This is a genomic window from Blastococcus saxobsidens, from assembly GCF_002938435.1.
GTDB lineage: Bacteria > Actinomycetota > Actinomycetes > Mycobacteriales > Geodermatophilaceae > Blastococcus > Blastococcus saxobsidens.
This window is the reverse complement of record NZ_POQT01000004.1, coordinates 56,241-171,583: the sequence shown is the minus strand read 5'-3', so window position 1 is coordinate 171,583 and position 115,343 is coordinate 56,241. Positions and strand designations below refer to the sequence as shown.

Genomic DNA, 115,343 nt, shown 5'->3' with positions numbered 1-115,343 from the left:
CGTGCATCCCGCGGACCCGTGCCGCCTCGCGCTCGGCCAGCTCGACCGAGCCGAAGGTGCTGACGACCAGCCAGCGCGCGGTCCCGGCCAGGCGCTTCCACGGGTCCTCGCGATAGGCCGAGTGCCGCTGGACCCCGGCCAGCGCGAGCGGGTGCGCGCCCTGACCCAGGAGCGCCGCCACGCCGCCGACCAGCGTGGAGAGGTCGCCGTGCACGCGCCAGACGACGCCGTCGGGCTCGAACCAGCCCGGTCCGGTGCCGACGAGGGCGATGTCTCGGACCCAGTCCGGCGCGCCGGTCGGGTCACCGGAGACGCGGGCCCGGAATGCCTCCCGCGCCTGTTCGGGCAGTGAGGTGAGGGCGCGCACGACTCCGAATGTGCCACGCGCAGCTGACACGGGGGCCGTTCCGCCGGGCGGGCGCCCACAGGCCGATCAGCGGGTGAGCTCGACCAGCTTCCGGACCGTGTTCCAGTTCCGGTTGGTCCCGGCGACGCCGAGGATGCGGTCCCACTTCCAGCTGCCCATCGCGCTCGCCTGGAAGCCGTCCGGCAGCCACACGTAGAGCTCCCGTCCGCGGAGCGCGTACTCGCCACCCTCCGCCGACGGCGCCGCTGCCACCCGCTCGGGGGCCGGCGGCTCGGGGAAGAACGTCACCGAGTACCGGCTGGGGTCGGTGGCGACGTGACCGAGCGGGTCCGCGGCCAGGACGGCGGCCAGCTCCTGCGCCGTCCGGACCACGACGGGGACGTCGAGGGAGAACTCCTCGGCTATCGCCGCGCTCACGTCGGCGGCGAGCTCCACCTCCGGCAGCGGGCTCTCCAGCAGCACGTTCCCGCTGGCGAGGTGGGTGCGGACGGCGCCGTGGCCGCGCTCGGTGAGCACCTCGCGCAGCCGGGGCATGGACACCCGGCGGGTGGCGCCCAGGTTGACCGCCCGCAGCAGGGCCACGTAGCGCGCCGTCACGCGCGCAGCCTAGGCCCGCCCCCCCACCCCGTGACCGTTGAACGATGCAGGCCCAGAAGGGCGCTCGAAGCGGTTCTCCGGCGTTCAACGGTCGGCTGCATCCACAGGGCCTCCGCCGCCGACGGCTCGGCTGCGACACCCTCTGCGCCGTGCACCGACTCCCCACCCTCCTGCCCGCCGGCGTCGCCCGACGCGTCGACGTGGTCAGGGCGAGCAGCTCGGGCAGCGTCGTCCGTTGGCTGCGACGAGGGGACCTCGTGCAGGTGCACCCCGGCGTCCTCGTGCTCCCCGACCGGACGGGCGAGTGGGCCGTCCGGTCGCGCGCCGCCTCCCTGTGGGCCGACGGTCCGCTCAGCCACCTCTCCGCCCTCGTCGCGTGCGGGATGGCCCAGCCGCAGGCCGGACCCATTCACGTGACGGTGCCGTACGCGCGCTCTCCCGAGCGACGCCCCGACGTGGTGGCCCACCGCACCACCGGTCGCCTGGTCACCGTCCGGTGCGGCGAGGTGGACGCCCTCGAACCGGTCCGGAGCATGGTCGACGCGTGGGCGTGGGCCCACTCCCCCGGGCGCAATGCGCGCAGCCGTCATGAGGCGGTCGTCGTGCGCCAGGTCCTGATCGAGGGGGTGCGGCGACGGGACGTGGGCGCCGGAGCGCTGCGCCGGGAATCCGATCGACGAGCGCGCCATCCCGGACGCCGGGCGCTGCTCGGACTGCTCGACCTCGTGGGGCGGGGTGCCAGAGCGAGTTGGAGATCTGGGGTGCGCTTGAGGTGCTGCCCGGGCCGCCGGCCGTGCCCCCGCCGGTCCGGCAGCACCAGCTCCTGCTCGGGGACGGCCGTCGGGTGCACCTGGACGCGGCATGGCCGGCCGCACGCGTGGCGGTGGAGCTCGACGGTGCCGCGTTCCACGGCAGCCGGAAGCAGCGGGAGCGGGACCTCCGCCGCGACACCGCGCTGGCGGCGCTCGGCTGGGTCGTGCTGCGGTTCAGCTACGCCCGTCTGATGAGCGACCCCGAGGGCTGCCGGCGGGAGATCGTCGCCGTGGTCAGCGCGAGGCTGACCCGTTGAACGCCATAGGCCCAGAACCGCGCGGGTTCTGGGCCTCTGGCGTTCAGAGCTACGTCAGCTGTGCGTCAGGCCGACTTCTCGCGGGGGGCGCGGGTGGGCTTGCGCGGGACGATCGTCGGGTTGACGTGCTCCAGGACGACCTCCTTGGTGATCACCACGGAGGCGATGTCCTCGCGGCTGGGGATGTCGTACATGACCGACTGGAGCACCTCCTCCATGATCGCGCGGAGCCCGCGGGCGCCGGTGCCACGGAGGATCGCCTGGTCGGCCACCGCCTCGAGCGCGTCGTCGGTGAAGTCGAGCTCCACGCCGTCGAGCTCGAACAGCTTCCGGTACTGGCGCACGAGGGCGTTCTTCGGCTCGGTCAGGATGCTGATCAGCGCCTGACGGTCGAGCTTCTTCACGCTCGTGATGACCGGGAGGCGGCCGATGAACTCCGGGATCATGCCGAACTTCAGCAGGTCCTCGGGCATGACCTCGGCGAAGGCATTGAGCTCCTCGATCTCCTTCTTGCCGCGGATCTCGCCGGCGAAGCCGATGCCCTGCTTGCCGGCGCGGGCCTCGATGACCTGCTCCAGGCCGGCGAAGGCACCACCCACGATGAACAGCACGTTCGTCGTGTCGATCTGGATGAACTCCTGGTGCGGGTGCTTGCGACCACCCTGCGGCGGCACCGACGCCGTCGTCCCCTCGAGGATCTTCAGCAGCGCCTGCTGCACGCCCTCACCGGAGACGTCGCGGGTGATCGACGGGTTCTCGCTCTTGCGGGCGATCTTGTCGACCTCGTCGATGTAGATGATGCCGGTCTCGGCGCGCTTGACGTCGTAGTCGGCGGCCTGGATCAGCTTCAGCAGGATGTTCTCGACGTCCTCGCCCACGTAGCCGGCCTCGGTCAGCGCTGTGGCGTCGGCGATGGCGAACGGCACGTTGAGCATCCGCGCCAGGGTCTGGGCCAGGTGCGTCTTGCCGCAGCCGGTGGGGCCGATCAGCAGGATGTTGGACTTGGCGAGCTCGACGGAGTCCTCACGGGAGCTGCCTGCGCCCCCGGCCTGGATCCGCTTGTAGTGGTTGTAGACCGCGACCGAGAGCGTCCGCTTGGCCTTGTCCTGGCCGATGACGTACTGGTCGAGGAAGTCGTGGATCTCCTTGGGCTTGGGCAGCTCGTCGAACTTGAGGTCCGACGACTCCGAGAGCTCTTCCTCGATGATCTCGTTGCAGAGGTCGATGCACTCGTCGCAGATGTAGACCCCGGGGCCCGCGATGAGCTTCTTGACCTGCTTCTGGCTCTTCCCGCAGAACGAGCACTTGAGCAGGTCACCGCTCTCACCGATTCGTGCCACCTGCTGACCTCCACCTCGACAGTCGCCGGTCCTCGTGTCAGGTACCCGCGGGTTGGACTTGCTTGCTCTCGTGCCCCTGCTCGGCCTCGCTGTCAGGCTGCTCCGCGAGGCTCTCCTCCCGGCGCTGTCGGCCGGGGATCGGGCGTTCGCCGAACGTACCTGCCGCCGTCGACTAGCTCGGGCAATGACTCACCCGGTGTTCGTCCCGGCCGTCCCACTGCTGTCCCGTCGTGCCCTCAGACCTCCGACGGTACGGGCCGAACACGCGTCACGCGCGTCCCCGGCCCGTACCGGCTCACGGAGTCGGGAGGGCGTTGAGCTTCCGGCTCTGGATCACCTGGTCGACGATGCCGTAGTCCTTGGCCTCGGCGGCCGTCAGGATCTTGTCGCGGTCGATGTCCTTGCGCACCTGCTCCTGAGGGCGACCGGTGTGCCGGGCCAGGATCTCCTCCATCTGCACGCGCACCCGCTCGATTTCGGCGGCGTGGATCTCCAGGTCGGACACCTGACCGCCGGACTCGCCGGACGGCTGGTGGATCAGCACCCGGGAGTAGGGCAGCGCCAGGCGCTTGCCCGGCGTCCCGGCCGCGAGCAGGACGGCGGCGGCCGAGGCGGCCTGGCCCATGCAGACGGTCTGGATGTCGGGCCGGACGAACATCATCGTGTCGTAGATCGCCATCAGCGAGGTGAACGAGCCACCGGGCGAGTTGATGTAGATGGTGATGTCGCGGTCGGGGTCGGCGGACTCCAGCGTGATCAGCTGGGCCATCACGTCGTTGGCCGACGCGTCGTCGACCTGCACCCCGAGGAAGATGATCCGCTCCTCGAAGAGCTTGTTGTAGGGGTTGGACTCCTTCATGCCGTAGCTCGTGCGCTCCACGAAGGAGGGCAGGATGTAGCGGCTGGAGGGCATCTGGAAGCTCATCGTCGTCTGTCCTCGCAGGCTCAGTTGTCGGAGACCGGGTTGGCGCTGTCGGTCATGGCCGCGCGGCTGACCACGTGGTCGACGAAGCCGTACTCCAGGGCCTCCTGGGCGGTGAACCAGCGGTCGCGGTCGGAGTCCTCGAGGATCCGCTCGACGGTCTGCCCGGTGAGTTGTGACTGCAACTCCGACAGCTCCTGCTTGGTCCGCCGGAACAGGTCGGCCTGGATGGCGATGTCGGAGGCCGTGCCGCCGACGCCGGCCGAGGGCTGGTGCATCAGGATCCGCGCGTGCGGCAGGGCGTAGCGCTTGCCCTTGGTGCCGGCCGTCAGCAGGAACTGGCCCATCGAGGCGGCCAGGCCCATCCCGTAGGTGGCGACGTCGCAGTCGATGAACTGCATCGTGTCGTAGATGGCCATGCCGGCGGTGACCGAGCCACCGGGCGAGTTGATGTAGAGGTGGATGTCCTGCTTGGGGTCCTCGGCGGAGAGGAGCAGCATCTGGGCGACGAGCTGGTTGGCGATGACGTCGTCGACCTGGGTGCCCAGGAAGATGATCCGCTCGCGCAGCAGGCGCTCGTAGACGGAGTCTCCGAGGTTCATCATGCCGCTGGCGCCACGCATCATGGGTGCGCTCGCCAAGATCGGGTCGGTGGTGCTCACGGGTGCGGTGACCTCCGTAGGACGCGTCGTGGCAGTGGATCGAGGTGGTTCGGGGCCCGGAACGGCCCTCCGGGGGTTACCCCCCGGCGATCGCCTGAGTCCTGTCGACCCTAACGCGGACCTCCGACGGCGCAGTCCCGATCAGGGCGGTGTTCGCCGTCGGCGCAGCGACCACCGGCGGAAACCGCCCTTCACCCGCGGGACGCGGCGACGCCGCCCCTCCCCGGGTGGGGAGAAGCGGCGTCGGCGTCGCTGCACGGCCCCGTCCCGGGCACCGCCGCGAGCTTGCGAGCGGCGGGGAGGACGGGGTCCTTCTGGGGGTCCTTTACTTGTCGGCGTCCTCGGCCGGGGCCTCGTCGGCGGCGGCCTCGTCGGCGTCCTCGTCGGCGTCCTCGGAGGTGGCCTCCTCGGCGGCAGAAGCCTGGACCGTCTTGGGGCGCAGCGCCTCGAGGTCGACGGTGTTGCCCGACGCGTCGGTGATCGTCGTCTGCTCGAGCAGCTGGGCGAGCGTCTTCGTCCGGCGCACGTCGGCGACGAACTCGGCGATGTTGCCCGACTGCTGCAGCTGCTGGGCGTACTGCTCCGGGCTCATCCGGTTGCGCTGGGCCTGAGCCATGATCTGCGCCGAGAGGTCGTCGTTGTCGACGGTGACCTCACGGGCGTCGGCGATCGCGTCGAGGATGAACTGGGTCTTGACCGCCTCCTCGACGTTCTTCTTCTGCTCGGCGTCGTAGTCCTCGCGACTCTCGACACCGGACATCTGCAGGAAGGCGTCCCAGTCCATGCCGGCCTGGCGCAGCTCGTTCTCGAAGGCCCGGTTGCGCCACTCGACCTCGCGCTCGACCAGGGTCTCCGGGATCGGGACCTCGATGGTCTGAAGCAGGTGCTCGACCAGCTTGTCGCGGGCCTGCGCGCCCTGGCCGATGACCTTGGTGCGCGACAGGCGGGTGCGGACGTCCTCGCGGAGCTCTGCGAGCGTGTCGAACTCGCTGGCGGTCTGGGCGAACTCGTCGTCCAGCTCCGGCAGCTCCTTCTCCTTCACCGAGCGGACGGTGACGGTGACGTCGGCGGACTCACCGGCGTTCGGGCCGGACAGCAGCGCGGTCTGGAAGGTCTTCGACTCCTCGGCCGAGAGCCCCTTCACGGCGTCGTCCAGGCCCTCCATGAGGTTGCCGGAGCCGACCTCGTAGGACATGCCGGTGGTGGAGCCGTCCTCCAGGACCTCGCCGTTCAGCGTGGCCTCGAGGTCGATGGAGACGAAGTCGCCCTCCTGCGCGGGGCGCTCGACCGACTGCAGCATGCCGAAGCGCTCGCGCATGACCGTGACCTGCTGGTCGATCTCCTCGTCGGTGACCTCGACGTCCTCGACGGTCACGGCGAGGGAGTCCAGCGCGGGGAGCTCCAGCTGCGGGGCGACGTCGACCTCGGCGGTGAACGCCAGGGTGTCGTTGTCGTCCAGGCGGGTCACCTCGACGTCGGGCTGGCCCAGGACGCGGACCTGGTTCTCGCGCACGACCTCGGAGTAGATCTCCGGGATGGCGTGCTGCACGACCTGCTCGAGGACGACGGGGCGGCCGATCCGCTGGTCGAGGACGCGGTTGGGCACCTTGCCGGGGCGGAACCCGGGGACGCGGACCTGCTTGCCCAGCTCCTTGTAGACCTCACCGAAGGCGTGGTCCAGGTCCCCCCATGCCACCTCGATCGCCATCCGGACCCGCGTGGGGCCCAGTTCCTCGATGGTGCTCTTCACAGCGGCAGTGCTCCTCGGTAAGACAGCGGATGGGGCGCCAGAGTGCTCCGACGGCGCCGGTCGACCCCCGAGTCTACGGACGTCAGAGGCACGGGCGCGGGGGCGGGATGCGCACCCCGCGACGCGCGCTGTCGGGGGGCAGGATGTGAGCCTGCAGCACGACCTGGTCGGGGTGACAGGATTTGAACCTGCGGCCCCCTGCTCCCAAAGCAGGTGCGCTACCAAGCTGCGCCACACCCCGTGGCCGCTCGAGTCTAGGCCGGTCGGCCGAGCCGCCCCGTACGCCCGCCCCGTCCGGCCTGCTCAGACCGACACCGCCGGACGGCGGTCGGCCCACGGTGCCGCCTCTTCCAGGGCCGCGGCGACCCGCACCAGCACGTCCTCGCGCCCCGAGGCCGCGACCAGCTGGACGCCGATGGGCAGCCCTTCGTCGGTCCAGTGCAGCGGCAGGCTGATCGCCGGCTGACCGGTGACGTTGAACTGCGCGGTGTAGGGCATGAGGCTGTTGATCCGCCGCCCTTCCTCCTTGTCGCCGCCCGCGGTGAACCAGCCCAGCTCGGGCGGCCGCGCGGCGATCGTCGGCGTCACCAGGAGGTCGAACCCCTGGCCGCCGAGCCCGGACGGCGCCCACCAGCCGGCCATCCGGCGGGACCACACCCCGAGCCAGGCCCGCGCCCCGACGTAGTCCTCGGCGGAGAGCTTCCGCCCGACGGCGCGGTACATGGCGTTGCGCGGCTCGAGCTCGGTGTCCTCCACCGGCCGGCCCAGCGCCGAGCGCTCGAGGGCGGAGAGCGTCAGTGCGACGTCGGCGGCGATGGTGGTGGTGAAGAAGCGCGGGAAGAGCGGCTCGAACATGGCCTCCGGCGATCCGGGCTCGACGTCGCAGCCGAGGTCGGCCAGCAGCCGGCCGGCCCGCTCCACCGCTGCGCGGCACGCCGGGTCGTCGAGGTACTGCTCCCCCGGGGCGGCGTCCAGCAGACCGACGCGCAGCCGGCCGACGGGTGTCCCCACCTCCTCGGTCAGCGGCCGCGGCAGCGACGGGGCGACGTATGGGTCACCGGGCATCGGCCCGGCGATCAGGTCCAGCACGGCGGCGGTGTCGCGCACCGAGCGGGTGACGACGCCGTCGATCGTGGCGCCGGCCCAGCTCTCCCCCACGTCCGGGCCCTGGCTGACCCGGGCTCGCGTCGGCTTCAGCCCGACCAGCCCGCACGCAGCGGCCGGGATGCGGATCGAGCCCCCGCCGTCGTTGGCGTGGGCGACCGGGACCAGTCCGGCGGCGACCGCCGCCGCCGAGCCGCCGCTGGAGCCCCCGGTCGAGCGGCCGGTGTCGAAGGGGTTGCGGGCCGGTGGGTTCGCGGCCGGCTCGGTGGTGATCGTCGTGCCGAACTCCGGCACGTTCGTGCGGCCGAGGACGACGAAGCCCGCTGCCCGGAACCGCTGCGCGAGGTGGCTGTCGTTCGGCCACCGGACGCCGGCGTCGCGGAGGAACGACGTGCCGTAGTGGGTCTCCTCGCCGGCGACGTGGCAGCCCAGGTCCTTGAGCAGCAGCGGGACGCCGCGGAACGGACCGTCCGGGAGGTCGCCGCGGACCTCCGTGCGAGCGGCGTCGAACCGCTCCCGCAGCACCGCGTCCAGCTGGGGGTTCACCCGCTCGATCCGCTCGATGGCGGCCTCGACGAGCTCGGCCGGGGTGGCATCACCGGCCCGGACGAGAGCTGCCTGCGCGGTGGCGTCCAGCCACGTGGTGTCGGGCACGCCGCGACGGTAGCGGCGACACTCCACCCCTGGCGGCGATCGCCCCGGCCGTGGGGTGGTCCGGCACCAACACCCCGCGATGACCGTATGCAGTCGATTCGTCACCCACGGAGTTAACCTGCGGCCACTGGGGGGCTTCTCGGGTCGACACGCCGTCGGCACCGTCCTCGGGTATGCAGACGTCTGGCCCGCCGGCCAGGAGGGGAGCGCCGACGTGATGTCGGTCCCGGACAGCTTCGAAACGACCGCTCGTGGCGGTTCCCTCTCCCGGGGAGGCCGTCTCCGGCGTGGCTCGGGCGTGGCGCTGGCCGTCTCGGTCGCCGCGGCGCTCGTGGTGATGCAGCAGAACGACTCCCGGGCCGCCGTCTCGGCGGTCACGCTCGGAACGGCCGGCAGCTTCGCCGTCCTCGCAGCGACGGGGGTCACGAACGCGGACACGGCCGTGACTACCGTCCACGGTGACATCGGGTCCGACCCGACCGGCTCGTACACACCGGGAGCGCTGGGGGTCACCCAGACCGGCGGAACCGTCCACCTTGCTGACGCGGTGGCGGAGAAGGCCCAGGAGGACCTGACGGTGGCCTACGGCGTCGCCGCCGGCCAGAGCCCGAGCACGGAGGTGCCCACGGAGCTCGGCTCGACCACCAAGCTGCCCGGCGTCTACGACAGTGCTGACGGCACCTTCGGCATCACCGGCCCGCTGGTGCTGGATGCCGGCGGGGACCCCACGGCGCAGTTCGTCTTCCAGACCTCCACGACCCTGACGACCGCGTCGGCCAGCTCCGTCCTACTGATCAACGGGGCGCAGGCGTGCAACGTCTTCTGGCAGGTCGGCAGCTCCGCGGAGCTCGGCACGGGGTCCACGTTCGTGGGCACGATCATGGCGAACATCAGCATCACGGTGACGACCGGAACGACGATCCAGGGGCGGGTCCTGGCCCGCACCGGTGCGGTCACCCTGGATGACAACACGATCACGCGACCTGCGTGCGCGCCGGTCGACACGACGGTCGACACGACGGTCGACACGACGGTCGACACGACGGTCGACACGACCGACGACACGACCGACGACACGTCGACGAGCGCCGCGCCGGCGGGTTCGGGCTCGACCGGGACGTCGGGCCGTCCGGGCTCCGGCCAGGTCTCGAGGGTGCCGGTCGGATCCGTGGACGCCGGGGACGGCAGCGCCGACATGGCGCGACTGCAGCGACAGGCCCCTTGATCCCTATCGGGCGTGCCGACCTCCGTACCCGCCGAGACCGTCCGGAGAGGCGCGGCCGAGCCGGGCTCCGGCTCATCGGTGCCGCCATGCTGGCGCTGATGGTCGCCGGCCTACCGGCCTGTTCCGGCGGAACCAGCACGGCGGCCGCCCCACCGAGCGAACGGTCCGGCGAAGCACCACCGAGCATCGCGCCCGCCTCGACGATGCAGAGATCCGCACCCGTTCACCTCTCGATCCCTGCGATCGGCGTGGACTCCGGGCTGATGGACCTCGGGTTGCTCGACGACGGCACGCTCGAGGTTCCTCCGGCAGGCTTCCCGGCCGGCTGGTACACCGGTGCGCCGACTCCGGGCGAGCTGGGCCCGGCCATCGTCGCCGGTCACGTCGACTGGGAGGGTGCCCCCGGGGTGTTCTACGAGCTCCGGTCCCTGGTGCCGGGTGACGAGGTGGTGGTGACCCGCGAGGACGGCCGGCTCGCCGTCTTCGAGGTGCAGCGGGTGGAACAGTTCCCCAAAGGGGAGTTCCCGACGGAACAGGTGTACGGCGACCTCGACCACGCCGGGCTGCGACTGATCACCTGTGGCGGCTCGTTCGACCAGGCTGAGCGCAGCTACGAGGACAACGTCGTGGTCTTCGCCGACCTGGTCGGCGAAGGAACCGCCTGAGCACGACGGGGCGTGGTCGCCGGAGGCGGCCTGACCACTCAGCGCCAGGCTCAGCCGCTGCTGCCGCACGCCCCCGCAGCCGCCGCACCCCTGCGCGCTACCCTTTGTCCGGACTGGGAGCGCTGCTGATCCGGATCGGCTGCACTCCTTCACGGTGAGGGAACGCGTTCCCTCACGTGGTCTCGCGGGTGTAGCTCAATGGTAGAGCCCCAGCCTTCCAAGCTGGCCATGCCGGTTCGATCCCGGTCACCCGCTCCACCCACTGACCAGCTCGTATGCCCGTTTGTGCAGCTCAACCGGGCCGCACCACTCCTTCCTTGCCTTGACGATGCTGCCCCCTGTTGACCCCTGACCACCGCGTTTGGCCGCTGCTTAAGGCACGGATAAGGCACGCAGATGGCACAACCTCGACCGTCGGTAGGCCGGTCGGAAGGGTCGACCAGGCCTCCGCACTGGGCCTCCACGCCGCCCTCGTCTGCCGGGCAACGACCGCCGGGTGACTCTTCAGGCCCTCCACGATGGCCGCCGAGGTGACGACGAAGGCCCCCGCCCTCCTACGTTCGGAGGACGGGGGCTTCATGCGTTCCGGGGTCGCTCAGCTCATCGCTCAGAGGCAGCCCGCAAGGCAGCGGACGTCAGCCGCTCGGCCGTCGCGTTGGGTTCAGCGAGGTTGTCGGAGTCTTGAGGGAAGATGCCACCAACGGCCGACTATTAGGAGAGCCCGTGGAGTACCCGGCCTACTTGCAGGAGATCGACAAGGCCGCCGATGCAACCGGCGGCAAGGTGGTCTCCCTTGCCGGTGGCTACTTCGGCGTCCAGCTCGTCGCCGACGGCGCGAACGTCGTGCTCGCCCTTGACCTCGACTCCGACCAAGGCTGGGTCGCCTGGCGCGAAGACCAGTGGGGCGAGCAATGCTGCGACTCGGCCGAGGAAGTCCTTGGTGACTGCCCGCTCGGTGAGCTGCGATCCCGTGCCCTGGAAGCCGTTGCGGCTCACGCTCATGCCTGACGGACCGCCCGCTCGATCTCGCAGGCGATGTCGTCGGGGTCCTCGTGCTCCCAGAACCGGAGGACCCGCCACCCAGCCTCGGTGAGCTTCTCGTCGGTCTCCCGGTCCCGAGCGACGTTCCGTGCGATCTTGGCCGGCCAGTAGCCGGGGTTCGCGGTCGGCATCCGAAAGTGCTCAGGGCAGCCGTGCCAGTAGCAGCCGTCCAGCAGGACAACGACGCGGACCCGGGGGAAGAGGAGGTCAGCTGTCCTCCGCAGGCCGGGCATCGGCCGACGACCGACGAAGTAGCGGAGCCCTCGGGCATGTACCCGCGAGCGGACCGCCAGCTCCAGCCGCGTGTCCCGTCCCCTGTTCGCAGCCGTCGCCCGGCCCGCTCTCGCCGAGGCGGACGGCTGCGGAGGCCGGTTCATGGGTCAGTTGCTAGCGACCTCTGCGACCCGCTCGACAACCTGCCGGGCCAGTAGCGGTGGCACGGAGTTGCCGAGCTGCGCCTGGATGCTGGATCGGGTGCCGACGAAGTCGAAGTCGTCGGGGAACGTGAACAGCCGCCGCATCTCGGGCACCCGCAGCCGCCGGTTCTCCCAGTGAAACGGCCCGACGTTGGGACCGGGCTGAGCTTGGATCGTCGGCGACGGCTTGTCCGGATCGAGCTTGAGCAGGAAGGACCAGTAGCGGCTCCGCCACTTGAACAGCGGGTCGGGGTGACCCTTCTCGGCCGTGTAGTGGAGGTAGTTGCCGCCCGGCGGGATGTCGGCGAGCAGGTGGGCGTACTGCCCTCGGAGTTGCTCCTCCGGCTCCGGCTCCGTCACCAGTCCGGCGAGGGCCTCCCCCGCCGTCACATGAGGTCGGTCAGACGACCCGGTGACTCGCCGCTCCCAGCTTCCACCGTGCTTAGCCTCGGGCAACTCCGGAAGCTTCTCGCCTTTGGGAACGCCCACGACGAAGAGCCTCGGCCGTGCCTGCGGAACCCCGAGGTCGGCTGCGTTGAGGACCTTGGCCGCGAAGTGGTAGCCAGCCTGGTCGATCTCCCTGAGCAGTCGTTCATAGGCGGGCCGCGACGCCTTGTTGTTGTAGGTCAGCGCGTAGACGTTCTCAAGAACGAACGCCCGAGGCTTCGCCTCATCGAGGATCCGCGTGTACGCCTGAAGCAAGGAGGCATCCGGGTCCAGGCCCGACCGCTTCCACTCAAGCCAGAAACCTGACTTGCTGAACGGAGTGCAAGGCGGGCCGCCGATCAGAAGGTCGGGACGCTGGCCGGCGCTCAAGCCCGCAGCATGAAGCAGCTCGCTCGTCGGCACCTTGAGGATGTCCCGGCGGATGACCTCTGACTGGAGGTGCGTGAAGTTCTTCTCCATGGTGGCCGCCGCGTCGGCGTTGTGCTCAACGGCCGCGGCGACCTCATAGCCCGCCTTCTCGGTCCCTAGATCGAGACCCCCTGCGCCAGAGAACAACGAGATAGCTACTCCACGACTCCCCACATGCCGGAGTGTGCCAGCCAGGTCCGACAAGTCCGGCTCTGGCGCACCGACGCCGACGGGCGTCACGATCCGGCAGCGGCCAGCGTCCGCGACCACGTGCCCGTCACCGGCTGCATAGGCGCAAGCCGATCGCCGAAGGCTGAATGACGGGTCAGACGCTCGGTGAGCTGGTACCGGAAGGCCCACTCGCGGGTAGGCGAGTAGAGACACGCCGCGATCACGTCGAACTGGTCGACGCGGTAGAAGCGGCTGGCCGGGTCGCCCTTCGAGGCCCGCGTCTTCTGGACCTCGACCTTGTAGTCACCGTTGGCGTACCGCTCAGGGCTGGCGTTCTTGCACTCAACCCGCAGCTCCCGGCCGTCCTTCAACGTCACGTCGAAGTCGTGGAGGGCGTCCAAGTCGAGCCGCTCGACCTTGCCGACGGCCGGGTCTGCCCGGAGCGTGCGCTCCAAGTGGTGCTCCGCCACGCCGCCACGGACGGCGACCTTCAGACGACCTCGCCCGGCGATGATGTCGATGATCTCGCGGCTGGAGAGGCTGAACTCCTGCTCCAGCTCGTGAAGGCCCGCCGCCGCCCCCTGGTTCGCCAGCCGTTGGCTCGCTACGTCCTGGGCCGTGCTGAACCGGAGCGGCTGGTCCAACGCGAGGTCGGTGGCTCGGCGCTCGAAGAGGGCATAGTCCAGAAGCCGCTCCGGAGTGAAGGCCACCATGGTCTCCAGGCCGGACGAGCGAGCCTCCGTCCGCCGCTTCCCCGGCTTGGTCTCGTGCTCCCACACTGCCCACGACTGTTCGCGGGCGACATCCAGGCTCTTCGCCTTGGCGTAAAAGCTGATCCCCAACGGCATGGGGTTGTAGATCGCAGGCTGAAGACCGACCAAGACATCGCCCTCAACGTGAACGCCGAGCATGAGCGTGATGTCGACTCCGGCGACGTCCTGCCCAACGAAGTGCTCCGCCGCGTGCCACGTCGCCTCGCCGCCGTAGCGCATCTGGCCTCGCACCTCGTCCGCCGGCCGGTTGTTGATCGTGTTGTGCGTCATGCGGAAGTGGTAGATCAGCAGGCCGAGCCGGTCCCCCGCCGCCGTCTGGACACCCAGGTAGAGCGGTGCCCGGTTAGCCGGACTAGAGAACAGGACTTGACCGCCGGACCGCTCGACCGCCCCGACGAGGAAATCGTGGATGTCCTGCCGGTCGGAGACCCGGTAGATGCGGGCAACGTAGGAGCGCCCAGCAAGATCCTCCACGCTCATCTCCTCCCAGGGCGGCACTCGCCTCGGCTTGAGCCTTCCAGGCTCGGGACGGATCGTGTTGCAGGTGTCGCCATGCGGCCACGAAGTGTCACCCCCAGTGGTTAGCGTCACGCCATGGATCTCTCACGGGGCAGCAACCTCCCTCCGGCTGTCCAGGCACGACTCCGGCTCCTCGACTGGATCGCCGACAACGGCGGGAAGTCGCCGGGCGCCATCGTGGACCTCGCGCCCCTCTTCGAAGGTCACGACCAGGAGGGCGCCCAAGCCGTCGCAGGGAACCTTGAGGCCCTGGAGGCCGACGGCCTGCTTCGAGTCCAGAAGACCCTTGGCTGGGCGGGCTGGTCAGCCGACGTACTGCCGCCCGGCCTGGACCTCATCGAGGACGTGGCGGCCCGGCGTGGTAACCGTCTCCGCCGCCGTCAGATATCCCGAGACGCCTTCCTCCGCTGGTTGTACGACCGCACGCTCGATGGAGACGAGTACCCCGACATCGACGACTTCTCATCCAGCGCGCACAACACCTACTACGGCGAGCCCTTCACCGAGCAGGAGATCAGCAGCGCCAGCCAGTGGCTCCGGGACGAGGGCTACCTCCAGGGCGTGACGATCGCCAGCGGCGAGGTCTACAACCCGATGATCACCACGAAGGGACAGAAGGCCGTGGAGTCCGAGCGATCCGTCAACGCCGATGCCCAGCAGCCAGCCCCATACTCCGTGACCACCGTGAACGTGACGGGCTCCGGCAACAACGTGGCCGCCAACGCCTCCAACGTCTCCCAGACGACAACCGTTCAGATGACGGAGGACAACTCCCGGCAGCTCCTAGGGCTCGCGGAATCACTCGCACAACTCACCAACGCCGGGCTCCTCGGCCTCAACGAGGACCAGGCCCGCGAGGCGGCTCTCGTGGTCGAGAGTCTCCGCGAGACGGCCGGGCAGGATGAGGCCTTCGGTGGCGATGTCCGGACCCTCCTCGACAAGGTCAAGGAGGTGGCGCTCACGGGGACCGGGACGGCTATCGGCCAGACCCTCGTTGCGGCTGTCGACAAGGTCATCGCGGCCTTGGGCCTCGGGTAGGCCCTCTGACCTGCGCCTGAGCAGGATGAGGACATGACCAACTACGACGACGGCCTCAGCGAGGAGACCAAGGCGGTCTACCGAGCCGCTCGGCAGGCTCTGGCGAGCGGCGCATCCTGCTCCGACGAGGAGATCGCCGAGGCGACCGGGTACGACATTGGCCTCGTCCGAGACCGCCTCATGTTCTTGGCCTCCGACTACCTCGACACCAAGCCTCGGGACGACGGGAGCATCGACGTACTGAGCTTGAGCACAGACCCTCCCCAGGACATCGCCTAAGCGCTCCGCGACCAGGCCCCGCCGCGCTCGCACATCATGGACGAGACAAACCGTGCAAATTCATGCCCATGGACAGCGTCGAGGACGCTGAGCCGGGTCGCCGGCCGCTGTTGTGCCCGTTCCACCCGGAGCGGCTGCTGTGCAACAACCCCGAGTGCGTCTCTGGCCATCGCCAAGCGGACCACCGCGACGATGAGCTGTTCGGGAGCACCTGCTTCGTCTGCTCGGTGCCGGGCGGGGCTTGAGTTCGCCGGGGTCACCGCCGAGGTGCAGTTGCACCGTCAGCTGCCCTTCTACGACGACCACCGACACGAAAGGCCTTCTGGACCTACTGTGGGGTCCTCGGCGTCCTGCCGGTCGCGTACCTGTGTCCGCGTCACGATCGACTGGTCGGCCTGCCGGTGCAGATGACCTGGCCGACTCTGGCGACCGACGACGTCCGGCCCGAGGACGTCTACCGGCTGGTGTGACGCCCGTGCTGTCGTACCCGTCTCCTACGGTGACCCCGTGGTCAAGAAGGAGCAGTCGACGTCGCCCGAGCTGGCAGCCCTGCGCGAGGTCATCGTGGCGGCCAACGCGCTGCCGGTCCTCTTCGTTGGGTCCGGCATGTCCCGGCGCTACATCGGGTCACCCGACTGGGACGGCCTGCTGGAGCAGTTCGCCAGCCTGACCAACCGCGCCATCTCCTTCTACCGCGGTCGCGCCGACGGTGACCGGCCAAAGATCGCCAGCCTCATCGCCGAGAAGTTTTACGACATCTGGTTCAACTCCGATGAGTACGCGGAGTCCAGGGAGTCCTACGAGGCTGAGGTCGAGAAGGAGGCCGACCCCCTGAAGTTCGAGATCGCCAAGTCGATCTCCGGGCTGCCGTACATCGACGACCCCGAGGTCAAGAGGGAACTCGAAGCGCTGTCCCGAGTGCGGGCCCACGCGATCGTCACCACTAACTACGACACCGTCTTCGACGACAACTTCCCGGACCTGGAGGTTTTCGTCGGCCAGCAGGACGTCCTCTTCGCCACCACCCAGACGATCGGTGAGATCTACAAGATCCACGGATCAGTCACCGACCCCAAGTCGATGGTGCTCACCAGCGAGGACTACGCGGAGTATTGGGAGCGCAACCCGTACCTCATCGCGAAGCTGCTGACCATGCTCGTCGAGCACCCGGTGATGTTTCTGGGCTACAGCCTCGGTGACGCCCACATCAACAGGATGCTCAGTAACCTGATCGCCTGCCTCACCCCGGAGCAGATCGACGTCCTCAACGACCGGCTGATATTCGTGCGCCGCCCGGAGCACGGTGAGACCGGCGCCCTGGCACGCAGCTCGATGACCGTCGGGCAGCACACGCTGAGCATCCGAGAGTTCGTCTGCACCGACTACCAGGCCCTCTACGGGACGCTCGGCGAGCTGCCGCAGCAGTTCCCGGTCAAGCTCCTGCGTCAGCTCCGCGAGAGCGTCTATGAGCTGACCTTCTCCGCCGAGCCGTCCGGGCGCGTCCACGTGCTGCCCATGGACGACGACGCGAACCCCGACGAGATCGAGGTCGTCGTCGGGATCGGCACACTGGAACGCCTCGGCGAGCGCGGGTACCGAGCGTTCACTCGGGCCGACCTCTGCCGGGACATGCTGGCGGGAGCGAAGGACCACAACCCCAACCGCCTTCTCCACGACCTCCTGCCCCGGCTGTTCCGCTCGGCGAAGTTCGTCCCGATCTACTACCCGCTGCTTGCGACCGGTCGGATCGGCACCGACAACAACGTCACCGACACCGAGGGGTTGCCGGCCAACGCCCGCGCCCTCATCAGCGGCACCACCAAGCTCCGCCCCTACCGGATGCTGGGCCTGGCCGAGCGTCGCGCGCAGACGTTCCGCGAACTGCTCGCCGAGGACCGCATGGTCGCCCTCGACTTCGGACTCGTCTGCAGCTACGAAGTCGAGGACGTCGTCGCCCTGCGCGACTTCCTGACCACCGCGATCGGCGACGCAGAGTCTGTCGAGACGATGGCGGCCAAGCTGAGCTGCAAGTACGACCGGCTGGTGTACGGGCCGGACTTCGAGGGCGACCGGAAGGAGATGTACAAGGCGCTGGGCGTCGACAGCTCCTGGATCGCGAAGTGCCAGCGGCACTAGCCGCGGTCCGCCTCGGGAAGCTCACGCCGACTGGTCGACCGCTCACTCCGCCGCGATTCGGCTCCCCAGCCCCGGCTCCTGAGCCACCGAGCACGTCGCTCACCACGGCGGCGCGCTCGAGCACAGCCGGGTCCTCCGACGCTAGGTGAGCCACCGGCTTCGCACCACGGATACAGCGCCTCGTTAGGACCCCAGGCACATTGTGGTGATCGGTCTGGGGTTGCTGTCCGCCCCAGGTCGCCTGTCAACCACTACGGCGAGCAAGCGGAACCCTGACCTGACTTCCACGTGAAGGGACGCGAGGAGTCCTCCAGGCGGCCCAACATCGTGCTTTGTAGCACCAAGCCCACTGAAGGATGATCAAGATCGAGAGGCACACACGTCTTGCATTTCGGGCAGCCCGTCCGTGGCGGTCTGCTGGCAGGTGACGGGCGTCCACGCCCAGGTGGGGCCTGAAGGTTCGCGAGCGAAGCCTTGGTCGTCGCGCGCGGGGATCTGCGTCATGTCCCCGTCTACGCGATCGTCGCGGGCCCCTGGCCGACTCCCTCCCGCCATCGAACTACTGGAGAAGTGCGGCAGCCCTAATGGAGTCCGCCTTCTTACGGTCCGCGGCCGTGATGACGCTGCACAAGCTGACCGCCGGGGACGGCTACACGTACCTGACGCGACAGGTGGCAGCGTTCGACACGACGGAGCGGGGTCACGCCGGGCTGGGCGACTACTACTCCCAGCGCGGAGAGTCCCCAGGGAGGTGGACCGGCAACGGCATCGCCGGGCTCAGCGGCGTGAGCGCCGGTCAGCCCGTCGCCGAAGAGCAGATGAAGTCGCTCTTCGGGGAGGGACGACATCCCGACGCCGATCGGCTGCAGCAGGAGGCCCTGGCCCGGGGACAGACGCCACAGGAAGCGCGGGCGGCAGGGGCCCTGGGGCGGGCCTTCTACGTCTTCGCTCCTCAAGCCGACGGCTTCCGAGCCCGCTGCGCGGATGAATTCGCCGCCTTCAACACTGCCCGCGGACAATCGGCCACAGCCCCGGTCCCGGACGGCGACCGGGCACGGATTCGCAGCAACCTCGCCAGGACCATGTTCGCCGAGGCGTACGGCCGCGCGCCCCGCGACGCCCGCGAGCTGTCGGGGTTCCTCGCCCGGGTCTCACGGCCGGCGACGACGGCGGTGGCCGGCTACGACCTCACCTTCTCCCCGGTCAAGTCGGTGTCGGCATTGTGGGCGCTGGCACCGCGGGAGGTGGCCGAGGAGGTTGAGGCCGCCCACGCCGCCGCGGTCGCCGACGCCCTGGCCTGGCTGGAAGCCAACGCGTGCTTCACCCGGCTGGGTACCGACGGGGTGCGACAGGTGGAGACCACCGGGTTGATCGCCGCGGTGTTCACCCACCGCGACTCCCGCGCCGGCGACCCCGATCTGCACAGCCACGTGGCGGTGAGCAACAAGGTGCAGACCCTCGACGGGCACTGGCGGGCACTGGACGGGCGGGTGCTGCACAAGGCTGCCGTCGCCGCCTCCGAGCGCTACGACACCCGGTTGGAAGCGCACCTCGTCACCCGCCTGGGTGTCCGATTCGCCGACCGTCCTGGCCCCACCCCGGGGCGGCGGACGGTGCGGGAGATCGCCGGCATGGAGGAAGAACTCCTGACGGCGTGGTCGTCGCGGCGCCGGGACATCGACACCCGCCGCGCGGTGCTGGCCGGCGACTTCCAGCGCGACCACGGCCGGCCGCCGACGGCGGTGGAGGCGATCGCACTGGCGCAGCAGGCGACGTTGGAGACGCGCGGCTCCAAGCATGAGCCGCGTTCCCTCGCCAAGCAGCGGGCCACCTGGCGGCAGGAGGCCATCGCCGTCCTCGGCGGCCCCGACCGCATCACCCGAATGCTCGGCCGCGTACTGGGCGCTCGCGGGTCCCCGCACCCGGGGGTCACCGAGGCCTGGGTCCGGTCGACCGCCGTCCGGGTGCTGGACACCGTCTCCGCTGCGCGGGCCACCTGGCAGGTCTGGCACGTGCGCGCCGAGGCCGAGCGATTGGTACGAGCCGCCGCCCTGGCACCGGACGACGTGGACGGCGCAGTCACCCGGGTCACCGAGGGGGTGCTCTCCCCCGGCCTGTCCGTTCCGCTGGGTGAGTCGGATCCGGTGGTCGAGCCGGCTGAGCTGCGCCGCTCGGATGGGGCCAGCGTCTACACCGTCGCCGGTGCGCGGCTCTACACCAGCCAGGCGGTGCTGGACGCCGAAGCGCTGCTCCTGGGAGCCGCTGGCCGCAGCGACGGCCGACGTGCCGATGACGCCACGGTGGAGCTGGCGCTGCTCGAAGCCACCGCCAACGGCGCCGAGCTCAATCCTGGCCAGGCGCAGCTGGTGCGCGAGCTCTCGGGCAGCGGCGCCCGGGTGCAGCTGGCCCTCGCCCCGGCCGGAGCGGGCAAGACGACCGCCCTTGCGACCCTGGCCCGCGCCTGGACCGCCGGCGGCGGAACGGTGCTCGGCCTGGCGCCGTCGGCCGTGGCCACCGCCGGGCTGCGCGACTCTCTGAGAGGTCCGTGCGACACGCTGGCCAAGCTCATCTGGTGCCTCGACGCCGGGCAGGCACCCGACTGGATGGCCGGGATCGGGCCAACCACGCTGGTGGTCGTCGATGAGGCCGGCATGGCCGGCACCCGTGAGCTGGCCCGTGCGGTCGAGTACGTCCTGGGGCGGGGCGGATCGGTACGGCTGGTCGGTGATCACCAGCAGCTGACCTCGGTCGCCGCCGGCGGCGTGCTGGCCGAGATCGCCGCCACCCACGGCGCGGTCACCCTCACCCAGCTGGTGCGCTTCACCGACCCGGCCGAGGCCGCGGCCACCGTCGCCGTCCGGGACGGCGACACCCTCGGGCTGGGCTTCTACCTCGACTCCGGCCGGGTGCACGTCGGGGACCTGGCCGCCTGCGCCGAGCAGGCTTACGCCGCCTGGGCCGCCGACTCCGGCCGCGGCATGGACGCACTGCTGCTGGCCGCCACCCGGGACCTGGTCACACAGCTGAACCACCGGGCGCAGGCCGACCGGCTGGCAGGTGCCGCCTCCTCCCCAAGTGCCGAGGTCGAGCTGGCCGACGGCACCCGCGCCGGGGCCGGGGACCCGGTCATCACCCGCTCCAACAACCGGCGGCTGCCGATCACCGCCACCGAGTGGGTGAAGAACGGTGACCGCTTCACCGTCCAGGCCGTCGGCGGCGACGGCGCCCTCGACGTGGTCCACACCGGCACCGGACGGCGGCTCACCCTGCCGGCGGGCTACGTCGCCGAGCACGTGCAGCTCGGTTACGCGACCACGGTGCACGGCGCCCAGGGCGTCACCGCGGACGTCTGCCACACCGTGCTCACCGGCGGCGAGTCGCGACAGCTGCTCTACGTCGCGCTTTCCCGTGGGCGCGCCGCCAACCACCTGTACCTGGCCACCGTCGGCGACGGCGACCCGCACAGCATCGTCACTCCCGCCGCCGTCTCACCGCCCACCGCCACCGACCTGCTGGCCGGCATGCTGGCTCGCGACGGCGCCCAGACCTCCGCGGCCGGCGCTCGCCGGGCGCTGGCCGACCCGGCCGAGCAGCTGCACGCCGCCGCCACGCGGTACGCCGACGCGCTACGGGTCGCCGCCGACCACCGCCTGGATGCCGCGACTGCAGAAGAACTGGAGAACGCCGCCGAGCGCCTCCACCCCGGGCTGACCAGCGCGCCGGCGTGGCCGGCGCTGCGCGGGCACCTGACGCTGCTCGCGCTCACCGGCGCCGACCCAGTCGCCGTCCTGAGGACGACGGCGGGGGCGCGGGAACTGGAGACGGCGAACGACCCCGCTGCCGTCCTCGACCACCGGCTGCCCGAGTTCGGGCCCGGCGGCCCGCTGCCGTGGCTGCCCGGCATCCCGGCGGCCTTGGCCGACGATCCGCGGTGGGGTCCCTACCTGACCGCCCGCGCCGATCACGTCACTACCTGCGCGGCACGGGTCACCTCCACCGCCACCGAGATGACCGCGGCCACCGCACCGACCTGGGCTCAGCGCCTGCTGGGCCCGGACCACGAGGCACTGCGGGCCGACCTCGCCGTCTGGCGCGCAGCACTCGCCGTTCCCGACAGCGACCGGCGCCCCACCGGACCGCCCCGGCTCCCGGCTGCGGAACGCCGATCCCAGACGCAACTGGACGAGGCGGTGACCGCCGCCGGTCCCGTCCGGGACAGCTCGGTGTGGGCGGCGCTGGCCGACGGCATCGACCCTCATATCCGACGTGACGAGCACTGGCCGGTCCTCGCCGACCGGCTGGCCGCCGCCGACCGCGCCGGTCTCGATGCCGCCGGCATGCTCGCCGCCGTCGCCGCAGAACGTCCACTGCCCGACGACCTGCCCGCCGCGGCCCTGTGGTGGCGGCTGTCGCCCCACGTCGCTCCGGCCACCGTGCCCGGGGCGGGCTCGGCCGGACCGCGCCCGGACTGGTGCGCCACCCTGCTGGGCCGGCTGCCCGACGAGCAGGCCGCGCGCGTGCTGGCCAACCCCGCGTGGCCGGCACTGGTCGCCGCGGTCACCAACGGCATCCGCACCGGCTGGTCCCCCGCCGACCTGCTCACCGCCGCATTCGCCGGGCTGCCACCCGCGGTGACCGGCGACGTGACCGGACTGGCCGAAGCGCTGGTCTTCCGGGTCGCCGCCCTCACCGACCCAACCCCCGCGCAGCACCCCGAACCGCTGCCGCACGATCTGCAGCCACCCGACGACGCGCACCTACTGCCACCCGTGCCCGCCCCCGCAACCGCCACGGCGGACGTGCCACCCGACGACGAGGACGCTCCGTTCGACCCCGACTACGACACCCCTCCCCCGGCGTCGCCGCCGCGGTACCTCACGCCGGACCCGTTCACCCTCAGCAGTGCCGTCGAGGCCTCCGACGACGCGGACTACCTGCTCGAGCAGCACTTCTGGGCCACTGCCCTCGTCGCCCGCGATCGGCTCATCGAGCTCAACACCCAGACCGCCGCCTTCTTAACCGACCAATACCCCGACTCCTGGGCGCCGAGCTACCTGCGCGACCGGCTGGGCACCGACCTCACCGCCAATCCTCGCTTCACCCTCGGATACGCCCCCGGCTGCTGGACTGCGCTCGTGGATCACCTGCGTAGCCTCGGCGCCACCGACCAGGAGCTGCTCGCCGCCGGCCTCGGCCAGCGCGCCCGCACCGGCGCGCTGATCGACCGGTTCCGCGACCGGCTCACCTTCGCCATCCATGACGTCGACGGCGCGATCGTCGGCTTCATCGCCCGCCGCAACCCCACCGCAGCCGACGACGGACGCGCTGGACCCAAGTACCTCAACACACCGGGCACCGACCTCTACTGCAAGGGCGAGCACCTTTTCGGGCTCCACGAGGCCCGAGCCGCCCTGGCGGCGGGAGCCACTCCGGCTCTCGTGGAGGGACCGCTGGATGCGATTGCCCTCACCCTGGCTGGCGGGGAGCAGACGGTCGGCGTCGCCACCCTCGGCACCACCGTCACCGACCAGCAGGCAGACCTCCTCGACCGCTACATCCGCACCGACGGTCCCGGCATCCTCGTGGCCACCGACAACGATTCCGCCGGTCAGCAGGCCGCTGAGCGCATCTTCTGGCAACTCACCAGCCGTGGGGATGCACCGCGCCGCCTCAACCTTCCTGAGGGGCTCGATCCCGCCGACCTCGTGCACCGTGACGGCGCCAACGGACTGCGGACGGCCATCGACTCCTCACGCAGCCTCGCCGACATCCTGCTCGACGCCCGCGTGACGCTGGATTTGCGTGAGAGGAGCGACTCGGACATCCATGCGGCACTGCGTGAGGCCGGCGCGATCATCGTTGCCCTGCCACCCAGCCGGTGGCTGGCGCACATCGATCGGGTCACCGAGGCACTTGGCGTGGCACCCGGCACCGTCCACAGGGCTGTGCTCGACGCCAACTCGAATTCCTCGGCGCCTCGCAGAAGCACGGCTGGTCCGAAGCGTGCGTCCCGCTCAAGGCACCCCAGTGAAGATCTTCACCGGACGGCCCATACAGGACAGGGCGCGCGAGGCAATCCGCCTCACCTGCATCCCTCTCGGTGACGGTTCCTCTTACGTGTTGTCCGCACCGTCCCAAAGAATGCAGACTGACGCGACGGATAATGCGTGTTTATGTCGTGACCGTTCAGTTCTTGCCTCGGCGCCCACACCCACACACATGTCCGTAGCGTCGCCTTGCGCTCCTGTTCTGCACGGTGCGGTCCAATGCTCGTTCGCCACGCCCAGGCGATCAAGTACCTCGGCTTGAGCATTCCGGCTGAGGACTCGAGCAAAACATCACGGAGCGCGCTGAACTCACCGCAAAGTTTGAGAGCCCTGGCGACGACTATTCGTGTCGGTGGGGGCTCTTGGAGAGGATGCTGCTCGGGTTGTCCTACAGCTCGTCCGCCTCGTCCTCCGACAGCGGGGTGCCCGCGAGCAGTGCGGTCACGTCTGTTTCGTCGGTGGGATAGCGGTACCCCAGGATCGTGAGCGCAGTGTACGTGAGGGTCGCCAGGTCGGTATCGGGCTGCGCGTCGAGCATCATCTCCGTGAAATCAGCGGTGATCTCAGACCGCTCGTCACCGACGCCCGTCGCGACCGTGACGGAGGGCAGGTGGAACGAGTCGTCCGCGGTCTCGATAAACGCGGCGATGCGCTGCTTCATGTCTTGCGTCGATTCCTGCGCCCCGTACTGGCTTCTGGTCGTGACGCCACGTAGGTCCACTGCCGTCACGGTGTATGTCTGCAAACTTGGCAGGAGATCGTCCCAGCGCGCAGGCGTGAGGCCGCGATTCGCGGTCTTCAACTTTTGGGCCTTGTTGGCGAACGTCAGCCGCCAGTTGCCAACCTCTGCTGACAGAAGGTTGCCGGTCACGGACCATCGGGGCGTGCGGTCGAACACCTCGTCGTCGATCGCCTCGGACCGCGCGTTCACCAGTACACGCTTGGCGCGCCACAGCCCGCTCGCCGCGGAAGCCAGCGGCGTCAGGTCGAGGTCAGCGAACCGGTTCCACATACGCTCGATCTCGGCTAGGTCGATCAACTGCGCCACGGCCACCCAGAAGTCACGATCGCGGGTCACGCCTTCGAGGCTGAGGAGATACGGCACCAGCTCACGGATCTCGGTCTCGCTAAGCCGACCTGACAGCAACAGCGCCTCGAGGCTCGGCTCGTCCGCGAGTGCTTGTTCGACGATGCCGAAAACGCGGTTGATGCGGAGCACCGCATCCTCGGTGAAAACCGACGAAACGGTTCCGGAGAACGCGTCCAACTCCGCCTGCGTGATCCGCCGGTCACGGGGAAGAACGAGGTTCTCGACGTCGGAGCCGAGGATCGCGCCCTTCGCACTACGCACGATGCTGGACCTCACCAGCCCAAGCACCGGGTCGGGAGCCGCCGTGGTCGGGGTCAAGTCGTCGAGTGCGGCCACCGTGGTGACCAGCACCCGGCTCTCACGGTGTTCTCTGGCACGGGCGCGGACTCGCTGGGTCTCCTCCTCCGGCTCTTCCAGGGCCAGCGAGAGGTAGAACGCCGTGAGATCGTTCCGGTCGAAGTCCGCCAGGTCGCCGGATGCGCGGCCCGATCGCAACGAGTGCCGCAAGAACACGGGGCGCTCGAACGCCTCCCGTCCGTTGCCCCACTGCATGACGAGATCGGGCACGTACGAGTGGTTGAAGTAGCCGGTGATATCGGTCGTCACAGTCGGGTCCAGGCTGCGCAATTCCTGCGCCACGACTTGATGCACCCGGCGCCCCGCCTCCTGAGCATCCGAGGTGTCCAGCGCGGCTGAGATCTGCTCCACGAACGTGCTCATGCCCGGTACCCCTCTTTCCGCAGGTGATACAACGCCAGCCCCGCCTCATCCTTAGTCAGCCGGAGGTTCACCTGCCGCTGGTGCACCACCAGGACTCCAATCCGTTGTGCGACCTTGGACAACAGGTCATCGTCTATCACCGCTCCGCCGAGGAGGCTGCTGTACTCCTCAACGCATCCGCGCAGGTGCGTCACACTCAACAGCTTGTTCCATTTGTTCTGAGAGAAGGGGTGGTACGTCACCCACAGGAACTCTCGCTCGGCGTCACCTCCCATCGAGTCGATCGTGTGCACCGTGTTGGCGTACGCGACGGCCAGGAATTCACGGTAGCCCTCCGCCTGCCCACCGACGGTGGTGTACTTCTTGCACTCAACGCTCACCGGACGGGGCCGCTCGTAGGGCGCTCCCACGGTGTTCCCTTCCAAATCGAGCGCCTTCTTGGTTCCGTCGGGACATTCACGGGTACACATGGGCTCGCTGTCCCAGACCGTGTACGAGAACGCGAACCTAGTCGTGGCCTCCAGCCACTCCTTGATTTCGTGCAGACCCTCGTACCCGATCCGATGTGCAGTTTCCTTCGCCACTCGATGCGCCTCCTGGCACTCGACCCTAGCGGCGGCGCGCAGAACGTTCGAGAGTCGTCACGGGACCTCTTCGCCCGCGGCGGGAGGTAGCACCAGACGGGACCGGCTATCGGGAGGGTGGGAGCTCTCGTGGCGCGTGGAGCAGTTGCGCCCTCACGCTGTCGCGGTCGGCGACGTGGGCGCGACTGAGCAGACGCGCGGAGTCGCCCGGCATCTTCGCTTCCCGGTCGGGCCGGTCGGTCCGGTGCCGTTGCGCCACCGGCTGCGTCGCGACTGCCCGGTGTAGCGAGTCGGCCCGACCGGTCGACAGGTCGGCGGCCCGACCGACGACCTGCCGCAGGCGATCGAGGTCGTCGCCGCTGGCTCGCACGTGTCGTCCCGCGATCACCGCCTGGATCCGATCCTCGGGCATGGCCTCCATCGGTGGCAGGTCTCGGGCGTTCGCGAACAGCTGGCCGGTGCGGGACCAGCGCTCGACCGCCATGGTGAGGCGATCGGCGAGGACCGGCAGGCAGCTCGCGATCTGCTGGACCGTTGCTGCCACGTCCGCGGGCGTCTTCTGGCCGTGCTGCTCGCCAATGTCGGCGGACGCGCCAACTTCGTTGCGCAGGGCGCCGACGAGCGCCTGCGACGACGCAACGACGCCTCCACCGTCGCCGGGCGCTCCTGGGCGTCCGTCGTGGAAGACCATGCTGGCGCGACCGGCAAGTTGCCAGGCAAGCCCGGCGACCAGCAGCGGTCCCGCGTCCCTTCCGGTCATGCCCGCCGCCACAGCGGCGTAGCGACTGGTGAGCTCGGCGGCGGCGACGGCGGCCCGGAAGTCCCGCAGTGTCAGGTCGCCGGCTTGCTGTGCACGGTCGAGCGCAGCCAGAAGGCCTGCGGCGGCTTCCAGGACGGTTACCTCTCCGGACGACCGATCCGGCACGGGAACCAGACGGTCGAGCACCACCGAGCCGGCGGCGGTCGGCGGATCAACCTGCGCGTCACGCTCGATGGTGGCGGCCAACTGGCGGACGACGTCCAGCTCCGGAGCTGCCGCCTCCGGCAGCAGGCGGCGACCGAGCCGCGCGCAGTGGTCGGCGACCTCGGCCACCTCGACGGTGACCGCCCAGCGGTGGGAGCGGCCCATGACGGACCGGTCGCGGCCGATGAGGTCGGCGGCGGCGCCGGCGAGGTCGGTGAGCGGCCCGCCGTTGGGTGGCCACAACCGACCGGCGGTCGTGCAGGCGGCCGCGAGCGCGGTGACGTTGCGCTGCCGGTGGCTGTCGCCGGGGGTGAGCCCGTCCTCGGCCAGTCCGGACAGCGCTCGGCCCAGGTGGGTCAGTGCTCCGCTGACGTCCTCGATGGTCGCCGCCGTGGGGCGGGTAGCGGCTCGGTCGGTGAGTTCGTCGAGCAGCTGCCGCAGGGTGGTGACCACCGTTCAGCCCAGCCGTCGCAGGGCGTGGCGGGCGGCGCGCGCGGCGTCGAGGACAGGTGTGCTGGCGAAGGTGCGCTCATCGAGGAGGCCGAGTGCGCCCATCGCTGCGCGGATGCTGGCGGCGGGGTCGCCGTCGATCAGTGGGACCGGTTGGGTGCGTCCGCCGGCGAGCTCGAGGAGTTCTGCGGCGTAGAGGCACTCCAGGGCGATGTCGGCAGGTACCTGCTCCCGGTCGGCGCCGACGGCGTCGAGCAGGGAGGCGGCGTAGCCGAGCGGGTCGCTGACCGTGTCGATGGTCATGAGGCACGTCCTTTCTCACGGGTTGGTTCAGTCGAGGCTTGCGTCGCCGCGGTTGGCCGCAGGGGTGTTGCGGGACATCTGTGGAGGACCGACCGGGCTGTGTGTGGTCGAGGAGCGGTGGTCGGTGGCGCCGCGCGCCGGAAGGGCGGCGGCGCAGTCGTCGAGCAGCCGCCAGTGCAGCTCGCGAGCCGGGTGCCGGTCGGGCAGCGGAGCGGCGGCGGCCAGCGCAGGCAGCCGCTCGGCGACGTCGTAGCCGGCGGTCGCGGCACGGGCGAGCGCGGCGGCCAGCGGCAGCCAGTCCGGGCCGCGAACGAGGCGGGCGTCGATGCGGGCCACGAGCTGCCGCCAGACCGGGTCGGTGGCTGCGTCGTCGTCGCCGTGCCTTGGTTCGCTCTCCAGGTCGGCGGCGATCTGCAGGATGCGCGTGGCGATCGCGCGACGGCCCTCGGCGGTCGCGGCGTCGCACCAGGCAGCCAGCAGGTCGGGGGTGTGCCGGACCATCCAGGCGCGGCTGATCCGCACGCCGGCGAGCAGCGACACCCAGTCGCCGCGGTCGGACGGGAAGGCGCTGGGCATCACTGGCCTCCTGCCGCTTCGCGAGCGTGGCCGGTCGAGGTGGCGCCGAGATCGCCGTCGAACAGCGCTCGACGCGCCGCGGTCGCCTGCGGGCTGGTGTATTCGGCGGCCCAGGAGCGGGCGGGCCAGTCGGTGTGCCGGCCGGGTGGGCAACCGATGCCGAGCCGCTCGGCCAGGCGGGCGTGGAAGGCGGGCAGCGCGTAGCGGTGCCACTCCTCCAGCGCGTGCGGAGCCGCCGCGTCGGCGGCGGTGGCACGCAGGCAGGCCAGGACCGCGAGTTCGTGCACGAGGTGGGGATGGGCGGGCCAGCAGGAGGGGATGGCCTGCGTGGTCTGCCAGCCGTAGCTGTGGTTGAGCCAGGCGGCGACGTCGTCCAGCCACGGCCACAGCCGGGTGCGCAGATGAGCCGAGCAGGTCGCCGGGTCCCAGGGCCGGTCCAGCAGCCGCAGGCCGGCGGGCTCGAGGCCGGCGTCCTCGGCCTGCCGGAGCTGCTCGAAGGCCCGGCGGATCTCCCGCGGCGGCGGTGGGAACGGCAGGGCCACGTGGGAGGCGGTCATCGAAGGCCCCGCTCGACCGGGGTGAGCCCTGCGCGGGCGGCCGCGGCGTGCGCGCGACCGGTGCGGTCGACCACGCTGGCGGTGTGTTCGCGGGCGGCGGCGACACGGTCGCGGGCCGAAGCCTGTGCGGCCAGCAGCTGCGCGCCGCGGCGTCCGGTGAGGCAGCGGGTCAGCCCGGCGATCAGCGGTGGGGCGTTCTCCGCGACGACCAGAGCCCGGCCGGGCGGCAGCTGGCGAATCTCTTCCGGGCGCAGCACGGGCACGGTCTCGCCGTGGGTGGATCGGGACCATCCGGTGCCCCGGTAGCTGTAGGAGGTGCGCCGGACCCGGGTACTCCCCAGCAGCTCGGAGAGTTCGCGGTAGAAGCCGCCGTCCTTGCCGCCGCCGAAGGCGACGAGCACGTTGGTGAGCCCGAACAGGGCGCGGGCCTCGTCCTCGCCGTAGATGAGCACCAGCTGCCGCCACGTCTGGGCGGCGTAGAGGAAACTGACCCCGAGGGCCCGGTCGTTGGCCATCCGGGTGCGCAGAGTGGGCAGCGGCGCGGTGGAGGGCAGCTCGTCCAGGCAAGCCAGTAGCGGCGGGCACAGCCGCCCGGTCGGGGCGTCGCCTGCCAGCTGCAGGGCGGTGTCGAGGACGTGCTCGGCCAGAGCCGTCATCAGCGGGGCCGCCGAGGCGTAAGGATCCTCGCGGCCGAGCAGGTAGACGGTGCCGCCCGCGGCCAGCAGCGCGGCGATGTCGGTGGCCGGCCGGCCGGGCCCGGGAGTGCACCGTCGGCGGATGTCGGTCTGGAAGAACAGGGTCAGCGCCTGCTGCACCGTGGTGGCGGTGTTCCCGGCGGTGCGCGGGTCGCCGTGCAGGGCGCCGTGCAGCAGCCCGTCCCAGAAGGGCGCGGCGTGCGGATGAGCGCGCAGGACGTCGGCCGGCTGGGTCGCCGCCTGAGGGTGGGCGGCCCACTCCAGGACGTCCTCGATGGTGCGGCCGGTCAGCGCGGCGGCGTGCAGATAGCCCTGGAGGACCTTGGCGGCTTCGAAGGCGTAGAAGCGGGCCGCCGAGTCGATGGTGCCGCCGGTGACCGCACCGGGAACGGTGCCGGCGGTGAAGGCCTTGGCGCGGCGCTCGGCCGTCATGGGATCCACGCAGCCGGCGACGGGGTCCCACACGAGCTCAGGCAGTCCAGGAACCGCGCCGAAGGGATCCAGCACGGCGACGGGGCGGTCACCGGCGGCGCGGGCGTCGACGGTGAGCAGCAGGTCCCCGGCCTTGGTCAGGGTGACCAGCGCCGCGCCGGGCGCGTCAAGCAGGGCAGGGGCGAGCAGGTCGAGGGTCTTACCGGACCCCTGTGGGCCGTAGACGCCGGTCGTGCGGTCGAAGGGCACCCAGAGCTGCCCGGCGGCGGGAACGGCGGCGTGGCCCAGTCGCCATCCCACGTCCGTGTTCACGACGCGGCGAGGTCTGCACCGGCGAACCGGGGGCAGGTCAGGGCGGACGACGGGCCCGACCCGGCGCAGCCGACCGCTGCCGAGCACGTCGGCGACCTGGCTGCAGGTGGCCATGCCCGACCGCCCGGTGAACCATCGGCGCGCGGCCCAGGCCGTTCCCCCGCTGGCGGCCAGGAAGAGTGCGAGGCACCCGGCGATGGCGGTGTACACAGCCGCGGGCGGCGGTAGCGCCGCCATCTGCACGGCGTCCAGCCCGGCGGTGGGCTCGGCGGTGAGCAGGCCGCCGACGGAGGCGACCAGGGCGGCCGACCCATGCGGCCATACCCAGCCGCCGCCGGTCAGTAGTGCCGCGGCTGCGCGGCCGGCGGGCAGCAGGAGCGCGGCGGCCGTCGACCACACCAGGGCGGCGGCGAGCGGGATCTCCCAGCTGGCGGGGCCGACGTCGGGCCGCGACCGGCCGACGTTCATCGCCGACCGCCTGCGTTCGCGTGGTGCATGGCTTCTCCCTCGTGACGGTCCGGACCGCTCATGCGGCAACGGAGGCGTGCAGGTCGACGCCGCGGTCGGCCAGCCACGGGACCGGGTCGACCGACGCGCCGTCCTGGCGGACCTCGAAGTGCAGGTGGACACCGGTGCTGTTGCCGGTCGAGCCCTGGAAGCCGACCAGCGTCCCGGCGGCGACGCGCTCGCCTGCGGTGACCGTGTACGCGGAGAGGTGCCCGTAGCGGGTGGTCACCCCGCCGCCGTGGTCGAGCTCGACCAGGTTGCCGTAGCCGGCCAGACTCAGGCTTCCGTCTCGGTCGCAGTAGGCGCTGGTGCACGCCGCGATGACGACGGTGCCGTCGGCGGCGGCGTAAATCGGGCTGTCGCGGGGGCCGGCGATGTCGACCCCGGCGTGCAGGGCACCCCCACGGGGCCCGTAACCGGAGGTGACGGTGCCGGCGGTGGGCCGGATCCACGACCCAGCAGCCACCGGCAGGCCTGGGCAGACGCCGGCCACCGCGCCGCCCGGGTCGGCCGCGGTGGCCTGGGCGGCCGGCCACAGCATGGCGGTCAGCTCGCGGGCGAGCGGTTCCCAGCGGGCGTAGGCGTCGCCGGCAGCCGAGATCTGCACGGCCTGGGCCGCCTGCGTGAGCGGGACGGTCTGCCAGTTGGGCACCTCGACCAGCCGGGCGTAGAAGGCCTCGGCGGCGTAGACGGGGTCCATCAGCTGGGCGACGGTGCCCCAGCCGGCGAGCCACCGCTGCTGGAAGGTGTTGACGCTGTCGTGGTCGGAGCCGAGCCCGTCGTGCGGGTACTGCAGGCTGGTGGCGGTCACCGCAGCCTGCTCGCCGGTGAGTTCGGGGCTGCTGCCGTCGTTGGCCAGCATCCGCACGCGGGACTCCTGGTAGGCCGTGGCAAGCGCCACGGTGGCCGCGTACGCATCGAGCCCCCGCGCGGCGGCGACGTCGGCGATGGTCTGTGCGTGCCCCATCTGGAGGGCGTCCAGCTCGATGCCGGCGACGGTGGCGCCGGTGCCGCCGATCGAGCAGGCCGACGACGCGGTCGGCGTCGACGCCTCGTGAGCACCGATGACCGCGAGCGGGATGAGCAGCAGCGTGAGCCCCGCGAACACCGGGAGGGCGCAAGGAGCAGCGGCCCGCCACAGCCACGCCCGCGCGTACGACTCCGCTGCGCGCGCCGCCGTCCCGCTCATGTCGGGCCTCCGGCGGCGAGCGCCTCGTTGGTGTAGGTCAGCCGCAGCTCCGGCCCCGTGAGAACGGTCTGCACCTTGAACGCCCGGTCCCCGACCAGCCACAGCGCCCGGCCCTTGCCGGCGACGGCCCAGCCGGTGACCAGCCGCTGGGCGGTCGGCGTCAGGCCGAGCATGCTGCCCAGCTCGTCGCCGACGGCCTGGTCCTGGCCGTGCAGCACCTTGACGTCGCACAGGTGCAGCAGGTCGCGGGCGATGGCGACCGCCTGCGAAGTGGCGTCGCCGGCGGTGAGCATGTCCGACGGCTTGTGGGCCAGCAGGATCTGCACGTCGGCGTCGCGGCGGGACAGCCGCAGGTTGGCGTCCAGGCTCTTCATCGCCTCGGCGCCCAGGCGCATCTGCCGCCACGTCTCGTCGCGGACGACGATGCGCAGGTCACCCGGGTCGGCGATCTCCCGCATCGCCTGGCCCCAGGAGTTGAGGCAGGTCAGCGCGATGCCGACGGCGTGGTCGCCGAGCGGCTCGAGGCGGGACAGCGAGAGCGACTGGATCGGGGCGCGCCAGTCGACATGGATCGACGTGTGGTCGTCGAAGAGCCCGGCCAATGAGCCCTTCACCAGCGAGCCGAGCGCGTCGCGCAGGGTTCGGGTGGCGTCGAGGAAGTGGCGCCGGTCGGCGTATCGGCAGCCGCTGACCAGCTCCGGCGGAGGCTCGTCCAGGGTGTGCCAGAGCTGCGGGATGGTGGGCTCGGTCAGCCGGGTGGCTCCGCTGCGGTACCCGGTGAGCAGGCGCAGCGCCTCACCGACGGCGGTCTCCTCCACCGGGCCGAACGGCACCGCCTGGGAGGCGACCAGCCCACGGAGCAGCACGAGCCACCGGGCGAAGACGAGCGCCTCGCGGCGGCGGATTTCGGCCGTGTCGAGTCGCTCCCAGCCGTGCCCGAGGGGACCGAAGGCCAGCGGGTTGACCCGGGCGGGAAGGCCGTGGCCGATGACGAACGGCTCGACGCCGAGCGCACGGCACAGCGGCTCGTACTCGTCCTTGGTGTCGCCGAGAACCAGCGTGCGGTAGCCGTAGGCGAGCATGCGCAGCGCGAAGGCCTTGACCGTGGCTGATTTACCGCGGCCGGGCTTGCCGAAGACGACGACGTTCGGGTTGGTGACCGGGATGTCGTCGTCGGTGACCCAGCCGACCGGGTCGCAGTAGAACGCGCCGCCCGACAGCAGGTCGAGTCCCATCTGAGCGCCGGTGGGTGGGAGACCGGAGGTGGCGATCAGCGGCCACACCACCGGCGTCTGCTCCGAGGTCATCCGCCACACCGACAGCGGGGCGAGCGCCGCCGTCCGGCCCCGGCCGCGGCCGCGCATACCGCGGCCGGGCACCAGCTGGGTGAACGGGCCCCGCTCCCGCGGTGCTGCATCCGCGGGAGGCAGCGGAGGGAGCCGGTGGCCGAAGTCGTCGAGCAGGACGGCGACGTCCCGACCCCGGCGTGTCCCGCGGCCGCTCATCGTCGGCTCCGGCGGTCGGGCAGTCCGACGCCGAGGGGAACGGCGGCGGCGGCGAAGCCGGAGTCCTGCGCCAGGTCCAGCCGCAACGGCACGTAGCCGGCAGCCCGGATGGACGCATCCAGTCGTCGGCCGTGCTCGGCCACCGGCCACGTCGCGGGGACCGTGACGCAGGCGGCGACGGCGGGGCGGACCAGGGCCCGTCCGGCCGCGAGCTTCTCGTCCGCCGCGCCGATCCGCTCGGTGTCGCGCCGTTGCCGGGCCCGCTGCCGGAACCCCATCCGGGCGCGCAGCTCGTTGCCGGTGGTGGCACTCATCTCCTCCCGGCCGACCAGGCGGGTGGCCCGGTCCAGGGGCATCGGGGCCAGGAAGACGGTCAGGCAGCGCCGCTCCCCCGCCACCGTCGGGACCAGCACCGGGGCCAGCGCGCCGAGCACCGCTCCCGAGTCGGGAAGCAGGACGGTGTCGGTGACCGACGCCCACGCGTCGTGCGCGTAGTGCCGCACCTCGGTCCGGGCGTGGCTGGGGCCGGCGGCAGCCATCGGCACCCCGGTCGTCAGCTGGGCGCCGGCGGCGGCGGCCAGGTCGGCGGCGATGAGCTGGCCGCGCTCGTCCGGGGCGAAGCCGGTGCGGACCGCGGCGGCGAGGGCAGCGGAGTCCAGCCAGGTGACCGCGGTGCAGCCGACCGCTCCGCGAAGCGCCGCCTCCACCTCGGCCATCACCCCGTGCAGGACCCGGGCGCGGCCGTCCACACCCCCGCCGGACTCCCGCGCGGCGCGGCTCATCCGCGCCTCGCCGACGACGACGGTGACGAAGGCCTCGGTGCGCACCGCGGCCGGGGTGAGGGTGGCTCCGAGGAGCGCGTTGATCCGGGTGGCCAGGGGTGCGGCGTCCGCGCGGGTGTGGGCTCGTTCCCACGCGGCGCGCTCGGTGCCGTCGTCGGGCACGGTACGTACCTGCAGGGCCAGGACGTCGACCAGCTCGGTGCGGGCAGCGAGTTCGCACAGCTCGGCCAGGCCGGCGCCCATCCGGTTGCGCTCGTCGGGTTCGGCCAGCCCGATCCCGGGATGGGTGATCGACGCGACGGCCGCCCAGGTCCGGGCTGCGCAGTTCTGCACGATCACCGGGCGGGTGAACAGCTGACCGAAAGGCGGTCCGTCGTGGGTGCGGATGCCGGCCAGGACGCCCGGCAGGTCCGCCTCGGCCAGGTTCTCGGCCTTGCCGGACGCGGCCCGGGAGCCGAACACCGTCCAGCCCATGAGTGCTCCCATCGCGTGCATGAACAGATCGACCAGCCAGCGGCCGGCCGAGCGCCCTCGGACCGGCACCAGCAGCACCGCGGCCAGCAGCGCCCACATCGGCAGCCACAGGACGAACAGGCCCCAGGCCTGGGCGTTGAGGGCGAGCAGCGCCGGAACCCCGGCGAGGGTGACCAGGGCCAGTTGGGCGCCGGTCATCCCGAGGAACCAGCCCGAGGCGTCCTTGGCGTAGTCGCTGTATCGGGCGGCGCTCACCGCGCACCGCCGTCGCCGGGTCCGTCGTCGGTCCGCGGCATCCGCGGAGCCGGCGGATCGGTCCCGTCGGGTTCGCCGAGCCCGCTGCCGTCGACGTGCTGCGCCGGCCAGGCCATGGCGATCGGACCGTCGCCTCCGTCGCTCCCGGGCAGACCGGGCGTCGAGCCGCCGAGCGAGCGGGAGCCGTCCTCCCGGCCGGGCGGCCGCCCGAGCCGGGACGGTCGCCCGGCCCCCGAGCCCCCACGACCGCCCGCAGGCATCCCGTTCGATGTCGGCTGCCCGTAGTAGGGCGCGGAGTGGCCGACACCGGCGCCGGAGAGCACGTCGGCGGCCGAGGCAGCCACGCCGGCCGCCAGCCGGCCGGCGGTGGAGGTACCGGCGGTCAGTGCCCGGAGTGCCCCGGCGAAGCGGCCGCTGGTAGCCGCGTCCGCCGTCGACTCGCCCTGGGCGCGGTCACCGGCCAGCTGCGCCGCGGCCCCCGAGGCGGCCACCCCGCCCGAGGCCGCGGCCACTGCGGCGCCGGCGGCCCGACCACGTCCGCCGCCGAGGTTGCTCAGTGCACCCACGGCTCCGCCCGAGGCGGCCAGCGAGGAGCGCAGCGCGGCCCCGCTCGACGTGCCCGGGTCGACGAAGGCCAGCAGCCGGAACAGCGCCAGCGGACAGATCGCGCCGAGCAGGATCAGCAGGCAGCCGACCACCGCCATGCCGACCGTGGCCTCGGTGCTGGTCTCCTCGGCCCCGGTGACGATCCCTTCGGTGATGGTCACTCCCACGCCCAGCACAAGCACGGCCACCGGGGCGACCAGCAGCGCGGCCAGGAACCAGCGCAGGCTGCGCCAGAACCAGGTGCTCGAGGACTGTGCGAGCAGGCCGCCGGCCGAGATCGCCGAGGTCGCCGCCAGCACGATCAGCGCCGCCTCGCGGACCAGCATCACCAGCAGGTAGCCGACGCTGGCGGGCACCAGCAGGAAGATCGACGAGATCCCGAGCACGGTGGCGACCGTGCCGTCGACCAGGTCGCGGCCCACGCTGATCGACGGGTCGAAGGCGGCCATCGTGTCGATGCCCAGCAGACTGCGCAGCAGCGCGGTGGTCAGTCCGGAGACGCCGGTGACCAGCAGCGCCGCCACGCCGACGTAGCCGGCCCACACCAGCCCGAACTGCACCAGCCCGATCAGCAGCCGGCCCAGGGTCTGCCCGTCCCGGCGCACCGCCGCGGCCCCGAGCTGCACGAGCGCCATCAGTGCCGCGACGGTGGCGCCGATGCCGAAGGTCACCGGATAGATCCCGGCCAGCGGACCGTCGGCGGACAAGTCCGGGGTCGCCAGGGCGTCGATGACCGAGAAGGCCAGTTCCAGCAGCCAGAGCCCCGCCTCCCACAGCGACAACATGGCGCTGACCCACACGTCGACCGCCACCGCGCCGGCCGCCTCGCCGATCACGCAGAACGGGTTGATCGGCAGGCACGGCAGCGAGCCATCGTCCGCCGCCGGAGCTGCGGGGAACGCCACGACCGCCGAGTCAGCCGAGGCCGGAGCCGCAGTCGCCAGCCAACCCACCACCGCGAGCATCAGGGCGACGACCAGCATCAGCGGACGCGGTGATCGGCCACCTCGATCAAGCTGCGGCCTAGCCATGACGCAGTTCCCGCCAGCCGGCGTCGAGCGCCGCGTCGGTACCCGGCCAGACCGACGGAGCCGGCGCGGGCTCCGCCCCCGCTCCGATCACCCACCGGTCCCCGGCCCAGGCCATGCGCTGGCAGTCGGCGATCGCGATCCGCGACGTCTCCTCCACGGTGACGGTGAACTCGAAGTTCACGCACACCACCGCGAACTCCTCGCCGACCGTGCCCTTGATCAGGCCCATGAGCGGGCGGACCACGATGGCCAGCTGCGGTGACCCGGCACCGGACAGCCCCGCCGCTGACAACAGGCTGGCCATGCCATGCGCCCCGGACCAGGTCTGCGGCGTGGGGCCATCTGCTGCCGCCCACTCGGCGATCACCTGCCGCACGCCGTCCATCGAGCCGGTCTGCATCGCCGTCACGTCGATCGCCGCCAGCTGCGCCAGTGCGCCTTCCGGAGTCCGGGGGAAGCCGGTGGGCACGTCGGCCGGGCCGACACCGGTGGCGCGGGGCACCTCGAGAACGCCCCCGGCCCGGTTCGACAGCGGGCCGGGCAGCGCGGTGTCCGGGTCGGCGGTCGGCATGGGCGCGGCGGCGAGCGCGTCCTGCTGCGAAAGATCGGTGGCGGGAGCGGCCGGACGCGGTGCGGCGCCGGCGCCGTCCCGCTGCTCTGCGGTCAGCGCCCCGACGACCGCCAGCACCAGTCCGGCCAGCACCGCCAGCGCCACGAGCCCGCTCACCACGATCAGCACGAGGAGACGGGCCGGTCCCCACGTCGACGTCTCCCCCACCGGACGTCCTACACGGCGGCGCATCAGGTGCACCCGCTGCCGGTGATCGAGTCCAGGATCGTCAGGATCACCGTGTAGGTGATGGCCACCATCACCACGACCGCGACGCCCATGGCGCCGTACCGGGATGCGTGTGGGTGGGAGAAGATCCGCCCGACCAGGATCGATCCGAGGGACGCGACCGCGCCGATGCCGATCAACGCCAGCACGCCCCACTTCACCCAGGCGGTCACGTCGTCGGCGAAGGCCTGCATCCCGGGCGGTGCGGCGGGGCAGACCGCGGCGGTGATCTCCGGCGCCGCGCTCGCCGGCCCACTGCTGAGCACCACCACCCCGGCGAGGACGAGCGCGACGGTCGACGCCGCCCGTACCGCCGCGGTCCCTTGCTCGACCGTCATCGGGTCGCCCCGGTCCGCGCTGCCGGGCGCCGGTGCCGAGGTGACGCCGCCGGAGCAACGAGCGCGGCCAGCGCCCGGCCGGCGGCAGCCACCGACTTCGGCAGCCGGTCCCCGGTCAGCCCGGCGGTCTGCAGTCGCCGGTCGAACGGCACCGGGACCACCTGGCCCGTCGACCGCGCCTCACGAAGCCGGGGACCGCAGCTGGCCTCGACCAGCCGTGGCCACCGGGCCGGGCCCACCGCGGCGACCGCCGCCTCCCCGCCGACGGCCGCTAGGACGTGCTCGGTCTGTCGGACCGCCGGAACCGTGACCCGGGTGACGACCACCAGAGCGCAGCCGACGAGCGACCCCGGCGAGTCGAGCAGCGCACAGGTCGTCGACCACCCCGTGTCCACCACCACCGTGGCGTCCGCGTCGGTCTCCGGGAGCGGTGGGAGCGCTCCGTCGGCTGGGTGCCGGGCGAGCCGGACGACATCGAGTCGACCGCGGCGACCGCACCGCCACCCGGCGGCGTCGGTGCCCAGTTCGATGGTCGGGGCCGCCGACAACCCCGACCGGGCCGGCTCGGAGTAGTCGACCAGCTGCACCCGCCGGTCGGCCGCCAGCCCCTCGGCCAGCGCCAACGCGACGGTCGAAGCACCGGCCCCCGCGTGCCCGGCCACGACCAGTACGACACGGCCGCCGACGCGCGCTCGCGTCCACTGGCTGGGTGAGTCGGGTTGGCCGGCACAGCTGCCGACCGCGGCCCCGAACGCCCGATCCGCGTGAGCGAGGACGTCGTCGGTGACGTCGTCGAACACCCCGGCGCGGATGGCCACGACGGCCGCACGCATGGCGGGCACGGTCATCGACCGTGCCTGGTGAGGATCGGTGGGGTTGGAAGGCGCCGTCGCCGCCGACGGCGGCGCGTCACGGCTCGGCCGGCCGCGCCTCGATCCCCGATGCGGGCCTGTCGTATGCATGCGCCGACGGTGGCGACCGAATCTCCAGTAGTCCTCCAGCCGGCCGAGGCACGTGGCCTCCCGCGGTCTCGAAGCTTCCGGTGCGGCCTGCCGCGGGCGGTGACGTTCGCACCGGAGAACTACTGGTGGAGTAGCGGAGAACCCGCGCCATGTACCGGCGGGTGCTGCCGGTCAGGGGCCCGCATCGAGTTCGGCGCGCACCCGGTTGTGGCTGTCCAGCCAGGCGTGCAGCTGCGGGTGCACGCACCCCACCACGTCGAGCAGGCCGATGTGGCGGTCGGGTCGCGGCTCGGCCAGCAGCGGCTCGTGATGGGCCACCGTTGCGGAGCACATGAGACCGGGCGACCGGAGCTTCCAGCAGGCGCCGGTCAGATCCGGGCAGGTAATGAAAGGCGATCCGCATCCCGGGCCACAGGGTGGCCGTGTAGCGGCGGGCGAGCAGGAACCGCCAGAAGCCGAAGCTGAGCTCGGCGACGATCTTGCCCGGCAGTAGCGGGGCGCCGGCCCGTTGCAGCCGCTGCTTGGTTCGGGTGATGTCGTCGCGGGCGTGCTGGGCGAGCTCTCGGGCTGGGTTCTCGTACCACTGTCCGGCTCGACCTAGTACCGCGGCTTCCAACGTTCGCACTGCCTAGCAGCGGGCTGGAGGTCCCTGAGCGGCCCGCTTGAGGACACACTGATAAGCAAGACTCGGCGCACCCAAAACCTTGCGCACCAGCGAGTCCCGCAACTATGGCTCGTCGCGCTACCACCGAACGAACGTCGGCGAGTACTCCTCCGCGTCGATGCCAGGCGCCGCCTCAACAACCCATCCGAGGCCGCGGAGGACGTCTGCCGTTTCCTCCTGCGCGTCGCGGATGGTGGCTCGAAGTTGCCGGTGACGCCAGAGTTCGCGCCCCCGCTGCACGACCTCCAACCAGCCGCCGTTGCTGTCAACGCCGCACTCTTGGACGAGGAACTGCAGCAAGTCCTCGAGGCAGGGCCGAAACCGCTCACCACCCACAGGAATGTGCAGTGACGAGAGATCGTGCGGCTTCTTGACCCGAGAGGGATCGACAGCGTGCGCACGAGCGAGTAGATGCGAGAAGGCTCCCCGCTCGGCGTGGACCTGCCAGTGTGCCGCCGGGGCCCTGCCCATGTCGGCTCGGTAGTCCAGCCGGATGAGCGGAGTGCGATCTAGCGTGGACTTCACGACCATGTCGGATCGAACCGTCTTCAGAAAGGTGCTGCTCCGGTCCAGGCTGAGGTACATCGACAGACTCAACGTGGCAAGCGGCTCGCCCCCTACGAGCAGCTGAACGCCCTCTCGATTCTGTGGCCCGACGACGAAGCGCTCCAAATCGGGCGCCCGGCGTGAGATGATCTTGTGCTCACCCGGTAGCACACCGTCAAGGGTCTCCTGGACTGCTGTAGCAAATTTGGCCGACGCTGCCTCGAGCGAGTCCGCCGGCTCGCCAGCGCTACTCACCTAGCAGGAAGGCAATCTCGTCCAGCTCTTCCTTCACGTCGAACTCGTGGCCAGTCAGAGTCCGGGTCTCGGCCAAGGCCGCAAAGTCCTCAAGCGACAGCCCCAGTTCATCCAGCAGTGCGCGACGACGGTCCTCCAGCTCCGAGCGCGTCACCGTGACGACTGGCGACATCTCAACCTCCCACAGGTCTTCCACAGCATGGCGCGACTTACGCACACCGCTGTCTACAGCCTCCCACCGACAGAACGACGTTGCAGCGCTACGCCTTCTCACGAGATCGGGCGAGGCCGATCTGTCAAGAAGCGACAGCAGGCTTGGCCGAGACCGACCTGGCCCTACCGCGCTTCGACGTCTGGCTCCCAGCTGCGTAGGGCGGTAGCGGGGGTCAGTCCTCGTCGGAGCCGTCGGCGTACTCGCGGAGGACGGTGAGGACCTCGAAACCGAGAGCTGTGACGCGAAGGACCGTCAAGCCGCCGAAGCCCGTTGGGTTCTCCACGAGACCGCGAGCGACGAGCGCCGCGAGGCACAAGGCCGCCGTCCGAGGAGAGAGGCCGCCACTGTTTCCGAGCAGGTCGGGCGTCCAGACGCTGGCCGTCCCGCTCAGCTTCGGCGGTTCCTCGGTCAGCCGAAGCAGAATCCGCGTGTGGTCCTCGGTCAGATCGGCCAGCGCGATGAGTATTAGCTCGCACTCGTTCCGAAAGTCGGGCTCCGCGACGGCTCGGCCGAACGCGGCTCCGAGCGCATCGAGGGTCTGGTCGTGGAAGTTCATCCCAGCGGCGTGCAAGAGACGAGTCACCAGTGGGACGAGATGGGGTTCTTCGGCGATCTTCTCGGCGAGGTCCTCACGAGAGAGGCCCGATCGCTGCTCGGCGATCTTGAGCGCTCGGGATTGACGCCGCGTCCGCTCCTCGCGGACTTTGCTCAGCAGTCGTCGGCCGAGGACGCCAGTCCCGGGGACTGCGCCGCCCACGAGTTCCAAGACGAACTCGAGGGCCTCCCCACCGACCTCCTCTGCGAAGTCGCTACCAGTCGAGCGGTCAGGCATGGCCGCGACCGTAGTAGACCGGCTGACGGGACTCGGCGGGCGCTGATGGACGCCGTGTGGGCGGAAGGAGCCCAGCCCTGGAGCAGTGGCCTGCAGCTCAGGCGTTTCCCCTGGTACCTCATCGGCGACGCTTCACCGCAGTGCCATCGCGACGCCTCGGAGGGCCGGCCGAGGTCGCGGCCGAGATCGCGGCCGAGATCGCCGGTCGGTGGGAGGCAGTCGGCCGGAGCCGTTCAGAAGGGCCGGCCTGTCCCATAGCGGCCCACTATGGACACCACTTGCGAGGCCACGAACGACCCGCCCTACCGGCTTGACAGAGCCAATCGAGCACCGAAGCCGATCAAGGCGATCCCGGTTGTGCCCTCGACCGTGCGGCTGACCCTGGGCCGCTGGAGCCAACGTCGCATACCGCTAGCGCCGAGGACGAGGAGGGTGAACCAGGCGAGGCTCAGGGCGGCGTGCACGAAGGCCAGCAACAGGCCCATGCCGAGAGCTGAGGTGTCCGGTGGAATGAACTGCGGAAGCGCGGCGACATAGAACGCGCCCACCTTGGGGTTGAGCAGGTTGGTCAGCAGGCCGGTGCGGGCGGATCGCCACACGCCCGCGGCTCTGACCGGGCCGTCGCTGTTCCTGGGCTCGGCACCCCGGCAGGCGAGCCGCCAGAGGATCCGTCCTCCGAGCCACAGCATGTACGCGGCACCGACGAGGCGAAGCGCGTCGTAGGCGACGCTCGAAGCGGTCACCAGTGCCGACACACCGACTGCGGCAGCAGCCCCCCAAGCAACCACCCCGCCGATGACCCCCAGCGCCGTGGCGAACGCGTCGCGGCGACCCCGGGTGACGGCGGCACGGAGGACGAGTGCGGTGTCAAGGCCTGGGGTGATCGTCAACAGCAGCGCTACGAGACCGAAGCTGACCACGGCTCCCGATGCGGTCACGCCCGGACGCCAGAAGAGAAGGCCACGCGGCAGGCTAACGCGTCCGCGTCCGCGTCGGCGCGGTCACATAGCCCACGGGGCACGGCCGCGGTGTCCCATAGGCCGCCTTCAGGGGCGAACGATGGCGGACGCCGCACTAGCCGCTGGTGGCGGCCGGTCAGTGCGTCGTGCAGGACATTGCACAGCATGATCTCGACGTGGCCGAGGACCTCCTAAAGCGCGTCGGCGACCGCCGCGTTCCACAGGTACAGCTCGACCGCGCGGTCCAGGTCGCCACCCACGGCGCGCATAGGTGGCCAGCCGGGGCGCGGATAGGTGCCGTTGGATGAGCAGCGCGGTGAGTGAGCGCTGGCTCGTGGGTTCTGGCGCGGACCCGCCGCCCGGCGGGGACGTGTCAGCCCCGCGCTCGTAGGCTCGCCGGTGAAGACCCCGGAGCGATCCCTGGCCTCGGCCACATCGCCGGGGTTTCGTTTTGCTCGAGCCGCTTCTTCGAAGCCGAGCGACCGTGCGGCGTCCGGTCGTTGACACGGATCCGCCCGGTCATAGCCACGAGCGTCGACCCGCGCCCGGAACGGCGTCCGGGTGCGGGATCACGTCCGGCCCCCATGGGGCGGGGGCACCTGCCGTCCATGTGCCGTGCAGCGCCGACGGCGTGCCGGAACGGGTAGGGCACGGCTGGTCAGTCCCGCACCGGCCAGGCGATCAGCGGTCCGAGCCGCACGCCGGCGCCGGCCGGAGAGGCGTCACGGTGATCGTGGCTGCCGGCGGCGTGGGCCAGCGCCGCCAACACCAGCTCGAGCGCGCGACGGTCCAGCGCCACCGCCACGTCGGCGAGGTCGATCGGTCGCCCGTCGGCGAGGCTGACCGCCACCCGGAGCACCGCCAGCTCCTCCTGGCTGCCGTGCAGGCGTCCCTGGGCGAGGGCGGGGTCGAGCTCGGGCCATTCGATGCGCGCCCACATCTGACCGCCGACCGGCTCGGCTTCGATCGTCACCAAGCCGGCGGCGCACAGCCGAGCCGGCCAGTACCCGTCGTTGGCCAGCAGCAGCACGGCAGCCTCGGCCGCGTAGTCACCGACCGCGGCATGCAGCAGCGCGGCCTCCACCTCGTCGAGATCGAGGTCGGCGGCGATCGGCTCCACGCTCACCAGCGTCACTCCTTTCCTCCCCAGGTCCCGCGCTCGCGAGTGTGGTCAGCCGGTACGACATCTCCAGGAGACGGACCCCCGCACGCCCCAGGCTGCGGTCCCTTGTGGGCGGGCCGCAGCCTGGTCGTGGGGTACGTGCGGCGGCCTCATGACGCGCGGTCGAGGAACTGCCGGCGAGCGCGGTTGATGGTCTCCGCCGTGCTCATGGGCAGGTCCATCTCGTCCTCACCGTCGTGGATGGCCACGATGCGCCCGACGTAGGTCTCGGCCTCGGCGCGGTGGCCCTGGTGGAAGGCCACCCACATCGCGTCCAGCAGTACCTGCTCGTCGTCCGGCGCGACGAGCAGGGCGGTGGCCGAGGCGGCTGCGGCAGCGGCCAGGTCGCCGTCGGCGAGTGCCGTGGAGACGACCTGGTGGGCGACGTCGCAGACGGCTGCGGTGAGCGTCAGGTCCAAGCCGTCCAACCACTCGTAACCGGCCGGACGCTGCGCGAACGGCGGGCCGGACACCAGCCGCAGAGCGGCAAGCAGGTCCGGCAGGCCGCCGTCGCCGCGCACCGCGGCCCTGGCGCGCAGCTGGCGGAACAGGTCCGCGTCGACGAGCACGCCGGTCAGCGTGTAGCGGCCGCGGTGACCGGAGCTGAGGTGCTTCTGACCGGTGGCGGGGTCGGTGCCCAGCCAGGCGCGAGCGCCCGCGGCGACCCGGTGGACGTAGGCGCGCGCGCTGACGGGGTCGGTCCTGCCGCCGCGGGCCGGCTGCAGCGCGGTCGCGGCCTCGTCCGCGGTGGCTCCGTGCGGGCGGGTGGCGAGGTAGGCGACCGTCTCCTCGTAGCGGCGCCGCAACCCGGACCTGGCGACGGCTGCCTCATCACCGTGCGCGCGCAGGGCGACCGGTCCGAGCAGGGTCAGCCGCGGCCGCGCGCAGTCCGGCGACCACCAGTCGGCGAGATCGCGGTCGAGTTGGGCGAGGTCGTCCTCGACCTTCCTGCGTACGTCGGCCGGCGCTGCAGACCCCGGAACGTCGGAAGCACCGCTGGTCGCCCACGACGTCCCTGCCCCCGGAGGACCGCCGGTCGGCGTGGGTGGGGTCGAGTCCGGGACGGCCTCGGTGGTGGAGCCCCGTCGGAGCCGTGGGGACGGGGCGGAGGTCGGTGGTGCAGCGGTGTCCGAACCGGTCAGGTCGCCGTGGAGCGCGCCGGCCGCGTCGGTGTGCACCTGCCAGGGGCGGTCGCCGTCGGCGGCGGGAATCGGAGCGTCCTCGGAGTCGCGCTCGAAGGCCAGCAGCGTGGCGACGTCGCGGGCCTGCTGGACGGTCAGCTGTGGCGCCGGCAGCCGCAGACCGAGTGCCGGGACGAGAAGCGACCCGTCGTCGGTCAGCGTGAGCAGCCACTCGTCGCTGACCTGCTCCGGCTCGGCGCCGAGCACCAGTGCGACCGTTCCGCGTCGCTCCCGGGCCCGCAGGACGGCGACGGCCTCGGCCAGTGCGCCGTCCCGATCCGGCGGGGATGGGGCGAGCACGACCTGCGGCATCCAGCCGTCCCCGGCTCCGGCCCGCAGCCGCCCGTCCAGCACGTCGTCGTCGGACTCGGCGGCTTCCGCCAGGCCGGGGTACAGGCCGGCATCCACGGCGCTGTCGACCGGGTGAACCCGCTCGGGGGCGAGGTCGACTAGTTCGTCGCCGAAGCCGACGGGCGTGACGGTGAACAGGTCCGACCAGCCGTTGACGGCCAGCTCGGCGGCCAGGTGCCGGGCGAAGTCCTCGCGGCGGTCGACCGGTCCGGTCACGTACACCGCACCGAGCCGTTCCAGATCCAGCAGCCAGCGGCCTGCGGTGTCGGTGCCGATGGTGACCAGAGTCGGGTACGGCGCCAGGCGGGTGCGGGCCACCTGGGAATCGACGCCGGTGTCCTGGTCGAGCCGCGCCGACCACCGGAGGCCGGTGTCGTCCGCGGTCCACGGTTCCGGCGGAGGACGGTCGACCGGAGCGTGCAGCCGTAGCTCGAGCCGGCCGCCGTGGAGTCGGGCGGCGACGACGTCGGGGAGCCGCCCGTCCGGATCGGCGGAGATCTGGACGGCAAGGCCGCGCAGCGCCAGGTCCAGCGCGGCGTAGTCGGCCGTGCCCTCGTCGGCCGCCGATGCCACGACCGTCTGTGTGGCGGACTGCGTCTTCGGGACGGGTGCCAGCCGTCGGCCGGGACGGCGGCGACGTAGCCGCTGGCGGCGATGCGTCAGCCAGGCGGCGCCCGCACCTGCGGCGAGCAGCGCCCCGCTGCCGGCGAGCACGGCCGCCAGCTCCGACGGGCTCTCGGCAGCATCGCCGCCGTCGGCGTCGGCGTCGACCGCCGCCTGCTCCGGTGGCTCCGGCAGGCTTTCCGGGCTCGGCGAGGCGGCTGGTGTGGGCGCGGGCTCCGCCGGGGTGGCTGACTCGTCCTCGTCCTCGTCCTCGTCCGGCGCCGGCTCGTCGGCCGGGGGTTCCGGACCGGTCGGCGGCGGAGGGTCGACGGCCGCGGGGTCGGCCGGCGGGAGGTCGAGAACCTGCCCGGGGCGGATCAGGTCGGGGTCGGTGAATAGACCGCCGCCGGGCAACGGTTCGCCGGCATTGAGGTCGAAAATCGGCTGCCAGTGCTCCAGGCCCTGCTGCTCGGCGAGGTCGGCCAAGGTGTCCCCGGGCTGCACCGTCACCTCGCCGGCGGTCGCGCCGGCTTCGGGAAGACGTGCGTCCGGTGGAAGGACCAGTGTCCAGCCAGGGCGGATCAGCCCCGGGTCGGTGAGGAGCGCGCCGTCGGGCTGGGGCCGGCCGCGGTTGAGCTCGAGGATCTCCTCGAAGCGGGTCCAGTCGCCCAGGTAGCGGGCGGCGATGCGGCCCAGGGTGTCGCGCGGGGCCACGGTGTACGTGGGACCGGCCGCTGTAGGCCCGGTCGCCCGGGTGTCCACGGGCGGTGCAGGAGCTGGCGACGGCTCCTCGTGGTCGACCGGCTGGTCGGCCACAATCGGGGGGCCGGCCAGGGCGGGCGCGGCCAGCAGCGGTCCGGTGCCGACACCGAGGACGGCAGCCACGAGCAGGCCGGCCATCTGCTGCGGCGCCGCCAGGCCGGGCAGTCGCATCGGTGGCAGGCCGCGCAGCTGGCTGGCGAGCTCGACGGCCACCGAGAGGGCGAAGCAGGCCCAAGCGACCCAGCCGATGACCACGAGCAGGCCGAGGAAGAGCGCGCCGGTGTCCGGGCGGCTCAGCGCGGTGGTCACCTGTTCCCAGGAGGGCAGCTCGTCGGGCAGGTAGGCGCCGCCGAGCGCCCAGAGTGCGACCGGGACGCCGGCGACCGCGGCCACCAGCAGTACTCCGGCGATCAGCCGGCGCAGCAGCTCCTGCACTTGCGGTGGTGTGGTCATGGGCCCTCTCCCCCGCGCTGGTCGGTGATCAGGTCGGCGGTCCCGGTGCCCTCCACGGTGAGCGTGGAGATCCCGATCAGGCCGAGGAAGGTCGTGGGCTCGGAGATCGTGGTGGTCACCTGCAGGGTGTCGCCGTCGACGACGGTCACCGACCCGGCCACGTCGTTGCGGTCCAGGTAGTCCTGCGCGGCGGCGACCGCGGCGGCCGGATCGACGTGGATGTGCCCGGCCAGGGCCGCGGAGACGTCGAGCGCCTGGCCGCCGGCGCGAGCGGCTTCGTCGGCGATCGCATTGGCTCGCTGGGTGGCGGCCACCTTGGCGCCGCCGTCGACGGCCAGGCCGATGATGAGCAGCAGCCCGGGGACGAGGACGGCGAGGAAGACGCTGACCGCGCCGCGTTCGGCATCGGCGCATCGGAGCCGCTGGTAGGTGCTCATCGTTCGCGGTAGGCGTCGACGGGGCTGGTGAAGGACGCCTCGACGGTGACCGATCCGGGCAGGCCCGGGGCCAGCAGGTCGGCCATGTCGACCACGCAGGTGATCGACACGGTGACGTCGCCGGGCTGGCCGGGCGGGGCCTGGAAGCCGGTGGTGTCGATGTCGACGCCGGTGCTCTGGCAGCGCAGGTCCTGGGCGGCCAGGGTGCGGTCCGCCTGAGCCCCGGCGAGTGCGACGGCGGTGACGTCGTCCCGGGCGAGGGAGGCCTCCCGGGCGGCCGCCCGGGCTGCTTCGGCGACGGCGCCCTCGGCGATCTGGGCGCGCCCGGCGACGACGGCGAACGACAGCAGCACCAGCAGCGCCGGTGCCAGCAGGGCCAGCTCGACCGACACCGATCCCCGCTCGGCGCGCGGCCGGTTCACGGGTCCGTCCGTTCCACCGGGCCGACGGCCGTCTGTGTCACCGACCATCCGGACAGGCCGGGGAACAGGCTCAGCGAGGTGCCCGTCACGGTCACCTCGATATTGGTCAGTGAGCCGGTCACCAGCACGTCGCGTCCGGTGAGGAGGTCCTGCGCGGTCTGGTCGAGGAATCCCTCGGCCGCGGACTCGGCACGCGCGAAGGAGGCGGGCTGGACGCGCCCCTCGCGGGCGCCTTCCTGCGCCGCCCCGAGCGCGACCGAGCGGGCGTAGAACCACAGCGCGGCCTGGATCAGTGTCATCACGAGCAGCAGCACCACCGGGAAGGCGACCGCCAGCTCGACCGACGCTGCGCCGCGGTCCCCGGACAGCCGCTGGCCCGCCCCGCGGCCCACCCGGTGGCCGCGGGTGTTGCGGCGCCGGGAGGCGGCGGAGGTGCGGGGCCGGGCGGCGGGGCGCACGGGTCGGCTACTGGATCTGGCTGGACCGGGAGGTGACCGCGTTGGCGATCACCGCCACGAGCGCGATGGCGATGCCCAGCAGCGCGAGGGTGATGATCACCTGCTCGACGGAGAGCGCACCGCGCTCGGGCTCCTCGCGGAGCTCCCTGAGCCGGTCGCGCAGGGCTCCGGCGAGGGCCATCAGGGTGGGGATGAGCGGCATCGGGTTTCCCTTCGGGGTGGGGCCAGCCGGTCAGCTGGCCATGAGTCGGGCGAGGGCGGGATAGAGGAACAGCAGGAGGAAGGCGATCGACAGCAGCGCCACCGGAGCGGTGAGCTTCTCGCTGTCGGTGTTGGCCCGCGCCTCCTCCTCGGCCAGAAGCTGGACGCGCAGCGACTGGGCACGGGCCCGGAGCGTCGGGGCGATCGACGCGCCCTCCTGGGCGGCGACCGCCGCGATGTCGGCGACGTCGGCCAGCTCCCCGACGCCGGAGTCTGCGGCCAGCCGGCGCAACCCCTCCCACGGCGGGTCTCCGGCGAGCCGGGCCGTGACCAGCGCGTCGCTGATGCGGCCGAACACCCAGCCGTCGCCGAGCGCGGCGGCGCGCTCCAGGGCCATGGTGGGGCCCTCGCTGGCGTCCCGGCGGAGGCTGACCAGGTCGAGGTAGGAGCAGAGCGCCCGGCGCATCTGGCCGCGCGCCTCGGCGGCCTGGTCCCGCACGATCAGGTCGACGACCAGAAACAGGCCGGCGGCCAGCGCGAGTGACCCGGCCACCGGGACCACGACCGGCAGGTGGACGCCGGCGATGCCGAGGACGGCCGTGAGCAGCGGCACGAACGCCGCGCCGAACAGGGCCATGCCGATCTTGCGGACGGCGTACCCCGCCGGCGTCCACCCGATCAGCGCCAACCCCGATCCCGGCGCCTGCAGACCGATCATGGGCAGCCGGGTGGCGGCCCATGCCCCGGCCCGCCCCGCCGCATGCGCCCACCGGTCTCCCGTCTCCTCGACCGGTCGCACGAAACCGATCAGGGCGCGCCCGTCCAGGCGGGCCAGCGCGTCGGGCAGCCGCGGCTGCTCGGTGACGAGCGCGGTCCGCAGTAACAGGAACAGCCCCAGCCCGACGGCCGCGCCGCAACCGATCAGGAGCACCTGCGCCGCGCTCACCGGGCCGGCACCTCCTCCGGGTCCCGTGCCGCCCCGCCGGCCGTCGTCGGGTCGACAAGGAAGCGGACCGTCGGCGCCGCCGCCGTGAGCCGGCGCATCCACAGCAGGCAACCGACCATCAAGGCGGCGATGACGGCCAGCACCAGCTGCCCGAGCGCGGTGCCGTAGGGAGCCAGGTAGTCCCCGTTCAGGGCCGCCAGCCCGGCGGCGGCGACGGTGATGAACAGTAGCCAGCGCGCGTTGGCCCGGGGCTTGGCGCGGTCGGCCTCCACCTTGCGGCGCATGGTGACCTCCTCGGTGAGGCTGTGCGCCAGCTCGGTCAGCACCCGGGCCAGCCCCGGACCGCGCAGCTCCGCACCGAGCAGCAGGGCGGCGACCACGAGATCACCGGCGGCGTCGTCCAGGTCGTCGGCGAAGGCCAGCAGCGCGCGGGGCGTGGGCCAGCGCGCCTGCAGCCGGGCGGCCAACGTCGCGACCTCTACTCCGATCGGCTCCGGTGCGGTTCGCGCCGAGCGGATGAGAGTCTGCTCCAGCCCTCCGCCGGCGGCCAGGACGTCGGAGGTGCGCCGCACCCACTCCTGCAGCGCCTCGAGCCGCTCCACCGCCGCGTTCGCGGCGGAGAACTGCGCCAGCAACCACGGCACCCCGATCACCGCGAGCCCGGCCAGGACCCCGCCGACCGGCCACCCGGAGGCCAGCCACACGACGGCGGTGGCTGCTGCACCCGCCGTCCACAGTGCTCGTTGCCGGCGCGTCGTCCGCCCGTCGGCCGACGCTGTCGGCCGGCGTCGGCGGTGGGGTCGTGCCGGCCGGTCATCGGCGGTCAGCGCATGGGCGGCGAGCAGGGGGCCACCGACCACCAGCGCGCCGCACACGCCGGCCAGCAGCGCCGCGCCGGTCACCGCCGTCCCCCGGCGGCGCTCGCCCAGTGCGCCCGGCCGGGGCGGAGCCAGCCGGGATCGAACCCGACCCGCACGTAGTCGGCCAGGTCGACCGGATCGTGCGCGGGCGTCGCCCGCCCGTCCGGTCCGGCGGCGAAGACCTCGGTGACCGCCGGCCGCCCACCCTCCCCCATTCCATTGCACTCCACGACCTGGCTGACGAAGCGGCGCCTCGGCCCGCCGATCCACCGCTCGTCGACGGTGGTGATGTGCACGATCAGGTCGATCGCCGAGGCGCAGGACCGGTAGGCGTGCTCGGGGGTGACCGAGCCCCGGCCGCGCATGCACAGGTTGGCCAGTCGTTCGAAGGCGTGGTGGGCCGACCGGGCGTGCAGGGTGCAGGCCGAGCCACCCTCGCCGGCCTCCATGACCTCGATCAGCGGCCAGGCCTCCTCGCCGCGGACCTCGCCCAGCCACACCCGGCTGACGTTCATCACCAGGGCGTGCTCGACCAGCTCGGTCAGGGTCACCTCGCCGAGGCGACGTCCGTCCGGGCCGCGCTCGCCGGTGCCCTCACGTGCCTCGAACGGCACCACCCGGGGGTGACGGTCGGGCAGCTCGTGCAGCAGCAGTTCGAAGTGCTTCTCGATCGTGGCCAGGTTCTCCTCGGCCGGGAGTTCATTGGCCAGCGCCCGGAGCAGCAGGGTCTTGCCGGCACCCTGCCCGCCGGTGACCACGACGTTCTTCCGGGCCCGCACCGCGGCGCGCAGGAACTCGGCCAGCGGCTGGTCGATCGCCCGCAGCCCCACCAGGTCGTCGAGGTCGACGTTGCGGATCCGATGCCGCCGGATCACCAGCTGCGGGCGAGGCACTGTCTCGATCACCGCGGCCAGCCGGGAGCCGTCCGGGAGGCGCATGGTCAGCAGCGGGCTGGCCGTGGTCAGCGTGCGCTCGGCGCGGCCCAGCCGGGCGGCGATGTGCTGCAGCTGCCGGATCAGGTCCTCGTCGGAGTCGGCGATCGGGTCGACCCGGACGTCGCGGCCGTCGGCGTAGCCGATCCACACGTTGTCGAAGCCGTGCGCCTCGATGTTCTCCACGCGCGAGTCGTCCACGTAGGGCTGCAGCCGGCCGAGGCCGAACTGGGCGGCGAATACGGCCTCGGCGATCGCCAGCTCGTCGTCCGGGGACGGCACCGCCTGCCCGGCGCGCATGCGGTCCCGGACCAGCTCGTCGATGGCGTCCTGGATCAGCGTGCGGGCCAGCTCCTGCTGCGCGGCCGGGCCCAGCGAGGGACGGCGCTTGAGCTCCTCGGCGAGCGCGGTCGCCGTCGTCTCGTGCAGCCGGCGCACCAGCGGCCAGTCGACCTGCGGCCGGGGGGCGGGCAGGGACCGCCCCAGCTCGAGCTGCTCAGCGGCCATGCCCGTGTCCGATCCGGTGCGCCGGTGCGGAAGTCTCGGCCGGCGGGCTCAGCAGCGCGTCCTGCCGGGCGACGAACTCCGCGACGCGGGCGGCGACCTCCCGCGCTGCTCGCAGCAGCGCCGACTGGGGGAAGAAGCGACCGGCCGGTGCGCCGTCGCTGAGCACGGACGCTGCCTTGTCGTCGCGGGGCAGCGCGCCGAGGACCGGGACGCCGAGCGCGTCGCCGATCTCTCGCTCGCCGTAGGGCTCCCCCGCTGCGACGACGACCGCGGCGAGCGGACCGGCACCCGCCCCTCCGGCTGACTCGACCTTCAACGCGGCGACCGCGTGGGATGCGGCCCGCACGGCACGCAGCGAGGACCGGGTCACGACGATCACCGCCGCCGACCGGTGGACGACCTCCCGAGGGAAGTACTCGGCGCCCAGCCGGCCGCAGTCGGCCAGCGCGTCGGTCGTGCCACCGTCGACCGCGGCAAGCGCCCCGGCCAGGCGGTGCCAGTCCACGTGCCGGGCGCCGATCGGGTCGGCCAGACCGGGCAGCAGCCGCACTCGCTCGCCGGCGTCCAGCCGGAGCAGGTGGGCATCCAGGTGCCGTGCCGGTCCGCCGCGCCGCGCCGCCAGCTCCAGCTCGGCCAGCCCGCCGGCGGAGACCTCGCCGCGGCCGTAGCCGGCCAGGACGTCGCCGCCGGCCGGATCGAGCTCGGCGAGCACCGCGCGGCGGGGCCAGGACAGGGCGAGTGCGAGCGCGGCGGTGGTCACGCCGGGGGCTCCCTTGGCCGAGGTCATCGCGATCAGCACGGTGGTCCGCCTACTCGCCTGCGACCATGACGAGGGCGATCAGCCCGGCGGCTGCGCGGGCGGCTACGTCGGGGCCGTCGGATTCGTCGACGAGGACGTCGACGACGCGCCGCCCGTCCGTGCCCGGCTCCCCCGCGCGGACGACGGTGGCCGCCACGGTGACCGAAGGAGCGGTGGGTGCCGCCTGACCGTCCGTCGACAGGGGCACCAGCAGCACGTCATCCCCGGGTCGCAGCGGCGTGACCGGCAACTGCACGGCCGGCAGTCCGATGCCGACGAGTTGTTGACCGGGCGGAGGGAGCCGCTGATCGGTGGTCGCGTCCCGGGTGAGGAGTGTCCCGGGCAGAAGGTCGGTTGCTGCCGTTCGGCCGATGACCTGGTCGCGGTCGGTGTACGGAACCGGGGTCAGCGCCGGGTCGGCGGCGATGCGCGCCTCTACGAGATCGCCAGCGGTGATCGTCTGCCCCCAGGCGACCGGCCGAGCGACGGCGATCACCGACGTCGTCTGGCCGAGCGAGGTGGCGAGGTAGGCGGCACCGAGCGCGCCGAGCACCACCATCGCGACCGCCAGGGCCAGCAGCGCGGGGCGCCGGCGGCGTCGTGGTGGCGGGAGCGCGTGAGCTTGGGGCAGTGGCGGGGGCACCCAGCCGTTGCCCTCGACGACGTCGTTGGTGGGGGCTGTCCGCATCCTGGCCATCAGCGCTCCTGGGCCTGATTGAGCACGTTGAGCTCGCCGACGAAGAGCTCGCCGGTCGAGGAGAGCTGCACCACCTCCGTGCCGGTGCGACCGCCACCGGACCAGGTGACCGTCCACGTGGTCGTAGCAGTGATCGGCCACGGTCCGCCGCCGGGCACGTGGTTGGCCGACGCGCGCTCGTAGAGGTGGCCGCAGTCCGGGGAGGGGCCGTCGGCGCCGGCTGAGTAGGGCGTTCCGAGGCCGCAGGTGACGGTGGTCCCGTCGCCCATGTCCCAGGCGATGCGGGAGACCACGCCGGTCGCTTCGACAGCGACCGGTCCTTCGGTAGCGGAGCGGGTGATGGGTCCGGAGACGTTCTCCGCGCGGTCGGTCCACATCCACACCGGGAGGCCGACCAGTCCGCTGGCCGAACCCTGGGGGGGTGCGGTGCGCAGCAGCGGCGGCTGCAGTTGCATGGCGGCGATTGCGCGCTGTGCGAGGACCTCTGGGTCGATGAAGTCGGCCGGTGGCCCGCGACGCCAGACGATCCCGGTGGCCGTGGAACTGAGCGATCCGCCCGGGCCCACAGCACAGTTGGCGGCGTAGAGGGCACCCTCCTCCTCGGGAGTGTGCCCATCCCACAACGGCGAGCCGGGAGGGGGCTGAGGGTCCATCAGCTTGAGGTAGCAGCCGCTGGACGACTCGTACCAACCGAGGTTTTCCTCGTAGCAGGGCACCTCGGCGCCGGTCGGCGAGGTGCACTGTGCCGGTGCCGGTGTCTCGGCCCGGGCCGGAACGGTCACGGGGGAACCCGGCACGGCCGGCCGGATGTCCTCGATGTAGCAGAAGCCGGAGGGCAGGCAGATCTCGTTGGGCGCGGCGGTGGCGACCCCGGTCGGGCCCTGGAGGAGGACGGCCGCCAGGACGCCGGCGGCTGCGCGCGCCCAGGAACGGGTCAGCACGTCTCGTCCTGCACGTCGACGGTGGCGACGAGCCAGCGGTCCTCGGGCGGTGGGTAGAAGACGACCGTGGCGACGGCGACGTGCGGCGGCCGCTCGGCGCTCACCACGTCACCGGTGGCCTGGTCCGTGGCGGGGAAATCTTGGGTGTCGACGCAGTCCTGGATCTTGACGGTGCGGAGGGTGCCGTCGGTGCCACCGGCGAGGTCGACGGCGACGACCTGGGGATCGTGGGCCACCTCGCCGGTGTGGGCGATACCGCGATCACGGAGAGCCGAGATCTCGAGCAGCTCGGCGGACCGGTAGGGGTCTGCGGTCAGCTGCGCGTAGGGCAGCAGCCAGTCCTGCGTCGGGTCGCGGCGCGCGTCCTGGGCCAGCCGGGTCACGTCCCGGTAGACGGCCATCGCCGCGTCGGCGGCCGCCGCCTCGTCGGGGTCCATCGACGGGCCGGCGCTCGTGGGCACCGCACTGGTCTCCGAGGCCGATGGCGCGGGCGGGGTCTGCTCCGTGGCGTCCCCGTCCGTGCCGCATGCGGCGAGCGTCAGCACCGACCCGAGGGTGGCGATGCCGAGCCGCGCCCGACCGATTGCCCGCGGCACGGTCTTGGTTGGCGAGGCCGGCGAGCTCGCCGGTTCGGTTCCCAGAGCCCGGGCGCGGCCAGCCGCCATCGCACAGCACGGCTTCAACCTGCGGATCACGGGCGCCTCCCGGGACAGGGGATGCGGGAAATTACCACCGAGGACCGTCGGGAGGGGAAGCCCGAATCTCCAGGAATCCTCCGGTCACCCTCCAGAGGGCGCCAAGGGCGCGTAGTCACGGCGCGAGCGACGGATCGCGGCCTGGACGCGGGCCTCGTCCACACCCAGCAGTCCGGCCACGGCGTGAACGGCGTCCGCCGTCGGCTCGGTACCGGGCCTGCCGTCCTCCAGTCGCACGTACGTCATGACGGACACACCCGGTGCGCCCATCTCGTTCGTCGCCAGGCCGGCCGCCAGCCGGAGCGCCGCCAGCGGTGGATCGTCGGGATCGACGTCGAGCAGGTGCAGCGGCTCGATCCCCACCGCGGCGGCCAGTCGGGGCACGAACCGGGGCCGCGGACGCTCCAGGCCCAGCTCCCACACGCGGACTCTTGCCGGGCTCGACAGCTCTAGACGTTCGGCGAGGTCGTCCCGGCTCAATCCGGCGGCCTCCCGGGCGGCCTGCAGGCGGTCGCCTCGAAGCAGCGGCCGCGCCACGGCAGCCCCCCATCACCCGTTCGGTGGACACCCGTTCGTGGCGTAGGACCCTAGCGCTCACCGTGCACCCGGGTCGTACGACACCTCGTCGTCCGGTGCAGCGCGGGGTGCGAGGCGACGAGCGTCCGTGCGCCGGGGCCGAAGACCGAATGACCTCTGAGAACCGTGACACCGGCGCGCCTCCGGTCCCTTGACGGCTTCCATTCACTGGAGAAGTTCTGCAGGTTCACGGCAGAGTCCGTAGCCGGCTCCGTCCGGGGCTGGAGATAACCCGGAGGACGGCGCCCTTAGCAATCCCGGAGTCCCCGCGCGGCCGCCGGGGGCGCCTACATCGTCGCGGCGAGGCACCGGGCCGACTTCCCAGCGACTGCAGGAAGACCGGAACTGTCTGCCGAGGCTGTGGGCCATGAGACCCGCAGCCCATCCCCGGCCCCGACGTCGTCCATGCCGGCCGTGGTGCTGGCGGGTCGCCGGCCGCAGGCTTGTTGGACGGCCGTGCCCCGACTGTCAGGTCGGCACCTGATGCCCCGGACGACCTCGGAGCGAGCAGCGCTCGCCCATCGGCACGATCCGTTGCTGACCGTCGCGCAGGCCGGGGACTACCTCGGAACCGGAGAGCGGTTCGTCCGTCGGCTGATCGCTCAACGGCGGATCACGTACGTCAAGCTGGGCAAGTACGTCAGGCTCCAGCGTTCAACCCTCGACGACTTCATCGAGTCAGGACGTGTCGCAAGCGAGGGGTAGCCCGACTCGCGGCGCGCGGGAGTCGGCCCGGGCAGCGGGATGCCTGCCCGTCCAACAACCTCGTCACGCCACGCCACCAGGGCGCCGATCTGGTCGTCGTCCCCGGCGACCACACGACCGACCTCGTGCGAGCAGCGAAGTCTCGCCGGCCGTGGCTGAGGCCAGCCTCTCTGGCTCCCTTAGCGACACGTCTCCCCGAAGAAGTCAAGTCCTCCGCGGAAGCGGTGGACGGCTATCCGCCGATCGACGCAGCTGCCACCGCCCGGGTCGGCACGACCGCAATCTCATGTCGGCGGAGAGAAGCAGGAGGTCGTCATGGGTCGAAGGGCTTGGGGCACGGTCCGCCGGCTTCCCTCAGGCCGCTACCAGGCTCGGTATCCGGATGCCTCGGGCAAGCAGGTCTCGGCGCCGCACACGTTCGCGACCAAGGCCGACGGCAATCGGTGGCTCGCCAAGGTGCAGACCGAGTTGGACTCGGGCAGATGGATCGACCCGAGGGCGGGCCAGGAGACGCTCGAGGTCTACGCCGAACGGTGGGTCGACACCCGCCTCGTCCGCGGCCAACCGTTGGCCCCCCGCACAGCCGAGCTGTACCGGGCACAGCTCAAGAACCACATCTCCCCCGCGCTGGGATCGACGCCGCTGCGGCAGCTGGACGCGTCCGCCATCCGGGGCTGGTACGGGAAGCTCAGCGGTCCAGACGGGCCGGGCCAGGTCACAGCAGCAAAGTGCTATCGACTGCTACGTGCCATCTGCACCACGGCGGTGGACGACAACCTCATCGCGCGTAACCCGTGCTCCATCCGTGGGGCGGGGCAGGAACGATCCAGCGAGCGACCGATGTTCACGGTCGCTCAGGTCCAGGCGCTTGTCGATGCCGTCGAGGATCGCTGGCGATCGCTGATCCTCCTGGCCGCCTGGACGGGCCTCCGCATCGGTGAGCTGTCGGCGCTGCGCCGGGAAGACCTCGACTTGACGGCAGGCACCGTGAGCGTGCGGAGTTCCGTCGTCGACGTGATCGGGCAGGAACGCTCCTACGGACCGCCGAAGTCGGCCGCCGGCCGCCGAACGGTGGCCATCCCGCCGCACCTCATCGACGACCTGGAGCACCACCTCGCGACGTACGCCCAGCCCGGCGCACAGGGGCTGGTCTTCGTGGGGCCGAAGGGCGGGCCGATCCGGCGCAACAACTTCTCCGCACGGGTGTGGGCTCCAGCAGCCGAGGCAGCCGGACTCCCGCCCGGCTCTCATCTACACGACCTGCGGGGCTGGGGCGCCACCCTCGCCGCCCGGCACGGCGCCACCACCAGGGAGTTGATGCACCGACTCGGGCACGCCTCCCCCACCGCGGCGCTGCGCTACCAGCGCGCCGAGCAAGAGCGAGATGCTGCTCTCGCCGCCGCCATGAGCGCGGCCTTGAAGCGATCGGAAGGTGCGGCCTCGAGCTGAGCAGGCACGCCGAGCATCCGAGCAGGTCTGCCCCCTGCGCATCGATTGACCCCGGTAGCCATCTCAGCCAGGAATTCCCGTCACCCGCTCGACTGCGATGTCGCGGAACACCGTCACAGATGTCCCGCGACACCGTTTACGTCGGGGCCGTTCGCGGTGCCGCCATGTCTCTCACAGCTCTCCGGCGATTGTGAGCCTCCATCAGACCCGGGGCGGGACAAACTTCCGGCACCGCCCGCTGGACGCCCACCCGTACACGTTCGTCGCCGCCGACGCCCTGTGCTCAAGGCGCGTGAGGGCGGCCGGGTGCTCAACGTGCACGCCCTGGTCGCCACCGGCGTGAACGCCGACGGGCACCGGAAGATCCTGGGCCTGCAGGCCACCAGCGCTGAGGACGGCGCCGGTTGGCTGGCCATCTTCCGCGATCTGACCGCCCGCGCCTCACCGGCGTTCAGCTGGTCACCTCCGCCGTCCACGCAGGGCAGCGTCGACGGATCGCGCCCGGAGCAGTGCCTGGCTGACTACGACGCGGAGGGGTGGAGGCGCGGCCGCTGCGGCGAGCGGGACCGCTGGGAGGCGGCGATGACGGCGCCGGCGACGGCGTACAGAGCGGCTGTGACGGCCCAGCCGGTGGCGTAGTCAGTTTCCTCGACGAGGGCGCCGAACGAGATCGGACCGACCGCGAAGCCGGCATAGAGGCCGAGCGAAAGCAGCCCGGAGGCAGTGCCGACGGACTGCTGGTCGGACAGCCGCACCACCGCCATCATCACAACAACGTTCGAGGCGACGACGGTCGCCCCGGTAACCGCGGCTGCGACCCACAACAGCCAGCCGACCTGCCACCATGCAGCCGCAACGAGGACGGCCATCGCAGCGGCTCCGCAGGTCGCCATGACGGTGAGGATCCGCCGGGGGTCGGCACTGCGCCCGGTCGCGCGCCCCCAGGCCATTCGCGCCACCAAGCCGATCCCACCCATCACGGCGACGAGGAGGCCGGCGCTCGCGACGCTGAAGGACAGCCGCTCAAACCCGAACAGCGGAAGGTAGGCGTTGGTCGATTGCAGCGCGGCACCGCTGAAGAAGGAGTAGGCCAGCAGCCCCCAGATTTGCGGGGACCGGGGCGCCGCCGGCGGCGTCGGGCCGGGCGCTCGGGCAGCGGCGGGCGCCGCGAGGATGAAGCGATAGGTCAGTGCAAGGCCGGCGAGCACGAGAAGCGCCGCGGTCGCAACCGCGGCGCGCCAACCGAGGACCACGGCGATCGGCGGGAGCGTCAGGCCGGCCAGGAACTGGCCCAGCTGCACCCCCGACTGCTTTGCCCCCATGATCGGTCCACGCTCGTCGGCCGCCACGCGGGAAGATACGACCCGATTGGTAACCGGGTTCGTCCCAGCCATCGCGACGCCGGCGAGGACGACGCCCGCGACCAGCCAGCCGAATGACCGCGCGTACGCCGTGAGGGCGAGCGCGATACCGGACGCCACGGCCAGGCTCACCATGACCAGTCGGGGCGGGAAGCGGTCGACGCTCCGCCCGAGCAGCCATGCGCTGGGCGCCGCCACCGCGAACGAGAGCGTCGACAGCGCGCCGAACTCGGCGACCGACAACCCCAGCTCCCGCGTGACCAGCGGGCTGAGCGCGCTCAGCGCGAACACCGGAAGCGGACCGACGGCCATGGTCACGGCGAGCGTGACACTGAGGCCGACGCGGGGGGATGGCTCGGCGCGGCCCGTCCTCACGTGGACGCCCCCCGGACCAGGTGGCTCCCCGCCTGCTGGATCACTGCTCGCGGGCAGTGCTGGCGCCGGGCCGGCAGCAGAATCAGGTCACCAGTCACGGGGAGGCGGGCAACGTTCGGGGCGCTCATCGCTGTCTTCGATCGTGGCGTCGATGCCCCACTCGGGCTAATCGCGGCTAGTGCCGCGGGCTCTTCATCGGGCTCTGTGCTCCCAACTGACGGTGCTCCCGCCGCACCCCAACGCAGCTCCGGGGAACTTATCGAGGCGGCCACCGTCGAGCGGTGGCCGCCGCCGGCATGCAGATCCGCAAGCAAACGGAAGCGGCGGCCGCCCGCCCTCGTCCGGGTCGGCCCGTCGTTCATAGACTTCTGGACGCAGCGCCACGGTGCATCATCGGGAACCTGCCGGTCGGAGCGTCGTAGTCGCGGCCGCCTGCTGCTGGTCCGCGAACAGGCGGCGCACGGGGCCGCCCGAGCGACGGAAGGAGTCGGCTTAGGGCGCGTTGCGACGAGCACGATGATGTCTCCTTGCCGGCGCCTACTCGCGTACGCCACGGGTGACTTCGGGCTGGGCGTCATTTTCGCTCAACTACTTCCTCGTCCCCTCGCTGCCACCGACATGGGCCTCGGCGTCAACGTGAGGACCTACTGCTCGGCGCCGAGGCACTCACGGAGATGCTGCTATCCGTACCGCGCAGTGGCCTGATCGACAGGCCCGCCGTGCGCCGTGGCCTTCCTCGCCGGGACCGCCATGCTCGCCTTGGTCGGCCGCGGCTTCATGCTCGCGCCGTCGTTCGCTGCGCTGTTCGCCCTCCAGGTCCTCCTCGGCACCGCACGGCCCCTCGGCTGGTCCGGTGGCACCCTACGAACCCATGAATAGGTGAGTTGCACCGGCGCGTCAGCGCTCCGGACTCGTCCGACAACCACCCAGCCAGCCTTCGCCGGCCGGCCGGCCAGCCGAGCGGACGCGGCTTCTCGCTCGGTCACCGGTCCGGTGGCCGCCCGGACAGCACTTGCTTGGAGCAGCCTTCCAAGTGTCGAGGGTGCCGTACGGAGCAGGGCGTCCGACCGGCCAGGCGCCTGCCACCCGAACCGTCGACCGGGCCCTCACCCGCCGTCAGACGGCGCGGTCCTGCCAGTACTGCCAGGCCCGCCCGATCTGTGGAGTGTTGGTGGCCACCGTAGCGGCCGCCTCCTCGTCGGTGAGGTACGTGCATGCGCCCAGCCGTTCGGCCTCGACCTGCACACGCGCGTTGACTTCGGTGTAGATGGCGCGGTAGACGACCTCGGGCAGCGACCCGCCCACCGTCGTGGACCCGTGCCCCCGCATCAGAACGACGGCGGCGTCGCCCAGCGCCTCGGCGAGCGCCACGCCAGACTCGGCCGAGCTCACGAGAAGGTCCGACCCGGCACCCATGGTGTCCCGTGCCTCGAACACCGGGACCCGCGGCGCCAGGAAGCCGGCCATGTGCAGGATGGGCCGCAGCGGCACACTGGATACGCCGAAGGGGATGACGGCCGGCGAGTGGCTGTGCACCACCGCCCGGACGTCGGGCCGGGCCCGGTAGATCTGGGCGTGGATGTGGCGCTCCAGATAGGGCTTGCGAGGATCGTCGGTGTCGCCGTCGAGCGTGAGGACCTGGACGTCCTGGGGCTGTACCAGCCCCGGCGCGAGGTTCCTGGCCAGCAGGAAGGTGGTCGGGTCCTCGTCCGACCGCACGCTCACGTGACCGAAGCCGTCGAGGATGCCCTGGTCGACCAGGACGTGGTTGGCCTTGGCGAGCTCGCGGCGCTGGTCTGTCGAACCGTCCGCGGACTGTTCCTGGGGCACGTCACTCCCATCTCTCGTGCCGGCGACGGCCGTCACCGGGCTCCGGCACTTCCGCGCCGCGGTGACTGATTCTGCTACACAGAGAGCGTCGCTGGAACCTTCCGGCCGTCTGAGCCCCAGCTGGTGACGACACCGGCCGGTGAGGCCGCGGAACGAGCGCCGCCCGGCTCGCCCCACAAAGCAGCGCGGATCGAGCGGTCCGCGCCGGCGACCACGCCGCCGACGGCATCCGGCAAGCGCGCCGTCGCAGAAAGGCCCCCGTCGGCTCGGGTTTCCTCAGCCGAGGGTCAGGCCGACCACTCCGGCGAGGACCAGCAGCGCCCCGACCGCGGTTCCTGTCCCCACCATCTCTGTGCGACGGAAGAACAGAACGCTGGCGGGCAGGACGACGATCGGCAGCGCCGCGGAGATGACGACTGCCACCGCGACGGGGATGTAGAGACTGGCCGCGATGAGACAGGTCTGGGCGCTGATCGTGAGGACGCCCGAGAGCAACCACAACCGCCGCCCGACCGGGTCGGCATCGCGCAGGGCGGCGACGACCTTGCCTCGCTGGCCGCTGACGACCGCGTGCAGCAGCAGCCCCGCGGCCGCGCCCACCAGGCTGCCGACCACCGGCACCTCCCAGTCGCGCACCCCCGCACCACGGGCCACGTTGCCCAGGCCGTAGGCAACCGCACCCAGAAGCGCGAGCCCCATCTCGACCGCGGGCAGCGATCGCTGACCAGGGACGGCGGCGTCCGTCGCCGGGCGGCCGGACGGACGCGACGTGAGGTACAGGCCCGCCAGCACCGCCGTTCCGGCGAGGACGGCCGACGGCGGCAGCGCCTGCCCGAGCAGCACCCACGCGGCCAGCGCGGCGAACAGCGGGTTGGTGATCTGCAGGGCGCTCGCGCGGGTGGGACCGATCGTGCGCACCGAGCGGAAGAAGAACCAGCGCCCGAGGTAGGAAGTCAGCAGCCCGCCGACGGCGAAGACACCCAGGGCGTCCCACTCGGGCGGGGGCATCGACTCGCCGGCCACCAGGTACTGCCCGAGGACGACGACGCCGCCGCAACCGACGTTGCTCAGCAACCCCAGCAGGAAGCCCAAATCCTGGGGTAAGCGGCGACCGGCGGCGCCGACCAGGAGGACGTTGGCGCTGAACAGGAACAACGAGCTCACGGCCAGCGCCTCACCCACCTCCGGTGCTCCTCGGCTGGACGCCGGCCGCTCCGGTCACGACCTGTGGCGCAGGCTGCGATCGCCGACGGTCACCGCGAGCAGGATCACGCCTGCGACGGTGAACGCCCATCCCAGGACGTGAAGGCCGGTCTGCCCGACGCCGTCGGCGTAGGCAAGCCCCGTGACGCTCGTGGCAACCATGGCCCCGGTGTACTGCGCCGTCCGGGACAGTCCGGTGGCGGCGCCGACCTGCTCGGCCGGGGCCACCCGGAATACGACGATCTGATTGGCCACCTGCCCCATGCCGTTGGGCAGGCCGAACAAACCGATGACGATGGCCAGGACCACCACCGGCGTCGCCCCGTCCAGGAACGTCAGAGCCAGACTTCCGGCCAGAAGGGCGAGCGCGGTGAAGACCAGCGGCCACAGCTGACGCGAGCCGCGGGCAGCGAGCGGGGCGACCACGGTGCCGACGGCGGACATGCCGAGCAGCAGCAGTCCGGCCGCGCTCGCGGAGAGGCCCCGGCCTCCCTGCAGCCATGGAGTCAGCCCGAAGAGCACGCCGTAGACGGCGAGGAAGCTCAGGACCAGGCGAAGGTACGCCAGGACCAGCGCACGGTTCTGCGCGAGCATGCGGACGTCGAGGAAGGGCCGGTCGACACGGCGCTCGACGAGGACGAGCAGCACCAGGCTGACGACGAGGCCGGCCAGAGTCGCCCACGGCGGCCGGGGAACCTGCAGCAGCACGACGAGCAGCAGCGACACCGTCGCGCTGAACAACAGCACCCCCGGGACGTCGACCAGCCGCCACGCGGACGTCGTACGGGTGCGTGGCAGCGAGCGCGGGAGGTAGCGCAGGCCGAGGGCCAGGACGAGGACGCCGAGCGGCGCGTTGACGGCGAAGGTCGCGCGCCAGCCGATCGTGTCGACGAGGAGCCCGCCCAGCGGCGGCCCGGCGGTGAGCATGACCAGGCTGGCGGTATTGAGAATACCGAGGGCGCGCGCCGCCGACTCCTCCTCCGTCGGCCCCGTACGCTCGCGGATCATCGCCACCGCGGCCGGATACGCTGCGCCGGTCCCCAGACCGACGACCGCCCGGGCGGCCACGAGCCAGCCGAACGTCGGCCCGAAGGTCCCGAGGACTCCGGCAATGGCCACCAGGACACCCCCGGCGAGGAAGACCCGCCGTGCTCCGAACTGGTCGGCCAGCCGGCCGGCCACGGGCTGCCCGATCGCACTGGCGAGGTACATCACGGAGATCAACCAAGCGACCGCCGCAGCGTCCACGCCGAGGTCGCGGCTGATCGGCACCAATGCCGTGGCGATCATCGTCGAATTGACGGCATTGAGCGTCACGCCCAGGCAGAGGGGCACCAGCAGGCGGGCCCCGAGTACCGAGGTGCGCACCGACAGATCGCGGATGTCGTCGGTCACGGCCGGTTTCGCGTCCGGCCGGGGCCTGTTCGCGCGCCCCCTACAGCAGCAGGCTCTCGAGCTCCTCCACTGCGACCATCAGCCGCTTGACGATGTCCGCGCGGACCTCGTCGGTCATCCGGCTGCTCGGGACCGCGGCGTTGATGGCCAGTCGGGGGGACCGCGTCAAGCGCAGGCAGACGGCGATCGAGCTGACGCCCTCCTCGCTCTCCTCCTGGCTGCAGGCGAAACCCTGCGAGCGCACCTCGGCGAGTGCGGCCTCCAGCTCCGTGCGAGTACCGATGGTCTGCGGGGTCACCGCCACCAGGTCCTCGGACGGATACAGTCTGCGCAACTCCTCCCCCGAGAGCTCCGCCAGCAGGACCTTGCCCGTCGATGTGCAGTGTGCCGGCAGGAACCGGCCGAGCCGGCCGACGACGCGCAAGGCGCGCGAGCTCTCGATGGAGTCGACGAAGTGGACGTCGGCGCCCTCGAGACGGCCGAGATGCACGGTCTCCTGCAGCTCCGCGTTGAGCCGCTCCAGCACCGTGCGGGCTCGCGTTCGGACGTCCAGGCGCCGCAGGACACCGTAGGTGAGACCGTCCAGCGTCGGACCGCTGACGTAGCCGCGAGTCGCGCCGTCCTGACTGATGAACCCCCGGTACTGCAGCATGGCCAGCAGCCGGTGCGCCGTGGACGAGGCGACACCCAGGTACTTGCTCACGTCGGTGAGGCGCAGGTTGGGCCGCTCGCCAAGAAGCAGGAGCACCTTCAAGGCGTTGTCCACCGACTCGATCGGATACTGTGGGACGGCTCCATAGCCCAACACAGCAGGAGGCGGAGACAAGTCGGTCACCCCCCGAGGCTACGTCGGCTGTGCACCGCAGCGGCTCGAGTGCAGGGTTCGACCTCCCGAAAGGGGGGGTGGCGCTGGTCACGCTCCCCCGGCTCGCTCCCCCGTGCCGGGGCGCGTCTCCCGGACCCCCTCCTGCGGGTGCCCGGACGCACCCCCCAGCGCGGAGATCCGTTCCAGGGCCTCGTCGAAGCCAGCTCCCCCGGTCATCAGGCGCCGGCACTGGACGAGTGCCTTGGGCCAGTTGACCGTCACCGCGCCATGGAGGCGCCCGCGGTCATCGGTGTAGAGCACCGCAGCCCGGGGCTTCTCCCCCTCGAGGTCTCCGACGAGTTCATGCCGGCTGCCCTGGGTGGGCCGGCCGACGATCTGGATCTTCCAGTCGTACTGGTCGCTCCAGACATACTCCACGGGACTGTGTGCGCGGAGGTCCTCCGGGTGCGCGATGTTGTGGGCCGCACACACCGCCATCTCGACCGCGTTCGTCCAGTGCTCCACCCGCAGACGTTCGCGGTGCCTGGGGTGGAACCACCGGGCCACGTCACCGATGGCGAACACGTTCGGCGCGTCCAGGGTCCGGCAGTACTCGTCGCAGAGGATGCCGTTGTCGAGCGGGAGACCTGAGTCGGCGAGCCAGCCGTCATTGGGGACGGCACCGATACCGACGACGACCGTCGCCGCCTGAACGGTCGAGCCGTCCGTCAGTCCGACGCGTAGGTCACCAGCTTCACCCTCGATCCGCTCGACGCCCACACCGAAGCGGGTCTCGACGCCGTGCCGGTGGTGCAGGTCGGTGAAGTACCGGCCGATCTCCGGCCCCACCACGCGGCCGATCGGCGTGGGCATCGGGTCGACGACGGTGACCTCGTGGCCGAGCGCCCGCGCGGTGGCCGCCGCCTCGGCTCCGATGAAGCCACCGCCCACGACCACCACCGGCCCCGGCCGCCGGAGCTCTTCGCGCAGCGATCCGCTGTCTCCGAGGGTCCGCACGACGTGCACCCCCGACCCCGGCCGCCAAGGGCTCGGGCGCGCCGACGCACCCGTCGCGATGATCAGCCAGTCGTAAGCCAGGTCCGCCCCGTCCGACAGCCACACCCTGCGCTCCGCCACGTCGAGCCGGGTGGCCCCGACACCGAGACGCAGCTCGATGCGGTCACGGGCGGCGGCGTCCTCGGTGAGCAGACCGACCTTGTCGGCATCCCATTGTCCCACGAGGAACTGCTTGGACAGGGGCGGCTTGTCGTACGGCAGCGCCTCCTCCTCGCCGACGAGGAGGATGCGACCGCGAAAACCTTCGCTGCGGAGGGCCTGAGCAGCGCGGACCCCGCCGATCGACGACCCGACGATGACGACGACAGGGGTGTGCCCCGCCGCGTCGGGCGGGGTGCTCACTCGTCCTCGATCCACAAAGCGTTCACCGGGCAGCTGCGGGCGGCCTCCTCGATGCGAGGCCGCTCCGCTTCGGTGATCTCCTCCTTGAGGAGCACGACCACGCCGTCGTCGTCGATGTCGTAGACATCAGGAGTGGCGTCCACGCAGTTCGCGTATCCCTGGCACGCCTCGAAGTCCGCCTTCAGCCTCGGCACCACACTTCTCCTCTCGAACCCGTTCCGGAACCTCTGCCGGCAGCCATTCAGGAACGCTTCCGGGGCGCCGACACACCCACGCCGCCATCGGTGTGGACGGTGGTCCCGGTAATACCCCGGTTGCGCCGGGCGGCAAGGAAGACATAGCTCCAGGCATGGTCCTCGCCGGAGAGCGCCACCTGCAGCGGCACGCGCGCGGCCATCTCCGCGGCCCTGTCCGGCGCTGCACCGAGGCTGCGCGTCGAAAGTCCCAGGCTGGGCAGACCCCGCAGGTCGGTGTTGAGGGTCCCTCCCGGAGCGACGCCGTTGACCCGCACCTCGGGGGCGAGGTCGTGGGCGAGCGCGCTGACCATCCCACGGACGGCGAACTTCGAGGCGACGTAGAGAACGCCACCGCGGCCTGCGTAGTACGCGGACGTGGACTCGGTCAGCACGACGGTGCCCGCGCCCGACCGTTTGAGCTCGGGCAAGGCCGCCTTCACCGAGTGCAGGAGGGACTTGACGTTCGGGTGGAACATCTCGTCGAAGGCACCGTCGAGGACGTCCGCGTCGAGGTCCTCGATGCTCCGGTAGTAGTCGAAGATGCCCACGCAGCTGACGAGGGTGTCCAGGCCGCCCAACCGGGCGACCGCGCCTGCGACTGCCTCGTCGTTCGCAGACCGCGTGGCGGCGTCCCCGACGGTCACGGGGACCTCGGGCAGCTCCTGCGCCAGGGCCGCGGCCTTGTCCGCGTCCCGTTCGAGGACGGCCACCCGCGCTCCCTCGGCAAGAAACGCATCCACCACCGCCCGGCCGATCCCGGAGCCCGCGCCCACGATCAGCGCGCGCTGTCCCTCGAGCCAGCCGGCCCCCGGGCCGCTCACCGGCCCACCTCGCGGACCGGGCCGTCCGCCGGTCCGTCCGGAGCATCGCCTGTGACGATGCCCCCGGTCGCCTCCGGGATGAGGGGGCCGAACGGATTCCCGATCATCGCCGAAAAGGTGGCGGTGCTCTGCCAGGTGAGCGACTCCAGCTCCAGGGGATCCAGTGCGACCCACTGCCCGGACTTCGGCGACTCAATCAGAAGCCGTGAGCCGTTGCGCGTGTCCACCCGGATGACGCGTACCTCGGCGAACTCGTTGGCGATCGTGATCGCATCGCCCCGTGCGCCCTCGAGCAACCCGGCGCGGTCGGCCGCGGCGCGGCGGGCCGCCGCGGCATCGTCCTCCTCGCCCTCCCAGTGCAGAGTCATCGCACCCGTCTCCTCCGGAGTCCGCCCGTCACAGGAAGATGGCCAGGTTCTGCATGCGCATCACCGAGTCATCGACCATGATCGTCCGACGGGCCAGCTTCCAACCGTCCGATGTCCGGCGGAGCAGGTCCTCCCGACCTGCCGAGACGAACGACCCCTCGCGGACGTCACCGCGGTTGCGGAAGAGCAGGGTCGCGGAGTCCACGATCAGGTGGTCGGCGTCCTCGGTGGCGAACGTCCGCACATTGGTGAGGTGGTGGCGGAGGCGTGAGGGAGGGTCCTCCGTCCACGCGTGCTCGGTGAGGAAGCGGGCTACCCGCCGGGACAGCGAGTACTTGTCCTCGTCGAAGTGGGCCATGCCCGGCGAGGTGTCGAACCCCGCGCCGAGCGCGGTGGTCACCCGCACGGGCATGAGGTAGTGGATGTCCTCGGTGAGCAGTTCCAGCCAGGCTTCGTAGGACTGGGCGTCGAGGAGCCATGCCTCGTCGACCAGCCACTGGTGTGCCTCGAGGTGCCGTGGGTCCCCGAAGGGCAGGCTCCGCCCCACGCGCTGGACGCGGGAGGCCTTACCGCCGAGCACCGAGCGGGCAGAGTGCAGTTCCACCGGGGTGACGCCCGGCGCGGCCGGAGTCGTCACCGGAGTCGGGACGCTGCTCATTCCCCACCCCCCGTCTGCTCGCCGGCCGACGCGGCGTCCACCAGTTCATCGGGCGGTGCAGCCGCCGGGAGGGTCGGAACCTCCTGCCCCTGGACCCGTACGACCTGGTCGGCCCGCCCTACCTCCATCACGGAGGGGGCCGTGACCGGCTGTTCAAGGTGGTCGGCCCAGCGGTTGAGGAGTTCGCGCTGGTTGTACTCGCCGTAGCCAGTGTGCGCGACCCCCGGACCGTGGAACTGTTCGGGGGTGAGCGCCGGAACGACCTCGGAGCCGTCCTCCAGCAGACCCATCCGGCTGTTGAGCAGCAGTCGCCGGGCCATGGAGCCGGCGGCGGTGTTGGTGAGGGACACCCAGTTCTCCACGTCGTCCTGCTCGAACATCCCGGTGGAGCCGAAGCACATCAGGTAGGCCTTGTAGGACAGCGCCTTGAACTCCTCCGGCGCTTCGGCGTCGACGGCGAACCAGGACAGCACCTCCGTCTCGTCGGCGCTAATGGGTTGCCACTGCCGGATGGAGATGAACGGCAGCACGTCATCGCCGTCGGCGACCTTCGGCCAGTTGTGCACGAACGACATGTTGGGGTAGACCGACGCGGCGCTGATCATGAAGCCGTCGTCCCCGACCACCCGCAGCTGCTCGTCCGACAACACCTGCTTCATGCGGTCGACCATCTCCTGGGGGTAGCCGACGTAGCGGAACCGTTCGTCCACATCGCCCTCGGGAAGCTTGTACGTGGTTCCGCCGCCCGCACCGGCCCAGTACGTGCAGCCGTCCTTGCGCTTCTCGGCCTTCGGCTCCCGGAAGAGACCGATCTCCACGACCGAGGTATGCGTCTGGGGGGTGTGGTACATGTCGCCGGCGAAGTTCTCGGCGCCGATCTTCCAGTTCGCCTTGATCCGCCAGCGCTGCGGCCCACGGAGCTCGATGCCACTGGGGCTCTGCTTCGTGTAGTAGTCCAGGTAGAAGCGGAAGTCACCGAGGAAGTCGGCCAGGGGCTCGGCGTCGGGGTCCAGCGAGATGAAGATCAGACCGTTGTAGCTGTCCAGGTTCGGCGCCGGCAGGAGGCGCTGGCCCTTCCGCTTGAAGCCGGCTTCGCCACCGTAGGCGTCCTTGTGGAACGGAAGGCCGACGATCCGACCGTCGTTGCGGTAGGACCAGCCGTGGTAGGGGCAACGGAAGTGGGACGCGTTGCCCATCTCCGCGCGGCAGACCTGCATGCCCCGGTGCAGACACATGTTGAAGTGCGCGCGCACGACACCCGCCTCGTCGCGGGTGACGATGAAGGAGTCCTCGAGCACGCGGCGCACCACGTAGTCGCCGGGCCTTGGGATCTCGGACTCGTGGGCGACGAACACCCATGCGCGCCCGAAGACACGCTCCTTCTCGAGTTCGAATATCTCCTGGTCGTTGTAGACGTGAGCGGGGATCATGCCCCGCCGCACCTGGTCCAACATTGCGGACTGGTCGGCCATCACTGTTCCATCCAGACGGATCCGCGAGGCGCGGACGTAGCGGGAATCTCTGTTCTGGAGAAGTCCTCTCTTCTGAGTAGAGCGCATGGGTTCTCGTTGGTCAACCCTCTGCGACGACCCCTCCAGGGTGCCGCCGGGCCGCGGCGGCCTGCGGATCGACCGAGCCGCTTCGCCCCGCGCAGGCATCGGCGCCGCCGCCCACCACGGATGTCGCGAGCCGGCCGCCGGGCGTCGCGGGGCCGCCGCCCGACGCCGTCACGAACTGCCAGGGAGTCGCCTCCGGCCGCCTCTGCGCCCCGGAGGCGCCCGGCCCCGGGCTTCCACGACCGATCACCGGCACGAGGTTCGCGTGGCCGAGGGTGACGCTTGACACAGCGCTCGACCCCCGTGCACTCTTCTCCAGAGAGAATGTCTGCAGAGCGGAAAACGGCTCCCCGTGGACGCCCAGCCGTCCGAGTGATCCGGCGCCGCCCACCGACCGGCGAACCGTACGAACGTGACCACCCGAGAGGAAGCGCATTGGCCACGACCCTGGACCCCAGAACGGACCGGAGACCTGCCGAAGGGGAACACCTCTTCACCATCGAGGATCTGTGCGTCACGTATCCGCCGACGGAAGCCTCACCTCAGGGCATGAGCGCTCTCCAGCACATCGACCTCGACGTCCGCAAGGGTGAGTTCGTGTCGGTGGTCGGGCCGTCCGGTTGCGGGAAGTCGACCCTGCTCTCGACCGTGAGTGGCCTTCTCACCGGTTTCGACGGGCGAATCACCGTGCGCGGCGACGAGATCAAGGGGCCTCACCCCGACGTGGGTGTCGTGTTCCAGGAGGAGTCGACGTTCCCCTGGCGGAACGTGCTGAAGAATGTCGAGTTCGGTCTAGAGATGCGGGGCGTCAGCAAGGAGGAGCGCCGCCGCAAGGCCATGGAGATCCTCACCATGGTGGGCCTCGAGGACTTCGCGAAGAGCTACCCGGGCCATCTCTCGGGGGGCATGAAGCAGCGGGTCGCCATCGCGCGGACGCTCGTCATGGAGCCGTCGATCCTCCTGATGGACGAGCCCTTTGGAGCACTCGACGAGCAGACGCGCATCATCCTCGGCGAGGAACTCCTGCGCATCCAGCGGGCACTGGACCAGACGGTCCTGCTGATCACCCACAACATCCAGGAAGCCATCCTGCTCTCCGACCGCGTCGTGGTACTCAGCGCCCGCCCCGGCCGGATCAAGGCGATCGTGGACATCAAGCTTCCGAAGCAGCGCGACTCGACACTGCTGGCCACCGACGAGTTCGCCGGACTCGTGGGCCAGGTCTGGTCCGTTCTCCGCGAGGAATCCCTGCGCGCGTTCGCCCAGGAGCAGAACAACGATGAGGAGACGACGCATGCGTAAGACGCTGGCCACCATGACCCTGCTGACGACGGCCTCGGTCGCCGTAGCGGGTTGCTCGGCTCCCGGAGGCAATGAGCCGACGGAGGAGGGGGAGACCCAGGTCAACCTGGCCTTCTCCAACCCGACCATCTTCACGACTGGGCTGCCCTATTACGTCGCCACGGCCCAGGGCTTCTACGAGGAGGCGGGACTCTCGGTCGACGCCACCTTCACCGGTGGCGGGTCGGAGACGGTGCAGGCCGTGGTCTCCGGCAGCGCGGACATCGGTACGGAGACCAGCGGCGCCGCGGCGATCGGCGCCTACACCTCCGGCGCGCCCATCGACATCATCGCGGCCTCGACCACCGGCCTGGACCTGCAGTGGTTCGCCGAGCCCGACAGCGGTCTTGAGAACCGCGCAGACCTGGCGGGCAAGCGGATGGGTTACAGCTCGACCGGGTCTTCCAGCCACATCGGCATCCTGGCGCTCAGCGAACTCCTCGAAGCGGAGGGGCTGGCCCCGGCCCAGCCGGAGTCCATCGGCGGGCCCCCCGACAACCTCACTGCCGTCCAGACGGACCAGATCGACGCGGGCTGGACCCAGCCGCCGTTCTTCCTCGACAGGGTGGCCAACGGCGAGCTCGTGCTCGTCGCCGACGGGGCGGAGATCGGGGACTACGCCGATGTCGCCATGCGCGTGATCATCGGCAACGAGACGTGGTTGGAGGAGAACCCCGAGACGGCGACCACCTTCCTCGAGGTCCACGACCGCACCTGGGACTGGATCTTCGACAACCCGGAGGAGGCGGCGACCATCTGGAAGGAGGCCGCTGACCTCGAACTCTCCGAGGAGGTGCTGCTCACCTCCTTCGACTACTACGACCGCGAGGAGCTGCGCATCGCTCCCCTGGATGGGCGTGACGTCCTCCTCGACGACGCCGTCGAGTTCGGCTTCGCCGAGCAGCCGTTGACCGACGAGGAGGTCAACGACCTGTTCAACCTGAGCTACTTGCCGGAGAGCTGACGTGAACAGCACTCAGGCCTCCGCCCGGCCGGCGTCGGGAACCTCCCCGGCGCCGGCCGCCGGCCGGCGCTCGCGATCGGGCTCACGGATTCCGATGTGGATCGTCCGCATCGCGGTCATAGTCGTGTTCCTCGTGCTGGTGGAGATCGCGGTCCGGACCGAGCTGATCAACCCCTTCTTCGTGCCACGGCCCAGCGAGGCGGTGGCCCGCATGGGCACCCGCCTTACCGACGGCGAGTTTCTCGGGCTGGTGGCCGTCACCTTGGGCGAGACGTTTGCCGGCTTCGCTCTGGCGGCCGTCGTTGGGATGGTCGTGGGCTTCCTGCTCTGGCGATCCCGCTCGCTGGGGGACGCGTTTGAGCCACTGGTCGCCGCCCTGTTCTCCTCGCCAATCGTGTTGCTCTACCCAATCTTCCTGGTGATCCTCGGACGCAACTCCACGGCGATCGTGGCCCTCGCAGCCGTCTTCGCCGTGCTGCCGACGATCCTCTTCACGAAGCAAGCCCTGAGCGCCGTCAGCAGGACCATGCTCAATGTGGGCCGGAGTCTGAACCTGTCTGCTTGGAGCAACTTCCGCCACATCCTGCTCCCGGCCGCGGCGCCGACGATCTTCACAGGCCTGCGTATCGCCCTCACCTACGTGCTCATCGTCGTCGTCGCGATGGAGTACATCTTGCAGATCGGAGGGCTGGGCCGATTCGTGTCCGAATCATCCCTGCTCTTCCGCGCGACGGACCTCTACGCGTCGGTGGGCCTGATCGTCATCATTTCGGCGGCCTTCATTTGGGCGATCAACCGGTTGGAAAAGTTGGTGCAGCGATGAATCGAGTGTGGACACTCCGGATCGGCGCTGCGGTGGTCTTCCTGGGCCTCTGGGAGGGACTCGCGCGCAGCGGCCTGGTCCTGGACACGGTACTCCCGCCGGCAACCGAGGTGTTCGGCCGGATCCAGGACGTGGTCACCCAGTCGGACTTCGGCCAGGACGTCTACGCCTCCCTTTACGAGGTGGTCATCGGAGTCGCGATCGGGGCTCTGGTGGGCATGCCGTTCGGCGCATTCATGGGATCGAGTAGGTACCTCTATCGACTGCTGGACCCGCTCGTCTACTACGTCGGCGCGGTACCGAAGATCGTCCTGTTCCCGATCCTCATCCTTTTCCTGGGAACAGGCGTGGAATCCAAGGTCGGGATCGCCGCGATCAGCGCCGCATTCCCGATCGCGATCAACACGGCGCTGGCGGTCCAAGAGGTCAACCCGATGCATGTCAAGGCGGCCAAGTCCCTGGGGGCCAGCCGCAGTCAGCTCTACCGTTTCGTGTACACCCCGGCGATCCTCGGCCCGGTGCTCGCCGGTGCTCGGCTGGGGCTCGGTGTAGCCATCACGGCCGCCCTGCTGGGTGAGACGAAGGTCGCGAACGTCGGCCTTGGCTTCAGGGCGATCGAGTACTACTCGCGGTTGCAGATCGCGGAGATGTATGCCCTTCTGCTGATCGTCTTCGTCGGTGCCGCCCTGATCAACCTGGGATTGAGCGGCCTCATCCGTCGGGCCACGCATTACCAGCAGCAACGGGTCGGCGCGGCCGCCTCGGTCGCATGACAGGAGTGACGCAGAAGACGCTCGGAAGGGCGGCGGATCTCCTCACCATTCCCGAGGTAGTTGAACGGGCACGCCAGACGCTGTCGGGCGACCAGTGGGACTACTCCTGCGGAGGTGCGGAGAGCGAAACAACGCTGCGCCGCAACCGTACGGCGTTCGCTGAACTGGCCTTCCGCCCCCGGGTCCTCATGGGGGCGGGCCAGCCGGACACGTCGGCCACCTTCCTCGGCCGTCTTCTTGCACTGCCCGTCCTGCTGGCGCCGGTCGGCTCAATCGCCACATTCCACCCGGACGGCGCCCTGGCGTGCGCCCGGGTGGCCGCCGACGCCGGGACCGGGGCATTCGTCGGGACGCTGTCACATCCGGCGCTCGAGGTGGTGCGTAGCGGCTCGACTGCGCCGCTGTTCTTTCAGCTCTACGTCTACGGGGACCGCGGATGGCTCCGGGATCTCGTGAGCCGTGTCGAGGCTGCCGGATACCAGGGCATCTGCGTCACGGTGGACGTATCCGCCTATGGCCGACGCGAGCGCGACTTGCACAACCGCTACTTCCCGCGGCAGAGCGTCGAGCGCCCAAATCTCGGCGCCTCCACCGATGTCCCGGGCATGGTGCACCGAGACGCCTACAACGCCGCCCTGACCTGGGATGACCTGGCGTGGTTGCGGGGCGTGACCCGCTTGCCCCTGATCGTCAAGGGGATCATGTCCAGTGACGACGCGGCGATCGCGGCCGACCACGGCGTCGACGTCGTGTATGTCTCCAACCACGGAGGGCGCCAGCTCGACCACGCGCTCGCCAGCATCGATGTGCTTCCCGAAGTGGTGAGCGCAGTCGATGGCCGCGCGGAGGTCGTGCTCGACAGCGGGATCATGCGGGGCAGCGACGTGGTGAAGGCCCTGGCCCTCGGCGCCCGAGCCGTCGCCATCGGCAAGCTCATGGCCTGGGGTCTGTCCGCCGGAGGGGAAGCGGGCCTGCTGCGGACCCTCCAACTGCTGCAGACAGAGATGGCCACGACCCTGACCAATCTCGGGGTCCGGTCGGTCAGCGAGCTGCACCCCGACCTGCTCCGCCGAGTCTCTCCCAGCGCCGCCTCTGCATGGCCGGCAGACCTGTGACCGGGGAGCTGGTCCGGCCACGGCTGGTCTACTTCGAACGCTGGGTCGACCCCGTGGCCGAGGAGATCTTGGGCCACCGTGACGACGTGGAACTTCTCCGGCTGGAGTACGCCGATCCCCTGTCGGCCAACTGGGCCGCCATGGCGGGCGCACACGGCTACCACGTGCAACCGCGGACGGAGCTGCGAGGCCCCTGGTTCGGGGACTCCGACCTGCTGGCCCGAAGCCCCCGGCTACTCGCCCTCGCCTCGACCGGCGCTGGATACGACTACATCGACGTCGACGCCTGCACCTCCGCGGGGGTGATCGTCTGCCACCAGGGTGGCACCAACAGGGAGGCGGTCGCCGAGCATGCGCTCGGCCTCATGCTCGCCCTGTCCAAGCGGATCGCGATCACAGACCGGGCCCTGCGCCGGGGGGAACCGATCGACAGGTTCGAATTGCGGGCCAATGACATCGCCGGCAAGACACTGGGGATCGTGGGCCTCGGCGCCATCGGCAGCCGGGTGGCCGAGCTCTGCGCGGGCCTCTTCGGGATGCGAGTGCTCGCCTTCGATCCATACGTCGATGCTGCGACAGCCCGAGATCGACACGCGGAGAAGGTCAATCTGGACAATCTCCTTCAGCAGGCCGACGTGGTCTCCGTCCACTGCCCGCGGACCTCGGAGACCATGGGGATGTTGGGCGCGGAGCAGTTCGCCCTCATGCGGCCCACCGCCTATTTCGTCTCAACGGCGCGGGGCGGTGTCCATGACGAGGAGGCACTGGCCGGTGCTCTGCGCGATGGGCGGATCGCCGGCGCCGGCGTCGACGTCTTCCTCACCGAGCCGCCACCTGCGGATCATCCCCTGCTCCAGCTGGACAGCGTGATCGCCACCCCGCACATCGCCGGGGTGACGGTCGAGGCATTGCGCGAGATGGCGTCCGAGGCCGCCCGTCAGTGGATGGCCGTCTTCGCCGGCCGGGTGCCGCCCCGCTTGGTCAACCCGGAGGCATGGCCGCGGTACTCCCGCCGCTTCGAGGAACAGCTCGGCTTCGCTCCGGATCCCCTCTGAACGGGCGGAACGTACGCGGCGGCACGATCGACGGCGGATCAGCCGCGAACGGCCATCGCATTGAGGCGCACGTAATCGATCGACAGAGCACCGAGCCGATCGGCTACCCGGGCGATCAGGTCCCGCCGGCGCTCGTCGGGCATACCGGCCAACGCCTCGAACAGGACGACCGACTCGAGGAAGCGCTCCAACTCGGCGCGGGTCGCGAATGTCGCCGGATCGGCATGGCACCACACCGCAATGTCGGTGAAGCCCGCCTCCCGCAGGTGCTCAGCGGTTTCCGTCGGGTCCGCGAAGTGCCAGTAGCTGGAGTCCAATCCGAGATCGCGCATCGCATTCACGACGGAGTCGATGTTTCCTCGCCCGCCCCACTGTGCGACCAATCGTCCACCCATTTCCAGGACCCTCGCCAGCCGCTGGAAGAGCCTCCCGTGGTCACGCACCCAGTGGAAGGTCGCCGTGGAGAAGACCAGGTCGAACAGGCCGACGTCCGGTAGTGGGGCGGAGAGGTCCGCCTGGACCAGAGTGACCCGGTCACCGAACCGTGCGAGCCTGTCCTGCGCGGCCGACAGCATGGCAGCGGAGCGGTCCACTCCCACGACCGTCAGGTCCGGGAACTTGTCGAGCAGCTGCTCAGTGACCCGCCCGCTGCCGCAACCGGCGTCCAAGGCGCGCCGTCCTCCTGCAACCCGCAGGAGGACATCGGCTCCCCAGCGGGCCTGCGGATCGGCGACCGTGTCGTAGGTCACGGCATCCCACTCGGCGGCGGCTTCGAGGTTGACCGGGGGGAGCGCCCGTTGCTGACGTTTCCCTGTGCGACCGCTCTCGCTTCGTCGGGCATCTTCTCGACTCACGGGCCCCGTCACCCGCCTCCTTCACTCTGTCTCATGTTTGGAACCTTCGGGAATTCCAGACCGTCTTCAGTGGTGACGGCCGATCACAGCAGCGCGCCCAGCTCCTCAGCCGCCGGGATGAGTCGCTCGAGGATTTCTTTGCGCGTCGCGTCGCTCATCCGGCTCACTGGCACGGATACGGTGATCGCCAGCCGCGGGGAGCGATCCGCGGTCACCGCGACGGCGAGCGAAGCGACACCTTCCTCACTCTCCTCTTGACTTTGGGCATAGCCATTCATGCGAACATCGGCCAGGGCCGCTCGTAGTTCGGTGCGCGTTCCGATGGTATTGGCAGTGATTCGGGTCAGCTCTTCATCCGGATACAGCTGTGAGAGCTCCTCACACGACAGTCCGGCCAAGAGGGCTTTTCCCGTGGAGGTGCAGTAGGCGGGCATCGAACGACCGAGCCGGCCCACCACCCGTAGCGCCCGCGAGCTCTCGATGGAGTCGACGAAATGGACGGCGCTGCCCTCGAGACGACCCAAGTGAATGGTCTCCTGCAGCTCGGCGTTCAACCGCTCGAGGATCGGGCGGGCACGGGTCCGCGCGTCCAGCCGGCGGAGGACATCGAAGGCCAGTTGTTCCAGCGTGGGTCCTGGCACGTAGCTGCGGGTGGCCGCATCCTGTCGGACGAACCCCCGGTACTGCAGCATCGCAAGCAGTCGATGGGCAGTGGAGGACGCGACCCCGAGACCGCGGCTGACGTCCGTGAGCCGCAACGTCGGTCGCTCGCCGAAAAGAACAAGCAGTCGCAGGGCATTGTCGACTGAATCTATCGGATACTGCGGCAGCGCGCCGTACTCCGGTGTGGAAGGGGGGGGCTGCACTCCGGTCACCGATCCAGGTTACGTGCTGCCGGTACTCGACCGGGATCCTCCCTTCCGCGTGAACCGCCGCGAACAGGTCTCGCCCGCCGGTCGCGCGCCGACGTGGACCGCCCCGCCGAGCGGCGCGCCGCAGGGCCAGTCCAGGGAGCCCAGGCAAGCGACAGTGCCTTCTTGATCGGGTGGGGTGCACGAATTTGGGCCGATCCGGCATACGGCGTCTTCCCCCGCGATGACGAATTCTCTTGCAACCACGGCCCAAGAGCCGCGATCCTTCACCCACCCTCAGCGCGCCGTGTGGTGATCAGCCACTTCCACTCCGGCTTTCGGCGCCCACCATCTCCTGGCGTGGCCCGACGGGACGGCGCTCACTCCAGGACGACCGTCACCGCCTTGGTCTCCGTGTACGACAGCAACTCGTCCACCGACTCCTCGCGGCCCACCCCCGACGCCTTCACACCGCCGAACGGAAGACCCCAGTAGTGGCGAGAGCTGCCGTTGACCCATACGTAGCCGGCTTGGAGACGGGAGGCCATGCGGTGCGCCCGGGTGACATCACTCGTCCAGACGCCGGCGGTGAGCCCGTACTCGCTCCGATTCGCGATCTCCACCGCCTCGTCCTCATCCCGGAACGTGATTACGGACAGGACCGGTCCGAAGATCTCCTCGACCGCAGCCGGGTTGTCGGGCGCCATGGGACCCAGGACAGTGGGAGCCACGTACCACCCCTCCTCCCCGACGGTGTTCGGGCGCCCCCCGCCCACAAGGACTTCCGCTCCCGCCGCTTGGGCAGCGGCAACCGCAGAGAGGGACTTCTCGTACTGCCGACCGTCGATGACGGGCCCCATCGCTGTCCCGTCGGCCAGGGGATGCCCGACTCGGATGGCACCGACCTGCTCCACCACGGCAGCAAGGACTTCGTCGGCGATCGACTCGTGCAAGAGGAGGCGACTGGTGGACCCGCAGGACTGCCCGGCGGTAACGGTGTAGTTCATGCCGAAGACGGCACTGTCGGCCGCCTTGGCGAGGTCGGCGTCGGGCATGACGATCAGGGCGTTCTTGCCGCCCAACTCCAGGGTCACGTGCTTGACGCCGTGCTCGGCGGCCTGACGCTGGATGAGACGGCCCGTACCAGGGGCGCCGATGAACCCGATCCGACGGATCAAGGGGTGAGCCACGAGAGCCCTCCCGCTGATCTCCCCCCGGCCCGCGACCACGGCGCAAAGGTCGGGACCGAACACTTCCGCGGCCAGCTCCGACATGCGTAGCGACGACAAGGGCGTCTGGTCCGGCGCCTTGAGGACCACCGCGTTCCCGGCGACCAAGGGAGCCGCGACCTTTCCGGCGGCGAAGAATATGGGGTGGTTGAAGGGCACGATCCGCCCGACCACCCCGTACGGCTCCTGCACCGTGTAGTGCAGGTTTTCGGACAGCGGGTATGTCGCCCCCCCGAGCGCCAGCGCATGATCGGCCATAATCTCGAGCAGCGTGGCCGCCGCTGCTACATCGGCCTGCATGGCGGCCAGCGGGAACCCTGCGTCCAGGGCGTCGATCGTGGCCAACTCGTCGGTGTGCGCGCGGAGGAGGGCAGCGAACTCACGCACCTTTCCGGCGCGCGCGCGAGCCGGCTGCGCCGCCCACCCCGACTGGGCCGCCGCGGCGGCACGCACGACCCGGTCCACCTCCTCGGCCGAACAGTCCGGGGCGTCGGTCAGGCGGTGGCCCGTGGTGGGATCTTCGACGTGATATCGGAGCGACGTCGGCATGGGTCGGCCACCGAGCTGGATCTCGAAGGGGCGATCGATCACGGCACGGGCACTCTCGAGCAGGGTCATCGGGTCCGGTCTCCTCTTGGATAGGTGGTGATGCTGGAGTGCCCGCAGCCCGCTTGTCGTCGTGCGGGACCACGAACGGGGCCACGGCTCAGAACGCAGTGCCGCCCACCCGATGGGCGGCACTCCCCACGCCCGTTGACCGTTCATCCGGTCACGGTCGACACTTCGGGGGCTGACTCGACGCTGACGTAGCACGAACCCGCCATGGGCAGAGCCAGTCGGCAACCGCCGAGCCTCTTCCGCGGCACAGAGGTGCCGTTGAGGAATGCCCGGGATGAGCGCGACCGCCCCTGAGTTCGACTGGCAGTCCGGGGTCGGTGATGTGGACAAGCACCGGCGCCACGACGCGATGACGTGAATGGACACGGCTCTCCTGCCGGTTCGCGCTCCGTGGGCTCGTCCGCCGCGGGCGACTCGTCCTTCCGACGGTTGATGTCTCTGCGGTGCAGAGATACCTTCTGCGAAGGGCGCGGTTGTGTCAAGGCCCCCGGGTCAGCACCGCCTTTGCCGTCAGACCCGTCGACGCAGGAGGATCCATGGCCACACAGTCCCCGCTCCGCACCGATGAGCAGCACGGCCGCACCGGGGCCGATCTCGTCGTGGCATGTCTAGCGGCCGAAGGAATTCGAGTCGTCGCAGGCGTCCCAGGGACAACGGTCATGGACGTCATCGACAGCCTCCGGCGGCAGGAACGCGTCCGTTTCGTTGTGACTCGTCACGAGCAGGTCGCCGGCTTCCTGGCCGATGGGATGTCTCGCGGGGGGGCGGCGCCGGGCGTGGCCCTAGTGTCCCGGGGGCCGGGGGCTGCGAACCTGTCCATCGCCGTGCAGAACGCGTACGACGAGTCGATTCCGATGCTGGTTCTGGTGGGACAGGTCCCAGGCGGCATCTCGGAGCGACGGGCGTTCGAGGAGATGGACGTCGTGGGAACCTTCCGGCCGATGACCAAGTGGGTGGTCGAGGTGCACGACGTGGCCCGCATCCCGGAGTTGCTTCAGCGCGCGGTGCGGACCTCGGTATCCGGCCGCCCCGGCCCGGTGGTCGTCTCCTTGCCGCTCGACGTCCTGCAGGCGGCGCCGCCCGAAGGCCTTGGGCCAGCGCCGCGTCGCCGCAGTCACCCGCCGGCACCCGCACCCGCCGCCATCGAGGAGGCAGTCGCCATCCTCGCCGGTGCGGAGCGGCCGGTCGTCGTCCTGGGCGGCGGGGCCCGAGGCGACGCATCGGTCTACCTTCAGCTGGCTGACCGGCTCGGTGCACCCCTCGTGACGACGTGGATGCGGCAGAGCGTGGTCTCGCACGACGCGCCCGCCTATCTCGGTGCCCTCGGCTACGGCGCACACGAGGTGACGGAACGGACGGTGCGTGAGGCCGACGCGCTGCTCGCCCTTGGTTGCCGTTTCTCGGAGTTCACCACCAAGAGGTGGACGTTGGTCCCCGAAGAGACCCGACTGGTGCACGTAGACGTCGACCCCACAGAGCTCGGCCGGGTCTACGTTCCCGACGTGGGGATCACCTCCGATGCCGGGCTCGCCACCGCCGCACTTCTCGACCGGCTGCCGGCAGCCGGCAGCGGCCCGCGCGACGCCCGCCGCAGAGCTCTGCGCGACGAGTACCTGCAGGTGTCGTCGCTCGACAGCGAGGACCTCACTACAGCGGACGAACCTGGTACCGGGGTGAGTGGCATCAGCGCCATCCGCGTACTGCAGTCACTCGCCGACCGTCCAGGCATCCGGCTACTCCAGGACGCGCCGAGCTTCGCGCCGTGGACCCACCGGTACCTGCGACTGTCCCGACCGAACACGTTGCACGCCTCCGCCGGTGGCGCCATGGCCTGGGGGCTGCCCGCCGCGATGGGGATTGCCCTGGCACGCCCGGAGGAGCGGTTGGTGACTGTCAGCGGGGACGGCAGCTTCTGGATGGTCGCACAGGACTTCGAGACCTGTGTCCGTGAGGGCATACAGCTGGTCAACCTGGTGATGAACAACTTTTCCTACGGCAATACCCGCGACCGGCAGCGCATGGCTCATGGCGGCCGCTACCTCGGCGTCTTCTACAACAACCCCGACTTCGCCGGGTTCGCCCGTTCGCTCGGTGGCTTCGGGGTGCGGGTCGAGCGGGACGAGGACCTGGCATCGGCGGTGGAGGAGGCGCTGGCGCAGGAACGGCCGGCGATCATCGATGTCATCCAGGACCAGATGTACGGGCTCCCGCCCGGGCTCACCCCGCTCGCAGCTCGGTGACGCCGGATGCCGCCCGAGGCCGCGAACCGCGCCCGTCACGGCAGTGCCCACGGGCACTCCGGACCGGGCACGGCCAGTCCGGTCCAGGTGGAGGAGGCCGACTACATTCCCGGGAGAGTTCCGTGTGACTGCCTGTCCCAGTAGGTGCTATTGGAAGAAGGCGACATGGCAACCACCGCCCTACCCGTGACGATGTCGGCGGTGCGGCGAGCACGGGTCACCCAGGAGGCACGCCTCGATGTCTGGGCAGATCAGCTCTGCACCGCGGCCGCCCAGTTTCCGGGATTCGTCGGCTCCGACGTCCACCGGCGGCACACCCGGCGGACACACGAGGTTCGTGTCACCCTCGTGTTCGCCTCTGCCACCGAAGCCGCTGCTTGGGAGTCCAGCTCCATACGCGGGGAGTTGACCGCCGCGGGAGACGCCCTCACCGAGGAGCTCTCCATCGCACTGGCGCCCCAGCAACCGGTGGCGGGGCGCGCCAGGACCGCGCTTGTCGTGTGGACAGGTCTCGTGCCGTTTGCCTTGCTCCTCAACGCGCTCGGCGAGCACCTTCTGGAGCACCTCCCGGTGGTCCCTCGCACGATGGTCTCGACGATGATCCTCGTGCCGCTCGCGGTGTACATCGGCATCCCAGCCGTACAGCGGTCGCTGGCTCGGTGGCACGCCCGGCGTCCGCTTCGATGACCCCGCCTCGTGCCGGCGGCTCTCACCCGCCGTAAGCGGGCAGGGGGGGGCATTGCGGCGCCGCACGGACGCCGGAGAGCGTCGAGCCGCTCCAGCATCGGACCCGCACGGTCATGGTTCCGGGTTGCCCACTCCACGGGTCCCCGCCGGCGGGGAGGTGCTCCCGCAGAAGGGAGGCAGGCGGTCGGCCGTTTGCTGTCGACCCGAGAGATTGTGTCCCCCATTGGTAAGCCCGCCTCTCAGACAGCATAGTCGACGCCACCGCTGAGCAAGATCCGGACGAACGAACCCATCCACCTGATGCGGCGCACCACGGCGCCGTACTCACTGCCCCAGTTGGACGGAACACATGCCCCCCGCCGAGCCCGTCCCCGCCTCGGAGCCACCGCGTAAGCAAGCGGCCGTACTGCTGCCGGTGCACCGCGGCCACGAGGGAGCCCTGCATCTGACACTGGTGCGCAGGAGCACGGGCGGACGCCACGGAGGACAACTCGCCTTCCCCGGCGGAAACCGCGAGCCTGCCGATGCCGATCTCCGCGCGACGGCCCTACGAGAGGCGCAGGAGGAGATCGGCTTGCACCCCGACGACGTCGACATCGTCGCGGAGTTGCCGCCGGTGAACACCAGGACGACCCTCTTCCAGGTCTTCCCGTTCATCGGTCGCCTTCGGCAGCCGACCGGCCAGTGGCAGTTGCAGGCGGCCGAGATCGAGGGAGTTGTCGATGTCTCACTCGATTACCTCACCGGACCCGGGGTGCGGCAGGAGAAAGAACTCTCCTTCCCCACGTGGCCGGAACCCCGACTGGTCCAGGTCATCCCTCTCGGGACCGGCGATCTGCTCTGGGGTCTTACATTGCGCATCATCGATGCGGCCCTTCCCCGGCTGACCCAGGTCGGCGTGTCGATCTGACCGCGGGATGGCCTGGCCATCTCGGCGCAACCTTCCGCTGTGTCAGCCAGACCCCCCATGGAGGGACAGCGACGTGCAGTTCTACCTCGACGGCTACCGGCCCGGCGACCCGCTCGTGGAGCTGCCGCACCCCTCGGTGGCCGAACGGCCCGCAGCGCTCCCCGACGAGGTCGACGTCCTGATCGTCGGCTGCGGCCCGGCCGGCATGGTTCTCGCCGCGCAGCTGGCCCGGTTCCCCGAGATCCGGACGGCGATCATCGACCGGCGGGACGGACCGCTCGAGGTGGGCCAGGCCGACGGCGTCGCCTGTCGCACCGTGGAGATGTTCGAGGCTTTCGGCCTGGCCGACCAGCTCGTCGCCGAGGCGTACTGGGTCAACGAGGTCGCCTTCTGGCGGCCCGATCCGGAGGACACCGCCCGCATCACCCGCACGGGGCGCATCCAGGACGTCGAGGACGGGCTCTCGGAGTTCCCGCACGTGATCGTCAACCAGGCCCGGATGCTCGCCTACCTGCGCGACTCCATGGCCCGCTCGGCGTCCCGGCTGGAGCCCTTCTACGGGCTGCAGGCCGCGGACGTGCAGGTCTCCCCCCACGGGGATCAGCCCGTCACGGTCACGCTCCGCCACGTCCGGGACGGCCAGGAGACCGGCGGGACCTCGACGATCCGGGCGCGGTACGTCGTCGGCTGCGACGGCGCTCGCAGCTCCGTCCGCACGTCGATCGGCCAGCAGCTGGTCGGCGATGCCACTAACCAGACCTGGGGCGTCATGGACGTCCTGGCGGTCACCGACTTCCCCGACATCCGACTCAAGGCGATCATCCACTCGGCCAACCAGGGCAACCTGCTGGTCATCCCGCGCGAGGGCGGCTACCTCGTCCGGCTCTACATCGAGCTCGACCAGGTCAGCGACCGGGAAATGCTGGATGGCCGCAGCGTCACCCCGGAGAAGCTCGCCGCGGTGGCCAACCGAATCCTGCACCCGTACTCGATCGACGTGAAATCCGTCGGCTGGTGGTCGGTGTACGAGATTGGCCAGCGACTGTGCGCGAAATTCGACGACGTGCCCGTCGAGCAGATGCCGGACCGGCTGCCCCGGGTGTTCATCGCCGGCGACGCCTGCCACACGCACAGCGCCAAGGCCGGCCAAGGGATGAACGTGTCCATGGCCGACACCTGGAACCTAGGCTGGAAGCTCGCCGCCGTCCTGCGCGGCACCGCCCGGCCGGAGCTGCTGCACACCTACTCCGACGAACGGCAGAAGGTCACCCAGGAGCTCATCGACTTCGACCGCGAGTTCGCCCGGATGATGAGCGCTAAGCCGCGCACCTCCCCCGACGACGAGGACGGCGTGGACCCGGAGGCGTTCCAGGCCCACTTTGCCGTCCAGGGCCGGTTCACCGCCGGCGTCGCCACCCACTACCAGCCGTCGATGATCACCGGGACCGCCGACCACCAGTCGCTGGCCGGGGGCTTTCCCCTAGGCATGCGGTTCCACTCCGCCCCGGTCATCCGGCTGGCCGACGCCAAGCCGGTCCAACTCGGGCACGCCGTCCGGGCCGACGGCGCATGGCGGCTGTACGTCTTCGCCGACCCGGCTGACCCGGCGGCCGAAGGCTCTCGGGCCCGCGCGCTGTTCGAGCAGCTGGCGGCGGAGAAGTCGGCGCTGACCCGGTTCACCCCGGTCGGCGCCGACCCGGACTCGGTCATCGACGTCCGCGCCGTCTTCCAACAGAGCCACCGCAACCTCGAAGTCGGCACGCTCCCGGCGGTCCTGCTGCCCCGGAAGGGCCCCTTCGGGCTGATCGACCACGAGAAGGCGTTCTGCCCAGACCCGAAGGCCGACGACGTCTTCGATCTGCGCGGGGTCGACCGCGAGCAGGGCTGCATGGTGCTCGTCCGGCCCGACCAGTACGTCGCCGCCGTACTTCCCCTCGAGGCCCACGACGAGCTGACCGACTTCCTGTCCGGGGTACTGCTGGACGCCCGCTGAGGGGCCGGGGCGGGCCCGGCTACCGTGCGGGATGTCGTCGCTCCCGCGCGCCGCTACCGGGTCTCACGCTCGGCGCGGCGACGGTGGGTGCGGGCGTGACGCACCTGACGACCCAGCGCGGGGAGTTCCGGCCCCAGGTGCCGGACTCGTTTCCCGTCGATGAGGGGCTGGCGGTGCTCGACTCTGGCATCGTCGAGATCACGCTGGGCGCGCCCTCCGTCGCCCTGCCGCGCGGGCGGCGGCTCGTCGGCTAGCTGCTCGCGGGTGTTCTTCGTGGTGATCTTCCCGGGCAACGTCGCCCAGTACGTCCAGGGGACCGACGGCGCCGGCACGGCGCGGGTGTGCGGGGTGGTACGGGCTGCCCTCCCTCGTCCACCCGGCGGAGGAACCCACCCGAAGACATCGCATGGTAATGGCGACGCCGTCGGCCGCCCTCCCGCATCACCGGCACGGCGAGCTCTCCCGGGCGGAGAAGACAAGAGACTCGCCTTGCCCCAGCAGCGGTGGCGCCGCTGACCGCAGCACTCGACCGTCCGCTGACCGAGCGACAGCGAAGGGTCGCTCCTCCGGCCGGCCCAATGCGCTGAGGCACACGGAAGGCACGCCGTGCGCCTGAGTGGGGCTGACCAGCCACGATGGCGCCTGGAACCCCAGCCTTCCAAGCTGGCCATGCCGGTTCGATCCCGGTCACCCGCTCCACTGTGGCGACGGTCGGTTCCGATGTGGTGCCGCCGGCTGTTGCGCCGCAGCGTGAGCGATCCATTGGCGTCGATCTCGTGGTGTCGGACGGAGAAGTGGCCTTCGACAAGCGGGTGCCGGCGGCGGTGGCCTTGGGTCGGGCTGCGGCGGCGACCAGCGAGATCGTGCACCGCACCCGCGCCAACCCGCCGGACGTCTTTGTCCGGAGGTCCGCGTGGGCATCGACGGCCGGCCGTTCGACGGTCCACGTGATCGTGCGGGGCCGAGATCGAGGAGATGTCGGAGGGCTACCGCCACCTGACCGGGTACTGGCAGCGCACCCTCGCCTGAGCCGACCGCCGCCGGCCGGGGCAGTCCGAGAGGGCCGGGAGATCAGGCCCGGACGGCCGCGACCGGGTGCTCGTCGACCAGCTCGGACAACCTCCTCGTGGTGTCGGCTGCATCGGCCGGCCTGGCCAGGTGGTAGCCCTGTCCGAACGTGCAACCGAGCGCTTCGAGCGCGGCGAGCTGGTGGGCGGTCTCGATGCCCTCGGCCACCGGCTGGAGACCGAGCACGCGGGCCAGGTCGATGATGGCGGCGGCCACCGCCTGCCCCCGCGGCTGGTGGATCTGCTCGATCAGGGAACGGTCGAGCTTGAGCATGTCCACGGGGAAGCGCGGCAGGTAGCTCAGCGACGAGTAGCCGGTGCCGAAGTCGTCGACGGCGAGTTGGACGCCCATCTCCTTGAGCTCGGCCAGGCGGCTGACCTCGGCGCTGAGGTCCTCGACGAGCATGCTCTCGGTGATCTCCAGGACCAGCCGGGCGGCCGCGATGCGGTGCCGGACCAGGGTGCGCGCGACCAGGTCCGGGAAGTCCTCGTCGGTCAGCTGGCGGGCGGAGACGTTGACGCTCATCTGCAGGCTGTCGCTGCCGAGCAGGTCGTGCCACTCGCGCAACTGCCGGCAGGCCTCGTCGAGCGCCCAGGCGCCGAGGGGCGCGATGAGGCCGGTCTTCTCGGCCATCGAGATGAAGGAGCCGGGCGGGACCAGGCCGAAGGTGGGGTGCTCCCAGCGCATGAGGGCCTCGACCCCCACGACGGCCTGCCCGTCGATGGCGTGCACCGGCTGGTAGTGCAAGACGAACTCGTCGCGGTGCAGCGCGCGGGGTAGGTCGGTCGCCAGCCGCATGCGGTCCTCGAGGGCGTCGTGCGATGCGGTGTCGTGGACGCAGACGGCGTCCTTGCCGCCGTTCTTGGCCCGGTACATGGCCAGGTCGGCGTGGCGCAGCAGGTCCTCGGCCGTGCCTGCGGGGCCGGAGGCCGTGGCGACGCCGATGCTGGCGGTGAGGAACAGCTCCTGTCCGGCGTGCTGAACTGCCGGGCGGAGGTCCTCCAGCACGCGCTCGGCGACCGCCTGCCCCTCGGGCGCGTCCCCCGGGACGACGACAGCGAACTCGTCGCCGCCCAGGCGGACCGCCAGGTCGCCCTCGCGCAGGACCGCGCGCAGTCGGTCGGCGATGGCCCGCAGGACCTCGTCGCCGACTGAGTGGCCCAGCGTGTCGTTGATCGCCTTGAACCCGTCGAGGTCGATCAGCAGCAGCGACACCGGCTCGCCCACGCCGAGGGCGGCCTCGAGGTGCTCGGCCAGCCGGAGACGGTTGGGCAGGCCGGTGAGGGCGTCGGACCGTGCGGACCGCGAGAGGTCCTGCTGCTGGCGCTGGAGGTCGCAGGCCATGGCGTTGAACGTCCGTGCCAGCGCGCCGAACTCGTCCGCCCGCGTCACCGGCACGCGGTGTGAGAGCGTCCCGTCACCCAGGGCGCGGGTAGCCTCGCGGAAGGCACCGAGCGGGGCGAGCACCGTTCGGGTGAGGCGAAGGGCACCGGCCAGCGCCACGAGCAGTCCGGCGGCGGCGACCCCGAGGATCCAGCCGAGCACCTGCTCCTGCGCCTCGCGGGCCTCGGCGTACTCGCCGAGGATGTCGGCCTCGGCCAGCGCCTCGGCGGCGCCGAGCGCGGCCACCGCCGCATCGACGTGGCCGCTCGCTTCGTTCAGCCGCTGGAGCACAGCGGTCCGCTCCGCCGGGTCCCCGGCCGTGGCGTCCGCGACCGCCGCGTCGAGGAGCGCCACGGCGCGCTGGGCGTGCTCCTGCCCCGCCGCCGTGTCGTCTCCCTCCTCGGTCAGGGCGTCGTCCTCGAGGTCGGCGAAGCCGGCCTCCAGCCGATCCCGGGTCGTCACGTAGGCCCCGCGGGCATCGGCCCCGGACGGCAGGAGGGCGGCCCGGACACCGCTGCGCTCGACCTCCAGCACCAGTGTCTGCAGCCGGGCGAGGGGCAGCGCCTCCTCGGTCGCCTCCTCCGCGGTCTCGGCGAAGCCGTCCATCGTGAGGTCCAGGCCGGCGACCGCCGTGCCGGAGACCAGCAGCAGCGGGAGCATCATGGCCGCGATGCCGGCGCCCATCCGGGCGCGAACCGTGAGTGATCGGGACATCGGAGACCTTCTGACGACGGGTCGGACGTCAGAGGCGTCGGCTGTGGCGGCCAACTCCTTGACCAGCGACGGCACCCGAAAGGGGGGCTGCCGGTGATGATCGTGCTCCGCACCAGTGGGGCCCGCACGCCGGTCGTCGACGTTCCGGCTGTCCGGCAGTGCCGCCGGACGCGCACAGCCGTTTTCCGGCGACGGAGGCGGGATCCTCGTGCCGCCGCATGGCCCTCCCCTCCGGTCCACGACCCGCAGAGCGCCTTGAGACGACGACGGGTACCCGCCCGGCGGCATCGACTCGCAGGTGTTCGTACCCCGCGAAGGCATGACGCAGCGGTCATGAGCTCTCGCGGGCACTCGCGCCGCATGACGTGGAGGTCCCCGCGGGAGGTGGCGAGGTGCGGTGCCCCCCCCCCCCCGAGGAGCCGCTCCTCAGCCCACCCTCCGTTGCGATGAGGCACGTGCAAGGCACGACATGCCGCTGGCTTGGCGCTGACCAGCTCGGATGAGACCTTGAGTTCCTAGCCTTCCAAGCCGGCCATGCCGGCTCGATCCCGGTCACCCGCTCCACGTCTCGATCAGCTCTGCTGCGTGCTGCCGGGTTGAGCAGGACCGCACTCCTGCTGCAAGCCTCGGCGTTCCCTCCTCTGCTGACGCCGACCACCCGAACTGGGTGGTGCTCGTGGCACAGCCCGGTTCCTCCACGCACGCGGGGAGGCAGGTCCGAGGTGATGCTCGCGGCCGCCGCAGCCCCAGGCCGGCCGACGAAGAGCCTGAGCTGCACTCAACAGGGCGACGCGGTAAGCGGGATCCAGCTCGCACAGGCCGTTGAGCTGCGAGGCCGGATACGAGAACGAGCCTTTCCGCACATGCTGCGCAGTTCGATGTCCGTCACCCGCTCCACGTGGGTAGCCGCCGAGCCACGGATGCCGCTGGGTGTCGCCGGGGCATCATGGATCCACCATCCCGGACGCACCCGGACGGGCTGCGGCCGCTACGGCGCCCGGAGGTGGCAGCGCGCGGCGACCGGCGCCCTGCTACGAGGAACGGAGGGACACCGGTGAACCGGACCGGGCTCCTGCGTTGCGCTGCCGCGGCGGTGCTGTTCGGCGCATCCACCCCGCTGGCCGCGCCGCTGGCCCGGGACATGAGCGCCCCGACGCTGGCGGGCCTGCTCTACCTCGGAGCCGCACTCGCCGTCGCGCCGCAGAACCTTCGCCGCTTGCCGGCGCGAGCGGCGCTGCGGACCAACGGCCCTCGGCTCGCCACCGCCGTCGTCGTCGGAGGCGCCGTGGGACCGGTGCTGCTGGTCCTGGGACTGACCCGGACCTCGGCAGCGAGCGCGTCGCTGCTGCTCAACCTGGAACTGGTGTTCACCGTGCTGCTCGCGGGCTGGTTCTTCCGCGAGCACATCGGCCCGCGGGTGGCCGCCGGCACCGCCCTGGTCACCGGCGGATCTGTGCTGCTGACCAGCGCGGGCACCAGCCCCGAGGTCCGCCTGGGCGCCCTCCTGGTCGCCGCCGCCTGCCTGTGCTGGGCGATCGACAACTGCGCGACGGCGAACGTGGACCGGCTGACGCCGTCGTTCATCACCTTCGCCAAGGGCACGATCGCCGGGGGCGCCAACCTCGCGATCGGCCTCGCCATCGCCGCCCCGCCGTCGCCCTCCGACACGCTCCTCGCGCTGGCCGTCGGATCGGTCGGCTACGGCCTGTCGATCACGCTGTGGGTCACGGGCGCCCGCGACCTCGGCGCCGCCCGCGCCCAGATCGTCTTCTCCGCCGCCCCGTTCGTGGGAGTCACGCTCGCCTGGGCGCTGCTGGCCGAACCCATCACCTGGCCCCAGGTCCTCGCCGTCCTCCTGCTGCTGGCCGGGATCGGCCTGGTGGTGCGCTCCGGCCACGAGCACGAGCACGTCCACGAGCCGATCGAGCACGTCCACGAACACCGGCACGACGCGCACCACGCGGGCCACCGGCCCATCGCGGATGCGCCTGACCGCCACAGCCACGCCCACCGGCACGAGCCGCAACGGCACAGCCATCCGCACCTGCCCGACCTCCACCACCGGCACACCCATCCCTAGGAGCAGTGCCCAGCACCGTCGTCGACATCAGATCGGCCCTTCCCACGGGGGCGGACCGTCCTGCGGACCCGGTCTCCACCCCCCTGGCCGGACGAGTCCCGAGGCTCACCTCAAGGTGCCCCGGGACCGTGCCGATCCGGTGTGTGGATCGGAGGAGGCAACGTGACCCACGCCCATCAGGACGACGTACGGCACTTCGCAGGCGGATTCGTCAGCCCGTCCCAGGAGGACCTGGCGGGTGACGACCCCGTCATCCACCACCTGTCGGTGTTCAAGACGCGGGCCCGGATGCTGGACGGCTCCCGGGTCGAGCGCAAGGCTCAAGAGCTCCAGGCCGCCAGCAGCTACGACGACTGGGACGGTCTGACCGACGCGGACAAGGAGCTGTGGCGGCACATGGCCCGGCTGGACCTCTGCTGACGGGATCGTCAAGGACCGTGCACCCCTGCGCCACGTCAGCTGGCCAGACACCGGCGTCTCGACGAGTCCGGATCCCGTCCCCCGGCACAGGCGCGGATTCGCTGACGTCGCATCACGACCTGGGAGTCGGCAGGGTCCGTGCACGATGAAGGGCCTCGGAGCGCTGCGCGGGCCAGTGCTACGTCCCGACGTAGACGGAGATGGCGCCGAAGACGGCGAACCCGGCCGTGAGGAAGATCGGGCCCAACCGCGACGTCTCGCCCTCGTGCGCCTCCCCGATCATCTCCTCGACCACCACGGCGGTGAGCGCACCACCGGTCAGGGCCAGCACCGACAGGGTGATGATCTCGGGTGCGTCCCGGAGGGCGAAGTAGCCGACGGTGGCGCCGAGGAAGATCGGGACGGCGAACGATGCGGCGAGCAGGAGCCGGAGCCCGCGAGGCATCGTGGCCCTGCGCATCGTCGCGATGGCGGCGAAGCCCTCGGGGATGTCGGCGGGAACCTGCCCGAGTGCGAGGAGAAGGCCGAGGGCCGGGTCGATCACCGCCCCGGTGCCGATCATGACGCCGTCGCTGAAGAGGTCCAGGGACACCCCGGAGAAGATGGTCAGGGCACTCCCCTGCTTCTCGCCGCCTCCGATCCTGGCCTGGACGTAGCCGATCGCCCGGTCGAGACCGATGAATGCGGCCCCCCCGCCCACGAACGCCAGCAGCGGCACCCACGGCGTGGTGGACCTCAGTGCTTCGGGCATGAGCTCCAGTCCCACGACCGCGAGGACGATGCCTGCGGCGAGGTGGAGGGCGAGGCTCAGCGTGCGTTCTGACGCGCGGAAGGTCTCGGCGAGGATGCCGCCGGCGAGGTTGCCGGCGGCCGGGAGAGCCGCGAGGCCGAGGACGAGGAGGTAGCCGCTCATCCTCGACCCCCCTCCTGGGATCCGGTCATGACGGCAGGGCGAAGGCGAGCCAGGACCCTGCCCCGAGGCCGAGGAGCACCGAGACGACGGCGGCGCCGTGCAGGACTCCCACCGGGACGGGCTCCGTGCGTTGCGCCGTGCCCGCTGCGGTCCGGGCACCGCTGCCCGTGGCCGCCTCCGCACCTCCTGGCGTGGCCGGAACGCCGGCGAAGCCGGGCGCGATCCAGCGGAGGTAGTAGAAGAGGCTGGCGACCGTGTTGATCGCCGCCACGACGACCAACCACGCCAGCGCGCCGTCCCACGCGGCGGTGAAGACGGCGAGCTTGCCGACGAAGACGGCCGTCGGTGGAGTTCCGACGAGGCCGAGGAGGCAGACGACCAGGCTCACCACGATCCAGCGGTGCCGGCCCACCGCGGTCGCCCAGTCGGTGATCGTCCTCGCGGCCGGGGCGGCGGCGACGGCGGCGAAGGCGCCGATGTTGGTGACCGCGTAGCCGGCCAGGTAGACGGCCAGCGCCGGGACGGCGAGGTCGGTGCGGGCGGCGACGGCGACCACCATGAACAGGTAACCGACCTGGCTGACCGTGGAGTAGGCCAGCAGGCGCAGGACGTCGGTCTGCGCGAACGCGGCCAGGTTGCCCAGCGTCATGCTGGCTGTCGCGATGACGGCCACCAGGAGCGGGACGTCGAGGGGCAGGTCCGCGAAGGGTTCGGCGACCAGGCGGAACGCGGCCGCGACCGCGCCGATCTTGGGGATCGTGGTGATGTAGGCGGCCATCGGCGGCGTCGTCCCGGCCGTCACGTCGGGAACCCAGAAGTGCACCGGGACCGCGCCGGCCTTGAACGCGACGCCTGCGAGCACGCCGAGAACCCCGAGGGCGAGCAGCGCCGGGGATGCCTCGGGGAGCAGATCGGCCAGCTCGAGGTAGCCGGTGGTCCCGGAAGCGAGGACGAGGGCGGCGACGCCGACCAGCAGGAGGACGCCGACGAAGGCGCCCATGAGGTAGTACTTCATCGTCGCCTCGGTGCCGGCGGAGTCCTTGGCGAAGCCGGCCAGCGCGTAGAGCGGGACGCTGGCCAGCAGGTAGGCGGCGACGAGCAGGAGCAGGTCGCCGCTGGCGGCCAGGCCGATCGTCCCCAGCGCACCGAGCAGCATGAGCACGTAGGCCTCGGTCTCCCGGGGGTGCCCGGCCACCGACGGTGCGGCCAGCCACACGAGGACGGCCACGCCCAGCGCGACCACCAGGCGGACCACACCGGTGGTGGTGTCGACGACCCAGGTGCCCTCGAAGACCCGCTCGGCCGGCTCGGGCAGCGCGATCGCAGCGGCGACCGCGCTGGCCAGGCAGGCCGCGGTGACCAGCAGCCGCACGCGCCACTGACGCTGCTGCGGCGTCCACAGGCCAAGCAGCAGTCCCCCGACCGCGCCCAGCAGCAGCAGCGCCTCGGGGAGCAGCGCCGGCCACGCCTCCCCGCCGCCGGACATGCCGGTCACCGGGCCACCAGCTCCACCACCGCCGCCGCGGCCGGCTCGAGGACGTCGAGGAGGACCCGCGGCAGCAGCCCGAGGACGAGGGCCAGTGCGAGCAGCGGCACGATCGCGGCCATCTCGTGGCCGCGCAGGTCCCGGATCCGGGTGACGGTCCGCGGCCGGACGGCGGTCGCGGCGCCCCCGTCACCGCCGCTCAGCTGCTCGTCCGCGCGCGCCGGCAGATCTCCGTCGCTCGGCACCTCGCTCGGAGCGGTGGTGTCACCGGTGAGCAGCCGCTGCAGCGCCAGCAGGAACAGCCCGGCGGTGACCAGGATCCCCACGACCGCGATCACCGTCGCGATCGGCGTGGCCTGCAGGGCGCCGGTGAAGACCTGGAACTCCGCGATGAACCCGGAGAACCCGGGCAGACCCAGGGAGCCGAAGGCGGCGATCGCCAGGCAGGCGGCGAAGACCGGAGCGGGGCGGGCCAGCCCGCCCCACCGGTCGAAGGCGTAGGTGTGGCCGTGCGACCACAGCCAGCCGCTGAGCAGGAACAGCGCACCGGTGAGCAGGCCGTGGCTGACCATCTGGTACATCGCCCCGACCGTCGCCACGGTGCGGGCGCCCTCGTCGGCGGAGGCCACCAGGCCGGCGGCGCCCAGACCGAGCAGGACGTAGCCCATGTGGTTCACCGAGGTGTAGGCGATCATCCGCTTGACGTCGGTCTGGGCCAGCGCCACGAAGGCACCCCACAGGACGCTGATCACGCCGACGACGACGGCGACCATCGCCCACCGCTGCCAGGCGTCGGGGAGGATCGGCATGGCGATCCGCACGAATCCGTAGGTCCCGAGCTTGAGCAGGATCCCGGCCAGCACGGCCGACCCGGCCGCGGGTGCGTCGGTGTGCGCGTCGGGCAGCCAGGTGTGGAACGGGAACAGCGGCGTCTTCACCGCCAGGCCCAGTCCGATCGCCAGCAGCACCAGCCCGCCGGCCAGCGGCGAATCGGCCAACGGAGGGTTCTCGGCCAGGGCCACCATGTCGAACGTGCGCTCGTCGCTGCCGAGGAACAGGCCGATGAAGCCGATCAGCAGAGCCAGTGACCCGATGAACGTGTAGAGGAAGAACTTCAGCGCACTGCGCCGGGCGTTGCCGTGCCCCCACCCGGCGATCACGAAGTACATACCGACGATCGTCAGGTCGAAGAAGACGAAGAACAGGATCAGGTCGAGCGAGGCGAACGTGCCCAGGCACGCGGTCTGGAGGAAGAGGAACAGCGCGGCGTAGGTGCGCGGCCGGTCGGGTTCGCGCAGCGAGTAGACGGCGCAGGCGAGGAACAGCACGCCGGTCAGGGCCAGCAGCGGCAGGGACAGACCGTCGACCCCGATGTGGTAGCCGGCATCGACGGTGGGGATCCACTGCAGGTCGACCTCGTAGGCCAGACCGTCGACGACGCCGGAGGTGCCGCTGCCCGGGTCGAAGCGCCACCACATCCAGCCGATCAGCGCCAGGTCCGCGGCGGCGGCCGCGACCCACACCCCGATCGCCGTCCGCCCCCCGAGTCGGGGGGCGGCCAGCAGCACGGCCGCCGCCAGGAGCGGCAGGAAGATCACGACGGTCAGCAGCACGGTCACCTCACGACGAGCAGGAGGACGAGCAGGAATCCCAGACCGACGACGGCCTGGACGTAGTACTGGTGCAGCAGCCCGGTCTGCGGACGCCGTGCGGCGCGGCCGGCGCGGTGGATGATCCGCGCGGTCGCCCGGACCCCGCCGTCCACGACTCCGGCGTCGACCCGGGCCGATCCGTCGGCAGCCCGCCGGGTTGCCCACGCCAGACCGGTGACCGCTCCGTCGAGGGCTCCGTCGTCCGCCCGCGCAGCCTGCCTGGCGACCCGGCCGGCGCCGGTCGCCAGGCTCGTGACCACGCGGTCGATCAGCCGGTCGTCGACCGCGGCCATCACCCGGGCCAGCGCCAGCGCCGGCCGTGGGGACAGCACGTGCCGCAGCCCCGCCCAGGACGCGAGCGGGCTGCGCTGGATCCAGTGCACCGTGGCCGGCCGGACGCGCGCCACCGTGACGGTCAGCCCGAGAACCACCAGCGCGAGCACTCCGGACAGCAGCAGGTCACCGAGCCCGGGCGAGGGCTCGCCGTCGGCATCGAGGGCCACCTTCCACGCGTCGGCCACCGCGGAGACGGCGAGCACGCCCAGGCCGGCGGCGAAAACCGCCAGCACCCCGGCCACGGCGGTGGTGGTGGTCGGGATCTGCCGCGTGCCCGGCTCCTCCCGGTCGACCGCCTCCTCCCCCGCCGGTCGCGCCAGGACGACGACCAGGATCCGGCCGGCGTACACCGCCGAGACCGCGGCGGCGGCGAGGCCGACCACGTGCAGCGCCGTCCCGTCGACGCCGGCGAGCACCTCGTCCTTGGTGGCCCACAGGGACAGCGGCGGTATCCCCGCCAGGGCCAGCCCGGCGACCGCGACCGCCGCACCCATCCCCGGATAACGGCGGGCGGCGCCACGCAGGTCTGCCAGCTGCTTGGTACCGAGGGCGGTGAGCCAGGCTCCCGCGGCGACGAACAGGCCGGCCTTGACCGCGGCGTGCGCCACCAGCTGAGCGGTGCCGCCGGCGGTGGCACCCACCCCGGCGGCCAGGACGACGAACCCGACCTGCGCCGCCGTGCTCGCGGCGAGCAGCTGCTTGAGGTCGCTCTGCGCGACGGCCACCGCCCCCAGCACGAGTGCGGTGAGCGCACCGATCCAGGCCGCCGCCGTCGCGGCCCAGCCGGTCGCGGCGAGCAGCGGCTGCATCCGGATCAGCAGGTACCCGCCGGCGGCGACCATCGTGGCCGAGTGCAGCAGCGCGCTCACCGGGCTCGGTCCCTGCATGGCGGCGGAGAGCCAGGCCGAGAAGGGCAGCTGCGCCGACTTGCCCAGCGCCGCCAGCAGCACGCCGGCCGCGGCGAGGTCCGCCCACCCGCCCCCGGAGGTGTTCAGGTCGGCGAGCCCCAGGCTGCCCGTCGCCGCCAGCGCGGCTCCGGCGGCGACGTACAGACCGAGATCCCCGGCCCGGGTGGTCACGAACGCTGTCGTGCCGGCGGCCAGCTTGCCCGGCTCTTCCCAGCGGAACCCGATGAGGGCGTAGGACGTCGCGCCCATGACCTCCCACGCCAGCAGCAGCGCGGGCAGCGTGGCCGCAGTGACGGTGGCCAGCATGGCGGCGACGAACAGGAGCAGGTAGCCGAAGAACCGGGCCCGCGCCGCGTCCGTCGGCAGGTCTGCGACCGCGAACGCTGTGACGAGCAGGGCGATCCCGGTGACCAGGACGACGAGCACGGCGGACAGCCCGTCGACGACCAGTCGCAGGTCCCCGCCCTCGACGATGCCGAGGAACGGAGCCGACAGCCGTGGCCGGGTCACGGCCACGAGCGCCGCCAACGCCACGGTGACGCCGGTGACCACCACGGCGACCGGACCGGCGGCGCGGTCGGCCCGCCGCCCGGCGAGCAGCAGCACCGCCCCGGTCAGGGCCGGTGACAGCACCAGGCCGGCCAGGCTCGCGCTCATCCGCTCAGGTCCGTGGCCATGTCGACCATGTCGACCTGCCGGGCACGGTAGATGGCGATCGTGACCGCGAACCCCATGGCCATCTCGACGGCCATGACGACCAGGGCGACCACCACGAGCATCTGGGCGTCGGGCAGCTCCGGGGCGAGGAAGAACCAGGCCGCTCCCCCGGCCAGCAGCACGCCGCCCAGGACGAGCTCGAGGCCCATCATCACCATGACGATCGACTGCTGGGACAACGCACCGTACAGGCCGACGCCCACCAGGGCGGCGGCGACGGTCAGCAGCAGCTGCAGCACCAGTTCGGACGTCATCGGGGCAGCCCCCCGGGTACCGGGTCGGCCGGCTGCTGCGCGTCCAACCCGGAGCCGAAGCGGTCGTAACGACCTCGGGCGGTCGCCAGGACCGTGCCGGCCAGGATGGTCGCGAACAGCGCGATGCCGATCAGGAGCATGACCAGCATGTGGCTGCCCATGATCGCCTCGCCGAGCTGGCGGGTGCTGTCCGGCGGCCGTGAGACGTCCCGGGTCGGCCAGTCGATCAGCCAGATGCCGAGGACGAGGACGACGAAGGCGCCGGCACCCAAAACGGCCGAGCCCCTGGCGTTGTGCACCATGGTCATCGGCATGAGCCCGGCCGGGTTCATCATGAACATGAGCATGAAGACGACCATGATCGCCATCTCGATCGTCATCATCAGCGCCGTCACCACGGCCAGGTACACCAGGTCGAGCGCGAGCAGCACTCCTGCGACGGCCAGGAACGAACCGAGGAGCGCGAACGTCGCCCGGGCCATCGAGTCCACGACGAACACCGCGATCCCCGATGCCACCGAGAGCACACCGAGCACCGTGACCGCGGCGATCGCCCAACCGGACAGGTCGCTCAGCACCTCGTCCTCCTCATGCGTAGAACCCGGTCAGCACGAGCACGGCGACCACCAGCGCCTGCAGCAGCGTCAGTGGCACCAGCACCATCCAGCCGACCTCGACCGTCCGGTCGGGGCGCAGGACGGGCAGCCGCCGGCCGATCCAGACCAGAGCCGCGACGACGGCGAGGGTCTTCAGCAGGTGCCACAGCGGACCGGGCAGCCAGGGACCCGAGCCACCGCCGAGGAACAGCGCCGCCGCCATCGCCGCACTGGCACCGAGGAAGATGGCGCGTCCCGCCTCGACCAGCAGCCGGTCCACCCCTGACAGCTCGGAGGAGACCCCGCCGGCGATGTCGGCGGCGGTCGGCGCAGCGAAGGGGCCCCAGAAGGCGAACGCCGCGGCGCCGGCGACGAAGACGACGAAGGCGACGGGCATCGTGACCACGAACCACAGGTCCTGCTGCGCGGCCACGACGTCGGTCGTCCGCAGCGAGCCGGCCGCCAGACCAGCGGTGATCAGCGCGAACATGAGCGGCAGCTCGTAGGCCAGGCCCTGGGCGAGGAAGCGGTAGCCGCCGGTGACGGCGTGGACGGCGTTCGGTCCCCATCCGACCAGCCAGACGGCGGCCCACAGCAGCGCCTCCATGGCGTTGAACCAGACGAGGTCGGCGCTGGTCGACCACAAGGTACGGCCGCCGATCGGGACGACGGCCAGGGACAGCAACGCCAGGACGGGTACCGCCGTCCCGCCCAGCCGCCAGAGCAGCCGGTCGGGGGCGAGCGTGGTCCGCCGCTGTTCGAGCAGCAGACGTGCGCTCGAGCGGATCGGTTCCACCGCGGCGCCGGACCCCCCGGAGACGACGGCGCGGTCGACACCCGCCACCACGAGGCCGAGGACCAGACCGACTGCCACGACCGCGAGGACCGCAGGGGCCGACCCCCACGCCTCGGCCAGGGTCTGCTCAGGCATGTGCGTGCTCCGAGGCCGGCACGACGGGAACGGGGCTGAGGTCCAGGCTGGCCACGATCAGCCGTGCGCTGCCGATCTCCACGCCCTCCACCAGGGCCGCGATGTCGTCCAGCGAGGCGGCAGGGGGGTCCTCGACCGGTCGCCCCGACGCGGCGTCGCACCAGCGCCGGACCCGGTCCAGGACACCTGCGCCGGAACTGCGCTCCGATGGCGCTTGCCCGATGCCGCCGGCCGTCCACGACAGCGTCCGCGATCGGTGGACCCGCCGTGCCACGGCCTCGGCCTGCCGCTGCGCCTCCCGTTGGTCGGAACCGTCGGCGGCCAGGCCGTCCCGGGCGCGGCGTGCATCCCGGGCGGCGGTCGACCAGCCGGCCACGTCGAGAAAGCGAGCGAGCCGGTCGAGCGCGGCCTGCTGCGGGTCGGGGTGCGGCCGCGCGGCGGGGAGGAGGTCGGCGTCGAGCCAGGCGAGCTCCGCGGAGGTGAGGACGTCACCCTGCAGGTCGGCCCGCAGCACCAGGCCGGTCGGCCAGCCCGGCAGCACCGGTCCGAGCGCCACCTTGAGGACATCGAGTTCGAGGCCGTCCCGATCGGAGGCGGTGGAGGCCATCGGCAGACCGGCCACCTCACCGCTGTGGTGCATGTGCATGCCCTCGTGGTCCATGCCCTCGTGGTCCATGCCCTCGTGGTCCATGCCCTCGTGGTCCATGCCCTCGTGGTCCATGCCCTCGTGGTCCATGCCCTCGTGGTCCATGCCCTCGTGGTCCATGCCCTCTCCGTCGGCGTCCTCGTCGTCGGCGTCCGCACCCGTGCCGAGCAACGAGGCAGGCGACGGCCGGTCCGCTCCGCTCACCACCCCTGCAGACCGCCGGACCAGCGCATCCAGACCCGCGTCCAGGTCGACGGCGAGGGCCCTCTCATGGTGGAGATCGAGCCGATGCCGTGGCTCAGGGATCTGGCTCCACAGGACGTCGACGGCGGCTGCGAGCTCCGGGCCGGGTTCCCCCAGGACGACCAGGAGATCGGCATCCGCGGGCGACGCGGCGGACCGCCAGCCACGCCGGTCCAGTTCGGCCTCGACGGACCACCGGAGCATCACCTTTGCCGGGGGGTCCACGAGCAGCACCCGCGGTCGGGCCAGCGCCCAGGCCCGCAGACGGGCGATCACGTCCATCGCAGCGCACCCTCACGCCAGACGTAGGTGACCCCGACGAGCAGCACGGCGAGGAAACCGAACATCTCGATGACGGCCTGCGCTCCCATGTCCGCGACCACCACCGCCCACGGGTACATGAAGATCATCTCCATGTCGAACGCGAGGAAGAGAACCGTGACCGCGTACCACCGCGCGTGGTAGCGGGAGACGGCATGCTGCCGCGGGAGCAGGCCCGACTCGTACGGCAGCACGACGGCCGGCTCCCGGACGCTCCGCACCGCCGACGAGACGACGTAGAGCCCTGCCATGCCGACCACGACGAAAGCCGCCAACAACAGCAGAGCAACCATGACACCCTCCTCGCCTCACGTCGGATGCAACGGGAGCGGCCGGGGCTGGGCCGGGAACGATGGTCACATCCGGATGATTGTCCGGACGTCAGGACTGTAGGGGTGGTCGAGCACTCTCGCGCGGCGACGAGCACCCCCTCCGGCGACAACGGCGCACGCACGCCGCTGTCGGTCGGCATCCGGCGGCACCCCCGTGAGCACGACCAACCCGGGCACATGGTGCTCCAGGTGGCTCAGGGCATGGCCTCGCCCAGGCGGTCGTGCACGATGCGCTCCAAGACGGCCGACGGGACTTCTTCCCACCCCTCGGCCGACCGGCTCCAGTCATCTCCGACGCCCTGACGAGGTGCACGCCTCCCTCGTGTGCGACCTGCGTCATGCCGTCGGCGGCCGGTCGGAGAGCTGTCAACCATGGCCGTCAGTTGCAGCCACAGCCGCAGCCAGGCCCCTGTCCACCGATCTGCGCCACCTCCTCGACAGGTGCCGCGAGCTGGTAGCCCGCTTCTTCCACAGCGGCTCGCACCGCGGCGTCCGTGACCTCGTCCTTGCTGGTGACGGTCAGTCCACCGGTGCCCAGCTCCACGTCCACGCTCGCGACGCCTGGCACCTGACCGACCTCCTCGGTGACGGAGTTGACGCAGTGGCCGCAGGTCATACCGACGACGGTGTAGGTGGCGGTGCGCATGAGGTTTCCTCCCGATTCGGTGTGCGATACCCTGGGGGGGTATTTTGGACAATGGTACCGACTTTCCGGCCGACTTCAACCGCGCCGGGACGCGGCCGATGCAGGAGCGACCTGACATCCGCAACCCGAGGCCTCCGGGCATTCCCCCGAACCTCGGCCTAACCTCGGAGACCGGAAAGGGAGGAGGCGTCATGGCGGCACGACTGTGGACGGCACTGCTGGTGCTCGTCGGCATCTTCGTCATGCATGGCGCCCAGTGCACCGCGGCCGCCGTCGACGGCGGGCGCTCCTCCCCCGTCGCGCACTCCACCGTTCTCGCCCCGCCCGGGACGCCCGTGCACGGCGCCGCCGAGACAGCAGCCACCGTCGTCTCCGCCACCGGGATCGCGGCGATCGGCACCGTGCTCACCGCCACGGCGCCCGCCGCGCACGCGGCCACCGGCTTGTCTGCGGCGGTCGCCGCCGCAGACGGCCCGCTGAGCGACTCGCACGGAACCCTCGGTCATCTGTGGTCCGTCTGCCTGGCGGTGCTGGCCGCCGCCCTGGCCGGGCTGCTGGCCCTCCTGCTCCCCCACCCCGTGCTCACGGCCCGACGTCCCCTCACCCGAGTGCGGGCACGATCCACGGCGCCGACCCTCGCGCGACCTCCCGACCTGTCCGAGCTCTGCCTGCTGCGGATCTAGGCCGAACGCCTGACCGACCGCCCCGGCCTCACCGGCTCCGGCGGCGGTCCGCGCACGCCTTCACCCGTTCAGTTCAGTCAGGAGATCTCAGACGATGACGCGCACCACCACCCGCTTGACCCAGCTGGCCACCGCCCTGGTCGCCGGCACACTCGTCCTCAGCGCCTGCGGCGACGACACCACCGCCGGGCACGACTCGATGGGCAGCAGCGACACCTCGGCCAGCGCCGAGAGCAGCGCCGAGGCCGACTTCAGCGACGCCGACGTCACCTTCGCCGCCGGCATGGTTCCCCACCACCAGTCGGCCATCGAGATGGCGCAACTGGCCGAGGGCCGCGCCGCCGATCCCCGCGTGCTCGACCTCGCCGCACGGATCGAGGCCGCGCAGGGCCCGGAGATCGAGACCCTGTCCGGCTGGCTGGAGCAGTGGGGCGCCGACGGCGGGACCGGGATGGACCACGGCGGCATGGACCACGGTTCGGACGGGATGATGTCCGAGCAGGACATGCAGGCGCTGATGAACGCGACCGGTGCCGACTTCGACCGCATGTTCCTCTCCCAGATGATCGTCCACCACACCGGCGCGGTGGAGATGGCAGAGGCGGTGCTCAGCTCGGGCCGGAACACCGACGCGCTGGCGATGGCTGGGGCCATCCGCGACAGCCAGAGCGCCGAGATCGCCGAGATGGAGCAGCTGCTCGCCGAGTTGGGCGGCTGAGAACGCCGGACGGCGGGCGGTCGATGTGCCGCCCGCCGTCCCCGGCGCCCCCTCCCTTGCCGCACCTCCGGAGTCCTTCCTTGCGCGCTCTCCGCGCTCTCCTTCCTGTCCACCGCCAGCGCCGCCAGGTGCTGCGCGCGACTGCCGCAAGCGCCGTCGTGGTCGCCCTCGCAGCCGGCTGCTCCTCCTCAGGATCCGGCCCCACCGCCGCGGCCCCCTCGGCCGACGCCGGCGTCCTGCCATCCGCGCACGTGCACGCCGTGGCCATCGACCCCGGCGACGGCGCGCTGCTCCTGGACACCCACGAGGGGCTTCTCGAGGTCGGCGCAGACGGCGAACTCGCACCGACCGGGCCGGTCATCGACCTCATGGGCTTCACCGTCGTCGGCCCCGACCACTACCTGGCCTCAGGACATCCGGGCCTGCGCGTCGACCTCCCCCAGCCGGTCGGGCTGATCGAGACCACCGACGGCGGTCGCAGCTGGACGCCGCTGTCCCGCCAGGGCGAGTCGGACTTCCACGCCTTGACCGCCGGCGACGCCGGGATCCTCGGCTTCGACGGCGCCCTGCGGCGCAGCGCTGACGGCCGCACCTGGGAGCAGTCGACCATCCCGGCCGAGCCGCACACCCTCTCCGCTGCGCCCGACGGCACCACGGTCCTGGCGACCACCGCCGCCGGTCTGCTGCGTTCTGCCGACGCCGGCACCAGCTGGTCACCGGTCGCCGGAGCGCCGCTGCTGCACGTGGTCACCTGGGCCGGCGACGGCTCCACCGCCGCCGGGGTCGACCCGGGCGGCACGCTGTGGACCAGCAGCGACGCCGGTAGCAGCTGGCAGGAGCGCGCCGCCGTGGGAGTGGCCCCGAATGCCGTGGCCGCCGACGCCGACGCGAGCCGGATCGTCGTCGTGACCGAAGCCGGTCTGCTGGAGTCCGCCGACGGCGGGGTGACCTTCACGCCGCGGTTGGCGCCCTGACCGGAAAAGCCGGTCAGCCTGTCGGGCAGTCGCGCAGCGCGGACCCTTCGAACTCGGGGACGGGACGGTCCTGCGCCTCCTCGGGCGTGGTCGCCTTCCCGTTCTGCTCGATGTCCTGGATCAGCCACTCCATCTCGGCGATCTCGCGCTCCTGGGCCTTGATGATCTCGACGGCGAGCTGGCAGACGCGGGCGTCGTCGATGGTGGCCCGCTCGGAGCGGGTGATGGCCAACGAGTGGTGCGGGATCATCGCGTTCATCCAGGCGGAGTCCTGCACGGTGGCCTGGGTGCGGTCCAGCGCGATGCCGCCGCCCAGCAGCAGGAGACTCACCGCCACGATCGCGATGTTGCCCTTCATGTTCTTGTACATGTTGAGCATCCAGGCCAACATGACCAGCCCCATGGTGCCGCCCATGGTCAGCGCCATGAACACGCGGCTCTGGCTGAACTGGACGTGGCTCCACTCCCAGGTGCCGGCGAACATCGTCCAGTACATGACCACCATGGACGTGGCGATCATCGCCGCGAAGCGGGCGTACATCTTCTTCTGCATTCCGCCGTGACCGGAGTCGTCGTGGTGTCCGGCCTCTTCGCCACCGTGCCCGTGCCGGTGCTCCTCGTTGCTGCTCGTGGTCGCCATGGGGTGGTGCTCCGTTCTCTCGCCGCCGGTCTCCGGGGACCGGATGTGGGTGGTCGTGCTGCGCCGACGTCTTGGCGCCCGTTCGGGAGTGCTGGTGCGCCGGTGCGGACGGGGGTCGGTCAGCCCAGCGAGCTGATGAGGTCGCGGCACGCCTGCTCGCACCGCCGGCAGGCCTCGGCGCAGATGCGGCAGTGCTCGTGCATCTCGGCGTGGCTGGCGCACTCGTCGCCGCACGCCTTGCACGCCGCGGCGCAGGCCTCCAGCACCGCCCGGGTCAGGTTGGCGTCGTAGCCGGTGTGCCGGGACAACACGCGCCCGGTCGTGTCGCAGATGTCCGCGCAGTCGGTGTTGGTGCGGATGCACTTCGTCAGCTCGGCCACCATGTCCTCGCTGAGGCAGGCGTCGGCGCACGCGGTGCAGGCCTGCGCACACTCGACGCACGCCTCGATGCACTCGATCAGCTTCTGCCTGTCCACCCCGCCGAGGTCCTTGGGATAGGTGTCCAGCATCTGCGCGGCCACGGTCATGGCTACCTCCTCAGGTGTCCGGCGCCGGAGGGCTCGGATGCCGCCCCGGAATCTCGCCGGCGGATCCCGTGCTACCCGGAGACCCGTACGGGTATGAGCCGACCGGAGGTGTTTTTGGATGACCGAACCTGCCCACGCCCATCCGGTCGACCCCGAGCGCGTCGCGCATGCCCGCGCCCGGCTGCCCGGCCGCGACGAAGCGGCCCGGCTGACCAGCGTGCTGAGCCTGATGGCCGACCCCACACGCGCCCGGGTCCTGTTCGCCCTGGACATGGTGGAGGAGCTGTGCGTCGGCGACCTCGCGCTGGCCCTGGAGGCCAACGAGGACGCCGTCGGCTACGCGCTGCGGCTGCTGCGCACGGCGGGCCTGGTGATCAACCGCAAGCAGGGCCGCGTCGTGTACTACCGCCTCGCCGACGGCTTCCCCGAGCCGCTGCGCGAGCACTGCCTGCGCCAGCTCATCGCGCTGACCGAGGCGCCGGCCCCCGACGAGGGCTGAGAGCCACGCGTCACGAGCGCCGGGCGGTCGACCGCCGCACCCCGTCCGGCCACACCTCGCAGGCCCGGACGGCTACCGCCCCGGAATCCGGCTCATGTGGCGCTATCCGGCTCCGGATGTCGCCCACCGAACCCACAGAACGAGAGGGAGCTCATGGACTGGCTCATCACCGCCGCCGGTGCCGGGATCGTCCTGTTCGCCGTACGGGACATGTTCCACACCATCTGGCATCCCAGCGGCCAGGGCACGCTCAGCCGGCTGGTCATCCTGATGGTCTGGCGCGGGTCCCAGCTGCTGAAGCGGCGTGCCCATCAGAGCTCGGTGATGGGTCCGGTGGCGCTGCTCAGCGTGATCCTCACCTGGGGGGTCACCATCGTCGCGGGCTGGACGTTGGTCTACTGGCCGCACATGGCCGAGGGGTTCTCCTTCAGCTCCAGCCTGGATCCCGCACAGCGCAGTGACTTCCTCGACTCGCTGTACCTGTCCCTGGTCACCGTGGCGACCCTGGGCTACGGCGACATCGTTCCCCAGGAGCCCTGGTTGCGGCTGACCTCGCCGCTGCAGGCGCTGATCGGCTTCGCGCTGCTCACCGCAGCGGTGTCCTGGGTCCTGCAGATCTACCCCGCGCTGGCGCGGCGCCGGACGCTGGCGATCCGGTTGGCCCTGCTCCAGCGGGCCGGCGCCGCGCGGCTGCTGCCGGCGACGGACTCCTCCTCGTCGGCCACGCTGCTGCAGTCGCTGGCCGGTGACCTGACCCAGATCCGCGTGGACCTGACCCAGTACGCCGAGACCTACTACTTCCGGGAGACGGATGCGGTGGCATCGCTGCCGGCGCAGCTGCCCTTCGCCCGCGAGCTCGCCCGGGCCGGGCGGGAGTCCGCGCAGGAGGAGCTGCGGTTGGCCGGGACGGTGCTGGCGGAGGCGGTGCAGGACTACGCGCACCTCCTGGCGCAGCAGTTCCCGCTCGCCGGGGACAGTACCGACGACGTGCTGCGGAACTACGCCGCCGACCACGGCTACGCCGAGCCCTGAGCTGTGCGCGGCGACGAACGGCTGGTCCAGCCAGCCGCCATCCGCCCGGCGCCGAACGCACGCGCGAGCAGGCCACGCACCTCGCGCCTGCTCTGCGCGGGATCCGTCCATCCAGGCTCCGAGCAGGGGGTTCGCAGTTCGAGTGCCCACGCCTTCCACGCCGGACTTGCCGCTTCGATCCCGGTCACCCGCTCCACCTCGATGTCGCGGGACATCGTTCAGCGGCGTCGCGCGACCCGTCTGCGTCCGGGGACCCACGGTGCCGCCATGGCCCTCGTCCTACCGGTGGATCAGAGCCGCCATCAGCCCCGGCGCGGGACACGTTCCGCCAGCCCCAGGAGTCGTCTCCGGCAGATCCGGTACCGCAGCACGGCGACGCCCATCGCCCCAGCGACAGGACAGCCGACCCGATCCAGCTCGGGCCCGCGGTACCGAGGCCGACACGAGGAGGACGACGGTCAGCGCACACAGCAGCCACCGTCGGGACGCGGCGCACGGTCACCCGCCTCCGCTCGGGCTCCGGCGCAGCCACACGCCGATGCGGGTGGGGGCCACGGTCGCCGCGACGGTCTGCCCCAGGCCGGTGACGAGCTCGTCGAGATCGATCTGGTCGCGCAGCCGGACGGCGAAGGCGTCGACGGCCCGAGCGGCGTCGTAGCGCGCCCGGTCGAAGCGCCGATCGACGGCAGCCTGCACCCGGCGGTGCACGGGCCGGAACGCGGCCGCCACCGCCAGCGTCGACAGCACCACGGCGGGGGCCGAACTTCCGATGACCGGCGCAGCCGCCCAGCGCAGGAGGGTCACCACGACGAAGTACATCCCGACCAGCCCCGCGGTGAGCAGCGCGTACGTCACCGTCCGACTGATGACGCGATCGATCTCGAACAGCCGGTAGCGGAGGATCGCGATGCCCACCGCGATCGGCATCAGTCCGAAAGCCGCCGCCTCCACAGACGGCCACACGGAGTCGCCGATCCGGACATCGGTGGCCTCCGGAACCACGGTGGCCACCAACAAGGCACCGGCGAACAGGAACCACTTCAGCTGCTGGCGGACGACCGGCCCCGCCCGCCGGAAACGCACGAGGATCGATCCCACGGCGACGGTCGCGAGGACCACGAGCACGAACACGCCCAGGTCGAACAGCTCGGACAGCCGCATCCCCACGGCGCCCCGCAAGGCCCAGGGCGTGGAGGTCGGCGGATTCGCGGCCGTCGCCGGCAGGCCCCACGGGCTGGCCGCCGCCGGATCGTCCTCCCACCGCGTGAAGGGCAGAGCGACAGCCAGGAGCAGGGCGAGCACCACGGACATCCTGGGCAGCCATCGCCAGCGACGGCTGGGCAGTCGGCCGTCCGGGAAGAGCAGCATCACCAAGATCATCAAGCTGGGAAGGGTGAGGAAGACGGCGCCCTCGAGCCAGGCCCCGATCCAGTAGGTAAGGATCTCCGCCTGCCGCAGCGTGGGCAGAACGGCCAAGAGGCTGATGCCCATCCCGATCGCGAGCAGCAGCCAGCCATACGGGCTCGCCGGCAGGCGCCGGGCGATCAGCCCGCCGACCAGGGGAGCGCTGACGTTGCAGGTGCAGCTGACCACGAACAGCAACGTGTCGGCTGCCGTGGCCCCCGCCTCGTCGCGGGTCGCGAGGTGCAGGACGATCGCGCAGCAGAGCAGGCCGACCGCGGTTCCGGAGACCAGCCAGGGGGCCCAGGCGGCGCCTCTGCGGCCGATCACCGTGACGCTCCCCGCCAGCGTCGACCCCATCCACCTGCAGCACGGTCTGCGCCCCGAGGCACAGTCCCAGGGCCAACCCGAGCCACCCGTAGGACTTCCCGTGGAAGCACGCAGCCATCAGCGCACCGAGGAGGCCGATGACGTCGAGGCCGAGCACGTCGAAGACCATGCGGACCGTGGCCTGGCCCGTCCCAGGGACCGGCGCAGCCGCCACCAGCGCGAGGGCCGAGGTCAGGCCGCCGAGCGGCTGAGGCAGCCACTGGCGGACCCCCTTCCGTCGGCGCGGCAGCCGGACCGCCGTCCCCGGGCTGAACCGACATGGTCTACGCCGACCGGTGGACGGAGGGTTCTGTCAGCCACACCGCGACGACGGTGGGCGCCACCGTCGCCGCCACGGTCTGGCGGAGACCGGTCGTCACTTCACCGAGATCGACCTGATCGCGTAGCCGGGCGGCGAAGGCCTCGACGGCCCGCGACGCGTCGTACCGGGCCCGGTCGAAGCGTCGGTCGACGACATCCCGCACTTGCCGGTGCACCGGCCCGAAGACCGCTGCGACCGCCAGTGTGACAGCGGCCACGACCAGGTCCGAGGCGCGGGCCAGAGGGCCCAGCCGGGGCAGCAGGACAGCCACCACGAGTCCGTAGACCGCGAACAGCCCCGCGACGAGCACCGCGTAGGAGACCGTTCGGCTGATGAGCCGGTCGATCTCGAAGAGCCGGTAGCGCAGGACGGCGATCCCGACGGCGATCGGGATCAGGACGGAGGATGACGCGTTGAGGTAGGGCCACAGCCCGTCACCCATGCGCAGGTCGACGGCGTCCGCCAGGATCGTCGCCCCCACGATCGCGGCCGCCAACAGGAACCATTTCAACTGTTGCCGCACGAGTGGGCCGGCACGTCGGAAGCGCACGCCCAGAGAGATGACCGCGGCGACTTCCAGGAGGAAGAGACCGACGAAGCCGACCTCGGCGACATCGGCCCACCGCTCACCTGCTTCCCCCGTGATCGCCCACGGGGTGGTGGCAACGGGGTCACGTCGGGACGGCCCGAAGGCTGCGGCGCCTCCAGTGACGAGGAGGAACAGGATGGTCGTCAGCGGCAACCACCGCCACCGGCGGCTGGGCAACCGGCCGGTCGGGAAGAGCAGGAAGATGAGGATGATCAGGGCGATGACCGTGCGGAAGGCGTTGTCCTCCACCAGGACCACCGCCCAGTACGGGACGTCGTCCACGCGTCGCAGTTGTGTGCAGATTCCCACCACGCCCAGCAGCAGGGCCCCGGCGAGCCACACCCAGCCGTAGGGGTTGCCCGGCATCCGTGCCGCCAGCAGCGCGCCCACCAGGGAGGCAGCGACGACGGCCGGGAGCGCGAAGAAGAAGTACGGAGACTCGGATCCTCGCGACGACGTCCCCAGGCCGACTCGAAGGGCGAGCGACAGCAGGATGAGCGCGAGGCCCACCGTGCACAGCAGCCAGGGCACCCACGCCCGACTGCGGCCAGGCGCCGGCACGGCCTACACCCCCGGAGCCAGGGAGTACTCGCGCACGGTCAGCCTCGAGGCGCTCTGAATCCGTGGATCAGGGTCCGCGGCCCTCCGTTGTGCCGCAGGTTGGTCCAGCGCCGCCACTGCCGACGTCGATCCACGCACGTGATCCGCGTGACCACCGGCCGCCGTTCGGCCCCGAGCGCGGCAGCCAGGTTCGTCAACGTCGCGATCCAGAACCGGTCCTCCATCCGCGCCGCCCCCAAGAGGTAGGCGACCTCCGCCACCGGATCGGCGGCGCGGAGCAGCATGCTGACCTCAGCGGTCCTGGTCCCACCGTCCTCCTCGGCCGCGAAGGTGATCCATGCGGTGAACATGTGGCCCTGCGGCGTCATGAACGTGAAGGACGTCTCGTCCGCGTAGAGCACGAAGACCCCGGTCGACAGCAGGACGAGCTGCCCCACCCCCACGTCGAGTGCGGCCAGCTCTCCCGGGGCGATGCCCGCCAGCGGTGCGTGGAAGCTGCCGCCGCTCGGCCAGAACTCACCGAACCGCGCCTTCCATTCACCGACCACCTGCGCGGCCGACAAGTCCACTCCCGGCAGCGGCACGCGATAGTTGCGCTGCCACAGCTGACCGAAGCCCTGCTGCGGGCCCATCAGCCGCTTGCCCTCCAATCCCCGGCTCCTGGCTGCATCCGAGACGGCGCCCAGCCGCTGGACCGGAGCGGCCCAGTAGGAGGCGTCGCGCGGAACCCGAGGAATCGGGCCGGCGTCGTCCGGTAGCGGCAGCTCCGGACCGTCCGTCCGCTCGCCTGACGACCGCCCGGCGCGGTACTCCTCCCCCGGCAGGCGGTCGCTCACCGGACTCGCGCTCCGAGACGGGCCGCGTCGAGTGCGTGTCGCTCGTCCGGATGCACGCCGATGACCTCGTCGATGCGGGTCAGCTCGAAGATCTGACGGTAATGGTCGGAGAGCCCGAACGCCGTGACCTGCTGGTGAGCACGCTTCGCCCGCACGAGCAGCGTCACGAGCAGCCCGATGCCTCCGCTGTTCATGTAGTCCAGATCGGAGAAGTTCAACGCGATGCCGCGCGGCTCGTCGCGACTCGCCTCCCGGTAGGCGTCCATGAGCGCGGCCTCGCTCGCCGCGGTGACATCGCCCTTCAGGTCGATGACGGCGACGTCGCGGTCCGTGTGACGCACGGACGTCTCCAGTTGGGTGACGGACATCGGCGCTCCCCTTCGTGCGGATCTTCGTGCGGATCTCAGGCGCTCGCGGTCACATGTCCCAGGGCGCTGGGCTCGTCGTCGTAGATCGTGATGAACTCCGACAACCGGGTGATCGTGAAGATCTGCCGGTAGTGGGCCGACAACCCGTACGCGGTGACGTCCCGGCCGTCGCGGCGCGCGCGGGCCAGCAGTCCGACGAGCAGTGCGATACCGGTGGAATCGATGTAGCCGACGTCCGACAGGTTGAGGACGACCGTCTGCGGCTCGCGCGACGCGGCCTCGTCGTAGGCGGCCTCGAGGTCCTCCCGCGCCTCGGCGCGCAGGTCACCGGCCAGGTCGAGGACCACGACCCTGGCTCGGGGGATGCGCACCGGGTAGCGAGGGGTCATGACGCCACTCCGTCCCGGTGCAGGACGAGCTCCACGGTGTGGCCGCCGACCTGGTCGCGGGTGCGGACCTCGTCGACGAGGTTTCGCATGAGGTACAGCCCCCAGCCCCGGGGCGACTGCCGCCCGGCGAGCTTGGCGTCGAGATCCGGCTGCTCCGGACCCTCTGGGCTGGGCCCGTGGACCGCTCGATCGGTCACGGTCACGAGCACGGCATCGTCCGTGGCGGCGACCACCAGGCGCACCGGCAGCTCGGGGCGGTTGCCGTTGCCGTGCTCGATCGCGTTCATGGTGGCCTCGGCCACGGCCGTTGCCAGGGCGTCCCGTCGCAGTGCGGGCAGGCCGAGCGGGTCCACAGCTGCCGCCAGCCTCGGCAGCACCGCCCGCTCACCGCCGGGCTCGCTGGCCACCGTGAAGGCGGCCAGCACCCGGGCTTGCGGCGGCAGGCCCGCTGCGTCGGTCGGCCCGTCCATCCCGATGACCGCCGCAGTCGCCGTCCGCGACAGCGTGACCAGCGTGATGTCATCCTCCTGCTCCCAGTCCGGCCCGGTGAAGGCCGCGAGGTGCGTCAGCACCCGGTCGATCAGGTCCGTCTCCGATGTCGCGCCCGCGACGAGCTCCTTGAGCCGGGGAAAACCGAACATGGTGCGCTCGGGGTCATGGGCCTCGACCACCCCGTCGCTGTGGAAGAGGACGCCCTGCCCCGGCTCCAGCCGGACCTCCTTCTCCTCGTAGTCCATGTCCGGCAGCAGGCCCAAGGGCATCCCCGTGGCGCGCAACTCCACCACGCCCTCCGCCCTCCGCAGGTACGGCAGGTCGTGCCCGGCGTTCGCGTACCGCAGCCGGCCGCTGGCGGGGTCCAGAACGGCGTACAGGCACGTCACGAACATGTTCGCGGGCATCTCCTCGACGAGCAGCGCATTGGCCCGACGCAGCACCTCCCCGGGCGCGAGCAGCCGGGCCGCTTCGGCTCGGAGGATGCTGTGGGTGGTCGCCATGACCAGCGCGGCCGGCACGCCCTTGTCGGTCACATCGCCGATGACGATGCCGACCTGCCCTCCGGGCAGCTGCAGGAAGTCGTAGAAATCCCCGCCGACCTCCCGGGCCGGCTGGTAGTGGGCGGCGACGTGCCAGCCGGGCATCTCGGGCAGGGACTTCGGCAGGAACTGCTGCTGGATCAGCCGGGCGACGTGCAGTTCCTGCTCGATCCTCTGCCGGCTCAGCACCTCCGCCTCCTGCTCGCGGACCAACTGGGCCACCCGGACCGCGGGTGCGGCGTGCGTCGCCAGGTCCTGCAGCAGCCGACGGTCGTTCGTGGAGTACTCGCGCTCCGAGCGGCGCGGGCCGAGAGCGAGCAGCCCCACCAGCTCCCCGGACGTGACCAGCGGCACCAGCAACGCCATGCCGGCCGCCTTCAGCGCCCGGACGCCGGGCGAGTCCAGATCGATGCGGTCCAGGGCGATCGGCTCGGCCACCTGCGCCAGGTGTTCGACCAGCGGGTCGTCGGGATCGAACGCGACGGTCGTCGTCGGCAGCGGGTCGGGCGGGCTCGCCGGCGGCCCGCTGCGCCACGGCGAGACCCATCCACGCCGAGGCACCGCGCCCGCTGCTCGGCCGGCATCCCCGTCCGGTGCCGGCGCCGCGGGCGGCGCAGCGGCCCGTCGTCGCACCGGAAACCACCGCCGGCCCCACGGCTCGACCGGGCGGTCCTCGATGGACGGAGCACGCGTCGCTCTCACCCCTCCGCGAAGCCTGCCAGTAGGGGTCATCGTGCTCCCGACGCGGGCGTCCCGGAAGCGCTAGGCGCGTGCCTGGAGATTTCGCTGCGCGTCAGGCTCAACCCGGGAGGACGCGGGAGGTGCCCGGGGGCCGGCAGGCGATCGGCACCGGCAAGCCCGAGGCCGAGACGCGACAACGGTCGCGCGGGTCGGACGTGCGTCGAGCGGCGCACGAGGTCGGGGCTCGCCGCGCTCAGGCACCGGCCGCCGGCACGGCGACGGTCGAGGACCACCGGAGCCTGGTCTTCAGGTCGGTCCGGCACAGCGCGTGCAGGAAGCAGGTCTGCTCGCCCATGTCGAGCAGGGTCCGCGCGAACTCGTCGTCCTCCTGGCTCTCCAGGTGCACGTGCGTCTCCACCGGATCGGCGCCACCGGCCAGTCCGGTCCCGCCGGACGCACCACCGAGGGAGACGTGGGTGTCCTGGATGATCCGGTACCTGCCGAGCCGCTTCTTCGTGATCGCGGCGTAGCGCCCGAACTGGGTCATGAAGCAGAAGGCGATCCCCGCGGAGATCAGCGTCGCGGCGTCGGGAGCGAGGCCCTGGCCACCGGCGCCCACCGGCTCGTCGGAGAGGAAGCGGAACCTCGAGCCGCTCGGCTCGAGCAGCTGGACGTCGATCACCTTCACGCCGTCGGCACGAACAGTGCACACGCCACGCACGTGCAGCGCCCGCTTCTGCTCCGCGCGGAGGCTGGAGTTGCTGCCCCCATCGCCCTCGTGCAGCTCGGCCGAGCCGGTCCTCCGCATCAGCTCAGGGGCCTCCGGTGGGCCGTCGACGGCGATCTCGTCGTACCGGTCCTCGGCGTCCGGCAGCGCCGCTCCCTCCAGAGCGGCCACCCGCGACGGCTCCAGCGGCTCGCCGTTGTGCGTCAGCGTGAACAGGCTCTCCAGCTGCCCCCGGAGCAGGCCGTTCAGTGGCGAGGCGTCGATGGCGTCGGCCCCGAGGCTGCGGAGCGCGGCCTGGTCGGCGCCGGCCTCCACCTCGATGGTGAGTTCCGGCGCCAGCGCGCCGCCGACCATCGTCCCGCGGACCGCGGAGCCCTCCATCGTGTAGTGGTTGTCCAGCGTCAGCCGCAGGCCGGGGAGGGCGATCCCCCGCTGCGCGGCGAGGGCGGTGACCTCGTTGGCGTACGACGCCACCATGCCTGCATCGAGGAAGGCCAGGGGGAACGGGGCCTCGTCGTAGCCGGCCAGGTACGGCCCCTCGTCCGAGGTCAGGCGCCATCCGCGGCCACTGGCGCTGGAGACCACGAGGGCTTCCTTCTGCATGCCCTCCAGCGACCGGACGAAGGTGCGCACCGCGACGTCGCGCCGGGCGCCGGGCGGGGCGAGCTCGAAGCGGCTCGGGTCCTCGAACGCGAAGAAGCGCGGCCGGGGATCCTCGCCGAGGACGTTCGCCGGCGTCGAGGTGCGGTCGGTCGTCATGTGCAGATCCTCTCGGTCGGCGCGAGGAGCCTGGATCGGTCGTCCGGTCGGAGGCGAGAGCCCGTCAGTGCGGCATGCGGATGATCGGCTTGACGACCACACCGCTGTGCGAGGCCTCGACGGCGTCCGCGATGTCCTCCAGCGGGAAGTACTGGACCAGCCGGTCGAAGGGGAACCGCCCCTGCACGTGCAGGTCCATCAGGGACGAGATCAGCGCCTGCCCGCGGCCACTGCCGCCCAGCGTGCCGCGGATGGTCTTGCCCCACAGCGTGCTCAGGTGGTCGGCGCTGAACTCCGCCCCCGCCGGTGCGCCGCCGATGAGCAGGGCGGTCCCGAGCATTCCGACGGAGTCGATCGCCTGCCGGAGCACCGAGGGGATCCCGGTGCAGTCCAGGGAGGCGTCGGCCGGGCCACCGCAGATGTCGGTGACGGCGCCGACCGGGTCGGTGTCCGTGGCGTCGATGGTGTGGGTGGCGCCCAGGTCGGTGGCCAGCCGCAGCCGTGACGCGTGCCGGTCCACGGCGATGATCGTCGTCGCAGGCGAGCACCGGGCGGCCATCACCGCGGCCAGCCCCACAGTCCCGGCGCCGTACACGACGATCGAGGACCCCGGCTCCGGGCGCAGGGTGTTGAAGACGGCCCCCGCACCGGTGGCCAGACCGCAGGCCAGCGGACCCATGAGCTCGACCGGCAGCCCCTCCGGGACGGGCACGAGCGACGACGCCGAGGTCATCGCGTAGGTGGCGAAGGACGACTGGCCGAAGAAGTGGCTGGCCACGGTCCCGCCGTCGGGGGTCCGCAACGCCGAGCCCCGGCCGCCGGGGCGCTGGCCCCCGCCGACGAGCTCACCGAGCCTCAGGCAGTAGCGCGGTTCCCCGGCCAGGCAGTTGCGGCACTCCCCGCAGTACGGCCAGCCCAGCACCACGTCCTGCCCCTCGCGGACGCCGGTGACGCCCTCCCCCACCGCGACGACCGTGCCGGCCCCCTCGTGACCGAGCACCCCCGGCAGCGGGAACGGGAGGTCGCCGTCGCGGGCGATCCCGTCGGTGTGGCAGTAGCCGGTCGCGGCCACCTTCACCAGCACGTCCCCGGGACCGGGATCCTCCAGCTCGAGGGACCGGACGACGAACGGGCCGTGCAGCTCTTCGACGACTGCGGCAGTGATCTCCACGATCAGCTCCTGGTGCCGGGCGAGTAGTGGGGCAGGCCCTCCGCCGACCCTCGCGACCCATCATGGGGCAGCGCCCGCGCGCCCGCCCCGGAACCGGGGCGGCCCGCTGCCGGACCATCTCTCTACCGTCTGCGGCATGAGTGCGCCCGATCCCCTCGCCGGCTACGGGGACGCGTCCCAGCCCGCCTGGGACAAGGAGATCGACCACCTGGACCGGCACTGCCGGGCGTTCATCGGGATCTCCCCCTGGCTGACGCTGGGCACCGCCGACGCCGACGGCTTCCCCGACGTCTCACCCCGCGGGGGTGAGCCGGGCTTCGTGAAGGTCCTCGACGACTCCCGGCTGGTCCTCCCCGACCGCCCCGGCAACAACCGCGTCGACAGCCTGCGCAACGTCACGGCCAACCCCCGGGTCGCGCTGATGTTCGTGGCGCCCGGCATCAACGAGACGCTGCGGGTGTTCGGGACGGCCGCGCTCGTCCCCGCCGACGAGGTCGACGTGGACCTCACCGAGTTCGGCCGGCCGCCCC

General features: G+C 71.5%; 108 protein-coding genes, 2 tRNA genes and 1 pseudogene (2 of these 111 cut by a window edge). 32 read left to right on the top strand and 79 right to left on the bottom strand.

Annotated features, from left to right (window positions below):
* Positions 1-367: the start of an oxygenase MpaB family protein gene (locus tag C5507_RS04165; protein WP_104527259.1), read on the bottom strand. The gene continues 560 nt to the left of window position 1, outside the view; the window shows 367 of its 927 coding nt (coding positions 1-367); the start codon lies at positions 365-367; its stop codon lies off the left edge, out of view.
* Between the two features lie 66 nt (positions 368-433).
* On the bottom strand, positions 434-964 hold the full coding sequence (locus C5507_RS04160) for a DUF1697 domain-containing protein (protein WP_104527258.1): 531 nt from the start codon (positions 962-964) through the stop codon (positions 434-436).
* Between the two features lie 748 nt (positions 965-1,712).
* Between C5507_RS04160 and C5507_RS04150 the strand changes: the two genes are divergently transcribed.
* A complete protein-coding gene (locus C5507_RS04150; RefSeq protein WP_158657508.1) occupies positions 1,713-2,033 on the top strand; it encodes an endonuclease domain-containing protein in 321 nt (106 codons plus the stop codon).
* 65 nt (positions 2,034-2,098) lie between these two features.
* Here C5507_RS04150 and clpX read toward each other — a convergent pair whose 3' ends face one another.
* The 6 genes from clpX to C5507_RS04120 all read right to left on the bottom strand — a co-directional run bounded on the left by clpX (position 2,099) and on the right by C5507_RS04120 (position 8,465).
* Complete coding sequence (clpX, locus tag C5507_RS04145) at positions 2,099-3,373, bottom strand: ATP-dependent Clp protease ATP-binding subunit ClpX (RefSeq protein WP_104527255.1); 1,275 nt, start codon at positions 3,371-3,373, stop codon at positions 2,099-2,101.
* 295 nt (positions 3,374-3,668) lie between these two features.
* Positions 3,669-4,298, bottom strand: a complete 630-nt coding sequence (locus tag C5507_RS04140) for an ATP-dependent Clp protease proteolytic subunit (protein ID WP_014375355.1) — start codon at positions 4,296-4,298, stop codon at positions 3,669-3,671.
* A gap of 20 nt (positions 4,299-4,318) precedes the next feature.
* On the bottom strand, positions 4,319-4,957 hold the full coding sequence (locus C5507_RS04135; RefSeq protein WP_014375354.1) for an ATP-dependent Clp protease proteolytic subunit: 639 nt from the start codon (positions 4,955-4,957) through the stop codon (positions 4,319-4,321).
* Between the two features lie 325 nt (positions 4,958-5,282).
* Complete coding sequence (gene tig, locus C5507_RS04130; protein ID WP_104527254.1) at positions 5,283-6,707, bottom strand: trigger factor; 1,425 nt, start codon at positions 6,705-6,707, stop codon at positions 5,283-5,285.
* Positions 6,708-6,871: 164 nt separating this feature from the next.
* Positions 6,872-6,948: transfer RNA gene (locus C5507_RS04125), tRNA-Pro, on the bottom strand.
* Between the two features lie 62 nt (positions 6,949-7,010).
* On the bottom strand, positions 7,011-8,465 hold the full coding sequence (locus C5507_RS04120) for an amidase (protein WP_207225649.1): 1,455 nt from the start codon (positions 8,463-8,465) through the stop codon (positions 7,011-7,013).
* Positions 8,466-8,763: 298 nt separating this feature from the next.
* Between C5507_RS04120 and C5507_RS22120 the strand changes: the two genes are divergently transcribed.
* From C5507_RS22120 to C5507_RS04100, 4 genes are all read left to right on the top strand, one after another.
* Positions 8,764-9,690 (top strand): ice-binding family protein, encoded by a 927-nt coding sequence (locus tag C5507_RS22120; RefSeq protein WP_207225648.1) that lies wholly within the window; start codon positions 8,764-8,766, stop codon positions 9,688-9,690.
* An 86-nt stretch (positions 9,691-9,776) separates the two neighbouring features.
* Entirely contained in the window at positions 9,777-10,355 is a 579-nt protein-coding gene (locus C5507_RS04110; protein WP_104527253.1) for a class F sortase, read from the top strand.
* 184 nt (positions 10,356-10,539) lie between these two features.
* Positions 10,540-10,613, top strand: a tRNA-Gly gene (locus tag C5507_RS04105).
* A gap of 465 nt (positions 10,614-11,078) precedes the next feature.
* Positions 11,079-11,363 (top strand): hypothetical protein, encoded by a 285-nt coding sequence (locus tag C5507_RS04100; protein WP_104527252.1) that lies wholly within the window; start codon positions 11,079-11,081, stop codon positions 11,361-11,363.
* On the opposite strand, the gene C5507_RS04095 is transcribed toward C5507_RS04100, so the two are convergent.
* Genes C5507_RS04095 through C5507_RS04085 form a run of 3 tightly spaced genes read right to left on the bottom strand, consistent with a single transcriptional unit; the run spans position 11,354 to position 14,085 of the window.
* A complete protein-coding gene (locus C5507_RS04095) occupies positions 11,354-11,773 on the bottom strand; it encodes a very short patch repair endonuclease (protein WP_104527251.1) in 420 nt (139 codons plus the stop codon). The two genes, C5507_RS04100 and C5507_RS04095, sit on opposite strands and share 10 nt — an antisense overlap.
* Positions 11,774-11,776: 3 nt before the next feature.
* Positions 11,777-12,937, bottom strand: coding sequence for a DNA cytosine methyltransferase (locus C5507_RS04090; RefSeq protein WP_242610940.1), 1,161 nt, complete (start codon positions 12,935-12,937; stop codon positions 11,777-11,779).
* Complete coding sequence (locus C5507_RS04085; RefSeq protein ID WP_207225647.1) at positions 12,904-14,085, bottom strand: hypothetical protein; 1,182 nt, start codon at positions 14,083-14,085, stop codon at positions 12,904-12,906. Before C5507_RS04085 ends, C5507_RS04090 begins: the two co-directional genes overlap by 34 nt.
* Before the next feature lie 120 nt (positions 14,086-14,205).
* On the opposite strand from C5507_RS04085, the gene C5507_RS04080 reads away from it, so the two are divergent.
* The 5 genes from C5507_RS04080 (at position 14,206) to mobF (ending at position 23,687) form a co-directional block, all read left to right on the top strand.
* Entirely contained in the window at positions 14,206-15,168 is a 963-nt protein-coding gene (locus C5507_RS04080; RefSeq protein WP_104527250.1) for a hypothetical protein, read from the top strand.
* A gap of 33 nt (positions 15,169-15,201) precedes the next feature.
* Positions 15,202-15,447 carry a hypothetical protein gene (locus C5507_RS04075; RefSeq protein ID WP_104527249.1) on the top strand — a complete coding sequence of 82 codons (246 nt, stop codon included), beginning with the start codon at positions 15,202-15,204 and terminating at the stop codon, positions 15,445-15,447.
* Positions 15,448-15,515: 68 nt separating this feature from the next.
* Positions 15,516-15,692: a hypothetical protein gene (locus C5507_RS04070; protein ID WP_158657506.1), complete on the top strand. Its 177-nt coding sequence runs from the start codon at positions 15,516-15,518 to the stop codon at positions 15,690-15,692.
* A 262-nt stretch (positions 15,693-15,954) separates the two neighbouring features.
* On the top strand, positions 15,955-17,583 hold the full coding sequence (locus tag C5507_RS04065) for an SIR2 family protein (RefSeq protein WP_104527247.1): 1,629 nt from the start codon (positions 15,955-15,957) through the stop codon (positions 17,581-17,583).
* A gap of 617 nt (positions 17,584-18,200) precedes the next feature.
* Complete coding sequence (gene mobF, locus C5507_RS04060) at positions 18,201-23,687, top strand: MobF family relaxase (protein ID WP_242611353.1); 5,487 nt, start codon at positions 18,201-18,203, stop codon at positions 23,685-23,687.
* A gap of 331 nt (positions 23,688-24,018) precedes the next feature.
* Here mobF and C5507_RS04055 read toward each other — a convergent pair whose 3' ends face one another.
* From C5507_RS04055 to C5507_RS03900, 33 genes are all read right to left on the bottom strand, one after another.
* Positions 24,019-25,440 (bottom strand): hypothetical protein, encoded by a 1,422-nt coding sequence (locus C5507_RS04055; protein WP_104527246.1) that lies wholly within the window; start codon positions 25,438-25,440, stop codon positions 24,019-24,021.
* Positions 25,437-26,024 carry a hypothetical protein gene (locus C5507_RS04050; protein WP_104527245.1) on the bottom strand — a complete coding sequence of 196 codons (588 nt, stop codon included), beginning with the start codon at positions 26,022-26,024 and terminating at the stop codon, positions 25,437-25,439. Before C5507_RS04050 ends, C5507_RS04055 begins: the two co-directional genes overlap by 4 nt.
* A 106-nt stretch (positions 26,025-26,130) precedes the next feature.
* Entirely contained in the window at positions 26,131-27,231 is a 1,101-nt protein-coding gene (locus C5507_RS04045; protein WP_242610939.1) for a hypothetical protein, read from the bottom strand.
* Between the two features lie 213 nt (positions 27,232-27,444).
* Positions 27,445-27,741: a hypothetical protein gene (locus C5507_RS04040; protein ID WP_104527243.1), complete on the bottom strand. Its 297-nt coding sequence runs from the start codon at positions 27,739-27,741 to the stop codon at positions 27,445-27,447.
* A gap of 27 nt (positions 27,742-27,768) precedes the next feature.
* Entirely contained in the window at positions 27,769-28,317 is a 549-nt protein-coding gene (locus tag C5507_RS04035; protein ID WP_104527242.1) for a hypothetical protein, read from the bottom strand.
* Complete coding sequence (locus tag C5507_RS04030; protein WP_165400419.1) at positions 28,317-28,874, bottom strand: hypothetical protein; 558 nt, start codon at positions 28,872-28,874, stop codon at positions 28,317-28,319. The genes C5507_RS04035 and C5507_RS04030 overlap by 1 nt, the downstream gene beginning before the upstream one ends.
* Positions 28,871-30,781: a type IV secretory system conjugative DNA transfer family protein gene (locus C5507_RS04025; protein WP_104527241.1), complete on the bottom strand. Its 1,911-nt coding sequence runs from the start codon at positions 30,779-30,781 to the stop codon at positions 28,871-28,873. Before C5507_RS04025 ends, C5507_RS04030 begins: the two co-directional genes overlap by 4 nt.
* Before the next feature lie 58 nt (positions 30,782-30,839).
* The gene (locus C5507_RS04020) at positions 30,840-32,009 is read right to left on the bottom strand and encodes a M23 family metallopeptidase (RefSeq protein WP_104527240.1); all 1,170 of its coding nucleotides are present in this window, start codon (positions 32,007-32,009) and stop codon (positions 30,840-30,842) included.
* Positions 32,006-33,514 (bottom strand): ATP-binding protein, encoded by a 1,509-nt coding sequence (locus tag C5507_RS04015; RefSeq protein WP_104527239.1) that lies wholly within the window; start codon positions 33,512-33,514, stop codon positions 32,006-32,008. Before C5507_RS04015 ends, C5507_RS04020 begins: the two co-directional genes overlap by 4 nt.
* A complete protein-coding gene (locus C5507_RS04010; RefSeq protein WP_341272901.1) occupies positions 33,511-35,025 on the bottom strand; it encodes an SCO6880 family protein in 1,515 nt (504 codons plus the stop codon). Before C5507_RS04010 ends, C5507_RS04015 begins: the two co-directional genes overlap by 4 nt.
* On the bottom strand, positions 35,022-36,614 hold the full coding sequence (locus tag C5507_RS04005) for a hypothetical protein (RefSeq protein ID WP_104527238.1): 1,593 nt from the start codon (positions 36,612-36,614) through the stop codon (positions 35,022-35,024). Before C5507_RS04005 ends, C5507_RS04010 begins: the two co-directional genes overlap by 4 nt.
* A gap of 40 nt (positions 36,615-36,654) precedes the next feature.
* Entirely contained in the window at positions 36,655-37,440 is a 786-nt protein-coding gene (locus C5507_RS04000) for a hypothetical protein (RefSeq protein WP_341272900.1), read from the bottom strand.
* Between the two features lie 23 nt (positions 37,441-37,463).
* Entirely contained in the window at positions 37,464-37,838 is a 375-nt protein-coding gene (locus C5507_RS03995) for a hypothetical protein (RefSeq protein WP_104527237.1), read from the bottom strand.
* Positions 37,835-38,686: a hypothetical protein gene (locus C5507_RS03990; protein ID WP_104527236.1), complete on the bottom strand. Its 852-nt coding sequence runs from the start codon at positions 38,684-38,686 to the stop codon at positions 37,835-37,837. The genes C5507_RS03995 and C5507_RS03990 overlap by 4 nt, the downstream gene beginning before the upstream one ends.
* A gap of 285 nt (positions 38,687-38,971) precedes the next feature.
* Positions 38,972-39,118, bottom strand: a complete 147-nt coding sequence (locus C5507_RS22115; protein WP_158657505.1) for a hypothetical protein — start codon at positions 39,116-39,118, stop codon at positions 38,972-38,974.
* A gap of 424 nt (positions 39,119-39,542) precedes the next feature.
* Positions 39,543-40,049: a hypothetical protein gene (locus C5507_RS03985; RefSeq protein WP_130504145.1), complete on the bottom strand. Its 507-nt coding sequence runs from the start codon at positions 40,047-40,049 to the stop codon at positions 39,543-39,545.
* A 208-nt stretch (positions 40,050-40,257) separates the two neighbouring features.
* Positions 40,258-40,437 (bottom strand): hypothetical protein, encoded by a 180-nt coding sequence (locus tag C5507_RS03980; RefSeq protein ID WP_104527284.1) that lies wholly within the window; start codon positions 40,435-40,437, stop codon positions 40,258-40,260.
* 214 nt (positions 40,438-40,651) lie between these two features.
* Positions 40,652-41,311 carry a hypothetical protein gene (locus tag C5507_RS03975; RefSeq protein ID WP_104527234.1) on the bottom strand — a complete coding sequence of 220 codons (660 nt, stop codon included), beginning with the start codon at positions 41,309-41,311 and terminating at the stop codon, positions 40,652-40,654.
* Between the two features lie 302 nt (positions 41,312-41,613).
* Positions 41,614-42,249, bottom strand: coding sequence for a LysE family translocator (locus C5507_RS03970; protein WP_104527233.1), 636 nt, complete (start codon positions 42,247-42,249; stop codon positions 41,614-41,616).
* A 679-nt stretch (positions 42,250-42,928) separates the two neighbouring features.
* On the bottom strand, positions 42,929-43,396 hold the full coding sequence (locus C5507_RS03965; protein WP_104527283.1) for a hypothetical protein: 468 nt from the start codon (positions 43,394-43,396) through the stop codon (positions 42,929-42,931).
* Between the two features lie 146 nt (positions 43,397-43,542).
* Positions 43,543-46,782 carry a LysM peptidoglycan-binding domain-containing protein gene (locus tag C5507_RS03960; RefSeq protein ID WP_104527232.1) on the bottom strand — a complete coding sequence of 1,080 codons (3,240 nt, stop codon included), beginning with the start codon at positions 46,780-46,782 and terminating at the stop codon, positions 43,543-43,545.
* Positions 46,779-47,219 (bottom strand): TadE/TadG family type IV pilus assembly protein, encoded by a 441-nt coding sequence (locus tag C5507_RS03955; RefSeq protein ID WP_104527231.1) that lies wholly within the window; start codon positions 47,217-47,219, stop codon positions 46,779-46,781. The genes C5507_RS03960 and C5507_RS03955 overlap by 4 nt, the downstream gene beginning before the upstream one ends.
* Positions 47,216-47,641: a TadE/TadG family type IV pilus assembly protein gene (locus C5507_RS03950; RefSeq protein WP_242610938.1), complete on the bottom strand. Its 426-nt coding sequence runs from the start codon at positions 47,639-47,641 to the stop codon at positions 47,216-47,218. Before C5507_RS03950 ends, C5507_RS03955 begins: the two co-directional genes overlap by 4 nt.
* The gene (locus C5507_RS03945; protein WP_282957578.1) at positions 47,638-48,033 is read right to left on the bottom strand and encodes a TadE family protein; all 396 of its coding nucleotides are present in this window, start codon (positions 48,031-48,033) and stop codon (positions 47,638-47,640) included. The genes C5507_RS03950 and C5507_RS03945 overlap by 4 nt, the downstream gene beginning before the upstream one ends.
* Positions 48,034-48,106: 73 nt before the next feature.
* The gene (locus C5507_RS03940) at positions 48,107-48,301 is read right to left on the bottom strand and encodes a hypothetical protein (protein WP_092196509.1); all 195 of its coding nucleotides are present in this window, start codon (positions 48,299-48,301) and stop codon (positions 48,107-48,109) included.
* 30 nt (positions 48,302-48,331) lie between these two features.
* Positions 48,332-49,246 (bottom strand): type II secretion system F family protein, encoded by a 915-nt coding sequence (locus C5507_RS03935; protein ID WP_104527229.1) that lies wholly within the window; start codon positions 49,244-49,246, stop codon positions 48,332-48,334.
* Positions 49,243-50,148, bottom strand: coding sequence for a type II secretion system F family protein (locus tag C5507_RS03930; protein WP_104527228.1), 906 nt, complete (start codon positions 50,146-50,148; stop codon positions 49,243-49,245). The genes C5507_RS03935 and C5507_RS03930 overlap by 4 nt, the downstream gene beginning before the upstream one ends.
* Complete coding sequence (locus C5507_RS03925; protein ID WP_104527227.1) at positions 50,145-51,545, bottom strand: TadA family conjugal transfer-associated ATPase; 1,401 nt, start codon at positions 51,543-51,545, stop codon at positions 50,145-50,147. Before C5507_RS03925 ends, C5507_RS03930 begins: the two co-directional genes overlap by 4 nt.
* The gene (locus C5507_RS03920; protein ID WP_242610936.1) at positions 51,535-52,332 is read right to left on the bottom strand and encodes a CpaE/TadZ family protein; all 798 of its coding nucleotides are present in this window, start codon (positions 52,330-52,332) and stop codon (positions 51,535-51,537) included. Before C5507_RS03920 ends, C5507_RS03925 begins: the two co-directional genes overlap by 11 nt.
* 22 nt (positions 52,333-52,354) lie before the next feature.
* A complete protein-coding gene (locus C5507_RS03915) occupies positions 52,355-53,041 on the bottom strand; it encodes an SAF domain-containing protein (RefSeq protein WP_242610935.1) in 687 nt (228 codons plus the stop codon).
* Entirely contained in the window at positions 53,041-53,982 is a 942-nt protein-coding gene (locus tag C5507_RS03910; protein ID WP_242610934.1) for an ATP/GTP-binding protein, read from the bottom strand. Before C5507_RS03910 ends, C5507_RS03915 begins: the two co-directional genes overlap by 1 nt.
* Positions 53,976-54,443, bottom strand: coding sequence for a hypothetical protein (locus tag C5507_RS03905; RefSeq protein ID WP_158657504.1), 468 nt, complete (start codon positions 54,441-54,443; stop codon positions 53,976-53,978). The genes C5507_RS03910 and C5507_RS03905 overlap by 7 nt, the downstream gene beginning before the upstream one ends.
* 318 nt (positions 54,444-54,761) lie before the next feature.
* Positions 54,762-55,214, bottom strand: a complete 453-nt coding sequence (locus C5507_RS03900) for a helix-turn-helix domain-containing protein (protein ID WP_104527224.1) — start codon at positions 55,212-55,214, stop codon at positions 54,762-54,764.
* A gap of 444 nt (positions 55,215-55,658) precedes the next feature.
* Between C5507_RS03900 and C5507_RS03895 the strand changes: the two genes are divergently transcribed.
* The 3 genes and pseudogenes from C5507_RS03895 to C5507_RS03885 form a co-directional block, all read left to right on the top strand.
* The gene (locus tag C5507_RS03895) at positions 55,659-55,958 is read left to right on the top strand and encodes a helix-turn-helix domain-containing protein (RefSeq protein ID WP_341272899.1); all 300 of its coding nucleotides are present in this window, start codon (positions 55,659-55,661) and stop codon (positions 55,956-55,958) included.
* Between the two features lie 315 nt (positions 55,959-56,273).
* On the top strand, positions 56,274-57,407 hold the full coding sequence (locus C5507_RS03890; protein ID WP_104527222.1) for a site-specific integrase: 1,134 nt from the start codon (positions 56,274-56,276) through the stop codon (positions 57,405-57,407).
* Between the two features lie 223 nt (positions 57,408-57,630).
* A pseudogene (locus C5507_RS03885) lies at positions 57,631-57,916 on the top strand (transposase); the annotation flags it as partial.
* 12 nt (positions 57,917-57,928) lie between these two features.
* On the opposite strand, the gene C5507_RS03880 reads toward C5507_RS03885, so the two are convergent.
* From C5507_RS03880 to C5507_RS03830, 11 genes are all read right to left on the bottom strand, one after another.
* On the bottom strand, positions 57,929-59,080 hold the full coding sequence (locus C5507_RS03880; RefSeq protein ID WP_242611352.1) for an MFS transporter: 1,152 nt from the start codon (positions 59,078-59,080) through the stop codon (positions 57,929-57,931).
* Between the two features lie 1,179 nt (positions 59,081-60,259).
* Positions 60,260-60,973, bottom strand: coding sequence for a class II aldolase/adducin family protein (locus C5507_RS03875; RefSeq protein WP_104527220.1), 714 nt, complete (start codon positions 60,971-60,973; stop codon positions 60,260-60,262).
* Positions 60,974-61,249: 276 nt separating this feature from the next.
* Complete coding sequence (locus C5507_RS03870; protein ID WP_104527219.1) at positions 61,250-62,155, bottom strand: DMT family transporter; 906 nt, start codon at positions 62,153-62,155, stop codon at positions 61,250-61,252.
* A gap of 36 nt (positions 62,156-62,191) precedes the next feature.
* A complete protein-coding gene (locus C5507_RS03865) occupies positions 62,192-63,571 on the bottom strand; it encodes an MFS transporter (RefSeq protein WP_104527218.1) in 1,380 nt (459 codons plus the stop codon).
* 40 nt (positions 63,572-63,611) lie between these two features.
* Positions 63,612-64,337, bottom strand: a complete 726-nt coding sequence (locus C5507_RS03860; RefSeq protein ID WP_207225646.1) for an IclR family transcriptional regulator — start codon at positions 64,335-64,337, stop codon at positions 63,612-63,614.
* A gap of 147 nt (positions 64,338-64,484) precedes the next feature.
* Entirely contained in the window at positions 64,485-65,795 is a 1,311-nt protein-coding gene (locus C5507_RS03855) for an NAD(P)/FAD-dependent oxidoreductase (protein ID WP_104527217.1), read from the bottom strand.
* On the bottom strand, positions 65,792-65,989 hold the full coding sequence (locus tag C5507_RS03850; protein WP_104527216.1) for a ferredoxin: 198 nt from the start codon (positions 65,987-65,989) through the stop codon (positions 65,792-65,794). Before C5507_RS03850 ends, C5507_RS03855 begins: the two co-directional genes overlap by 4 nt.
* Positions 65,990-66,036: 47 nt before the next feature.
* Positions 66,037-66,852: a 3-(cis-5,6-dihydroxycyclohexa-1,3-dien-1-yl)propanoate dehydrogenase gene (gene hcaB / locus C5507_RS03845; protein WP_104527215.1), complete on the bottom strand. Its 816-nt coding sequence runs from the start codon at positions 66,850-66,852 to the stop codon at positions 66,037-66,039.
* Positions 66,849-67,220, bottom strand: coding sequence for a hypothetical protein (locus C5507_RS03840; protein ID WP_207225645.1), 372 nt, complete (start codon positions 67,218-67,220; stop codon positions 66,849-66,851). The genes hcaB and C5507_RS03840 overlap by 4 nt, the downstream gene beginning before the upstream one ends.
* A gap of 28 nt (positions 67,221-67,248) precedes the next feature.
* Positions 67,249-67,857, bottom strand: coding sequence for a 3-phenylpropionate/cinnamic acid dioxygenase subunit beta (locus tag C5507_RS03835; RefSeq protein ID WP_242610933.1), 609 nt, complete (start codon positions 67,855-67,857; stop codon positions 67,249-67,251).
* A gap of 17 nt (positions 67,858-67,874) precedes the next feature.
* Positions 67,875-69,308: a Rieske 2Fe-2S domain-containing protein gene (locus C5507_RS03830; protein ID WP_207225644.1), complete on the bottom strand. Its 1,434-nt coding sequence runs from the start codon at positions 69,306-69,308 to the stop codon at positions 67,875-67,877.
* A 561-nt stretch (positions 69,309-69,869) separates the two neighbouring features.
* On the opposite strand from C5507_RS03830, the gene C5507_RS03825 reads away from it, so the two are divergent.
* The 6 genes from C5507_RS03825 (at position 69,870) to C5507_RS03800 (ending at position 75,505) form a co-directional block, all read left to right on the top strand.
* On the top strand, positions 69,870-70,736 hold the full coding sequence (locus tag C5507_RS03825; RefSeq protein WP_158657503.1) for an ABC transporter ATP-binding protein: 867 nt from the start codon (positions 69,870-69,872) through the stop codon (positions 70,734-70,736).
* Positions 70,729-71,739, top strand: a complete 1,011-nt coding sequence (locus C5507_RS03820; RefSeq protein ID WP_158657502.1) for an ABC transporter substrate-binding protein — start codon at positions 70,729-70,731, stop codon at positions 71,737-71,739. The genes C5507_RS03825 and C5507_RS03820 overlap by 8 nt, the downstream gene beginning before the upstream one ends.
* Positions 71,740-71,833: 94 nt before the next feature.
* Positions 71,834-72,562: an ABC transporter permease gene (locus tag C5507_RS03815; RefSeq protein WP_104527210.1), complete on the top strand. Its 729-nt coding sequence runs from the start codon at positions 71,834-71,836 to the stop codon at positions 72,560-72,562.
* On the top strand, positions 72,559-73,335 hold the full coding sequence (locus C5507_RS03810; RefSeq protein ID WP_130504142.1) for an ABC transporter permease: 777 nt from the start codon (positions 72,559-72,561) through the stop codon (positions 73,333-73,335). The genes C5507_RS03815 and C5507_RS03810 overlap by 4 nt, the downstream gene beginning before the upstream one ends.
* 5 nt (positions 73,336-73,340) lie before the next feature.
* The gene (locus tag C5507_RS03805; protein WP_158657501.1) at positions 73,341-74,450 is read left to right on the top strand and encodes an alpha-hydroxy acid oxidase; all 1,110 of its coding nucleotides are present in this window, start codon (positions 73,341-73,343) and stop codon (positions 74,448-74,450) included.
* On the top strand, positions 74,447-75,505 hold the full coding sequence (locus C5507_RS03800; protein WP_207225643.1) for a hydroxyacid dehydrogenase: 1,059 nt from the start codon (positions 74,447-74,449) through the stop codon (positions 75,503-75,505). Before C5507_RS03805 ends, C5507_RS03800 begins: the two co-directional genes overlap by 4 nt.
* Positions 75,506-75,543: 38 nt before the next feature.
* Here the strand turns inward: C5507_RS03800 and C5507_RS03795 are convergent, their stop codons facing one another.
* The 3 genes from C5507_RS03795 to C5507_RS03785 form a co-directional block, all read right to left on the bottom strand.
* Positions 75,544-76,254 carry a class I SAM-dependent methyltransferase gene (locus C5507_RS03795; RefSeq protein ID WP_158657500.1) on the bottom strand — a complete coding sequence of 237 codons (711 nt, stop codon included), beginning with the start codon at positions 76,252-76,254 and terminating at the stop codon, positions 75,544-75,546.
* A 188-nt stretch (positions 76,255-76,442) separates the two neighbouring features.
* The gene (locus C5507_RS03790) at positions 76,443-77,234 is read right to left on the bottom strand and encodes an IclR family transcriptional regulator (protein WP_104527205.1); all 792 of its coding nucleotides are present in this window, start codon (positions 77,232-77,234) and stop codon (positions 76,443-76,445) included.
* Positions 77,235-77,590: 356 nt separating this feature from the next.
* Positions 77,591-79,057, bottom strand: coding sequence for an aldehyde dehydrogenase family protein (locus C5507_RS03785; protein ID WP_207225642.1), 1,467 nt, complete (start codon positions 79,055-79,057; stop codon positions 77,591-77,593).
* 536 nt (positions 79,058-79,593) lie between these two features.
* Between C5507_RS03785 and C5507_RS03780 the strand changes: the two genes are divergently transcribed.
* From C5507_RS03780 to C5507_RS22110, 5 genes are all read left to right on the top strand, one after another.
* Positions 79,594-81,297, top strand: a complete 1,704-nt coding sequence (locus tag C5507_RS03780; protein WP_104527204.1) for a thiamine pyrophosphate-binding protein — start codon at positions 79,594-79,596, stop codon at positions 81,295-81,297.
* A 165-nt stretch (positions 81,298-81,462) separates the two neighbouring features.
* On the top strand, positions 81,463-81,984 hold the full coding sequence (locus C5507_RS03775; protein WP_130504141.1) for a putative antibiotic biosynthesis monooxygenase: 522 nt from the start codon (positions 81,463-81,465) through the stop codon (positions 81,982-81,984).
* 349 nt (positions 81,985-82,333) lie between these two features.
* On the top strand, positions 82,334-82,894 hold the full coding sequence (locus C5507_RS03770; protein ID WP_104527202.1) for an NUDIX hydrolase: 561 nt from the start codon (positions 82,334-82,336) through the stop codon (positions 82,892-82,894).
* A gap of 73 nt (positions 82,895-82,967) precedes the next feature.
* Positions 82,968-84,887, top strand: coding sequence for an FAD-binding monooxygenase (locus C5507_RS03765; protein ID WP_104527201.1), 1,920 nt, complete (start codon positions 82,968-82,970; stop codon positions 84,885-84,887).
* Between the two features lie 95 nt (positions 84,888-84,982).
* Positions 84,983-85,141: a hypothetical protein gene (locus C5507_RS22110; protein ID WP_158657499.1), complete on the top strand. Its 159-nt coding sequence runs from the start codon at positions 84,983-84,985 to the stop codon at positions 85,139-85,141.
* 817 nt (positions 85,142-85,958) lie between these two features.
* Here C5507_RS22110 and C5507_RS03760 read toward each other — a convergent pair.
* The gene (locus C5507_RS03760) at positions 85,959-88,052 is read right to left on the bottom strand and encodes a putative bifunctional diguanylate cyclase/phosphodiesterase (RefSeq protein WP_130504140.1); all 2,094 of its coding nucleotides are present in this window, start codon (positions 88,050-88,052) and stop codon (positions 85,959-85,961) included.
* A 1,054-nt stretch (positions 88,053-89,106) separates the two neighbouring features.
* Here C5507_RS03760 and C5507_RS03755 point away from each other — a divergent pair.
* Complete coding sequence (locus C5507_RS03755) at positions 89,107-90,132, top strand: DMT family transporter (RefSeq protein ID WP_207225641.1); 1,026 nt, start codon at positions 89,107-89,109, stop codon at positions 90,130-90,132.
* A 162-nt stretch (positions 90,133-90,294) separates the two neighbouring features.
* The gene (locus C5507_RS03750) at positions 90,295-90,552 is read left to right on the top strand and encodes a hypothetical protein (protein WP_104527198.1); all 258 of its coding nucleotides are present in this window, start codon (positions 90,295-90,297) and stop codon (positions 90,550-90,552) included.
* 178 nt (positions 90,553-90,730) lie between these two features.
* Here the strand turns inward: C5507_RS03750 and C5507_RS03745 are convergent, their stop codons facing one another.
* The 10 genes from C5507_RS03745 to C5507_RS03695 all read right to left on the bottom strand — a co-directional run bounded on the left by C5507_RS03745 (position 90,731) and on the right by C5507_RS03695 (position 100,533).
* Positions 90,731-91,465, bottom strand: coding sequence for a ZIP family metal transporter (locus tag C5507_RS03745; protein WP_104527197.1), 735 nt, complete (start codon positions 91,463-91,465; stop codon positions 90,731-90,733).
* 25 nt (positions 91,466-91,490) lie between these two features.
* Positions 91,491-92,951, bottom strand: a complete 1,461-nt coding sequence (locus tag C5507_RS03740; protein ID WP_104527277.1) for an NADH-quinone oxidoreductase subunit N — start codon at positions 92,949-92,951, stop codon at positions 91,491-91,493.
* Positions 92,952-92,956: 5 nt separating this feature from the next.
* Positions 92,957-94,570: a complex I subunit 4 family protein gene (locus C5507_RS03735; RefSeq protein WP_242610932.1), complete on the bottom strand. Its 1,614-nt coding sequence runs from the start codon at positions 94,568-94,570 to the stop codon at positions 92,957-92,959.
* The gene (locus C5507_RS03730; protein WP_104527195.1) at positions 94,567-96,504 is read right to left on the bottom strand and encodes a proton-conducting transporter transmembrane domain-containing protein; all 1,938 of its coding nucleotides are present in this window, start codon (positions 96,502-96,504) and stop codon (positions 94,567-94,569) included. The genes C5507_RS03735 and C5507_RS03730 overlap by 4 nt, the downstream gene beginning before the upstream one ends.
* Entirely contained in the window at positions 96,501-96,818 is a 318-nt protein-coding gene (locus C5507_RS03725; RefSeq protein WP_207225639.1) for an NADH-quinone oxidoreductase subunit NuoK, read from the bottom strand. The genes C5507_RS03730 and C5507_RS03725 overlap by 4 nt, the downstream gene beginning before the upstream one ends.
* Entirely contained in the window at positions 96,815-97,396 is a 582-nt protein-coding gene (locus tag C5507_RS03720) for an NADH-quinone oxidoreductase subunit J (RefSeq protein ID WP_104527194.1), read from the bottom strand. The genes C5507_RS03725 and C5507_RS03720 overlap by 4 nt, the downstream gene beginning before the upstream one ends.
* A 10-nt stretch (positions 97,397-97,406) precedes the next feature.
* A complete protein-coding gene (locus C5507_RS03715; RefSeq protein WP_104527193.1) occupies positions 97,407-98,345 on the bottom strand; it encodes an NADH-quinone oxidoreductase subunit H in 939 nt (312 codons plus the stop codon).
* Entirely contained in the window at positions 98,338-99,516 is a 1,179-nt protein-coding gene (locus C5507_RS03710; protein WP_104527192.1) for a hypothetical protein, read from the bottom strand. Before C5507_RS03710 ends, C5507_RS03715 begins: the two co-directional genes overlap by 8 nt.
* Positions 99,507-99,848, bottom strand: a complete 342-nt coding sequence (locus C5507_RS03705) for an NADH-quinone oxidoreductase subunit A (protein ID WP_104527191.1) — start codon at positions 99,846-99,848, stop codon at positions 99,507-99,509. Before C5507_RS03705 ends, C5507_RS03710 begins: the two co-directional genes overlap by 10 nt.
* A gap of 418 nt (positions 99,849-100,266) precedes the next feature.
* The gene (locus C5507_RS03695; RefSeq protein ID WP_104527189.1) at positions 100,267-100,533 is read right to left on the bottom strand and encodes a heavy-metal-associated domain-containing protein; all 267 of its coding nucleotides are present in this window, start codon (positions 100,531-100,533) and stop codon (positions 100,267-100,269) included.
* Positions 100,534-100,724: 191 nt separating this feature from the next.
* On the opposite strand from C5507_RS03695, the gene C5507_RS03690 reads away from it, so the two are divergent.
* The 3 genes from C5507_RS03690 to C5507_RS03680 all read left to right on the top strand — a co-directional run bounded on the left by C5507_RS03690 (position 100,725) and on the right by C5507_RS03680 (position 102,908).
* Positions 100,725-101,216 carry a DUF6153 family protein gene (locus C5507_RS03690; RefSeq protein WP_104527188.1) on the top strand — a complete coding sequence of 164 codons (492 nt, stop codon included), beginning with the start codon at positions 100,725-100,727 and terminating at the stop codon, positions 101,214-101,216.
* A gap of 94 nt (positions 101,217-101,310) precedes the next feature.
* Positions 101,311-101,934, top strand: a complete 624-nt coding sequence (locus C5507_RS03685) for a DUF305 domain-containing protein (protein ID WP_104527187.1) — start codon at positions 101,311-101,313, stop codon at positions 101,932-101,934.
* 128 nt (positions 101,935-102,062) lie between these two features.
* On the top strand, positions 102,063-102,908 hold the full coding sequence (locus tag C5507_RS03680) for a F510_1955 family glycosylhydrolase (protein ID WP_165400416.1): 846 nt from the start codon (positions 102,063-102,065) through the stop codon (positions 102,906-102,908).
* Between the two features lie 13 nt (positions 102,909-102,921).
* Here C5507_RS03680 and C5507_RS03675 read toward each other — a convergent pair whose 3' ends face one another.
* Both C5507_RS03675 and C5507_RS03670 read right to left on the bottom strand, forming a co-directional pair.
* Positions 102,922-103,548: a DUF305 domain-containing protein gene (locus tag C5507_RS03675; protein ID WP_242610931.1), complete on the bottom strand. Its 627-nt coding sequence runs from the start codon at positions 103,546-103,548 to the stop codon at positions 102,922-102,924.
* 119 nt (positions 103,549-103,667) lie between these two features.
* Positions 103,668-104,075 (bottom strand): four-helix bundle copper-binding protein, encoded by a 408-nt coding sequence (locus C5507_RS03670; protein WP_104527186.1) that lies wholly within the window; start codon positions 104,073-104,075, stop codon positions 103,668-103,670.
* A 118-nt stretch (positions 104,076-104,193) separates the two neighbouring features.
* Between C5507_RS03670 and C5507_RS03665 the strand changes: the two genes are divergently transcribed.
* Together C5507_RS03665 and C5507_RS03660 are read left to right on the top strand one after the other, a co-directional pair.
* The gene (locus tag C5507_RS03665) at positions 104,194-104,574 is read left to right on the top strand and encodes an ArsR/SmtB family transcription factor (protein ID WP_104527185.1); all 381 of its coding nucleotides are present in this window, start codon (positions 104,194-104,196) and stop codon (positions 104,572-104,574) included.
* Between the two features lie 153 nt (positions 104,575-104,727).
* A complete protein-coding gene (locus tag C5507_RS03660) occupies positions 104,728-105,606 on the top strand; it encodes a potassium channel family protein (RefSeq protein WP_104527184.1) in 879 nt (292 codons plus the stop codon).
* Between the two features lie 498 nt (positions 105,607-106,104).
* Here C5507_RS03660 and C5507_RS03655 read toward each other — a convergent pair whose 3' ends face one another.
* From C5507_RS03655 to C5507_RS03620, 8 genes are all read right to left on the bottom strand, one after another.
* The gene (locus tag C5507_RS03655; protein ID WP_130504138.1) at positions 106,105-107,337 is read right to left on the bottom strand and encodes a hypothetical protein; all 1,233 of its coding nucleotides are present in this window, start codon (positions 107,335-107,337) and stop codon (positions 106,105-106,107) included.
* Positions 107,338-107,660: 323 nt separating this feature from the next.
* A complete protein-coding gene (locus C5507_RS03650) occupies positions 107,661-108,848 on the bottom strand; it encodes a hypothetical protein (protein WP_130504137.1) in 1,188 nt (395 codons plus the stop codon).
* Positions 108,849-108,886: 38 nt separating this feature from the next.
* Positions 108,887-109,684 (bottom strand): hypothetical protein, encoded by a 798-nt coding sequence (locus tag C5507_RS03645; RefSeq protein ID WP_130504136.1) that lies wholly within the window; start codon positions 109,682-109,684, stop codon positions 108,887-108,889.
* Complete coding sequence (locus C5507_RS03640; RefSeq protein ID WP_104527180.1) at positions 109,681-110,052, bottom strand: STAS domain-containing protein; 372 nt, start codon at positions 110,050-110,052, stop codon at positions 109,681-109,683. The genes C5507_RS03645 and C5507_RS03640 overlap by 4 nt, the downstream gene beginning before the upstream one ends.
* Before the next feature lie 35 nt (positions 110,053-110,087).
* Positions 110,088-110,441, bottom strand: a complete 354-nt coding sequence (locus tag C5507_RS03635) for an STAS domain-containing protein (RefSeq protein WP_104527179.1) — start codon at positions 110,439-110,441, stop codon at positions 110,088-110,090.
* Positions 110,438-112,036, bottom strand: a complete 1,599-nt coding sequence (locus C5507_RS03630; protein WP_158657498.1) for an ATP-binding SpoIIE family protein phosphatase — start codon at positions 112,034-112,036, stop codon at positions 110,438-110,440. The genes C5507_RS03635 and C5507_RS03630 overlap by 4 nt, the downstream gene beginning before the upstream one ends.
* 373 nt (positions 112,037-112,409) lie before the next feature.
* Entirely contained in the window at positions 112,410-113,642 is a 1,233-nt protein-coding gene (locus C5507_RS03625; protein WP_104527177.1) for an OsmC family protein, read from the bottom strand.
* Between the two features lie 64 nt (positions 113,643-113,706).
* Positions 113,707-114,813, bottom strand: coding sequence for an NAD(P)-dependent alcohol dehydrogenase (locus tag C5507_RS03620; protein WP_104527176.1), 1,107 nt, complete (start codon positions 114,811-114,813; stop codon positions 113,707-113,709).
* Positions 114,814-114,949: 136 nt separating this feature from the next.
* Between C5507_RS03620 and C5507_RS03615 the strand changes: the two genes are divergently transcribed.
* On the top strand, positions 114,950-115,343 hold the 5' portion of the coding sequence (locus C5507_RS03615; RefSeq protein ID WP_104527175.1) for an MSMEG_1061 family FMN-dependent PPOX-type flavoprotein. Its footprint extends 203 nt past the window's final position; the window shows 394 of its 597 coding nt (coding positions 1-394); its start codon is at positions 114,950-114,952; its stop codon lies off the right edge, out of view.

Coding starts and splice junctions, on each gene's coding strand:
- C5507_RS04140 (WP_014375355.1), bottom strand. CDS start 4,298: ATGAGCTTCCAGATGCCCTCCAGCCGCTACATCCTGCCCTCCTTCGTG.
- C5507_RS04110 (WP_104527253.1), top strand. CDS start 9,777: ATGCTGGCGCTGATGGTCGCCGGCCTACCGGCCTGTTCCGGCGGAACC.
- C5507_RS04095 (WP_104527251.1), bottom strand. CDS start 11,773: ATGAACCGGCCTCCGCAGCCGTCCGCCTCGGCGAGAGCGGGCCGGGCG.
- C5507_RS04080 (WP_104527250.1), top strand. CDS start 14,206: ATGGATCTCTCACGGGGCAGCAACCTCCCTCCGGCTGTCCAGGCACGA.
- C5507_RS04075 (WP_104527249.1), top strand. CDS start 15,202: ATGACCAACTACGACGACGGCCTCAGCGAGGAGACCAAGGCGGTCTAC.
- C5507_RS04070 (WP_158657506.1), top strand. CDS start 15,516: ATGGACAGCGTCGAGGACGCTGAGCCGGGTCGCCGGCCGCTGTTGTGC.
- mobF (WP_242611353.1), top strand. CDS start 18,201: ATGACGCTGCACAAGCTGACCGCCGGGGACGGCTACACGTACCTGACG.
- C5507_RS04055 (WP_104527246.1), bottom strand. CDS start 25,440: ATGAGCACGTTCGTGGAGCAGATCTCAGCCGCGCTGGACACCTCGGAT.
- C5507_RS04040 (WP_104527243.1), bottom strand. CDS start 27,741: ATGACCATCGACACGGTCAGCGACCCGCTCGGCTACGCCGCCTCCCTG.
- C5507_RS04035 (WP_104527242.1), bottom strand. CDS start 28,317: ATGCCCAGCGCCTTCCCGTCCGACCGCGGCGACTGGGTGTCGCTGCTC.
- C5507_RS04030 (WP_165400419.1), bottom strand. CDS start 28,874: ATGACCGCCTCCCACGTGGCCCTGCCGTTCCCACCGCCGCCGCGGGAG.
- C5507_RS04025 (WP_104527241.1), bottom strand. CDS start 30,781: ATGAACGTCGGCCGGTCGCGGCCCGACGTCGGCCCCGCCAGCTGGGAG.
- C5507_RS04020 (WP_104527240.1), bottom strand. CDS start 32,009: ATGAGCGGGACGGCGGCGCGCGCAGCGGAGTCGTACGCGCGGGCGTGG.
- C5507_RS04015 (WP_104527239.1), bottom strand. CDS start 33,514: ATGAGCGGCCGCGGGACACGCCGGGGTCGGGACGTCGCCGTCCTGCTC.
- C5507_RS04005 (WP_104527238.1), bottom strand. CDS start 36,614: ATGCTGGTCGTCGCCCTGATGCTCGCGGTGGTGGGTTGGCTGGCGACT.
- C5507_RS03995 (WP_104527237.1), bottom strand. CDS start 37,838: ATGACGGTCGAGCAAGGGACCGCGGCGGTACGGGCGGCGTCGACCGTC.
- C5507_RS03990 (WP_104527236.1), bottom strand. CDS start 38,686: ATGACCGTGCCCGCCATGCGTGCGGCCGTCGTGGCCATCCGCGCCGGG.
- C5507_RS03985 (WP_130504145.1), bottom strand. CDS start 40,049: ATGTACCTCAGCCTGGACCGGAGCAGCACCTTTCTGAAGACGGTTCGA.
- C5507_RS03980 (WP_104527284.1), bottom strand. CDS start 40,437: ATGTCGCCAGTCGTCACGGTGACGCGCTCGGAGCTGGAGGACCGTCGT.
- C5507_RS03975 (WP_104527234.1), bottom strand. CDS start 41,311: ATGCCTGACCGCTCGACTGGTAGCGACTTCGCAGAGGAGGTCGGTGGG.
- C5507_RS03960 (WP_104527232.1), bottom strand. CDS start 46,782: ATGACCACACCACCGCAAGTGCAGGAGCTGCTGCGCCGGCTGATCGCC.
- C5507_RS03955 (WP_104527231.1), bottom strand. CDS start 47,219: ATGAGCACCTACCAGCGGCTCCGATGCGCCGATGCCGAACGCGGCGCG.
- C5507_RS03940 (WP_092196509.1), bottom strand. CDS start 48,301: ATGCCGCTCATCCCCACCCTGATGGCCCTCGCCGGAGCCCTGCGCGAC.
- C5507_RS03925 (WP_104527227.1), bottom strand. CDS start 51,545: ATGGCCGCTGAGCAGCTCGAGCTGGGGCGGTCCCTGCCCGCCCCCCGG.
- C5507_RS03920 (WP_242610936.1), bottom strand. CDS start 52,332: ATGACCTCGGCCAAGGGAGCCCCCGGCGTGACCACCGCCGCGCTCGCA.
- C5507_RS03915 (WP_242610935.1), bottom strand. CDS start 53,041: ATGGCCAGGATGCGGACAGCCCCCACCAACGACGTCGTCGAGGGCAAC.
- C5507_RS03895 (WP_341272899.1), top strand. CDS start 55,659: ATGCCGGCCGTGGTGCTGGCGGGTCGCCGGCCGCAGGCTTGTTGGACG.
- C5507_RS03890 (WP_104527222.1), top strand. CDS start 56,274: ATGGGTCGAAGGGCTTGGGGCACGGTCCGCCGGCTTCCCTCAGGCCGC.
- C5507_RS03880 (WP_242611352.1), bottom strand. CDS start 59,080: ATGGCCGTCGGTCCGCTTCCGGTGTTCGCGCTGAGCGCGCTCAGCCCG.
- C5507_RS03840 (WP_207225645.1), bottom strand. CDS start 67,220: ATGACTCTGCACTGGGAGGGCGAGGAGGACGATGCCGCGGCGGCCCGC.
- C5507_RS03830 (WP_207225644.1), bottom strand. CDS start 69,308: ATGATCCCCGCTCACGTCTACAACGACCAGGAGATATTCGAACTCGAG.
- C5507_RS03820 (WP_158657502.1), top strand. CDS start 70,729: ATGCGTAAGACGCTGGCCACCATGACCCTGCTGACGACGGCCTCGGTC.
- C5507_RS03815 (WP_104527210.1), top strand. CDS start 71,834: ATGTGGATCGTCCGCATCGCGGTCATAGTCGTGTTCCTCGTGCTGGTG.
- C5507_RS03810 (WP_130504142.1), top strand. CDS start 72,559: ATGAATCGAGTGTGGACACTCCGGATCGGCGCTGCGGTGGTCTTCCTG.
- C5507_RS03785 (WP_207225642.1), bottom strand. CDS start 79,057: ATGACCCTGCTCGAGAGTGCCCGTGCCGTGATCGATCGCCCCTTCGAG.
- C5507_RS03780 (WP_104527204.1), top strand. CDS start 79,594: ATGGCCACACAGTCCCCGCTCCGCACCGATGAGCAGCACGGCCGCACC.
- C5507_RS03775 (WP_130504141.1), top strand. CDS start 81,463: ATGGCAACCACCGCCCTACCCGTGACGATGTCGGCGGTGCGGCGAGCA.
- C5507_RS03770 (WP_104527202.1), top strand. CDS start 82,334: ATGCCCCCCGCCGAGCCCGTCCCCGCCTCGGAGCCACCGCGTAAGCAA.
- C5507_RS03760 (WP_130504140.1), bottom strand. CDS start 88,052: ATGTCCCGATCACTCACGGTTCGCGCCCGGATGGGCGCCGGCATCGCG.
- C5507_RS03745 (WP_104527197.1), bottom strand. CDS start 91,465: ATGAGCGGCTACCTCCTCGTCCTCGGCCTCGCGGCTCTCCCGGCCGCC.
- C5507_RS03740 (WP_104527277.1), bottom strand. CDS start 92,951: ATGTCCGGCGGCGGGGAGGCGTGGCCGGCGCTGCTCCCCGAGGCGCTG.
- C5507_RS03730 (WP_104527195.1), bottom strand. CDS start 96,504: ATGAGCGCGAGCCTGGCCGGCCTGGTGCTGTCACCGGCCCTGACCGGG.
- C5507_RS03725 (WP_207225639.1), bottom strand. CDS start 96,818: ATGACGTCCGAACTGGTGCTGCAGCTGCTGCTGACCGTCGCCGCCGCC.
- C5507_RS03715 (WP_104527193.1), bottom strand. CDS start 98,345: ATGCCTGAGCAGACCCTGGCCGAGGCGTGGGGGTCGGCCCCTGCGGTC.
- C5507_RS03710 (WP_104527192.1), bottom strand. CDS start 99,516: ATGGACGTGATCGCCCGTCTGCGGGCCTGGGCGCTGGCCCGACCGCGG.
- C5507_RS03705 (WP_104527191.1), bottom strand. CDS start 99,848: ATGGTTGCTCTGCTGTTGTTGGCGGCTTTCGTCGTGGTCGGCATGGCA.
- C5507_RS03695 (WP_104527189.1), bottom strand. CDS start 100,533: ATGCGCACCGCCACCTACACCGTCGTCGGTATGACCTGCGGCCACTGC.
- C5507_RS03690 (WP_104527188.1), top strand. CDS start 100,725: ATGGCGGCACGACTGTGGACGGCACTGCTGGTGCTCGTCGGCATCTTC.
- C5507_RS03685 (WP_104527187.1), top strand. CDS start 101,311: ATGACGCGCACCACCACCCGCTTGACCCAGCTGGCCACCGCCCTGGTC.
- C5507_RS03675 (WP_242610931.1), bottom strand. CDS start 103,548: ATGGCGACCACGAGCAGCAACGAGGAGCACCGGCACGGGCACGGTGGC.
- C5507_RS03670 (WP_104527186.1), bottom strand. CDS start 104,075: ATGACCGTGGCCGCGCAGATGCTGGACACCTATCCCAAGGACCTCGGC.
- C5507_RS03665 (WP_104527185.1), top strand. CDS start 104,194: ATGACCGAACCTGCCCACGCCCATCCGGTCGACCCCGAGCGCGTCGCG.
- C5507_RS03660 (WP_104527184.1), top strand. CDS start 104,728: ATGGACTGGCTCATCACCGCCGCCGGTGCCGGGATCGTCCTGTTCGCC.
- C5507_RS03640 (WP_104527180.1), bottom strand. CDS start 110,052: ATGTCCGTCACCCAACTGGAGACGTCCGTGCGTCACACGGACCGCGAC.
- C5507_RS03635 (WP_104527179.1), bottom strand. CDS start 110,441: ATGACCCCTCGCTACCCGGTGCGCATCCCCCGAGCCAGGGTCGTGGTC.
- C5507_RS03625 (WP_104527177.1), bottom strand. CDS start 113,642: ATGACGACCGACCGCACCTCGACGCCGGCGAACGTCCTCGGCGAGGAT.